Source organism: Nocardioides sp. dk884 (assembly GCF_009557055.1).
Classification (GTDB): domain Bacteria; phylum Actinomycetota; class Actinomycetes; order Propionibacteriales; family Nocardioidaceae; genus Nocardioides.
On the sequence record NZ_CP045649.1, the window covers coordinates 4,141,549 to 4,252,461 of the forward strand.

Annotated in this window: 107 protein-coding genes and 1 riboswitch (2 of these 108 cut by a window edge); of the genes, 45 read left to right on the top strand and 62 right to left on the bottom strand. The window is 73.6% G+C overall.

The window, feature by feature from the left end:
* Positions 1 to 215 carry the final stretch of a tyrosine-protein phosphatase gene (locus GFH29_RS19725; RefSeq protein WP_194289041.1) on the top strand. Its footprint begins 541 nt before the window's first position, so the window shows 215 of its 756 coding nt (coding positions 542-756); its start codon lies off the left edge, out of view; its stop codon occupies positions 213 to 215.
* Between the two features lie 3 nt (positions 216 to 218).
* Here GFH29_RS19725 and GFH29_RS19730 read toward each other — a convergent pair whose 3' ends face one another.
* The 12 genes from GFH29_RS19730 to GFH29_RS19785 all read right to left on the bottom strand — a co-directional run bounded on the left by GFH29_RS19730 (position 219) and on the right by GFH29_RS19785 (position 14,088).
* Positions 219 to 1,367, bottom strand: coding sequence for a YihY/virulence factor BrkB family protein (locus GFH29_RS19730; RefSeq protein WP_228387640.1), 1,149 nt, complete (start codon positions 1,365 to 1,367; stop codon positions 219 to 221).
* A gap of 138 nt (positions 1,368 to 1,505) precedes the next feature.
* Complete coding sequence (locus tag GFH29_RS19735; RefSeq protein WP_153325428.1) at positions 1,506 to 2,666, bottom strand: acyl-CoA dehydrogenase family protein; 1,161 nt, start codon at positions 2,664 to 2,666, stop codon at positions 1,506 to 1,508.
* A gap of 67 nt (positions 2,667 to 2,733) precedes the next feature.
* Positions 2,734 to 3,906: an acyl-CoA dehydrogenase family protein gene (locus GFH29_RS19740; protein ID WP_153325429.1), complete on the bottom strand. Its 1,173-nt coding sequence runs from the start codon at positions 3,904 to 3,906 to the stop codon at positions 2,734 to 2,736.
* 78 nt (positions 3,907 to 3,984) lie between these two features.
* On the bottom strand, positions 3,985 to 4,809 hold the full coding sequence (locus tag GFH29_RS19745; protein ID WP_153325430.1) for a TIGR03084 family metal-binding protein: 825 nt from the start codon (positions 4,807 to 4,809) through the stop codon (positions 3,985 to 3,987).
* Positions 4,806 to 5,444, bottom strand: coding sequence for a TetR/AcrR family transcriptional regulator (locus GFH29_RS19750; protein WP_153325431.1), 639 nt, complete (start codon positions 5,442 to 5,444; stop codon positions 4,806 to 4,808). Before GFH29_RS19750 ends, GFH29_RS19745 begins: the two co-directional genes overlap by 4 nt.
* Before the next feature lie 53 nt (positions 5,445 to 5,497).
* Positions 5,498 to 8,182, bottom strand: coding sequence for an ABC transporter permease (locus GFH29_RS19755; RefSeq protein WP_153325432.1), 2,685 nt, complete (start codon positions 8,180 to 8,182; stop codon positions 5,498 to 5,500).
* Entirely contained in the window at positions 8,179 to 8,898 is a 720-nt protein-coding gene (locus GFH29_RS19760; protein WP_153325433.1) for an ABC transporter ATP-binding protein, read from the bottom strand. The genes GFH29_RS19755 and GFH29_RS19760 overlap by 4 nt, the downstream gene beginning before the upstream one ends.
* A complete protein-coding gene (locus GFH29_RS19765; RefSeq protein WP_153325434.1) occupies positions 8,895 to 9,050 on the bottom strand; it encodes a hypothetical protein in 156 nt (51 codons plus the stop codon). Before GFH29_RS19765 ends, GFH29_RS19760 begins: the two co-directional genes overlap by 4 nt.
* Positions 9,047 to 9,634, bottom strand: coding sequence for a PadR family transcriptional regulator (locus tag GFH29_RS19770; RefSeq protein ID WP_153325435.1), 588 nt, complete (start codon positions 9,632 to 9,634; stop codon positions 9,047 to 9,049). The genes GFH29_RS19765 and GFH29_RS19770 overlap by 4 nt, the downstream gene beginning before the upstream one ends.
* A gap of 175 nt (positions 9,635 to 9,809) precedes the next feature.
* Positions 9,810 to 10,499 (bottom strand): histidine phosphatase family protein, encoded by a 690-nt coding sequence (locus tag GFH29_RS19775; RefSeq protein WP_153325436.1) that lies wholly within the window; start codon positions 10,497 to 10,499, stop codon positions 9,810 to 9,812.
* A gap of 136 nt (positions 10,500 to 10,635) precedes the next feature.
* A complete protein-coding gene (locus tag GFH29_RS19780) occupies positions 10,636 to 12,843 on the bottom strand; it encodes a 3-hydroxyacyl-CoA dehydrogenase NAD-binding domain-containing protein (protein WP_153325437.1) in 2,208 nt (735 codons plus the stop codon).
* Between the two features lie 33 nt (positions 12,844 to 12,876).
* Entirely contained in the window at positions 12,877 to 14,088 is a 1,212-nt protein-coding gene (locus GFH29_RS19785; protein WP_153325438.1) for an acetyl-CoA C-acetyltransferase, read from the bottom strand.
* 178 nt (positions 14,089 to 14,266) lie between these two features.
* On the opposite strand from GFH29_RS19785, the gene GFH29_RS19790 reads away from it, so the two are divergent.
* Complete coding sequence (locus tag GFH29_RS19790) at positions 14,267 to 15,046, top strand: MerR family transcriptional regulator (protein ID WP_153325439.1); 780 nt, start codon at positions 14,267 to 14,269, stop codon at positions 15,044 to 15,046.
* A gap of 39 nt (positions 15,047 to 15,085) precedes the next feature.
* On the top strand, positions 15,086 to 15,976 hold the full coding sequence (locus GFH29_RS19795) for an NAD(P)H-binding protein (protein ID WP_153325440.1): 891 nt from the start codon (positions 15,086 to 15,088) through the stop codon (positions 15,974 to 15,976).
* Between the two features lie 6 nt (positions 15,977 to 15,982).
* On the opposite strand, the gene GFH29_RS19800 is transcribed toward GFH29_RS19795, so the two are convergent.
* From GFH29_RS19800 to GFH29_RS19845, 10 genes are all read right to left on the bottom strand, one after another.
* Complete coding sequence (locus tag GFH29_RS19800; RefSeq protein WP_153325441.1) at positions 15,983 to 16,681, bottom strand: type II CAAX endopeptidase family protein; 699 nt, start codon at positions 16,679 to 16,681, stop codon at positions 15,983 to 15,985.
* An 11-nt stretch (positions 16,682 to 16,692) separates the two neighbouring features.
* The gene (locus GFH29_RS19805) at positions 16,693 to 18,156 is read right to left on the bottom strand and encodes a DEAD/DEAH box helicase (protein ID WP_153325442.1); all 1,464 of its coding nucleotides are present in this window, start codon (positions 18,154 to 18,156) and stop codon (positions 16,693 to 16,695) included.
* 294 nt (positions 18,157 to 18,450) lie between these two features.
* A complete protein-coding gene (locus GFH29_RS19810) occupies positions 18,451 to 18,642 on the bottom strand; it encodes a CsbD family protein (RefSeq protein WP_153325443.1) in 192 nt (63 codons plus the stop codon).
* 41 nt (positions 18,643 to 18,683) lie between these two features.
* Entirely contained in the window at positions 18,684 to 20,153 is a 1,470-nt protein-coding gene (locus GFH29_RS19815) for a flavin-containing monooxygenase (protein WP_228387641.1), read from the bottom strand.
* 32 nt (positions 20,154 to 20,185) lie between these two features.
* The gene (locus tag GFH29_RS19820; protein WP_228387642.1) at positions 20,186 to 20,617 is read right to left on the bottom strand and encodes a pyridoxamine 5'-phosphate oxidase family protein; all 432 of its coding nucleotides are present in this window, start codon (positions 20,615 to 20,617) and stop codon (positions 20,186 to 20,188) included.
* Between the two features lie 82 nt (positions 20,618 to 20,699).
* Positions 20,700 to 21,443, bottom strand: coding sequence for a glutamine amidotransferase (locus GFH29_RS19825; RefSeq protein WP_153325444.1), 744 nt, complete (start codon positions 21,441 to 21,443; stop codon positions 20,700 to 20,702).
* Positions 21,444 to 21,495: 52 nt separating this feature from the next.
* Positions 21,496 to 22,653 carry a CaiB/BaiF CoA transferase family protein gene (locus GFH29_RS19830; RefSeq protein ID WP_153325445.1) on the bottom strand — a complete coding sequence of 386 codons (1,158 nt, stop codon included), beginning with the start codon at positions 22,651 to 22,653 and terminating at the stop codon, positions 21,496 to 21,498.
* Between the two features lie 165 nt (positions 22,654 to 22,818).
* The gene (locus tag GFH29_RS19835) at positions 22,819 to 23,559 is read right to left on the bottom strand and encodes an amino acid ABC transporter ATP-binding protein (protein WP_194289567.1); all 741 of its coding nucleotides are present in this window, start codon (positions 23,557 to 23,559) and stop codon (positions 22,819 to 22,821) included.
* Positions 23,560 to 23,567: 8 nt separating this feature from the next.
* Entirely contained in the window at positions 23,568 to 24,419 is an 852-nt protein-coding gene (locus tag GFH29_RS19840; protein WP_153325447.1) for an amino acid ABC transporter permease, read from the bottom strand.
* Between the two features lie 47 nt (positions 24,420 to 24,466).
* On the bottom strand, positions 24,467 to 25,348 hold the full coding sequence (locus GFH29_RS19845; protein ID WP_153325448.1) for an ABC transporter substrate-binding protein: 882 nt from the start codon (positions 25,346 to 25,348) through the stop codon (positions 24,467 to 24,469).
* Between the two features lie 123 nt (positions 25,349 to 25,471).
* On the opposite strand from GFH29_RS19845, the gene GFH29_RS19850 reads away from it, so the two are divergent.
* Positions 25,472 to 26,002, top strand: coding sequence for a PadR family transcriptional regulator (locus GFH29_RS19850; RefSeq protein WP_153325449.1), 531 nt, complete (start codon positions 25,472 to 25,474; stop codon positions 26,000 to 26,002).
* On the top strand, positions 25,999 to 28,029 hold the full coding sequence (locus tag GFH29_RS19855) for an NADPH-dependent 2,4-dienoyl-CoA reductase (protein WP_153325450.1): 2,031 nt from the start codon (positions 25,999 to 26,001) through the stop codon (positions 28,027 to 28,029). Before GFH29_RS19850 ends, GFH29_RS19855 begins: the two co-directional genes overlap by 4 nt.
* A gap of 290 nt (positions 28,030 to 28,319) precedes the next feature.
* On the opposite strand, the gene GFH29_RS19860 is transcribed toward GFH29_RS19855, so the two are convergent.
* Positions 28,320 to 29,630 carry a UDP-N-acetylmuramoyl-tripeptide--D-alanyl-D-alanine ligase gene (locus tag GFH29_RS19860; protein ID WP_153325451.1) on the bottom strand — a complete coding sequence of 437 codons (1,311 nt, stop codon included), beginning with the start codon at positions 29,628 to 29,630 and terminating at the stop codon, positions 28,320 to 28,322.
* 128 nt (positions 29,631 to 29,758) lie between these two features.
* On the opposite strand from GFH29_RS19860, the gene GFH29_RS19865 reads away from it, so the two are divergent.
* The 6 genes from GFH29_RS19865 to GFH29_RS19890 are packed head-to-tail and all read left to right on the top strand — an operon-like array spanning position 29,759 to position 35,581.
* The gene (locus GFH29_RS19865) at positions 29,759 to 30,391 is read left to right on the top strand and encodes a M15 family metallopeptidase (protein WP_153325452.1); all 633 of its coding nucleotides are present in this window, start codon (positions 29,759 to 29,761) and stop codon (positions 30,389 to 30,391) included.
* Positions 30,388 to 31,560, top strand: coding sequence for an alanine racemase (gene alr / locus GFH29_RS19870; protein WP_153325453.1), 1,173 nt, complete (start codon positions 30,388 to 30,390; stop codon positions 31,558 to 31,560). The genes GFH29_RS19865 and alr overlap by 4 nt, the downstream gene beginning before the upstream one ends.
* Complete coding sequence (locus GFH29_RS19875; protein WP_153325454.1) at positions 31,557 to 32,558, top strand: D-alanine--D-alanine ligase family protein; 1,002 nt, start codon at positions 31,557 to 31,559, stop codon at positions 32,556 to 32,558. Before alr ends, GFH29_RS19875 begins: the two co-directional genes overlap by 4 nt.
* A gap of 10 nt (positions 32,559 to 32,568) precedes the next feature.
* Positions 32,569 to 33,567, top strand: a complete 999-nt coding sequence (locus tag GFH29_RS19880; protein WP_153325455.1) for an acyltransferase family protein — start codon at positions 32,569 to 32,571, stop codon at positions 33,565 to 33,567.
* Positions 33,564 to 34,886, top strand: a complete 1,323-nt coding sequence (locus GFH29_RS19885; RefSeq protein WP_153325456.1) for a sensor histidine kinase — start codon at positions 33,564 to 33,566, stop codon at positions 34,884 to 34,886. Before GFH29_RS19880 ends, GFH29_RS19885 begins: the two co-directional genes overlap by 4 nt.
* A gap of 32 nt (positions 34,887 to 34,918) precedes the next feature.
* Positions 34,919 to 35,581, top strand: a complete 663-nt coding sequence (locus tag GFH29_RS19890) for a response regulator (protein WP_153325932.1) — start codon at positions 34,919 to 34,921, stop codon at positions 35,579 to 35,581.
* Between the two features lie 24 nt (positions 35,582 to 35,605).
* Here the strand turns inward: GFH29_RS19890 and GFH29_RS19895 are convergent, their stop codons facing one another.
* Together GFH29_RS19895 and GFH29_RS19900 are read right to left on the bottom strand one after the other, a co-directional pair.
* Positions 35,606 to 36,199: a dienelactone hydrolase family protein gene (locus tag GFH29_RS19895; protein ID WP_153325457.1), complete on the bottom strand. Its 594-nt coding sequence runs from the start codon at positions 36,197 to 36,199 to the stop codon at positions 35,606 to 35,608.
* Positions 36,200 to 36,442: 243 nt separating this feature from the next.
* Positions 36,443 to 37,795, bottom strand: a complete 1,353-nt coding sequence (locus tag GFH29_RS19900) for a GH1 family beta-glucosidase (protein WP_228387643.1) — start codon at positions 37,793 to 37,795, stop codon at positions 36,443 to 36,445.
* A 15-nt stretch (positions 37,796 to 37,810) separates the two neighbouring features.
* Between GFH29_RS19900 and GFH29_RS19905 the strand changes: the two genes are divergently transcribed.
* The 4 genes from GFH29_RS19905 (at position 37,811) to GFH29_RS19920 (ending at position 41,331) form a co-directional block, all read left to right on the top strand.
* Complete coding sequence (locus GFH29_RS19905; RefSeq protein ID WP_228387644.1) at positions 37,811 to 38,530, top strand: pirin family protein; 720 nt, start codon at positions 37,811 to 37,813, stop codon at positions 38,528 to 38,530.
* Between the two features lie 83 nt (positions 38,531 to 38,613).
* Entirely contained in the window at positions 38,614 to 39,639 is a 1,026-nt protein-coding gene (locus tag GFH29_RS19910) for a sigma-70 family RNA polymerase sigma factor (RefSeq protein ID WP_153325460.1), read from the top strand.
* A complete protein-coding gene (locus GFH29_RS19915; protein ID WP_153325461.1) occupies positions 39,636 to 40,202 on the top strand; it encodes a maleylpyruvate isomerase N-terminal domain-containing protein in 567 nt (188 codons plus the stop codon). Before GFH29_RS19910 ends, GFH29_RS19915 begins: the two co-directional genes overlap by 4 nt.
* Before the next feature lie 79 nt (positions 40,203 to 40,281).
* Positions 40,282 to 41,331 (top strand): helix-turn-helix domain-containing protein, encoded by a 1,050-nt coding sequence (locus GFH29_RS19920; RefSeq protein ID WP_153325462.1) that lies wholly within the window; start codon positions 40,282 to 40,284, stop codon positions 41,329 to 41,331.
* A 33-nt stretch (positions 41,332 to 41,364) separates the two neighbouring features.
* On the opposite strand, the gene GFH29_RS19925 is transcribed toward GFH29_RS19920, so the two are convergent.
* A complete protein-coding gene (locus GFH29_RS19925) occupies positions 41,365 to 42,354 on the bottom strand; it encodes a DUF2332 domain-containing protein (protein ID WP_153325463.1) in 990 nt (329 codons plus the stop codon).
* Positions 42,355 to 42,445: 91 nt separating this feature from the next.
* On the opposite strand from GFH29_RS19925, the gene GFH29_RS19930 reads away from it, so the two are divergent.
* Positions 42,446 to 42,967 carry an NfeD family protein gene (locus GFH29_RS19930; RefSeq protein WP_153325464.1) on the top strand — a complete coding sequence of 174 codons (522 nt, stop codon included), beginning with the start codon at positions 42,446 to 42,448 and terminating at the stop codon, positions 42,965 to 42,967.
* 41 nt (positions 42,968 to 43,008) lie between these two features.
* On the top strand, positions 43,009 to 44,547 hold the full coding sequence (locus GFH29_RS19935; RefSeq protein ID WP_194289568.1) for a flotillin family protein: 1,539 nt from the start codon (positions 43,009 to 43,011) through the stop codon (positions 44,545 to 44,547).
* 61 nt (positions 44,548 to 44,608) lie between these two features.
* Here the strand turns inward: GFH29_RS19935 and GFH29_RS19940 are convergent, their stop codons facing one another.
* The 3 genes from GFH29_RS19940 to GFH29_RS19950 form a co-directional block, all read right to left on the bottom strand.
* Positions 44,609 to 46,066: an NAD-dependent succinate-semialdehyde dehydrogenase gene (locus GFH29_RS19940; protein ID WP_153325465.1), complete on the bottom strand. Its 1,458-nt coding sequence runs from the start codon at positions 46,064 to 46,066 to the stop codon at positions 44,609 to 44,611.
* A 249-nt stretch (positions 46,067 to 46,315) separates the two neighbouring features.
* On the bottom strand, positions 46,316 to 48,232 hold the full coding sequence (locus tag GFH29_RS19945) for a penicillin-binding transpeptidase domain-containing protein (protein ID WP_228387645.1): 1,917 nt from the start codon (positions 48,230 to 48,232) through the stop codon (positions 46,316 to 46,318).
* Positions 48,233 to 48,247: 15 nt separating this feature from the next.
* The gene (locus GFH29_RS19950; protein ID WP_153325467.1) at positions 48,248 to 49,093 is read right to left on the bottom strand and encodes an SGNH/GDSL hydrolase family protein; all 846 of its coding nucleotides are present in this window, start codon (positions 49,091 to 49,093) and stop codon (positions 48,248 to 48,250) included.
* A gap of 190 nt (positions 49,094 to 49,283) precedes the next feature.
* Here GFH29_RS19950 and GFH29_RS19955 point away from each other — a divergent pair, with 190 nt between their 5' ends.
* On the top strand, positions 49,284 to 49,709 hold the full coding sequence (locus GFH29_RS19955; RefSeq protein WP_153325468.1) for a hypothetical protein: 426 nt from the start codon (positions 49,284 to 49,286) through the stop codon (positions 49,707 to 49,709).
* Between the two features lie 66 nt (positions 49,710 to 49,775).
* On the opposite strand, the gene GFH29_RS19960 is transcribed toward GFH29_RS19955, so the two are convergent.
* Positions 49,776 to 51,521, bottom strand: coding sequence for a DEAD/DEAH box helicase (locus GFH29_RS19960; protein ID WP_194289569.1), 1,746 nt, complete (start codon positions 51,519 to 51,521; stop codon positions 49,776 to 49,778).
* 99 nt (positions 51,522 to 51,620) lie between these two features.
* Here GFH29_RS19960 and GFH29_RS19965 point away from each other — a divergent pair, with 99 nt between their 5' ends.
* Positions 51,621 to 52,040 (top strand): hypothetical protein, encoded by a 420-nt coding sequence (locus GFH29_RS19965; RefSeq protein WP_153325469.1) that lies wholly within the window; start codon positions 51,621 to 51,623, stop codon positions 52,038 to 52,040.
* A gap of 3 nt (positions 52,041 to 52,043) precedes the next feature.
* On the opposite strand, the gene glmS is transcribed toward GFH29_RS19965, so the two are convergent.
* The gene (gene glmS / locus GFH29_RS19970) at positions 52,044 to 53,885 is read right to left on the bottom strand and encodes a glutamine--fructose-6-phosphate transaminase (isomerizing) (protein WP_153325470.1); all 1,842 of its coding nucleotides are present in this window, start codon (positions 53,883 to 53,885) and stop codon (positions 52,044 to 52,046) included.
* Positions 53,886 to 53,937: 52 nt separating this feature from the next.
* Positions 53,938 to 54,201, bottom strand: a complete 264-nt coding sequence (locus GFH29_RS19975; protein WP_153325471.1) for a hypothetical protein — start codon at positions 54,199 to 54,201, stop codon at positions 53,938 to 53,940.
* 165 nt (positions 54,202 to 54,366) lie between these two features.
* On the opposite strand from GFH29_RS19975, the gene GFH29_RS19980 reads away from it, so the two are divergent.
* The 5 genes from GFH29_RS19980 to GFH29_RS20000 all read left to right on the top strand — a co-directional run bounded on the left by GFH29_RS19980 (position 54,367) and on the right by GFH29_RS20000 (position 57,710).
* On the top strand, positions 54,367 to 54,513 hold the full coding sequence (locus tag GFH29_RS19980) for a hypothetical protein (protein WP_153325472.1): 147 nt from the start codon (positions 54,367 to 54,369) through the stop codon (positions 54,511 to 54,513).
* 156 nt (positions 54,514 to 54,669) lie between these two features.
* Positions 54,670 to 55,278, top strand: a complete 609-nt coding sequence (locus tag GFH29_RS19985; RefSeq protein ID WP_153325473.1) for a YceI family protein — start codon at positions 54,670 to 54,672, stop codon at positions 55,276 to 55,278.
* A gap of 87 nt (positions 55,279 to 55,365) precedes the next feature.
* A complete protein-coding gene (locus tag GFH29_RS19990) occupies positions 55,366 to 56,304 on the top strand; it encodes a GNAT family N-acetyltransferase (RefSeq protein WP_153325474.1) in 939 nt (312 codons plus the stop codon).
* Positions 56,305 to 56,352: 48 nt separating this feature from the next.
* The gene (locus GFH29_RS19995; protein WP_153325475.1) at positions 56,353 to 57,312 is read left to right on the top strand and encodes an LLM class flavin-dependent oxidoreductase; all 960 of its coding nucleotides are present in this window, start codon (positions 56,353 to 56,355) and stop codon (positions 57,310 to 57,312) included.
* 7 nt (positions 57,313 to 57,319) lie between these two features.
* Positions 57,320 to 57,385: riboswitch (guanidine-III (ykkC-III) riboswitch) on the top strand.
* Positions 57,386 to 57,395: 10 nt separating this feature from the next.
* Positions 57,396 to 57,710: a DMT family transporter gene (locus GFH29_RS20000; protein ID WP_153325476.1), complete on the top strand. Its 315-nt coding sequence runs from the start codon at positions 57,396 to 57,398 to the stop codon at positions 57,708 to 57,710.
* A 130-nt stretch (positions 57,711 to 57,840) separates the two neighbouring features.
* On the opposite strand, the gene GFH29_RS20005 is transcribed toward GFH29_RS20000, so the two are convergent.
* From GFH29_RS20005 to GFH29_RS20025, 5 genes are read right to left on the bottom strand one after another with little or no spacing between them, the layout of a single operon-like run.
* Positions 57,841 to 58,458: a hypothetical protein gene (locus GFH29_RS20005; RefSeq protein ID WP_153325477.1), complete on the bottom strand. Its 618-nt coding sequence runs from the start codon at positions 58,456 to 58,458 to the stop codon at positions 57,841 to 57,843.
* Complete coding sequence (gene hrpB / locus GFH29_RS20010) at positions 58,455 to 60,992, bottom strand: ATP-dependent helicase HrpB (protein WP_153325478.1); 2,538 nt, start codon at positions 60,990 to 60,992, stop codon at positions 58,455 to 58,457. Before hrpB ends, GFH29_RS20005 begins: the two co-directional genes overlap by 4 nt.
* A gap of 44 nt (positions 60,993 to 61,036) precedes the next feature.
* The gene (locus GFH29_RS20015; protein WP_153325479.1) at positions 61,037 to 62,257 is read right to left on the bottom strand and encodes an acyl-CoA dehydrogenase family protein; all 1,221 of its coding nucleotides are present in this window, start codon (positions 62,255 to 62,257) and stop codon (positions 61,037 to 61,039) included.
* Positions 62,254 to 62,667: a DUF1707 SHOCT-like domain-containing protein gene (locus GFH29_RS20020; protein ID WP_153325935.1), complete on the bottom strand. Its 414-nt coding sequence runs from the start codon at positions 62,665 to 62,667 to the stop codon at positions 62,254 to 62,256. Before GFH29_RS20020 ends, GFH29_RS20015 begins: the two co-directional genes overlap by 4 nt.
* A 5-nt stretch (positions 62,668 to 62,672) precedes the next feature.
* Complete coding sequence (locus tag GFH29_RS20025) at positions 62,673 to 63,563, bottom strand: PadR family transcriptional regulator (protein WP_228387646.1); 891 nt, start codon at positions 63,561 to 63,563, stop codon at positions 62,673 to 62,675.
* Positions 63,564 to 63,738: 175 nt separating this feature from the next.
* Here GFH29_RS20025 and GFH29_RS20030 point away from each other — a divergent pair, with 175 nt between their 5' ends.
* The 4 genes from GFH29_RS20030 (at position 63,739) to GFH29_RS20045 (ending at position 67,429) form a co-directional block, all read left to right on the top strand.
* Positions 63,739 to 64,737, top strand: coding sequence for an ABC transporter ATP-binding protein (locus GFH29_RS20030; RefSeq protein WP_153325480.1), 999 nt, complete (start codon positions 63,739 to 63,741; stop codon positions 64,735 to 64,737).
* Entirely contained in the window at positions 64,734 to 65,546 is an 813-nt protein-coding gene (locus GFH29_RS20035; RefSeq protein WP_153325481.1) for an ABC transporter permease, read from the top strand. Before GFH29_RS20030 ends, GFH29_RS20035 begins: the two co-directional genes overlap by 4 nt.
* Before the next feature lie 78 nt (positions 65,547 to 65,624).
* Positions 65,625 to 66,827 (top strand): sensor histidine kinase, encoded by a 1,203-nt coding sequence (locus GFH29_RS20040; RefSeq protein WP_153325482.1) that lies wholly within the window; start codon positions 65,625 to 65,627, stop codon positions 66,825 to 66,827.
* Positions 66,824 to 67,429 carry a response regulator transcription factor gene (locus tag GFH29_RS20045; RefSeq protein ID WP_153325483.1) on the top strand — a complete coding sequence of 202 codons (606 nt, stop codon included), beginning with the start codon at positions 66,824 to 66,826 and terminating at the stop codon, positions 67,427 to 67,429. Before GFH29_RS20040 ends, GFH29_RS20045 begins: the two co-directional genes overlap by 4 nt.
* 9 nt (positions 67,430 to 67,438) lie before the next feature.
* On the opposite strand, the gene GFH29_RS20050 is transcribed toward GFH29_RS20045, so the two are convergent.
* Positions 67,439 to 69,382 carry a M3 family metallopeptidase gene (locus tag GFH29_RS20050; protein ID WP_153325484.1) on the bottom strand — a complete coding sequence of 648 codons (1,944 nt, stop codon included), beginning with the start codon at positions 69,380 to 69,382 and terminating at the stop codon, positions 67,439 to 67,441.
* A gap of 86 nt (positions 69,383 to 69,468) precedes the next feature.
* On the opposite strand from GFH29_RS20050, the gene GFH29_RS20055 reads away from it, so the two are divergent.
* From GFH29_RS20055 to GFH29_RS20065, 3 genes are all read left to right on the top strand, one after another.
* On the top strand, positions 69,469 to 70,488 hold the full coding sequence (locus GFH29_RS20055; RefSeq protein ID WP_153325485.1) for a glycoside hydrolase family 6 protein: 1,020 nt from the start codon (positions 69,469 to 69,471) through the stop codon (positions 70,486 to 70,488).
* A 64-nt stretch (positions 70,489 to 70,552) separates the two neighbouring features.
* Positions 70,553 to 71,833 (top strand): MFS transporter, encoded by a 1,281-nt coding sequence (locus GFH29_RS20060; protein WP_228387647.1) that lies wholly within the window; start codon positions 70,553 to 70,555, stop codon positions 71,831 to 71,833.
* Between the two features lie 51 nt (positions 71,834 to 71,884).
* Complete coding sequence (locus GFH29_RS20065) at positions 71,885 to 73,396, top strand: SDR family NAD(P)-dependent oxidoreductase (RefSeq protein WP_228387648.1); 1,512 nt, start codon at positions 71,885 to 71,887, stop codon at positions 73,394 to 73,396.
* Positions 73,397 to 73,641: 245 nt separating this feature from the next.
* Here GFH29_RS20065 and GFH29_RS20070 read toward each other — a convergent pair whose 3' ends face one another.
* Positions 73,642 to 74,151, bottom strand: a complete 510-nt coding sequence (locus GFH29_RS20070; RefSeq protein WP_153325486.1) for a mycothiol transferase — start codon at positions 74,149 to 74,151, stop codon at positions 73,642 to 73,644.
* Between the two features lie 45 nt (positions 74,152 to 74,196).
* Between GFH29_RS20070 and GFH29_RS20075 the strand changes: the two genes are divergently transcribed.
* A complete protein-coding gene (locus tag GFH29_RS20075; RefSeq protein WP_153325487.1) occupies positions 74,197 to 75,183 on the top strand; it encodes a TIGR03557 family F420-dependent LLM class oxidoreductase in 987 nt (328 codons plus the stop codon).
* An 81-nt stretch (positions 75,184 to 75,264) separates the two neighbouring features.
* On the opposite strand, the gene GFH29_RS20080 is transcribed toward GFH29_RS20075, so the two are convergent.
* Both GFH29_RS20080 and GFH29_RS20085 read right to left on the bottom strand, forming a co-directional pair.
* Complete coding sequence (locus GFH29_RS20080) at positions 75,265 to 75,885, bottom strand: GNAT family N-acetyltransferase (protein ID WP_153325488.1); 621 nt, start codon at positions 75,883 to 75,885, stop codon at positions 75,265 to 75,267.
* Positions 75,882 to 77,690 (bottom strand): DUF429 domain-containing protein, encoded by a 1,809-nt coding sequence (locus GFH29_RS20085; protein ID WP_153325489.1) that lies wholly within the window; start codon positions 77,688 to 77,690, stop codon positions 75,882 to 75,884. Before GFH29_RS20085 ends, GFH29_RS20080 begins: the two co-directional genes overlap by 4 nt.
* Before the next feature lie 170 nt (positions 77,691 to 77,860).
* Here GFH29_RS20085 and GFH29_RS20090 point away from each other — a divergent pair, with 170 nt between their 5' ends.
* Both GFH29_RS20090 and GFH29_RS20095 read left to right on the top strand, forming a co-directional pair.
* On the top strand, positions 77,861 to 79,045 hold the full coding sequence (locus GFH29_RS20090) for a fatty acid desaturase family protein (RefSeq protein ID WP_153325490.1): 1,185 nt from the start codon (positions 77,861 to 77,863) through the stop codon (positions 79,043 to 79,045).
* A 71-nt stretch (positions 79,046 to 79,116) separates the two neighbouring features.
* On the top strand, positions 79,117 to 80,703 hold the full coding sequence (locus GFH29_RS20095) for a M28 family peptidase (protein ID WP_153325491.1): 1,587 nt from the start codon (positions 79,117 to 79,119) through the stop codon (positions 80,701 to 80,703).
* 12 nt (positions 80,704 to 80,715) lie between these two features.
* Here the strand turns inward: GFH29_RS20095 and GFH29_RS20100 are convergent, their stop codons facing one another.
* The gene (locus GFH29_RS20100; RefSeq protein ID WP_153325492.1) at positions 80,716 to 81,198 is read right to left on the bottom strand and encodes a MarR family winged helix-turn-helix transcriptional regulator; all 483 of its coding nucleotides are present in this window, start codon (positions 81,196 to 81,198) and stop codon (positions 80,716 to 80,718) included.
* 127 nt (positions 81,199 to 81,325) lie between these two features.
* On the opposite strand from GFH29_RS20100, the gene GFH29_RS20105 reads away from it, so the two are divergent.
* Positions 81,326 to 84,406, top strand: a complete 3,081-nt coding sequence (locus GFH29_RS20105) for an efflux RND transporter permease subunit (RefSeq protein ID WP_153325493.1) — start codon at positions 81,326 to 81,328, stop codon at positions 84,404 to 84,406.
* Between the two features lie 107 nt (positions 84,407 to 84,513).
* On the opposite strand, the gene GFH29_RS20110 is transcribed toward GFH29_RS20105, so the two are convergent.
* From GFH29_RS20110 to GFH29_RS20135, 6 genes are all read right to left on the bottom strand, one after another.
* Entirely contained in the window at positions 84,514 to 85,977 is a 1,464-nt protein-coding gene (locus tag GFH29_RS20110) for a short-chain fatty acid transporter (RefSeq protein WP_153325494.1), read from the bottom strand.
* Positions 85,978 to 86,084: 107 nt separating this feature from the next.
* Positions 86,085 to 87,290 carry an L-2-hydroxyglutarate oxidase gene (gene lhgO, locus GFH29_RS20115; protein ID WP_153325495.1) on the bottom strand — a complete coding sequence of 402 codons (1,206 nt, stop codon included), beginning with the start codon at positions 87,288 to 87,290 and terminating at the stop codon, positions 86,085 to 86,087.
* A gap of 63 nt (positions 87,291 to 87,353) precedes the next feature.
* Positions 87,354 to 87,911, bottom strand: a complete 558-nt coding sequence (locus GFH29_RS20120) for a dihydrofolate reductase family protein (RefSeq protein ID WP_153325496.1) — start codon at positions 87,909 to 87,911, stop codon at positions 87,354 to 87,356.
* A 57-nt stretch (positions 87,912 to 87,968) separates the two neighbouring features.
* Positions 87,969 to 88,337 (bottom strand): hypothetical protein, encoded by a 369-nt coding sequence (locus GFH29_RS20125; RefSeq protein WP_228387649.1) that lies wholly within the window; start codon positions 88,335 to 88,337, stop codon positions 87,969 to 87,971.
* A gap of 121 nt (positions 88,338 to 88,458) precedes the next feature.
* Positions 88,459 to 89,616 carry an RNA polymerase sigma factor gene (locus tag GFH29_RS20130; protein ID WP_153325498.1) on the bottom strand — a complete coding sequence of 386 codons (1,158 nt, stop codon included), beginning with the start codon at positions 89,614 to 89,616 and terminating at the stop codon, positions 88,459 to 88,461.
* A 7-nt stretch (positions 89,617 to 89,623) separates the two neighbouring features.
* Positions 89,624 to 90,031 (bottom strand): YciI family protein, encoded by a 408-nt coding sequence (locus tag GFH29_RS20135; protein WP_228387650.1) that lies wholly within the window; start codon positions 90,029 to 90,031, stop codon positions 89,624 to 89,626.
* Positions 90,032 to 90,195: 164 nt separating this feature from the next.
* Here GFH29_RS20135 and GFH29_RS20140 point away from each other — a divergent pair, with 164 nt between their 5' ends.
* Positions 90,196 to 90,843 carry a dihydrofolate reductase family protein gene (locus GFH29_RS20140; RefSeq protein WP_153325500.1) on the top strand — a complete coding sequence of 216 codons (648 nt, stop codon included), beginning with the start codon at positions 90,196 to 90,198 and terminating at the stop codon, positions 90,841 to 90,843.
* Between the two features lie 106 nt (positions 90,844 to 90,949).
* On the opposite strand, the gene GFH29_RS20145 is transcribed toward GFH29_RS20140, so the two are convergent.
* The gene (locus GFH29_RS20145; RefSeq protein ID WP_194289043.1) at positions 90,950 to 92,359 is read right to left on the bottom strand and encodes a M14 family zinc carboxypeptidase; all 1,410 of its coding nucleotides are present in this window, start codon (positions 92,357 to 92,359) and stop codon (positions 90,950 to 90,952) included.
* A gap of 169 nt (positions 92,360 to 92,528) precedes the next feature.
* Here GFH29_RS20145 and GFH29_RS20845 point away from each other — a divergent pair, with 169 nt between their 5' ends.
* Both GFH29_RS20845 and GFH29_RS20150 read left to right on the top strand, forming a co-directional pair.
* Complete coding sequence (locus tag GFH29_RS20845; RefSeq protein ID WP_267128528.1) at positions 92,529 to 92,663, top strand: hypothetical protein; 135 nt, start codon at positions 92,529 to 92,531, stop codon at positions 92,661 to 92,663.
* 68 nt (positions 92,664 to 92,731) lie between these two features.
* On the top strand, positions 92,732 to 93,169 hold the full coding sequence (locus tag GFH29_RS20150) for a YsnF/AvaK domain-containing protein (protein ID WP_153325502.1): 438 nt from the start codon (positions 92,732 to 92,734) through the stop codon (positions 93,167 to 93,169).
* A gap of 63 nt (positions 93,170 to 93,232) precedes the next feature.
* Here GFH29_RS20150 and GFH29_RS20155 read toward each other — a convergent pair whose 3' ends face one another.
* The 4 genes from GFH29_RS20155 to GFH29_RS20170 form a co-directional block, all read right to left on the bottom strand.
* The gene (locus GFH29_RS20155; RefSeq protein ID WP_153325503.1) at positions 93,233 to 94,054 is read right to left on the bottom strand and encodes a YsnF/AvaK domain-containing protein; all 822 of its coding nucleotides are present in this window, start codon (positions 94,052 to 94,054) and stop codon (positions 93,233 to 93,235) included.
* A gap of 106 nt (positions 94,055 to 94,160) precedes the next feature.
* Complete coding sequence (locus GFH29_RS20160; protein ID WP_153325504.1) at positions 94,161 to 95,168, bottom strand: cytochrome d ubiquinol oxidase subunit II; 1,008 nt, start codon at positions 95,166 to 95,168, stop codon at positions 94,161 to 94,163.
* On the bottom strand, positions 95,165 to 96,586 hold the full coding sequence (locus GFH29_RS20165; protein ID WP_228387651.1) for a cytochrome ubiquinol oxidase subunit I: 1,422 nt from the start codon (positions 96,584 to 96,586) through the stop codon (positions 95,165 to 95,167). Before GFH29_RS20165 ends, GFH29_RS20160 begins: the two co-directional genes overlap by 4 nt.
* Before the next feature lie 45 nt (positions 96,587 to 96,631).
* Positions 96,632 to 97,318 carry an SDR family NAD(P)-dependent oxidoreductase gene (locus GFH29_RS20170; protein WP_153325505.1) on the bottom strand — a complete coding sequence of 229 codons (687 nt, stop codon included), beginning with the start codon at positions 97,316 to 97,318 and terminating at the stop codon, positions 96,632 to 96,634.
* Positions 97,319 to 97,480: 162 nt separating this feature from the next.
* On the opposite strand from GFH29_RS20170, the gene GFH29_RS20850 reads away from it, so the two are divergent.
* Both GFH29_RS20850 and GFH29_RS20180 read left to right on the top strand, forming a co-directional pair.
* Positions 97,481 to 98,338 carry a helix-turn-helix domain-containing protein gene (locus GFH29_RS20850; protein ID WP_153325506.1) on the top strand — a complete coding sequence of 286 codons (858 nt, stop codon included), beginning with the start codon at positions 97,481 to 97,483 and terminating at the stop codon, positions 98,336 to 98,338.
* Positions 98,335 to 99,006: an NADPH-dependent F420 reductase gene (locus GFH29_RS20180; RefSeq protein ID WP_153325507.1), complete on the top strand. Its 672-nt coding sequence runs from the start codon at positions 98,335 to 98,337 to the stop codon at positions 99,004 to 99,006. Before GFH29_RS20850 ends, GFH29_RS20180 begins: the two co-directional genes overlap by 4 nt.
* Before the next feature lie 92 nt (positions 99,007 to 99,098).
* Here GFH29_RS20180 and GFH29_RS20185 read toward each other — a convergent pair whose 3' ends face one another.
* Positions 99,099 to 99,311, bottom strand: a complete 213-nt coding sequence (locus GFH29_RS20185) for a hypothetical protein (RefSeq protein WP_153325508.1) — start codon at positions 99,309 to 99,311, stop codon at positions 99,099 to 99,101.
* Positions 99,312 to 99,420: 109 nt separating this feature from the next.
* Entirely contained in the window at positions 99,421 to 100,839 is a 1,419-nt protein-coding gene (dnaB, locus tag GFH29_RS20190) for a replicative DNA helicase (protein ID WP_153337621.1), read from the bottom strand.
* A 442-nt stretch (positions 100,840 to 101,281) separates the two neighbouring features.
* Between dnaB and GFH29_RS20195 the strand changes: the two genes are divergently transcribed.
* Complete coding sequence (locus GFH29_RS20195; RefSeq protein ID WP_228387652.1) at positions 101,282 to 102,637, top strand: MATE family efflux transporter; 1,356 nt, start codon at positions 101,282 to 101,284, stop codon at positions 102,635 to 102,637.
* 6 nt (positions 102,638 to 102,643) lie between these two features.
* A complete protein-coding gene (locus tag GFH29_RS20200; protein WP_153325509.1) occupies positions 102,644 to 103,183 on the top strand; it encodes a hypothetical protein in 540 nt (179 codons plus the stop codon).
* Between the two features lie 44 nt (positions 103,184 to 103,227).
* Here GFH29_RS20200 and GFH29_RS20205 read toward each other — a convergent pair whose 3' ends face one another.
* From GFH29_RS20205 to rpsF, 6 genes are all read right to left on the bottom strand, one after another.
* Entirely contained in the window at positions 103,228 to 104,232 is a 1,005-nt protein-coding gene (locus GFH29_RS20205; protein WP_153325510.1) for a hypothetical protein, read from the bottom strand.
* The gene (locus GFH29_RS20210) at positions 104,229 to 104,594 is read right to left on the bottom strand and encodes a PadR family transcriptional regulator (RefSeq protein WP_228387653.1); all 366 of its coding nucleotides are present in this window, start codon (positions 104,592 to 104,594) and stop codon (positions 104,229 to 104,231) included. Before GFH29_RS20210 ends, GFH29_RS20205 begins: the two co-directional genes overlap by 4 nt.
* Positions 104,595 to 104,758: 164 nt before the next feature.
* Positions 104,759 to 105,205 carry a 50S ribosomal protein L9 gene (rplI, locus tag GFH29_RS20215; RefSeq protein WP_153325511.1) on the bottom strand — a complete coding sequence of 149 codons (447 nt, stop codon included), beginning with the start codon at positions 105,203 to 105,205 and terminating at the stop codon, positions 104,759 to 104,761.
* Between the two features lie 14 nt (positions 105,206 to 105,219).
* Positions 105,220 to 105,456 carry a 30S ribosomal protein S18 gene (gene rpsR, locus GFH29_RS20220; RefSeq protein WP_153325512.1) on the bottom strand — a complete coding sequence of 79 codons (237 nt, stop codon included), beginning with the start codon at positions 105,454 to 105,456 and terminating at the stop codon, positions 105,220 to 105,222.
* 67 nt (positions 105,457 to 105,523) lie between these two features.
* The gene (locus GFH29_RS20225) at positions 105,524 to 106,108 is read right to left on the bottom strand and encodes a single-stranded DNA-binding protein (RefSeq protein WP_153325513.1); all 585 of its coding nucleotides are present in this window, start codon (positions 106,106 to 106,108) and stop codon (positions 105,524 to 105,526) included.
* A 97-nt stretch (positions 106,109 to 106,205) separates the two neighbouring features.
* Complete coding sequence (gene rpsF, locus GFH29_RS20230; protein WP_153325514.1) at positions 106,206 to 106,496, bottom strand: 30S ribosomal protein S6; 291 nt, start codon at positions 106,494 to 106,496, stop codon at positions 106,206 to 106,208.
* A 282-nt stretch (positions 106,497 to 106,778) separates the two neighbouring features.
* On the opposite strand from rpsF, the gene GFH29_RS20235 reads away from it, so the two are divergent.
* From GFH29_RS20235 to GFH29_RS20245, 3 genes are read left to right on the top strand one after another with little or no spacing between them, the layout of a single operon-like run.
* Positions 106,779 to 107,579 carry a deoxyribonuclease IV gene (locus GFH29_RS20235; protein WP_153325515.1) on the top strand — a complete coding sequence of 267 codons (801 nt, stop codon included), beginning with the start codon at positions 106,779 to 106,781 and terminating at the stop codon, positions 107,577 to 107,579.
* Between the two features lie 50 nt (positions 107,580 to 107,629).
* Positions 107,630 to 108,784 (top strand): lipid II:glycine glycyltransferase FemX, encoded by a 1,155-nt coding sequence (locus tag GFH29_RS20240; RefSeq protein WP_153337645.1) that lies wholly within the window; start codon positions 107,630 to 107,632, stop codon positions 108,782 to 108,784.
* Between the two features lies 1 nt (position 108,785).
* On the top strand, positions 108,786 to 109,856 hold the full coding sequence (locus GFH29_RS20245) for an alanine racemase (protein ID WP_153325516.1): 1,071 nt from the start codon (positions 108,786 to 108,788) through the stop codon (positions 109,854 to 109,856).
* 20 nt (positions 109,857 to 109,876) lie between these two features.
* Here the strand turns inward: GFH29_RS20245 and GFH29_RS20250 are convergent, their stop codons facing one another.
* Positions 109,877 to 110,913, bottom strand: the 3' portion of a protein-coding gene (locus GFH29_RS20250; RefSeq protein WP_153325517.1) for a glycosyltransferase family 87 protein. It continues 400 nt past the right edge of the window; the window shows 1,037 of its 1,437 coding nt (coding positions 401-1,437); the start codon falls outside the window, past its right edge; its stop codon occupies positions 109,877 to 109,879.

Consider the following 110,913-nt stretch of genomic DNA (forward strand, 5'->3'; position numbering starts at 1 on the left):
CGAGCCGAGCGGCCACGCTGCGCCTGATCGCCGAGACCCGCGGGCCGGACAGCGCGGCGGTCTTCGAGCCGGTGCTGCTCGCCGATGCCGACTACCTGCACACGGCGTACGCCGCGGTGGAGGCGCGCTATGGCACCCGCGAGCGCTACCTGCTCGACGGGCTCGGCCTCGAGCCGCAGGTCCTCGACGCGCTGCGCGCCCGCCTGCGCGGCTGAGGGTCAGCGCCGCGGCTCCCCCGGGACCTCGTCGGGCGCCTCGTCGACCCCGGCCTCGAGCTCCCCACCGGGCTGCCGGTCGACCGCGTCGAGCTCGCGCTCGCTGCGCCCGGCGTCGACGTCCCCGAGGCCCGGGAACTCCAGCGGCAGCGTCGGCTCGTACTCGGCGTCTGGCCGGTCGTCCTGGTCCAGCGGCGAGGGGCCATAGCTGACCCGCACCCGCTGGAAGCTCTTGTGCCGCTGGGAGCGGACATAGCTGGTGTAGGCGCGCCGGTCGGCGTCGGTGAGGCGGACCCGGTCGGTGAACGCGGTCAGCAGCGCCCGCGGCCACAGCTTGCGCACCGCGACCACGTTGACCTCGATGCCGATCACGGCCATCGCCGCCGCCATCCACAGCACGCCGATCAGGCCGAGGACGAGGGCGAAGGTCTGGTTCATTTCACTGGTCTCGGCCAGGACGTTGGTGACGTAGAGCGTGCCGACGTACTGCAGGGTCTGCCACAGCACCGCGATCACGAACGCGCCGGGCACCGAGCCCCACAGCGGGTGCGAACGCGCCAGGCCCATCCGCATCACCAGGGCGAGCACGAGGGTCGTCGCCACCACGGTGACCACCACGATCGGCCAGCGGTACGACGCCACCCGCTCGCCGAACACGGTGGCCTGGCTGAGCGCGGAGATCAGGGAGAGCGAGAGCAGCGCGAAGCCCACCGTGAAGATCAGCCCGAGGCTGCGCAACCGCAGCAGGATCGGGTTGGGCCGCTTGTTGCGCGGGACCGCCCAGGCGACGTTGAGCGCGTTCTGCACGGCGGTGCCGAGCCCGAGCGCGCCGTACAGCGCGACGCAGAAGCCGACGACGACACCGCTCGTGGAGCCCTTGATCCCGCCGGGGCGGCCGAGCTGGTCGCCGATGATCGGGAACTGCCCCAGCGCCGAGTCGAGCACCCGCTCCTGCAACGGCAGGTCGCCCTGGAGCACGAAGCCGAGGACCGAGGTGGCGAGCAGGAGCAGCGGGAAGATCGCGATGAAGGCGTAGTAGGTGATGATCGCGGCCAGGTAGTTGCCCTGGTCGTCGGAGTACTTGTAGATCACCGCGATCGGGAAGCCGAGGACCGGGACCCGCTGCTGGGCGCGGTCCACTCCCTCGCTCACTCGTCCCACGGTCCTCACGCTACCGGCGTCACGCCAGCAGCGCGGTCACGGCGGCCCGCCCCGGCGCAGTAGTCCGCCACACCAGGGTCGTCATCGTCGCGATTCACGACCCCTGTGTGGCGGACTACCGGCACGCGGTCAGTACGACTTGGGCAGCCCCAGGGAGTGCTGGGCGACGTAGTTGAGGATCATCTCGCGGCTCACCGGGGCGATCCGGGTGACCCGGGAGGCGACCAGCAGGCCGGCGACGCCGTACTCCTGGGTGGCGCCGTTGCCGCCGTGGACCTGCACGGCGGTGTCGACGGCCTTCACGCAGGCCTCGCCGGCGGCGTACTTGGCCATGTTGGCGGCCTCGCCGGCACCGGTGTCGTCGCCGGCGTCGCACAGCGCGGCAGCCTTCTGGGTCATCAGCCGGGCCAGCTCGACCTCGATGTGCGCCTCGGCGAGCGGGTGCGCGACGCCCTGGTGGGCCCCGATCGGGGTCTTCCACACCGTGCGCTCCGCGGCGTACGTCGTGGCCTTGTCGAGGGCGTAGCGGGCCAGGCCGGTGGCGAAGGAGGCGGCCATGATCCGCTCGGGGTTGAGCCCCGCGAAGAGCTGGAAGATGCCGGCGTCCTCGTCGCCGACCAGCGCGTCGGCGGGCAGCCGCACGTCGTCGAGGAAGACGGTGAACTGCTTCTCCGGGCTGACGATCTCCATCGCGATCTCCTGGGCCTCGAAGCCGGGAGCGTCGGTGGGGACCACGAACAGGCACGGCTTGAGGTTGCCGGTGCGCGCGTCCTCGGTGCGCGCGACGACCAGCACGTGCTCGGCCTCGTCGACGCCGGAGATGTAGACCTTGTTGCCGCTGAGCAGCCAGTCCTCACCGTCACGGCGTGCGGTCGTGGTGATCCGGTGAGAGTTCGAGCCGGCGTCGGGCTCGGTGATCGCGAAGGCCATCGTCGAGGTGCCGTCGGCGATGCCGGGCAGCCAGCGCTGCTTCTGCTCCTCGGTGCCGAAGCGGGTGATCACCGTGCCGCAGATCGCCGGGCTGACCACCATCAGCAGGAGCGGGCAGCCCTGGGCGGCGAGCTCCTCGCAGACCGCGGCGATGTCGCCGATGCCGCCGCCCCCGCCGCCGTACTCCTCAGGGATGTTGATGCCGAGGTAGCCCTTGCGGCCGATGTCGAGCCACAGCTCGGTGCTCTTCTCGCCCGCGCGGGCCTTGCGGGCGAACCAGTCACGGCCGTAGGTGCCGGCCAGCTTCGCGACCTGGCGGCGCAGCTCCTGGCGCTCCTCGGTCTCGGAGAAGGTGGTCATCGGTGCTCTCCTTCATCAGGGGTATCGGTGGCGCCGGGATCGACCACGGCGAGGACGGCCCCGGTCATCAGGAGTAGCCCAGCAGCTTGGCGGCGAGGTCGGTGAGCACCTCGGTGGCGCCGCCGCCGATCGGCAGCAGCCGCGCGTCGCGGTAGTGCCGCTCGACCTCGGTGCCGTGCATGTAGCCGGCCCCGCCGAACAGCTGCACCGCCTGGTCGCAGACGTACGCCGCGGTCTCGCACGCGGTCTGCTTGGCCAGGCAGGCCTCGGCGATGACCATCTCGCCGGCGGCGTGGCGGCGCGCGACCTCGTGGGTGTAGGCGCGGGCGACCTCCACCTGGCGGTGCATCTCGACGAGCTTGTGGCGCACCGCCTGGCGCTTGATCAGCGGCTCACCGAAGGTCTCGCGCTGGCCGGCGTACTCCTTGGCCAGGGCGAGGGCGCGCCCGGCGATGCCGTAGCCGTGGACCGCGAGCGCCATCCGCTCGACGACGAACTGCTCGGCGATGTACCAGAAGCCGGCGTTCTCCTCGCCGACCAGGTGGCCGACCGGCACTCGCGCGTCGACGAAGGAGAGCTCGGCGGTGTCGGAGCAGCGCCAGCCCATCTTGTCGAGGCGGCGGTCGACGGTGAAGCCGGGGGTGTCCTTGTCGATGACGAGCAGGCTGACGCCGCTGGAGCCGGGGCCGCCGGTGCGCACCGCGGTGGTGACGAAGTCGGCGCGCACGCCGCTGGTGATGAAGGTCTTCGCGCCGTTGACGACGTAGTGGTCGCCGTCGCGGACCGCGGTGGTGCGCAGGTTGCCGACGTCGGAGCCGCCGCCGGGCTCGGTGATCGCGAGCGCGCCGATCATCTCCCCGGCCAGGGTCGGGCGCACGTAGGCGTCGATGAGCTCCGGGGTGCCGTGCGCGGCGATGTGGGGCAGCGCGATGCCGTTGGTGAACAGCCCGGCCATCAGCCCGCTGGAGGCGCCCTCGGCGAACATGCCCTCCTGCAGCGCGATGGTGTCGAGCAGGTCGCCGCCCTCGCCGCCCACCGACTCGGCGAAGGAGACGCCGAGCAGCCCCTGGCGGGCGGCGGCGCGGTGCAGCTCGCGCGGGATCTCCCCGGCGTCCTCCCACTGCTGCAGGTGCGGAGCGACCTCGCGGCGGGTGAACTCCCGGGCGGTCTCCTTGAGGGCCGCGCGGATCTCCGCGGCCTCCTCGGGGGTGGCGGTCGTGGGGTCGGTCGTGGCGGTCATGCGAGGTCCTCCTGGACGTGGACGGGGCGCGAGCGGACCCGCTCGGCGAGGCCGGCGGGGTTGCCGACGCGCAGCAACTCAGACATGGGGGCTCGCGTCGGTGGGGGCGGAGCGCGCGCGGCCGGGGCCGGGCGGGCCGGCGAAGGCCTGGGCGATGCGCAGCCAGTGCTGCGCGTCCGGGCCGGTGACGACCAGCGTGGTGTCGTCGGGGTGCGTCCGCTGGGTGACGAGCAGGCAGAAGTCGTACGCCGGGCCGCTCACGGTCTGCGCCGCGTCGGTGGGCCCCCAGGTCCAGACGGCGCCGGACGGCGCGTCCAGCTGCACCCGGAACGGCTCGGCCGGCGGCGTCTCCCCGCGGGTGGCGTAGGCGTGGTCGCGGGTGCTGACGCCGAGGTGCGCGACGTGGCGGATCCGGTCGGTGGGCGCCGGGCGGGCGCCGAGGGCGTCGTGGACGTCGAGGGCGTGCGCCCAGGTCTCCATCAGCCGGGCGGTGGCCATCGAGGTCGCCGACATCGGCGGGCCGTACCACGGCAGCCGGACGTCGGAGGGGTGCGCTCGCAGCGCCTCGACCAGGGCGGCGCGGGCCGAGTCCCAACGAGCCAGGAGGACTGCGGGCTCGAGCCGGGCGAGCTCGTGGGCGCCCTCGTCGACGTACGCCGCGGGGTCGCGCAGGGCCCGGGCGACCTCCGCGTCCCAGGCGCGCGCACCCTCGGGGGTGTGGGCGCCGGCCGCGAGCAGCGCGCGCTCGTCGGTCCAGGCGAGGTGGGCGACCTGGGTGGCGATGCTCCAGCCGGGCGCGGGGGTCGGGGTGGCCCAGGCCGCGTCGTCGAGGCCGGCGACGGCGGCGCGCAGCTGCGCGGCCTCGGCGTCGAGGTCGGCGAGCAGGTCCCCCAGGAGCGTCATGACGTGCTCCCGCCGAGCGCCTCGTCGAGGACGAGCGCCCAGCGGTCCAGGACGCCGGCGCGGCGGCGGGCGTCGTCGGTGAGGGTGTCGGCGAGGCCGAGGCCACGGACCAGGTCGAGGGTGGCCTGCACGAGCTCGCGCACCCCCTGCACCGACTCGTCGGCGCCGAGCAGCTCGACGGTGCGGCGGTGCAGCTCGCGGCCGACCTTCTGCTCCAGCGGCGCGACCGCGGCCATCAGCGTCTCGTCGGTGCGGGCCGCGACCCACAGCTCCAGGGCCGCGGTGAAGATCGGCGAGGTCACGTGGTCGGCCAGCATCTGCAGCACCGCGCGGGTGCGCTCCGGGCCGGTGGGCAGCTCGGCCGCCGCCTCCTCCAACTCGCGGGCCCGCACGTCGGCCACGTGCTCGACGGCCGCGACCACCAGGGCGTTCTTGGTCGGGAAATGGTGCAGCTGGGCGCCCCGGCTCACCCCGGCACGCTCGGAGACGACGGTGGTCGAGGTCCGGCTGAAGCCGCGCTCGGCGAGGCACTCGACGGTCGCCTCGAGCAACCGGGCCCGCATCGCGCGGGTCCGCTCCTCCTGCGGCACCCGCGCGGGAGCTGCGGCGGCGGGATCGGACGACGAGCTGCTCATGCCCCCAGCATGGGTGCCCAACAACAAACAGTCAAGCCTGACTTTTTCTGTTCTCAGTCGATGCGCGTGACCATCGGCAACCGACCTCGCGTCGTGGCCGCGACCAGGGCAGCGGTCAGCAGCGGCAGCCCGACGACGATCGCCCCGATCAGCAGCCAGGGCACGTCGAGGAAGTGGTCCGGCAGGTCGGACCCCTCTGGTCGCCCCGCGTAGGTGAGTGGATAGCTCACCGCCCAGCCCGGCACAAACCCGACGGCCGCCCCCAGGACCGAGCCGATCAGGCCGACCACCAGCGCGTACGACGCCGCGACCGCGCGCCGCAGCCGCGGCGCGGCGCCGACCGCAGCCAGGGTCGCCAGGTCCCCCCGGGCGTCGGAGAGCGCGAGCGAGGTAGCAGTGAGAGTGCCGGCCAGCATCAGCACCGCACCGAGGACGCCCAGCCCGACCTGCACCAGCGTCGCCGCCATCGGCCGCTCATAACCCCGCTCGACCTCCACCTGGGCGAACGGCGCGATCGCGCCCAGGGCCTCCTCGATGTCGCGCTGGGCCGCCCGGTCCACCGACCCGGCAACGGTCAGGCCGACGGTCACCACCTCGAGGCCGAGCGCCTCGGCGACCTTCGGGGAGAGGACGGAGCGGATCTTCCCGGCGTCAGGTGCGACCCGGACCACCGCGACCGGCGCCTGCACCCGTCCACGCTCGCGCCTGCGGCCCGGACCGTACGGCGTGTGCTCGACCCTCACCGTGCCGTGCGCGCCGGGCACCGCCGTGGCACTGAAGCCGACCGCACCGCCGGCCGCGAGGGCCCGGTCGGCCCGCTCCCGGTCGGCCACGGAGACGCCGGGCAGGGCCGCGGGGAGACTGTCGTCGACGAGGTCGGCGGCCCCCAGGCTCGCGCCCCAGGACTCCCGGGTCCCCTTGCCGTGGGAGGTCTGGACCTTCACCTCGAGGTGTCCGGTGTCTGTCTCGTCCAGCACCCCGTCGATCCGGTCCAGGTCCACACCCGGGAGCTGCCGCTCGACCGCGGCACGCACCGCCACCCAGTCCGTGGTGAGGTCGGCGTACCCGGTGCCGGGGTCGGTGACCGTGACTGCTGCCGCACCGTGGCGCAGCGCGGCCGTGTAGGTGGCGGCGTTCTCCGCCTCGTCGCTGGCCGTGGCGATGCCGAGCGCCACCACCCCACAGACGGTCGCCGCCACGGCGGAGACTGCCGGGACCGTGCGGCTGCGGTGCCGGGCGGCGTCGCGCACGGCGTACCGCAGCGGGAGCGGGAGGGCGCGGCCCAGCCGCGCCACGGCCGTGACCACCACCGGCACGAGCAGCGCCATGCCGACCACGGCCAGGATCGTGGCGCCGGCGATCCGGACCTCTCCGCCGGATGAGCCGCCGGTCGCGGCGCCGGCGAGGCCCAGGCCCAGCAGGACCAACCCGAGGAGCGGGAACCGCAGGGAGGCCGGCCCCTCGCCCCGGCGTCCGCCGAGCACCGCGACGACGTTCTGCCGGGAGGCGATCCAGGCTGGCGCTGCGGCTGCCAACAGTGCGGCGCCGACACCGAATCCGGCAACGAGGAGCAGCAGCAGCCACGGCAGGTCGAAGGGGCCGAACCGCTCCCCCGACCAGCGCTGGACCAGCGGCACGGTGACAGCCGCGAGGCCCAGGCCGGCCACGATCCCGACGACGGCAGAGAGCCCGCCGACCACGACCGCGGTGCCGAGGACGACCCGGCGCGCCTGCGCCGGCGTCCCGCCGGCGGCCGTGACCAGGGCGATCGTGCGTGCCTGACGCCGCGCCCCGACCGCGAACGCCGGCCCGGCCAGCAGCACGACCTCGAGCAGGATCATGACCACCACCAGCGCGATGATCGTCGGGACCACGTCGTCGTCGTACGACGCGAAGGCGAGCGCCTCGGCCGGCGGGTCCTCGACCACCGCACGGGAGAGCACGTAGGCGCCCAGGGCGTTCAGCGTCCGCACCTCCTGCCACGTGACCGGTCCGCCGCCGACCAGCCAGGTGGTGGTCCGGGGCGGGTCGTCCGCGTCCTTCGCGGCGGGCGCCAAGGAGCCGGGCAGGCCGACGAGCCGTTCCCAGGTGCCACTCGAGGGATCGTGGGCGATCCCCACCACGCTCAGGGCGCGCCGCTCCACACCGTCCGGGCCGTCCGGGCCGAGCAGGCCGATCTCGTCGCCGACGGCTAAGCCGCGCTTGGCCAACGGCTCGGTGATCACGACCTCGTCGATCGAGCGTGCGAAGCGGCCGTCGGTCAGGTCGAAGAGTCCCGCCGCGAGCGGGTCGGTCGCGTCGAGTTCGTTCGCGCCGGCGCTGACGACGCCGTCCCGGGTGTCCACGAGCACCTCGGAGTACCTCGTCTCCAGCGCCGGCACGTCGCGGCCCAGGGCCTCGCGCACCTGCGCGAGGGTGGGGCGGTCCCGGCGGGGCCTGGTCGATGACCCGGAGGCCTTGTCGGGGTCGACGCCCTGCTCGACGTCGACGACCCCGTCCTCCACCACGATCTGGGCGTCCGCGGCTCCCAGCCGGCGGTCGAGCCCCTCCCGGACGGAGACGTCGGCGGTGCGGAGCACGACGGCGGTCGCGGTGACCGCGAGGACCGGCAGCATGATCATCACGACCATCAGGACCGCACGCCGCTTGGCGCGCCAGGACTCCCGCCAGGCCAGCCGGACCGCGACCCGCCAGCCGCCCACCCAGCCGGAGAGGCGGCGGGCCCGTGTGCGCCTCACTGGGCGTGCCTGGGGCCGAGCAGGCCCTCCACCGAGGCATTGCCGCTCTCGTCGACGATCACGCCGTCGCGCAGGAACACCACCCGGTCCGCCCAGGCCGCGTGCCGCGCCTCATGGGTCACCATCATCACGGCGGCGCCCGCGTCGCAGCGCGAGCGGAGCAGGCGCAGGATCTCCTCGCCCGCCTCGCTGTCGAGGGCGCCGGTCGGCTCGTCGGCCAGCATCAGACGCCGCTCGCCGACCAACGCGCGGGCGATCGCGACCCGCTGCTGCTGGCCGCCGGACATGTCGTCGGGGAACCGGTCGGCCAGGTGCTCGATACCGACCTCCTCCAGCACCTCGAGCGCCTCGGCCCGCGCGCGCCGGCGACGTACGCCCTCCAGCTCGCGGGGCAGGGCGACGTTCTCGGCGGCGGTCAGCGCCGGGATCAGGTTGAAGTCCTGGAAGACGTAGCCGATCGAGGTGCGCCGCAGCCGGGCCCGCGCCGCGGGGCCGAGACCGGCCAGCTCCACGCCCTCGACCCGGACGGTGCCGGTGGTCGGCTCGTCCAGGCCGCCGGCCAGCGTGAGCAGGGTCGACTTGCCCGAGCCGGACGGACCCATCACCGCGACCAACTCGCCGGGAGCGACCTCGAGACTGATGCCGCGCAACGCGTGCACCTCGGCGATTCCGCTGCCGTGCACGCGGGTGAGCCCCTCCAGCGACAGCACGCTCATCGGCCGGACTCCTCGTCGCGCTCGCCGGCCGGGGCCGGGGCTCGGCCCGGCGCTTGGGCGGGCTCGCGCAACCGGTCGCGCGCCTGCTCCAGCCAGTGGCGCTCGGCGCGACGCATCGCGATCACGGCCTCCGAGCCCAGTCGCTCGCTCATCGCCGCACCTGCTTGGCGGGCCGCGACGCAGGCGCCGGCTGCGGCGTACCGGCCGGGCGGTCGAGCGCGGCGCGGCGCACCCGGGCCTCGGTGTGGTCCAGCCACCGGATCTCGGCCTCGGCAGCGAAGACCAGCGAGTCCAGGACCAGGCTCCAGGCCAGGTCGCCGGTGTCCTGCTGCGGTGCCGTGCGCTTGAGCCGGGTGTAGTCCTGCAGCGCGCCCATCGTGGCGACCCGCTGTTGCTGGATCACCGCGGCGACGTCAACGCCGGGGACGGTCACGGCCAGCGCCAGCTTGATCGCAAGCTCATCGCGCGGGGGCTGGCTGCGGCTGACCGGGGTCGTGAACCAGCTGCGGGCCTCCTCGCGCCCGGGCTCGGTCAGCGCGTAGTGGACGTGACCGCCCTCGTCCGCGCCGGCGGCGACCACCAGGCCGTCGCGCTCGAGCCGGGTCAGGGTCGTGTACACCTGCCCCACATTGAGCGGCCAGGTCGCCCCGGTGCGCCGTTCGAACTCGGCGCGGAGCTGGTAGCCGTACATCGGCCCCTGCTCAAGCAGCGCCAGCAGGGCGTTCTTGACCGACATCGCGGACCACCTTCTGTCTCGGTTGCCGCGACCGTATACCGGATATGCATACCGCGTATAGAGATTCGGTTGAATCGAGGGTTTGGACCGTTGAGTCGAGAGTTCGACCGTCGAGTCGAGGGTTTGGACCGGACCGGCCGCACGAAGTCTCGACTCGACCGTCAGAAGTCTCGACTCAACGGTAGGTAAGCAGGTCCCCGGCGAGGTGGGGGTGCTCGTTGAAGCTCAGCAGGCGGGGGCCGGTGGGGCCGACGACGACGCGGGTGACGCCGGCGTTGACGACCACGGTGTTGAAGCGCGACCAGAGGCGGGCGGCGAGGGCGGCGTCCCCGTCCCCCGTGCCGCCCACGAGCGTCGCCGCGGCGGCGGCGACCGGGCCGCCGGAGGTCACCACGACCACGACCGCCCCGCTCCCGGCGCGCTCGGTCGCGCGCGCCAGCGAGCCGCGCACCCGGCCGAGGAACGCCGGCCAGGACTCGTCGTACTCCGCGTCGTGGGCGCCGGCGCACCAGCGCGCGGTGGCGCGCTCGAAGGCGGACTGGAAGGCGCGGCGGTCCAGCTCCCCGTGCGGTACGCCGGGGTCCGCGGCGACCACGGAGAGGTGGTCGAACTCGTCCCACCCGGCATCCACCTCGGCACCCGCGGGGTCCCACCCCGGGGCCCCGGCGGCGCCCTCGAGCATCGCCTCGAGCGTCTCGCGGTGCCGGCGCATGTCGCCGCGCACCAGCGCGGTGGGCGCGATCCCGCGCGCGGCCAGGTCGGCACCCAGCGCCCGCCCCTGCGCCCAGCCGGCGGGCGACAGCACGTCGTAGTCGTCGGCCCCGAAGGAGGCCTGGCCGTGGCGCACCAGCAGCAGGAGACCCATGCGGCCGCACGCTAGAGCATCCGCGCCGGCCCCACCCGCGCCATCTGCTCCGACGCGATCGCGCGCCCTCGCAACGCCGACCGGCGCCGGCCCCGCGGGTGCGGGACCGGCGCCGGTCAGGGAGTGCGGACCGCGATCAGGCCGGGAACGACCCGCCGCTGCTCGCCAGCTCGCGCAGGTACGCCGTGGGGCGGAAGCGGTCGCCGTACTTCTCGGCCAGCTCGTCGGCGCGGGCCACGAACGCGCCCAGGCCGATCTCGCCGTCGGCGCCCTCGTAGCCGGTCATGAACTGCGCCGCACCGCCGGTCATGGGCGGGTAGCCGATGCCCATGATCGAGCCGATGTTGGCGGCCGCGGCGGAGGTGATCACGCCCTCCTCGAAGCACTTCGCGGTCTCGAGCGCCTCCGCGAACAGCATCCGGTCCTTGCAGTCCTGGATCGAGGGCTGCTCCTCGGCGACCGGGAACAGCTCGGCCAGACCCGACCAGATCGAGCCGCGCTTGCCGGACTCGTCGTAGTCATAGAAGCCCTTGCCGCGCAGGCGCCCGGGGCGGCCGGCCTCGATCATCTTGTCCACGACGACGGTGCCCGGGTGGGCGTCGTACGTCGAGCCGTCGCGCTCGGCGGCGGCCTTGGTCGCGGCGGCGATCTTCGACATCAGCTCCAGGTTGAGCTCGTCGGAGAGCTGCAGCACCGGGGCCGGGTAGCCGGCCTGGGTGGTGGCCCGCTCGATGGTCCAGGGCTGCACGCCCTCGGCGAGCATCGCCATGCCCTCGTTGACCATGAACCCGATGACCCGCGAGGTGTAGAAGCCGCGGCTGTCGTTGACCACGATCGGGGTCTTGCGGATCTGCTGCACCACGTCGTAGGCCTTGGCCAGCGCGACGTCGGAGGTCTCCTTGCCGCGGATGATCTCCACCAGCGGCATCTTGTCGACCGGCGAGAAGAAGTGCAGGCCGATGAAGTCCGCCGGGCGGTCCACCCCGGTGGCGAGCTCGCTGATCGGCAGCGTGGAGGTGTTGGAGCACAGCAGCGCGTCGTCGTTGACGTACGGCGCGACCTCGGCGAACACCTTCGCCTTGAGCTCCGGGTCCTCGAAGACCGCCTCGATCACCAGGTCGCAGCCGGCGAGGTCGGAGGCGTCCCCGGTCGGCAGGATCCGGTCGAGCAGCTCCTGGCTCTTCTCCTCGGTGAGCTTGCCGCGACCGACGGCCTTCGCGTTGATCTTCTCGGAGTAGGCCTTGCCCTTGGCGGCGTTCTCGGCCGAGACGTCCTTGAGCACGACCTGCATGCCGGCGCGGGCGCAGACGTAGGCGATGCCGGCGCCCATCATGCCGGCGCCGAGCACGCCGACCTTGGTGGCCTTCCAGGGCTCGATGCCCTGCGGGCGCAGCGAGCCGGACTTGATCGCCTGGAGGTCGAAGAAGAACGCCTGGATCATGTTCTTGGCGCCCTGGTTGATCACCAGGTTGGTGAGGTAGCGCGACTCGATGCGCGAGGCGGTGTCGAAGTCGACCTGCGCCCCCTCGACCGCCGCGGACAGGATCGCGCGGGTGGCGGGGTAGACGGCGCCCTTGGTCTGCTTGCGCAGCAGCGCCGGGAACGCCGGCAGGAAGCCGGCGAGCGCCGGGGACTTCGGGGTGCCGCCGGGCATCTTGTAGCCCTTGGCGTCCCACGGGTTCTGCGAGGCCTCGGGGTTGCCCGCGATCCACGCCTTCGCGGCGGGGAGCAGGTCCTCGCGGGAGGCGACCAGCTCGTCGATCAGACCCTTCTCCTTGGCCGCCGCCGGCTTGAACTGGGCGCCGGTGAGCAGCACCTCCATCAGGCCGGACTGCAGGCCGAGCAGGCGCACGATGCGGGTGACGCCGCCGCCGCCGGGCAGCAGGCCGAGGGTCGCCTCGGGCAGCCCGAGGGCGATCTTGGGGTCGTCGACCGCGATGCGGTGGTTGCAGGCCAGGCAGATCTCGAAGCCGCCGCCGAGCGCCGCGCCGTTGATGGCGGCGACGACCGGGCGCGGGAAGGTCTCGAGGCGGCGCAGGTCGGCCTTGATGCCCTCGGCCATGTCGAAGACGTTCTGCGCGTCGTCCTTGGTCGCGGTGACCATGCTCTTGAGGTTGCCGCCGGCGAAGAAGGTCTTCTTGGCGCTGGCCACGACGACGCCGGTGATCGACTCGGGGTCGGCCTCCAGCTCGGCGTACAGGCGGTCGATGGCCTCGGCCATCGACGACTTGTACAGCTCGTTCATGGTGTTGGCGCTCGCCGTGGGGTCGTCGAGGGTCAGGGTGACGATGCCGTCGGCGTCGCGCTCGTAGCGGACGGCCGACTCAGTGGTGGTGGTGCTCATCGCTGTATGGGTTCCTTCGGTTCGACGGGCCGGTCAGACGATCTCGACGATGGTGGCGATGCCCATGCCGCCGCCCACGCAGAGCGTGGCGAGGCCACGGCGCAGGTCGCGGCGGCGCAGCTCGTCGACGAGGGTGCCGAGGATCATCGCCCCGGTCGCGCCGAGCGGGTGGCCCATGGCGATCGCACCGCCGTTGACGTTGGTGATCTCGTCGGTGATGCCCATGTCGCTCATGAACCGCATCGCGACGGCGGCGAACGCCTCGTTGATCTCGAACAGGTCGATGTCGGAGACCTCGAGACCGGCCTTGGCGAGCGCCTTGCGCGCCGCCGGGGCCGGGCCGGTGAGCATGATCGTGGGGTCGGCGCCGGACACGGCGGTGGCGATGATGCGGGCCTTCGGAGTCAGGCCGAGCTGCTGGCCGACCTCCTCGGAGCCGATCGCGACCAGGGCCGCGCCGTCGACGATGCCGGAGGAGTTGCCGGCGTGGTGGACGTGGTTGATCCGCTCGACCCAGTGGTACTTCTCCAGCGCCACGTCGTCGAAGCCGGCGTCCGCGCCGATCTGGGCGAAGCTCGGGCGCAGCCCGGAGAGGCTCTCCACGCTGGTGTCGGGGCGGATCAGCTCGTCGGCGGCGAGCACGGTCAGGCCGTTGATGTCCTTGACCGGGATGACGGAGTCGGCGAAGTAGCCGTTGGCCCAGGCCTTGGCGGCGCGGTGGTGGGACTGCGCGGCGTAGGCGTCGACGTCCTCGCGGCTCCAGCCGCCGAGGGTCGCGATCAGGTCGGCGCCGATGCCCTGCGGGACGAAGCCCGACTTCAGCGCGGTGGCCGGGTCGGAGGCCCAGGCGCCGCCGTCGGATCCCATCGGGACGCGGCTCATCGACTCCACGCCGCCGGCGAGGATCAGGTCCTCGAACCCGCCGCGCACGCGGGACGCCGCCTGGTTGACCGCCTCGAGCCCGGAGGCGCAGAAGCGGTTGAGCTGGACGCCCGCGACGGTGTCGGGGTAGCCCGCGGCGAGCGCCGCGGTCTTCGCGATGTCGCCGCCCTGGTCGCCGAGCGGCGAGACGACGCCGAGCACGACGTCGTCGACGCGGGCCGGGTCGAAGGAGGGGTTGCGCTGCTTGACCTCGTCGAGCAGCCCGACCACGAGGTCGACCGGCTTGACCTCGTGCAGCGAGCCCGCCGCCTTGCCCTTGCCGCGCGGCGTACGAATGTGGTCGTACACGAATGCTTCTGCCATGACCGTCCTTGCGAAAGATGTGTCGATGGTCGGGCCTCGGCCCGGGTTGGTCCCTTGATTGTGACACCATTAGTGTCACGGTCAAGAGCGTCGGGGCAACTGCTCGGGTGTGACCTGGACCACGAACCCCGGGGTGATCTCGGGAACAGGCCCGGCGCGGCAGGAGAGAAGGGCGGCCATGACCCAGAGCGAGGCTTCCGAGCTCCTCACCCTGGAGGAGCTCACGACACGCATCGGCATGAGCGTGCGCAACGTGCGCTTCTACACCTCCAAGGGCCTGGTGCCCCCGCCCGTGCGGCGCGGCCGCTCGGGCTACTACGGCACCGACCACGTGGCCCGCCTCGAGCTGGTCCAGGAGCTGCAGGGCCACGGCTTCACCCTGGCCGCGATCGAGAAGTACGTCGCGGCGATCCCGGCCGACGCGACCCCCGAGGACATCGCGCTGCACCGCACGATGCTGGCGCCCTGGCAGGCCGACCAGCCCGACGAGATGACACTGTCGGAGCTGGAACGCCGCGCCGGACGCACGCTCGGCGAGGACGACCTCGCGACGCTGTCGGCGCTGGGCATCGTGGTGCGCAACCGGCGCGGGCGCTACGAGGTCTCACTGCCGCAGCTCAGCGTGGGGCTCGGCCTGCTCGACCTGGGCTTCCCGACCGAGGCCGCGGTCGCCGCCGCCGGCGTGTACGCCGAGCACGGGCGCGCGCTGGCCCGCGAGCTCAACGAGCTGTTCCGCACCATGGTGTGGCCGGTCTACAAGGAGGCCGGCACCTCCCCGGAGAAGATCCAGGAGGTCGTGGAGCGGCTCAAGCCGCTGTCGATCGCCAGCCTGGTGACCGCCTACGAGACGGCCATGGACGACCTCAAGCGCGAGCGGATCGCCGAGCGCACCCGGCGGGCCGACCCGGCGGCGGACGGCGTACCGCACGACGGGCAGGTCGCCCGGGAGGTCTCCTAGCCGGGAGCGCCGCTTGCCGCTCGTTCCTAGGGTGGCCCCATGACCACGTCCCCCACCGTGCTCGTCACCGGCGCCACCGGCTTCGTCGGGCGCCGGCTGGTGCCCGCGCTCGTGGACAGTGGGCACCGGGTGAAGGCGATGACCCGCCACCCCGACACCTACGACGGCCCCGGGGAGCCGGTCTTCGGCGACGTGCACGACCCGGGCTCGCTCGCCGACGCCCTGGAGGGCGTGGACGTGGCGATCTACCTGGTGCACTCCCTCGACGACGACGACTTCGAGCGCAAGGACGCCGCCGCGGCGCGCGGGTTCGGGACTGCCGCGGCCGCCAGCGGGGTGCGCCAGCTGGTCTACCTGGGCGGGCTCGGCTCCGAGGACGAGACGCTCTCCCCGCACCTGCGCTCACGGCGCGAGGTCGAGCTGCTGCTCGGCGAGGCCGGCGTACCGGTCACCGTGCTGCGCGCCGCGATCGTCGTCGGGGCCGGTGGCATCTCCTGGGAGATGACCCGCCGCCTGGTCAAGAACCTGCCCGCGATGGTCGTGCCGCGCTGGGCGGCGACGCTCACCCAGCCGATCGCGATCGACGACGTGGTGCGCTACCTGGCCGGCGTGGTCGACAACGACGACGCGGTCGGACGGGTGCTCGAGATCGGCGGGGCCGACCAGCTGACCTACCTGCAGATGCTGCAGGAGGCGGCGCGCGAGATGCACGGGCGCCGACTGCCGATCGTGCAGGCACCGGTCGGCACGCCGGTGCTCTCGTCGTGGTGGATCACCCTGGTCACCGGCGTCGACACCACGACCGCCGCCAACCTCATCGAGTCGATGGGCAACCGGGTCGTGGTCACCGACCCCGCGATCCGCGCGATCGTGCCCGGGGAGCCGCTGACGTACGCCGAGGCGGTGCGCCAGGCGCTCGCGGAGGGCTGAGCCGGCTCAGGCGCCGAAGACCAGCGGGAGCACCAGCAGCATCGACAGCGACCAGGTGCAGTGGGTGAGGATCGGCCCGAGGATGCCGCCCGAGGCGCGGCGCTCCAGCCCGACGACCACGCCGAGCAGCAGGGCCGCGAAGGACAGCATCACGTTGCCGGTCGCGAGGGTCGCGACGCCGTAGGCCAGCGTCGTCCAGGCGACCGGGTGCCGCGGGATCGCGGCGTACGCGGCGCCGCGGAAGAACAGCTCCTCGGCGACGCCGTTGACAGCGGTGATCACCACCAGCAGCGGCACCGAGCCCTGGTCGGCGAAGTCGAGCACCGAGCTGACCTGGCCCGAGAGCCAGGGCAGCTCGCGCACGATCAGGCCGCCGACCACGAAGAGTGCGGCCAGCCCGGCCCCGAGGGCGATGGGTGTCGCCCAGGGCCGGACGAGCTCGCCACGCCGGGCGATGCGGCCCAGGTGCAGGGGCCCGGAGCAGAACGCCCCGAGCGCCCACACGCCGGCGAGCCCGAACGTCGCGGGATAGAACCAGGGATTACCCGGCTCGATCCGCAGCGACAGCCCGAGCACGACCGCGCCGATCAGCACGAACCCGAGCGTCACCAGCTGGCGGCGGCGCAGCGCGGTGGGCGTCTCGCGGTGATCGCGCGGGACGACCTCCCACAGGGAGCGCTGCAACCAGCTGCGCACCGGGCTCATGGGTTTCGAGGTTAGCGGCGACCCGAGGAGAAGCTCGCCGCGCTGTGGCTGCCGCCGGAGGCGCTGGCGGCACCGCTGCTGCCGCCACGGGCGGGTCGACCCGAGCGAGCAGCCGGCTTGCTGCCGGCGGGCTTGCTGCCCGAGCGGGCGCCGCCCTGGCCACCGGAGCGTCCGCCGCCCTGGCCGCTGGCGCCACCGCTGCGACGACGGTTGCGACCGCCGCCGTTGCCGGAGGGGCCCTCACCCGACGGGCGACGACCGGGCGCCTGGGCGGGGACCTCGAGCTCGAGGCCGCCGATGACGATCGTGCGCTCGCCGGGGGCGAGCGTGGTCAGCATCGGGTGCTTCGGGCCGTCGATCTTGGTGATCGTCGGCTTGATGCCGGCCGCGCGGGTCAGGTCGCGCACGTCGCGGACCTGGTCGTCGGTCATCAGCGTGATCACGGTGCCCGCCGCGCCGGCGCGCGCCGTACGGCCCGAGCGGTGCAGGTAGGCCTTGTGCTCGGCCGGCGGGTCGGCGTGGACCACGAGCGCGACGTCGTCGACGTGGATGCCGCGGGCGGCGATGTCGGTCGCGACCAGGGTGCTGGCCTTGCCGGCGTGGAAGGCATCCATGTTGCGGGTGCGGGCGTTCTGGCTGAGGTTGCCGTGCAGCTCGACGGTGGGGACGCCGGACTTGTTCAGCTGACGGGTGAGCGCCTTGGCACCGTGCTTAGTGCGGGTGAAGACCACGGTGCGGCCGGGCGCGCTGGCCAGGTCCACCAGGACCGAGACGCGCTGCTCGCGGGCGAGGTGGAGCACGTGGTGGTCCATCGTGGACACCGGCGACTGGGCCGAGTCGGCCTCGTGGGTGACCGGCTGGTTGAGGAACCGCTTGACCAGCACGTTGATGCCGTTGTCGAGGGTCGCCGAGAACAGCAGGCGCTGGCCCTCACGCGGGGTCTTGTCCATGATCCGGCGCACGGCCGGCAGGAAGCCGAGGTCGGCCATGTGGTCGGCCTCGTCGAGGATCGTGACCTCGATCGAGCCGAGGTCGCAGTGACCCTGGCTGATCAGGTCCTCGAGGCGGCCCGGGCAGGCCAGCACGATGTCCACGCCGCGACGCAGGCCGGCGACCTGGGGGTTCTGGCCGACGCCGCCGAAGATGGTCTGGGTGGTGAGCCCGGCGGCCGAGGCCAGCGGGTCCAGCGCCTCCTTGATCTGGCCGACCAGCTCGCGGGTCGGGGCCAGGATCAGGGCGCGGGGGCGACCGGCGGCCGAGCGGCGACCGGCGGCACGCAGCCGGGTCACCATCGGGAGCAGGAACGCGTAGGTCTTGCCGGAGCCGGTGCGGCCGCGGCCGAGCACGTCGCGCCCGGCCATCGAGTCGGGGAGGGTCGCCGCCTGGATCGGCGAGGGGACCGTGATGCCCCGCTCGGTGAGCAGGGCGACGAGGTCAGAAGGCACGCCGAGGTCGGCGAAGGAAGAGGAAGACAAAGGGGTATCACTCACTGTGGCGGTGTCTCGCCAGAAGAAGGGGCTCGTCCGGCTCCGGTGACGGAGCCACAGGGACGAACAGCAGGCCCGAGGCAAGACAGGACGGGCCGCGTTCGCAGCGTACGGGGGCCGACCCCCATCTCTTGCATCCCCGCGCCGACTGCTGGGTCACACGCGTGCCGCGAGTCGGCGCGAATGGCGTGGCGAGTCGGCGCCAATGGTTGCGCGAGTCGGCGCGAGTGGCGCGTCGGGTCGGCGCGATGCCGACCCGACGCACCAGTCGGGCCGAACCGGCTACTTCAGGCCGTCCTTGATGTCCTTGGCGGCGTCCTTGACGTGCTCGCCGGCCTGCTTCACGCCGGCAGACGCCTGGTCGCCCTTGCCCTCGGCCTGGAGGTCGCGGTCGCCGGTGGCCTCACCGGTCTTCTCCTTGCCCTTGCCGCCGAGCTCCTCGGCCTTGTTCTTCGCCTTGTCGGTGAATCCCATCAGGTCCTCCTCGAACTGTTGCGGAGGCCTCCAGTACCCGCTCAGGCGAAACGGAGCACCCCGTCGTCGATCCGGTCGCGGCGGATCGTGCGCAGGTCGGTGAGGTAGTTCTGGGTGAGCATCCACGGCGCCCGGTCGCCCTGTCGGGGCAGCCGGTCCAGGGCGCGCAGGACGTAGCCGGACTGGAAGTCCATGAACGGGCGCTCCCCCACCTCCGGGTCCCGCACCGGTACGACGCTGCGCGCGCCGCACTGGTCGAGGTGGGCCAGCAGCCGCACGACGTACTCGCTGACCAGGTCGGCCTTGAGCGTCCAGGAGGCGTTGGTGTAGCCGATCGTGTAGACGAAGTTCGGCACCCCGCTGAGCATCAGCGCCTTGTAGGCCATCGCACCCGCGAGGTCGACCGGTACGCCGTCCACGCTGAGCTCGACGCCGCCGAAGGCCAGCAGTCGCAGCCCGGTCGCGGTCACCACGACGTCGGCCACGAGCTCCTCGCCCGAGGTGAGCCGGATGCCGTGCTCGGTGAAGGTGTCGATCGTGTCGGTCACCACCGAGGCGTCCCCGCGCCGGATCGCCCGGAACAGGTCGCCGTCCGGCACGAAGCACAGCCGCTGGTCCCACGGGTCGTAGCGGGGGCGGAAGTGGGTGTCGACGTCGACCTCGGCCGGCAGCTGGGCGGCGACGCCCGAGCGGATCACCCGCTTGACGACCTCGGGGCGCCGGCGCGCGAGCTGGTAGAAGGCCACCGCCTGCAGGATGTTCTTCCAGCGCACCACCGGGAAGGCGAGACGCCTGGGCAGCCGGCTCAGCGCCGTGGCCACCGGGTCGCGACCCGGACGGGACAGGACGTACGTCGGGGAGCGCTGAAGCATCGTCACGTGCGCCGCGTCCGCGGCCATCGCCGGGACCAGCGTGATCGCGGTGGCCCCGCTGCCGATCACCACGACCCGCTTGCCGGCGTAGTCGAGGTCCTCGGGCCAGTGCTGGGGGTGCACGACCTCCCCGGCGTACCGCTCGATGCCGGGCAGCTCGGGGGAGTGGCCCTGGTCGTAGTCGTAGTAGCCCGAGCAGCAGTGCACGAAGCCGGCCGTCATCGTCAGCGGCTCGCCGTCGCGGTCGATCTGCACGCGCCAGTGGGCGCGCGCGGAGTCCCAGTCGGCGCTCACGACGCGGTGGCCGTAGCGCACCAGCCGGTCCACGCCACGCTCGCGCGCCACGGTGCGCACGTAGTCGAGGATCAGCTCGCCGTCCGCGAGCGCGGTGTCACCCACCCAGGGCCGCCAGCGGTAGCCGAAGGTGAACATGTCGGAGTCCGAGCGGATCCCGGGATAGCGGAACAGGTCCCAGGTCCCGCCGCTGACCGGGCGCGCCTCCAGGACCGCCACGCTGCGCCCGGGGTGGTGCTCGCGCAGCTGGGCGGCCGCGCCGAGGCCGGACAGGCCGGCCCCGATCACCAGGACGTCGACGTGCTCGGGGGTGGGCCCGGGGGCGGGCATGGGGGCGGCGCTCATGCCCCGCAGCGTAGGGCGCGCCCGGTTGAGGCTCAGGACTCCGGCAGGTAGTGGGTCCAGGGCCGGCTCAGCGCGAAGGATCGGCCGGTGATCTCGCGCGGCACGATCTCGACGACGTTGTATTTGAGGGTGCCGACCCAGGGCCGCAGCGCGATGTTGTCGGCGCGGTGCTCCTCGTCCTCCTCGAGCACCCGGGCGCTGCCGCGCACGATCACGCTGCGCGCCCGCTCGTCCTCGATCTCGTCGATCTCGAGGACGACCTCGCCGTGCATGACGACGCCGAGCAGCTTCTCGCCCTCGGCGGAGCGGAACAGCAAGGTGTCGTGGTCGACGGCGTAGTTGACCGGGACCAGGTGGACCTCGTCGACCAGGCGGAAGGCCAGGCGGGCGAGCTCGTGGGAGCGCAGCAGTCGCCAGCACTCCTCGGTGTCCAGGACCGTGACCATCTCGTCATCGACCGGCATGGTGTCTCCTCCTCGTGGTGCCTGCGACCAACCTAGGGCGCGGCACCGACACCCGACAGGGCCGGAGGTCCCAGGCCCGGGATCAGCGCGCGAACAGCTCCACGAACCGCGCCAGCAACCGCGGCGGCTCGGTCACCACCGCGGCGCGGGCGTGAGCGATCAGCTCCGCCTCCTGGAGCGGCTCGAAGTAGCCGTGGTCGCGGTAGATCTGGATCCGCTCGACCAGGCCCTCGTCGTCGAGCTCGGGGTGGAACTGGGTGGCGTAGACCCGGGTGCCGAGCCGGAACGCCTGCACCGGGCAGGTGGCCGACGACGCCAGCAGCACCCCGCCCTCGGGCAGCCGGCTCACCGCCTCCTTGTGCCCGACGAACGCCGCGAACTCGGGCGGCATCGCGGACAGCAACGGGTCGACCGCCCCGGCCTCGGTCAGCCGGACGGTCACCGAGCCGATCGGCTCGCCGTACTCGCGGTCGACGTGTCCGCCGCGCAGGCCGCCGAGCGTGCCGATGCCGTAGCAGGCGCCGAGGAACGGCGTGTCCGCCGCCACCACCCGCTCGGCGAGCTCGCGCAGCTCGATCTCGACGCGCAGCTGGTCGGGTCCCTTGAGCTGCGGGGGGTCGCTCACGGTGTACGGCCCGCCGCCGAGCACGATCCCCGACCAGTCCTCGAGGTCGAGGTCGCCGACGGCGTCCGCGAGCGAGCCGCGGTCCAGGCGCACCCGTCGTACGTCGCGCTCGGCCAGGCCGGTGCAGCGCAGGATCGCGGCGTACTCGGCATCGGCGGCGTCGTCCTCGGGCCGGGTGCCGAGGAACAGGAACGGCCTCACCTGTCAGCTCCGTCGGTGTCCATCGGGCCCCGGTGCCCCGCCGGGCGGGCCTTCAGGCCTGCACCGCGACGCCGCGCTCGATCAGCCCGTCCACGTCGGCGATCCCCCAGGCGGCGAGCGCCTCGCGGGTCTGCTCGCCGACGGTGGCCGCGGGGGGCGTGCCGATCGTGGCGCGGGTGCGCGAGAAGCGCGGCGCGGGCTGCGGCTGGACGAAGCCGTCCTTCTCGACGAACACCTCGCGGGCGGCCATGTGCGGGTGCGTGACCGCCTCGCTGATCGGGATGATGCCGGCGACGCAGGCGTCGGTGCCCTCGAAGACCTCGACCCACTCCGCCTGCGTGCGGGCGGCGAAGGCCTCGGTGATCAGCCGGCGCAGCTCGTCGCTGCGCTCGAGCTCGAACTGCCCGGGCGCGCGGTCCTTGATGCCGAGCAGCGTCACGAACGCGTCGAAGAACTGCGGCTCCAGCGCACCCACCGACATGTGGCGGCCGTCGGCGGTCTCGTAGATGTCGTAGAACGGCATGCCGCCGTCGAGCAGGTTGGACGCGCGCTCCTCGGTGAAGGTCCCCATCGCCAGGAACGCCGCGCCCATCGCGTTGAGGTGGGCGGTGCCGTCGACGATCGCAGCGTCGACGACCTGGCCGCGCCCGGAGATCCGCGCCTCGAGCAGGGCGGCGAGGATGCCGATCACGAGGTAGGTCGAGCCGCCGCCGAAGTCGCCGACCAGGTTGGTCGGGAAGTGCGGGCGGGTCTTGTCCTGGCCGAGGCCGTAGAGGGTGCCGGTGATCGCGATGTAGTTCATGTCGTGCCCGGCGGCCTGGGCCAGCGGGCCGTCCTGGCCCCAGCCGGTCATCCGGCCGTAGACCAGGCGCGGGTTGACCGCGTGGCAGTCCTCGGGGCCGAGGCCGAGCCGCTCGGTCACGCCGGGGCGCATGCCCTCGACCAGCACGTCGGCGTCGGCGATGAGCTCGAGGACGGTCTTGGTGGCCTCGGGGTCCTTGAGGTTGAGCGCCACGCTGGGACGCCCGCGGTTGAGCAGGTTGCCCGCGCCCCCGGCCAGCGCCTGCCCGCCGGGGCGCTCGACGCGGATCACGTCGGCGCCGAGGTCGGCGAGGATCATGCAGGCGTGCGGGCCGGGCCCGATCCCCGCGATCTCGACGACCTTCACCCCGCGCAGCGGTCCGCTGCCCTGCCCCAGTTCGTACGTCATGGCGCGATCATGACAGAACCACTGTCACAGTGGGAGGGGTCTCGGCGGGGCATCTCATCGCGGCCCGCCGACGCTTGTAACGCGGGGTTATTGACGCTGCACACGCCGTATGCGAGGTGTGCAGCGACGATAACCCCGCGTTACAGCAGGTGGGCGGGCCCCGCCTCAGGCCGGCAGCACCCGCCGCAGGAACTCCTGCGTGCGTGGCTCGCGGGGGGCGCTGAAGATCTGCTCGGGCGGGCCCTGCTCGAGGATGCGGCCGCCGTCGAGGAAGCAGACGCTGGTGGCGACGTCGCGGGCGAAGGCCATCTCGTGGGTGGCAATCACCATCGTGGTGCCGGCGGCGGCCTCGGCGCGGACGATGGCCAGCACCTCACCGACCAGCTGCGGGTCGAGGGCCGCGGTGATCTCGTCGAGCAGCAGCAGGCTCGGGCCGGTGCACAGCGCGCGGACCAGCGCGGCGCGCTGCTGCTGGCCGCCGGAGAGCCGGTCGGGGTGCTTGTCGGCCTCGGCAGCGAGCCCGAAGCGGCCGAGCAGGTCGCGGGCCCGCTCCTCGGCCGCGGCACGCGTGACGCCGTGCACCCGGCGCGGGGCGAGGGTGCAGTTGTCCAGGACGCTGAGGTGCGGGAAGAGGTTGTAGGCCTGGAAGACCATCCCCATCCGCTGGCGCACCTCGCGCGGGTCGATGCGGGGGTCGGAGATCTCGCGGCCCTCGAAGCGGATCACGCCATCGTCGATGTCCTCGAGCAGGTCGATGCAGCGCAGCAGCGTGGACTTGCCCGAGCCCGAGGAGCCGATCAGGCAGACCACGTCGTGGGGGTTCACGGTCAGCGAGACGCCGTCGAGCACCAGGCGCTCGCCGTAGGTCTTGCGCAGGTCGCGGACCTCGAGCAGCGGCTCACTCACAGGTCCAGTCACAGGGCACCAGCCCGTTCCTTCTCGACCCAGCGCCGCTGCAACCAGTCGGTGAACCGCGCCAGCGGCACCGTGATCACCACGAAGAACAGCGCGACCACGACGTACGCCGTGTAGTTGAAGTGGTACGCCGTGTAGTCGCGCGCGGCGTACACCGCGTCGAAGGCGCCCACCAGCGAGACCAGCGCGGTGTCCTTCTGCAGCGACACGAAGTCGTTGAGCAGGGGCGGCACCACCCGGCGTACGGCCTGCGGCACCACCACGAAGCGCAGCGCCTGGCCGCGGCTCAGCCCGAGCGCGGAGGCGCTGTTGAGCTGGGAGGGGTGGATCGAGTCGATGCCCGCGCGGAAGACCTCCGCGACGTAGGCGGAGTAGGACAGCACCAGCGCGACAGCTGCCCAGAACAGGCCGCTGTTCGGCAGGCCCTCCAGGCGCAGCGCCGGGACGCCGAACCCGAGCAGCAGGATCAGCAGCACCGTCGGCACGCCGCGCAGGATGTCGGTCCACAGCACCGCGACGATGCGCAGCGGGGTCAGCAGCGCCGAGCGCGAGACCCGGACCAGCGCGATGCCCAGGCCGAGCAGCAGGATGAACGGCTCGGCGGCCAGGAAGATCAGCACGTTCTTCCAGAACACCGCCCAGATCTCGGGCAGCACGTCCCGGGCGTGGCCGGGGTCGAAGAACGTCTCACGGACCCGGTCCCAGCCAGGGGTGCTGGTGATCCCCAGGCCGAGCAGCGCGAAGACCACGATCGTCGCAGCGCTGGCCACCAGCACCGAGGAGCGGCGGCGGGCGCGACGCACCCGGCGCCGCTCGAGCTCGCGCTCGCTCGGCGCCCAGGTGTCAGTCATGGGGTTCAGTCAACACGGGGTGCGGCGGCGCCGGACGGGTGTCTCGGTCAGGAGAGCTCGGGCACGCCCACGACGTCGGAGAGCCACTCGGTCTCGATCTGCTCGAGCGTGCCGTCCTCGCGCATCTCGGCGAGCGCGGCGTCCACGCACGGGACCAGGTCGCTGCCCTTCTCGAAGAGCATGCCGAACTCCTCCTGGTCACCGGTCTCCGGCTGGAACTGGCCGATGATCTTCGAGCCCTCGATCTCCACGGCGGAGATGTAGAACGCGGTGGGCAGGTCGGCGATGATCGCGTCGACCTGGCCGTTGAGCAGCGCCTGCTTGGCGGCGTTGGTGTCCTCGAAGACCAGCGGCTCCTCGCCGGGCTCGATCACGTCGCGGATCGCGGTGAGCGAGGTGGTGCCGGTCTGGGCGCCGAGCTTGAGGTCCTGGAGGTCGGCGAGGCTGGCGGCCTTCGCGCCGTCGGTGCCCTCGAGGGCGATGACGGCCTGGGCGGCGGAGTAGTAGCCGTCGGAGAAGTCCACGACCCCGGCGCGCTCGGGGGTGATCGAGATCTGGTTGATGTCGAAGTCGAACTTCTTCTCCCCCGGCGCGTAGGAGGAGTTGAACGGCACCCGCACCCACTCGACCTCGTCATCGGCGAAGCCGAGTCGGTCCGCGACCTCGTAGGCCACCGCGGACTCGAAGCCCTTGCCGTTGGTGGCGTCGTTGTCGACGAACCACGGCTCGTACGCCGGGGAGTCGGTGCCGACGGTCAGCTGCCCGTCCTTGACGAACGTCGCGTCCTCGGCGCACTCGGCCGGCTCGACCGTCGCACCGGCGTCGGCCGACGGGGAGTCGGTGGCCTTGTCGTCCTCGGGCGCGCACGCGCCGAGCAGGGCGAGGCTGAGGACGGCGGGCACGGCCAGGGAGCTACGACGCAGACGCATGAGGCGAATCGTAGGCCGCGACACCCTCGGGACCGCCCCTGTCCGCCCTCGAGTGACCCAGGTCACCCGACCGCACTGGACCGGCGGTTTGCAACGAGTTGCATAGGGCCTCAGGGTGGCCTCATGGCCCTGGACCACGCCCTGCTCGTCGCGCTGAGCGAGCGCCCCGCCTCCGGTGCGGACCTGACCCGGCGCTTCGAGCGGTCCCTGGGCTTCTTCTGGAGCGCCACTCACCAGCAGATCTATCGGACGCTGGCGCGGATGGAGGGCCAGGACTGGCTCACCGCCACCGAGGTGGCCCACACCGACCGCCCCACGACCAAGGTGTACGCCGTCTCCCCGGCCGGCCGCGCGGCGCTGGCCGCCTGGCTGGCCGAGCCCTCGGTCACCGAACCCGCGCGCAGCGACCTGGCCGTGAAGATGCGTGGCGCCTCCTTCGGCGACCGCGCCGCCGTCCTGGCGGTGGTGCGCGATGCCCTCGCCGACCACCTCGCGCGCCTGGAGCACTACCGCTTCCTCGAGGCCCGCGACCACCCCGACCCGTCCGCCCTCAGCGGCCTCGAGCTCGACCAGCACCTCGTCCTGCGTGGCGGGATCCGGCTGGAGGAGTTCTGGGTGGCGTGGCTGACCGACTACCTGGAGGCCCACCGATGACGCCCTACCCGCACCTGCTGGCGCCGCTCACGCTCGGCCCGCTCACCCTGCGCAACCGGGTGGTGATGGGCTCGATGCACACCGGGCTGGAGGACCGGGTCCGCGACCTGCCCGCGCTGGCTGCGTACCTCTCCGAGCGCGCCCGCGGCGGCGCCGGGCTGATCGTCACCGGCGGCTACGCCCCCGACAAGCGGGGCTGGCTCAAGCCGCTGGCCTCCGAGCTCACCACCCGGCTGCAGGCGATGCGCCACCGCGAGGTCACCGGCGCGGTCCACGACGCGGGCGGCGCGATCGCGCTGCAGGTGCTGCACGCGGGGCGCTACGGCTACCACCCGTTCAGCGTCTCGGCCTCGGCGCAGCGCTCGCCGATCACGCCGTTCCGCCCCCGCGCGCTCTCCACCCGGGGCGTGGACCGCACCGCCACCGCGTTCGCGCGCACCGCGGCGCTCGCGGTCAAGGCGGGGTACGACGCGGTCGAGATCATGGGCTCCGAGGGCTACCTGATCAACCAGTTCCTCGCGGCGCGCACCAACGATCGCACCGACGCCTGGGGCGGCACCGCTGCCAAGCGGATGCGCTTCCCGGTCGAGGTCGTGCGCCGCACCCGCGAGCTGGTCGGCGACGAGCTGCCCATCGTCTACCGGATCTCGCTGCTCGACCTCGTCGAGGACGGGCAGAGCTGGGAGGAGGTCGTCGAGCTCGCGCACCTGCTCGAGGAGGCCGGCGTCACCGTGCTCAACACCGGCATCGGCTGGCACGAGTCGCGGGTGCCGACGATCATCACCCAGGTCCCGCGGGGCGCCTGGCGCTCCCACACCGCCCGGCTGCGTGCCGAGGTCGGGATCCCGGTGTGCGCCTCGAACCGGATCAACACCCCCGAGCTGGCCGAGGAGATCCTGGCCGCCGGAGAGGCCGACCTGGTCTCGATGGCCCGCCCGCTGCTGGCCGACCCGGCCTTCGTCGAGAAGGCGGCTGCCGGGCGCGCCGACGAGATCAACACCTGCATCGCCTGCAACCAGGCCTGCCTGGACCACGTGTTCGCGAACCGCTTGGCCTCGTGCCTGGTCAACCCGCGGGCCGCGCGGGAGACGACGCTGGTGCTCGCGCCGACCCGTCGCCGGGCCCGAGTGGCGGTCGTCGGGGCCGGCCCGGCCGGGCTCGCCGCCGCCGTCTCCGCCGCCGAGCGCGGCCTGGCGGTCACCCTCTTCGAGCGCTCCTCGCAGCTGGGCGGGCAGTTCCGCCTGGCGATGGCGGTGCCCGGCAAGGAGGAGTTCGCCGAGACGCTGCGCTACTTCACCCGGCGTCTGGAGGTGCTCGGCGTCGAGGTGCGCCTCGGGGTCACCGCGACCCTCGCCGAGCTCACCGCCCGCGACCACACCGGCGCCCCGGCGTACGACGAGGTGGTGGTGGCGACCGGCGTCGAGCCGCGGGTGCCCGACCTCGAGGGCGTCGACCACCCGAGCGTCGTGACGTACGCCGAGGTGCTGTCCGGGCGCGTGGTGCCCGGGCGCCGGGTGGCGGTAGTGGGTGCCGGCGGGATCGGCGTCGACGTCAGCCACTGGCTCACCCACGACCCCCGCGAGACCGAGGACGACTGGCGCGCGCACTGGGGCGTCGGCGACCCCTCACTGCACCGCGGCGGGCTGACCGAGGCCAAGCCGCGCTCGCCGCTGCGCGAGGTCACCCTGCTGCAGCGCAAGACCACGCCCATCGGCGCGGGGCTCGGCAAGACCTCGGGCTGGGCGCACCGCGCGGTGCTCAAGCAGTCCGGGGTAGAGCGGGTCACCGGCGTCACCTACGACCGCATCGACGACGAGGGGCTGCACTACACCCGCGACGGCGAGGCGCACGTGCTCGCCGTCGACCACGTGGTGCTGTGCACCGGCCAGGAGTCGGTGCGCGGGCTGCACGAGGAGCTGGTGGCCGCGGGCGTCGACGCGTACCTGATCGGCGGCGCCGACGTCGCCGCCGAGCTGGACGCCAAGCGGGCGATCGAGCAGGGGACCCGGGTGGCGGCGGGGCTGTAGCCGTCCACACCCGGCCCACGATTGGTCACGAACGGCACCCCAACGACCCGGATCGTTGTCGTTGGGGACCAAACGTCGACGCGATGTGACTGGTGGGGTCGGTGTGGCGTCCACGGGGTCAGCAGACGACCGGCCCGGCCGTTGAGTCGAGCTTGTCGCTACCAGGCCCACGATTGGTCACAAACGACACCCCAACAGCCCGGATCGTTGTCGTTGGGGACCAAACGTCGACGCGATGTGACTGGTGGGATTGGCGTGGCGTCCCCACCGCCCCCCCCACGTCACGCAGGTCAGCCCAGCAACCCCGCCGCGACGGCGTCCAGGCCCACGGCCCGGGAGCCCTTGACCAGCACCGTGTCGCCGGGGCCGACGTGGGCGCGCAGCCAGGCGAGGGCGGCGTCGCGGTCGGCCACCGGCTCCCCGCCCGTGGGCCAGGCCGCCTCGCCGACCGCCAGGAGCACGTCGACTCCGGCGTCGCGCGCGACCGCCCCGACCGCGGCGTGGGCGGCGGCCGAGGCCGCGCCCAGCTCGCGCATCTCGCCCAGCACCGCCACCGTGCGGCCCGGACGCTCGCGGCCCAGGTCGACCAGGGTGGCCAGTGCGGCGCGCACCGACTCGGGGTTGGCGTTGTAGGAGTCGTCGAGGACCAGCAGGCCGTCGGCGCGCTCACCCAGCGTGCTGCGCGAGGCTGCTGCGGGGCGGGCCGCCGAGAGCGCGGCGGCGATCTCCTCGAGCGGCCGGCCGGCAGCCAGTGCCATCGCGGCGGCCGCCGCGGCGTTCGCGACCTGGTGACGACCGGTGAGCGCGAGGCGCACCGGCGCCGACTGCCCCTCGTGGGCGAGCACGAACGACGCCCGGCCGCACTGGTCGAGCGCGAGAGAGTGCCAGGAGACGTCCCCGGCCTCCCCGAAGGTGAGCACCCGGGCGGTGGTCCGCGCGGCCATCGCGGCCACGGCCGGGTCGTCGGCGTTCAGCACCGCGACGCCGCTCGGCGCCAGCGCCTCGACCAGCTCCCCCTTCGCCGCCGCCACCAGGGCCGGCGAGCCGAACTCCCCCACGTGCGCCGAGCCGACCGCGAGCACCGCGGCGACCTGCGGCGGCGCCACGTCGCACAGCCAGGCCAGGTGGCCCAGGCCGCGCGCCCCCATCTCCAGCACCAGCTCCCGGGTGCCCGCTCCCAGCCGCAGGCAGGTCAGCGGCACCCCGAGCTCGTTGTTGAGGTTGCCCGCGGTGGCCACGCAGCCCCCGCCGAGCACCGCGGCCAGCAGCTCCTTGGTGGTGGTCTTGCCGTGCGAGCCGGTGATCGCGAACGTCGTCGGCGCGACCCGGTCCACCACGTGCCGCGCCAGCCGGGCCAGCGCCACCTGCGGGTCGCGCACCACCACTGTCGGCGCCGCGGTGGGCCGGCTGCCGAGCACGGCGTGGGCGCTGGCGGCGTACGCGTGCCCGTCGGCGTGCGCCCCGGCGATCGCCACGAACAGCCCGCCGGGCTCGGGACGGCGGGAGTCGAGGTAAGCGGCGCCGTCCACCACCGTGGCGGGGTCGCCGTGCACGGTGCCGCCGACGACGGCGGCGAGGTCGGCCAGGGAGATCGCGATCATGGCTCCAGCCTCGGGTGCGCACGCCCCCGCGCGCCTCGTCCTGGCGGCCAGGACCGCGGTACCTGCGACCAGTCCCCCGGCACCTCAGGCGGAGGCGCCGCCGGCTGCCACGCGCCGAGGGTGGAGCCATGACGATCCTGCTCTGCGACCCCCGGGTCGCCGCCGTGCCGGTGCACGAGTGCGGCGAGCCGCTGGTCGCCCTCGACGCCTCCTTCGGTCCGGCCCGGGCCCTGGTCCGCTCCGGGCTGGCCTCCCGGCTCGCGGCCGCCCGCGACGCGCTCCCGCCGGGCATCGGGCTGCGGGTGCTGGAGGGGCATCGCAGCGTCGCCGACCAGCGCCGCATCATCGACCGGTACGCCGGTGAGGTCCGCGCGGCGTACCCCGACGCGGACGACGCCGAGGTGGAGCGGCTGACCAGCCGATTCGTGAGCCCGGTGGCGGTCGCGCCGCACGTCGCGGGCGCGGCGGTCGACCTGACCCTGGTGGACGCCTGCGGCGAGGAGCTCGACCTGGGCACGCCGGTCGATGCGACCCCCGAGCAGTCCGACGGCCGCTGCTGGACCGCGGCGGCCGGGATCGGCGCCGACGCCCGCGCCCACCGCGACCTGATGGCCCGGGTGCTCGGCGGCGCCGGGCTGGTGAACTACCCGACCGAGTGGTGGCACTGGAGCCACGGCGACCGCTACTGGGCGCTGCGCACGGGTGCGCCCGCCGCGACCTACGGCCCGGTCCCGGCAGCCGGCGCCGGGGCAGCGGCGTGAGCGCGGTGCCACGGGCGCGGACCGCTGACCGGGTGGCAGCGCCGCGGCTGCTCATCGACCCCGAGGCGATCGCGGCCAACACCCGCGTGCTCGCCGGGCGGGTGGCACCGGGCACGCCGGGCGGCACCGCCCTGATGGCGGTCGTGAAGGCCGACGGCTTCGGTCACGGCGCCGTGACCGTCGCCCGTGCCGCGCTGGCCCACGGCGCGAGCAGCCTCGGCGTCACCACCGTCGCGGAGGGTCTCGCGCTGCGCGCGGCGGGCCTCGACGCACCGGTGCTGAGCTGGCTCAACGGCGTCGACGCAGACTTCGCCCTCGCGATCGGGGCCGGCATCGACCTCGCCGTACCGTCCACCGAGCACCTCGCCGCGATCGCCGCGGCCGCGACGCCCGGACGCCCCGCGCGGGTGCACCTGCAGCTCGACACCGGGCTGGCCCGCGACGGCGCCGAGCCGTCCGGCTGGGCCAGCCTGTGCCGGGCCGCGCGCACCGCCGAGCGCGCCGGGCGCATGCGGGTCGTGGGCCTGATGGGCCACCTGGCTCGCGCCGACGAGCCTGGCCACCCCGCCAACGCCGTCGGGCGGACCCGGTTCGCGTGGGGGCTCCAGGTCGCGCGGTCCTGCGGGTTGCGTCCCGCCGAGCGCCACCTCGCCGCGACCGCCGCCACCCTCACCGACCCGCAGAGCCACCACACGCTGGTCCGCGTCGGCGCCGGCCTGGTCGGCATCGACCCCAGCGGCACCACCGCGCTGCGTCCCGCGGTCACCCTGAGCGCCCCGGTCGTGCAGGTGCGCCGGGTCCGCGCCGGCACCGCGGTCGGCTACGGCCACACCTGGACCACGCCCCGCGCGACCACCCTCGCGTTGCTGCCGGTCGGGTACGCCGACGGGCTGCCGCGCACCGCCTCCGGCCGCGCCTCTGTGCTGCTGCGCGGGCAGCGGCGCGCGCTCGTCGGCCGGGTCTCGATGGACCAGGTGGTCCTCGACCTCGGCGACGACGCCGTCGAGCTCGGCGACACCGCCACCGTGCTCGGCCCCGGCGACGCCGGCGAACCCACCCCGGCCGAGTGGGCCGCCTGGTCGGGGACCCTCCCCCACGAGGTGCTCACCGGCTTCGGGCCGCGACTCGACCGGGTCGTGGCCACCACCGTCCTCAGGAGCGTTCGATGAGCACCGCAGCCCGCACCCCCGTCCCGACCCGCACCCCGATCGGCCGGGTGGCCGTGATCGGCGGCGGCACCAGCTGCGAGCACGATGTCTCCCTCGCCTCCGCGGCCGGGGTCGCCGACGCGCTGGTCGCGGGCGGGCACGACGTGGTCGGGCTGACCATCGACCCCGAGGGGGTGTGGCGCGACGCCGCCGAGCGGCCGGTCGGGCTGGCCGGCGCCGTGCACGTGCTGCGCTCGTGCGCGGTCGCCGTACCGGTCGTCCACGGCCCCGGCGGCGAGGACGGCACTCTGGCCGCGCTGCTCGACCTGGCCGGCGTCCCCTACGTCGGGTCCGGCGTGGGCGCGGGTGCGCTCGCGATGGACAAGTGGGCCACCAAGCTGGTCGCCGAGGCGCTCGGCATCGCCACCGCGCCCGGCGTGCTGCTGACCCGCGCCAGCGCCGCGGCGTACGTCGTGGACCACCCGGTGGTCGTCAAGCCGGTCGCGGCCGGGTCCAGCCACGGGGTCTCGCTGGTGCGCGAGCCCGGCGAGCTCGCCGCGGCGCTGGACGCGGCGTTCGCCCTCGACGACCGGGTGCTCGTCGAGGACGTCGTGGACGGCCGCGAGATCGACGTCGCGGTGCTCGCCAGCGGCGGCGAGCTGCTGGTCTCCCCGGCGCTGGAGATCCGGGTGGACGGGCTCTTCGACTTCGAGGCGAAGTACGCCGGCGGCGCGGACTTCGTGCTGCCCGCCCCGCTCAGCCCCACCGAGCAGAAGGCCCTGGAGGGCGCGGCGCTGGCGATGTTCGGCGCGCTCGGCTGCCGCGGGGTGGCTCGGGTCGACTTCTTCCTCACCGATGCCGGGCCGGTGCTCAACGAGGTCAACACGATGCCGGGCTTCACCGCGCACTCCCAGGTGCCGCAGATGTTCGCCGCCGCCGGCATCGACTACGTCGCGCTGGTCGACCGACTGGTGCGCGACGCGTTGGGCGCGGCCGCGGTCCCCCGCGCGGCGGCATGAGGGCAGCGACATGAGGATCGGCGGCCTCGACCTGCTGCGCGGTGTCGCGGTGGCCCTGGTGGTGCTGCGCCACGCGCTGCCGGAGGTCTTCCCGGGCGCCGGGGTGGTCGGGGTGGTGATGTTCTTCGCGCTGTCGGGCCACCTGATCACCGGGCTGCTGCTGGAGGAGTCCGGGCGCACCGGCCGGGTCGCGCTGGGCCGGTTCTACCGGCGCCGGGCCCGGCGGCTGGTCCCCGCGCTCGCGGTGGTGGTCGCGGTGTGGCTGCTGGTCACGCTGACCCTTGACCCGGTCGGGGAGCGCGACGACGTGGGCCGCACCCTGCTGGTCGCGCTGACCTGGACCGGCAACCTGCCCGGGTTGGTGCCCGGCGGGGCGACGTTCCACCTGTGGACCCTCGCCACCGAGGAGCAGTTCTACCTGCTCTGGCCGGCGCTGCTGTCGCTGGCGGTGGCGCGCGGGCGGGTGCGGCTGCTGCTCGTCGGCGCGGCCGCGGCCTGCCTGGTGGCCTGCGTCGCGACCACGGTGTGGCTCGCCGAGGCGCCGGACCTGGCCTATCCGCTGCCCACCTCCTGGGCGCTGTGCTTCGTGATCGGAGCCGCCAGCCGGGTGCTGCTCGAGCACCGCCCGCAGGGGGTCGACGTACCGCCGCTTCTCGTGGGGCTCGCCGTGGCCGCGCTGGGGGTGCTGGCCGTGGTTCCATTGCGCGGTCACGCGCTCACCTACCTGGCAGGAGGACCGGTCATCGCTGCGCTCACCGCGGTGCTGCTGCTCGCCTGGCGACGCTGGCGGACCGTGACCGGCCCGCTGCGCGCCCTGGTCTGGCTCGGCACCGTCTCCTACGGCGCCTACCTGTGGAGCTACCCGCTCACGCTGTGGCTGCGCCCGCACCTTGAGCTCGGCGGCGTGATCGCGGCCGTGCTGACCGTCGGCGCCGCCGCGCTGAGCTGGTACGCCGTGGAGCGGCCGCTGCAGCGCCGCCGTCCGGCGCCCGTGGCGGTGCCCGCGTGAGCAGCACGCCCGCTCCCGCTCGACCGCACCCGCTCGACGACTGGCGGCGCTGGGCGCCGGACCTCGCCGTCGGCGCGCTCGCGGTGCTCGTCGGCATGCTCGAGGTGCTCGGCACCGAGCTCTACCCCGACGAGAGCCGTGGCGGGCTCACCGTCTTCGTGCTCGGCTTCGCGCTCGCCGCCGGGCTGAGCCGGCACGCGCCGGCGATCGCGCTGGTGCTGGTCTGGGTCCTCGGGGGCGCCCAGGTGATGACCGAGACCCGGCTGCTGCTGGTCGAGCTCGTGGTGGCGCTGGTCGCGTTCGGCTGCGCCCGCTGGGGCCGCCCGGCGACGGTGTGGGCGAGCGCGCTGAGCATCCCCGCGGGCGGGCTGGTGGTCGTGCTGGCGGCGGCCTGGTTCGCCGACTCCGGGGCGATCCACGCCGTGCTGCGCGCCTACCGGGACCCGCTGGAGCTGGCCTACTCGCTCGGCAACACCTGGCAGGTGGCGATCGGGCTGCTGGCCCTCGCGATCCTGGCCGTGCCGTGGCTCGCCGGGCTGGCGCTGCGCTTCCTGGCCCGGGCCCGGGACTCGCGGGCCTCCCAGGTCGTCGCCGAGGACGAGGCGGCCATGGCGGTGCGCGAGCGCGAGCAGGCCGAGGAGATCGCCCATCTGCGCGAGGAGCAGACCCGGCTGGCCCGCGACGTGCACGACGTCGTCGGGCACTCGCTCGCGGTGATCCTGGCCCAGGCGGAGTCCGCGCAGTACCTCCCCGACGCCGACACCACCGCGCTGAAGCAGACGATGGCGACCATCGCGACCTCCGCGCGCAGCTCGCTGCAGGACGTGCGCCAGGTGCTGACCAGCACCCAGGCGCCCGCCAGCTCCCCCGGCGGCCTCGACGAGCTCGTCGAGGGGGTGCGCGCGGCCGGTCACGACGTGCGCGCCAGCGAGGTCGGCACCCCGCGCCCGATGCCGCCGGAGCTCGAGACCGTCGCCTTCCGGGTGCTGCAGGAGATGCTCACCAACGCGATCCGGCACGGGCGCCGCGACACCCCCGTGCTGGTCGAGCGGCACTGGGACGGCGAGCTGCGCCTCGAGGTGCGCAACAGCATCGCCGAGGCGCCCGCCCCGGACCCCGAGCTGACCCGTCCGATCGGCGCCGCCGAGCGCGACGCCGCGGGCCCGGTCGCCCCACCAGGAGCCGGCCAGGGGCTGGAGGGCATGCGCCGCCGCCTCGAGGCGGTCGGCGGGCGCCTCGACGTACGCCGCCGCGAGGAGGCCGACGGGCCGACGTTCACCGCGACCGCGTGGGTCCCGACGCGGGGGCTGAGCCGGTGAGCGGGCCGACCTCTGGGCCGATCTCTGGGCCGATCTCTGGGCCGATCCGGGTGCTGCTGGTCGACGACCAGGAACTGTTCCGCGCGGGCGTGTCCGTGATCGTCGACGCCCAGGACGGCATGGAGGTGGTCGGACAGGCCGCCGACGGCCTGGAGGCGGTGCGGCTGGTCGAGCAGCTGGTGCCCGACGTGGTGCTGATGGACATCAGGATGCCGGAGATGGACGGCGTCGAGGCGACCCGGCAGATCTTCTCCCCCGAGCGGGTCGCCGCACGCCCGCACCCGGTGCGGGTGGTCGTGCTGACCACGTTCAACCTCGACGACCGCGCGGCCACCGCGATCCGGCACGGCGCGAGCGGGTTCCTGCTCAAGGACACCACCCCGCGTCAGCTGGGCGAGGCGATCCGCACCGTGCACGCCGGCAACGCCGTACTCGCCCCGACCGACCTGTCCACGCTGCTGGACGGGCAGTTCCGCAGCGCGACGCCCCCGCCCCCGGCATACCTCGGGCTGACCGAGAAGGAGCGCGAGGTGTTCACGGCGGTCGCGCGGGGGTTGTCGAACACCGAGATCGCCGGCCACGTCTTCGCCAGCGAGTCGACGGTGAAGACCCACGTGGGCGCGATCCTGCGCAAGCTCGCGCTGCGCGACCGGGTGCAGATCGTGGTCTTCGCGCACCGGCACGGGCTGGTCTAGGGCTGGCCCCGGCCCAGGGCGCGACTAGCCCGGCTCGTCCTCGTCGACCCGCTCCAGGAAGGCCAGGATCCGCTCGAGGAGCAGCGAGGTGGCGGCCTCGTCGTGCGAGGCGAGGCTGGGGTCGGTGAAGAGGTGCTGCTCGCCGGGGTAGACGAACAGCTCGGCGAGCTCGGGCTGGGCCGCGACCAGCTCGCGGGCTGCCGCGAGGTCGCCGTCGCCGGCGAAGAACGGGTCGTCGGCCATGCCGTGCACCTGCACGGGTACGCCGGCGGGCCAGGGACCGAGCTCCTCGGCGGGCAGGCAGGCCTCCAGCAGCAGCGCGCCGCGTACGCCCGGGCGGAGCTGGGCCAGGGTCTGGGCCGCCATCACCCCGAGCGAGACGCCCGCGACGACGAGGTCGTCAGGCAGCCCCTCGGCGCTGGCGCGCCCCCGCTCGAGCAGGACGTCGAAGCCCAGCGACCGGGCATGGTCGATGCCGGCGTCGAGGTCGTCGAAGACGCGCCCGTCGTAGAGGTCAGGCAGGTGGACGGTGTGCCCCGCAGCGCCGAGACGGTCGGCGAGGGAGCGCATCCCGGAGGTGCGCCCGCAGGCGTGGTGGAGCAGGAGTACGTCGGCCATCCCCCGACGATGGCACCGCGCGCCGACAACCGCCAGGGTCCGCCGCCCCCGGTCCCGGGGGCGGGGGGGTGGCTGGGGTTGCTGCCGGGGATGGCCGGGGGTGGCCGGGGGTGGCCGGGGTGACTGTGCCTTTCCGCGCAATTGCTGGGAAAAACACCGCCCGAGCGCCAAAACAGGTACCAAACCCAGCAATTGCGCAGTTACGCGCGCCCCCCGGGCACCCCAACCCAGCCCACCGACCAGCTACCCCACCGAACGCGTCTGGGCGGCGATCAGGCCGGCGTACCAGTCGAAGGAGGCCTTGGGGGTGCGGCGCTGGGTCTCGCGGTCGACGTCGACCAGGCCGTAGCGCAGCGAGTAGCCGCGGCTCCACTCGAAACCGTCGAGCAGCGACCAGGTGTAGAAGCCGCGCACGTCCACCCCGCGCTGGACGGCATCGGCCACGGCGCGCAGGTGGGAGTCGAGGTAGTCGATGCGCTGCTGGTCGTCGATCACGCCGTCGGGCCCGGGCCGCACGTCGTAGGCGCAGCCGGCCTCGGTGATCACGATCGGCGGGAGCGCCGCGCGGTAACGGGCACGGGCGGTGATCAGCCACTCGCGCAGCGCGGCGGGGACGACCGTCCAGCCGCCGTCGGTGGTCGGGTAGCCCAGCAGCGGGCGCAGCTCGAAGGGCAGTGCCGCGTCCTCGTCGGTGGCCGCGACCTTCATCGGGCTGTAGTAGTTGACGCCGTAGAAGTCCAGCGGCTGCCGGATGGTGGCGAGGTCGCCCTCGACGATCTCCGGCTCGAGCAGCGGCAGCAGGTCCTCGGGATAGCGGCCCAGGAGCATCGGCTCCAGGAACAGGCCGTTCCAGATGGCGTCGAAGAGCTTGCCGGCGCCGACGTCGGCCGGGTCCTCGGAGGCCGGCCACATCGGCGCGTGGTTGTTGGCGCAGCCGATGCTCGTGGCCCCCGCGGCGCGCAGGGCGACCGCCGCCCGCCCATGGCCGAGCAGCAGGTGGTGGGCCGCACCGACGGAGTCGAAGAGCAGCTCACGGCCCGGCGCGGAGGTCCCGATGCCGTAGCCGACGAACGCCGCGACGTTGGGCTCGTTGACCGGCACCCAGTGGGTGACCCGGTCGGCGTAGCGCTCGGCGACGATCTCGGCGTAGTCGGCGAACCGGTCGGCGGTGGCCCGGTTGAGCCAGCCACCGTCGTCCTCGAGCGCCTGCGGGAGGTCCCACTGGTAGAGCGTGACCATCGGCTCCGCCCCGGCCTCGAGGACCCCGTCGATCACCCGGTCGTAGTGGTCGAGCGCGCGCTGGTTCGGCGCACCCGAGCCGGTCGGCTGGATGCGTGGCCAGGCCAGCGACATCCGGTAGCCCTGCACGCCGAGGCGCGCCACGAGCCCGAGGTCCTCGGGCCAGCGGTGGTAGTGGTCGCACGCGACGTCGCCGGTGTCGCCGCCCTGGATCCGTCCAGGGGTGTGGCTGAAGGTGTCCCAGATGCTGGGTCCACGGCCGTCCTCCTCGACCGCACCCTCGATCTGATAGGCCGATGTGCTCACGCCCAGCTCGAAGGCAGGCGGCAGCACGGGGAACGAGCGCTGGGGGGGCACGGCACAATCATGGCCGTGACCACTGAGATCCGCCGCAGTTCGGCCCGATTCACCGAGCGATACCGGGGGCGGGTGACCCACCATTCGTTCTCCTTCGGGGAGCACTACGACCCGGAGCGGCTCCGGCTGGGCCCGATGGTCTGCCACGACGACCACCTGCTGGCGCGCGGTCAGGGCTTCGAGACCCACCGCCACTCCGGGCTCGACATCGTGACCTGGGTGGTGTCCGGCGCGCTCGAGCACACCGGCCCGGTCGGACCGGATGGTGCGACCGGCACGGTCGTCCTGGAGCCCGGCTCGGTGGCGGTGCTGCGGACCGGGTCCGGCGTCGAGCACGCCGAGATCGCCGTCGGCTCGCAGACCCGCTTCGTGCAGGTGTGGCTGACCGCGGCCGCGGACGCACCCGAGCAGCCGTCGTACGACGTGCGGCCGGTCGACCTCGACGCCGCCGCGGGTGCCCTGGTGCCGGTCACCGAGGTCGCCGGCGCGACGCTCTCGGCCGCCCGGCTCGACACCGGGAGCAAGCTGCTCATCCCAGGCGGTCCGCTCACCCACGTGTACGTCGCCACCGGCGCGCTGCTGCGCTCCTCCCTGGCCCAGCCGCTCGCGGCCGGGGACGCCTTCGTCTTCACCGACGAGCCCGCCCACCAGGTCACCGCCGCCGTGCCCACCGACCTGCTCGTCTGGACCCTGCCCACGGACCCCACCGACCCCATGGCGCCGGCTGCCGAGTAGCGCCGATTTCCAGACACCGATGACTTAAGCCGTCGACGCCGGTCGGTGCTCGGGGACACACTGGTGGACGAAGGGGACCGGGCATGACCGAGCGGACGGCGACGCAGGTGACCGAACGGCAGACGACGACCGAGCTGGACGACTTCCAGGCGCTCACGGAGCGCTACCAGCGCGAGCTGCTCGCGCACTGCTACCGCATGAGCGGATCCGTGCACGAGGCCGAGGACCTGGTCCAGGAGACGTTCCTGCGCGCCTGGAAGGCCTCCGCGGACTTCCAGGGACGCTCCTCGGTGCGCACCTGGCTGTACCGGATCGCCACCAACGTGTGCCTCACCAACCTGGAGGGCCGGCCACGGCGTCCGCTGCCGGCGGCCCTCGGCACCGCCGACCAGATGGGCGGCGACGCGCTCGAGCAGGACCACGAGGTCGCCTGGCTCCAGCCCGTGCCGGACGCCGCGGTCCTGGTGAGCGAGCGGGACTCGATCCGGCTCGCCTTCGTCGCCGCGCTGCAGCACCTCCCGGCCCGCCAACGGGCGGTGCTGATCCTGCGCGACGTGCTGCGCTGGTCCGCGGCCGAGGTCGCCGACGCCCTCGACACCACCACTGCGGCGGTGAACTCCGCACTGCAACGCGCCCACGCCCAGGTGAAGAGCCGGGGGCTGACCGAGGATTCGGTCCACGAGGACCTCACCCCGGCCCAGCACCAGCTGCTGGACCGCTACGTCGATGCGTTCTGGCGCAAGGACGTCGACACGATCGTCACGCTGCTCACCAGCGAGGCGGTCTGGGAGATGCCGCCGTTCCTGAACTGGTACGTCGGCCCGGAGAGCATCGGCTCGCTGATCGCGCGCAACTGCCCCGGCGGTCTCAACGACATGCCGATGCTGCGCACCTCCGCCAACGGCCAGCCCGCCTTCGGCCTCTACATGCGCACCCCGGAGCGCGACTTCGTCCCGTTCCAGCTCCAGGTCCTCGAGCTCGAGGACGACCGGGTACGCCACGTGCGGGCGTTCTTCGACATCACCCTCTTCGCCAAGTTCGGCCTCCCCCACCGGCTGCCGGCCGACTACCGTCCCGCGGACCATCCGCTCGGCGTGGTCGTGCGGTGAGGACCCGGCTCGACGCCGGTGTCGAGCTGCTGGAACGCTCCCTGGCCTACGCGTGCGGCGTGCTCGCCGAGGTCTCCGAGTCCGACCTGGCCCGACCGACGCCGTGCGCGGCCTGGGACCTCGACCGGTTGCTCGCCCACCTCGAGGACGCCCTCGGCGCCTTCGAGGAGGCAGCCACCGGGTCGGTGTCGTCCCACCCGGCGCCCGAGTCCGGCAGGCGCGTCGATGAGCTGCGCCGCCGGGCCACCGCGGTGCTGGGGGCCTGGGTGGGCGCCCCCGACGCCCTGCCCCCGCGGGTCCGGCTCGGGGACGCCGAACTCGACACCGCGCTGCTGCTGCACACCGCCGCGCTCGAGGTCACGGTCCACGCCCACGACGTCGCCGTCGCCACTGCGGCCCCGGGGGCGGCCCGTCCGCTTCCCGAGGAGCTGGCCCGCGGCCTGCTCGCGGTGGCCCAGGAGGTGGTCGGCCCGGACGATCGTCCCGGACGGTTCGCCGCACCACGCAGCACCCGGGCGGATCCGACGTACGCCGAGCTGCTGCTGGGCTACCTCGGCCGCTGATCCCGCGCGGATGTCGCGGACAGGACAAATCGGGAGGAAACCCCCACCGGCCCGGGCCGAACGTCCCTAACCTGCCCCCATGACCTCACGCGACCGACGTCCGCCCGCAGCGGTGCCGGCGATCGCGCCCGTGGACCCGGACGTCGCGGCGGCGCTGCGCCACCTCTACGCCGGACGCGTCGCGGACTCCCTGCGACTGCTCGAGCAGCTGCCGGCCGCGCCGCGCGGCCGCGCCGACCACGTGCTCGCGGCGGCCTGCACGATCGAGGCCCGGCTCGCCCGCGGCGAGCTGACGGTGGCGATGCGCGCGGCTCGTGACCTGCACGCCGAGCTGTCCCGTAGCGGCGACGACGGTGCCGCGGACCGCGCCGACGACCCGGTGGCCGCGGTCGCGCACCACAGCTGCGGCGAGCTCGCCGCGGCGCTGGGTGACAACGACGACGCCCTGGCCCACCAGCTGCGCGCCGGGCGCCTGCTCGCCGGCACCCGGCCTACCCCGCACGGCCCGCACCTGCTGCCCTGGCGCGGCAGCGCCGCGGTCGCCCTGGTGCGTCTCGGCCGCGGCCGTGAGGGACTCGAGCTGGCCACCGAGTGGTGCGAGATCGCCACCGCCTCGCACTCGCGCATCGCACGCGCCCACGCCCTGCGGGCCCTCGCGGTGGTCGGACCCGGCCCGGACCGCACCGAGCGCCTGCAGGAGGCCCGCGGGCTGCTCACCGATCACGCCGCACCCCGACTGGCCGCTCAGATCGACGCCGATCTCGCCGCGCTGATGCTGCTCCAGCATGCCCGGCAGACCCCCGAGGCCGACCGCGCCGTGCGGATGCTCCGCGAGGTCGAGGAGTACGCCGGCCGCGAGGAGCTCGCGCCCCTCCAGGCCCGGGTACGCGGCCTGCTCGAGCGCGCCGGGGAGGCCCCGCGCCGCCACCACCGCGAGGTGCTCGCGGCGCTGACCCACACCGAGCAGCGCGTCGCCCGGCTGGCCGCCGACGGGCTCACCAACCGCGAGATCGCCGAGACGATGGTGGTGACGGTGAAGGTGATCGAGCGCCACCTCTCCCGCGTCTACCGCAAGCTGGAGATCCGCTCCCGCAACCGGCTGCCCGCCGCGTTCGGGCTCGCCGTCTGAGCGACCCGGGGCGGGAGCAGGTCGCGGCCTGGCTCAGGCCTCCGCGACCCAGCGCATCGAGCGCCCGTGGCCGTGGGTCCAGGCGACCGCACGACCGTCCACACCGGTCACGAACGTCGAGTGCTCCTCGGGCACCGGCGGGCCGGTCTCGGTGACGCGGGACAGCACCCGCTTGCCCTCGTTGCTGACCCAGTGGCACACCCCGTCGGCGACCAGGCCGGTCATCAGGTCGTGGAAGCGCTCGCGGTCCGCGGGCTCGAGGTAGGCGATCACCGCACTGTGGAACACCACCACCGGGCCGTGCACGGCGGCCACCTCGATCAGCGCGGGCAGGTCGGTGAGCAGGTCGCCGCGGACCAGGTGCGGCGGATCGGCGCGGGCGATCTTGATCGCCTGGCGCAGCCGCTCGCGGCGCTCGTCCTGCTCGGGCCACATCAGGTTCTCCAGCCACGCCATCGCGTCCTCGTCGGTGACGTCGCCGGGGTTGAGGTCCAGCCCGCCGCGCCAGGCGACCTGCGGCAGCTGCTCCGGCAGTGGCGCGTGGCCCCCGCGCACCTCGCACCTCAGCCGCGGCTCCTCGCCGAGCAGCACCGGGCCGGCGTCGGTCGACCAGGCATAGCCCCACCGGTCGGGGTAGAGGCACAGCCCCGCGCTCGCGCCCACCTCGAGCAGGCTGATCGGCTCGCTCAGCCCCAGCGAGGCGAACGCCGGCAGCAGCGTCGCCATCCGCCCGGCCTCGTTGGTCTGGGTCGAGCGCTGCAGGATCGTCGCGCGGATCGACCCGTCGTCGCCGAGGAGCGCCGCGCGGAGCGCGTCGTACGGACCGGGGGCGGGTACGCCGTGCCACCGCGCGGCGGCGAAGACCAGGTTGGGCTGCTGCTTGATCGGCGGCAGGGTGGACAGCCAGGCCAGCACCTCCTCGTCCTGGGCGACCGCCGCCGCCCACGCGCTGAAGCAGGGCGAGTCGCTCGCGTCGGAGGCGAAGAGCGCGTACTGCTCTGCGGGGTCGGTGAAGGGCTCCATGGCCGCATCATGGCCCACGGATCGCGCCGATGACGCTAAGGTGCGGGCTCCGGCTGTCTCGGGTGACGGCCACGGGGGGAGACGTAAGTCGATGACGCCGTTCCTGATCATCGGGATCGTCGGACTGGCGCTGCTCGCCGTCTCCCTGCTCTTCGGCGACGTCCTCGACGGCGTCGGCGACGGGCTCCTCGACGGTCTCGGCGGCGAGGTGTTCTCGACCGCGGTGATCGGCGCCTTCATCTCCGCCTTCGGCTTCGGCGCCGCGGCGGTGGACGGCGCCGACGGGCCGCTCGTGCTCGCCGTGCCCGTCGGCCTCGGTGCCGGCGTGCTCTTCGCCTGGTTCGCCGCCCGCCTCACTCGGCTGGTGCGCGGCGGCGGCAGCGACGCCACCCTGCGCACCGACGACACCATCGGTCGCGACGGCACCGTCACCACCGAGATCCCCGCCGACGGCCTCGGCACCGTGCGCGTGCTGGTCGGCGGCCACGTCGTGCGCCTCAACGCGCGCGCCGAGGAGCCCATCCCGTCCGGCACCGCCATCCACGTGACCGGGGTGCTCTCGCCGACCGCTGTCACCGTCGCGCCCGTGTGGCCCCTCGACCCGACCGACTGACCACGCTCCCGCGCCGCGGGAGAGCCCTCGAAAGGACCCCCGTGCCAGACTCCGCACTCGTTCCCGTCATCGGGCTGATCGCCCTCGTCGTGCTGCTCGTCCTGCTCGTGACCAGCCGCTACAAGGTCGCCGGCCCCAACGAGGCGTTCATCGTCACGGGCCGCAAGGGCAAGGCCGTGATCAACCCCGAGACCGGCGCGCTCACCACCGACCTGTCGGGGCAGAAGGTCATCCTCGGCGGCGGCACGTTCGTCATCCCGTTCGTGCAGAAGCTCGGCACCCTCGACCTGTCCAGCCGCCGCATCTCGGTGCAGATCCGCGGCGCGGTCTCCGGGCAGGGCATCAAGCTCAACGTCGAGGGCGTCGCGATCGTCAAGGTCGGCGGCAACGCCGACCAGATCCGCCTCGCCGCCCAGCGCTTCCTCTCCCAGCAGGCCGACATCGAGCCGTTCACCCAGGAGGTGCTCGCCGGCGCGCTGCGCTCGATCGTCGGCGGTCTCACCGTCGAGCAGATCATCCGCGACCGCGGCGCCTTCGCCCAGCGCGTCGCCGACGAGTCGGAGAACTCCCTCACCGGCCAGGGCCTGATCCTCGACACCTTCCAGATCCAGGACGTCACCGACGACGGCAGCTACCTCGCCGACCTCGGCCGCCCCGAGGCCGCCCGGATCGGCCAGACCGCGGCGATCGCCGAGGCCAACGCCCGCCAGGCCGCCGAGCAGGCGCGGATCAAGGCCGAGGAGGAGATCGCGATCTCCCAGCGCACGCTCGCGCTCAAGCAGGCCGAGATCAAGGCCGAGACCGACGCCGCCTCCGCCACCGCGGCGGCCGCCGGGCCCCTGGCCCAGGCCGAGCGGGACCAGGCGATCTTCGCCGAGCAGGAGAAGGTCGCCGTCCAGCAGGCCGCGCTGACCGAGCGCCAGCTCGAGACCGAGGTCCGCAAGCCCGCCGACGCCGCGCGCTACCGCGTGGAGCAGGAGGCCGAGGCCCAGCGCAGCGCCGAGATCGCCGCCGCCGAGGCCCGCAAGGCCGCCTCGATCGCCGCCGCCCAGGCCAAGGCCGAGGAGGCGCGCCTGACCGGTGAGGCCGAGCGCTCGCGCCGGGCCGCGCTGGCCGACGCCGAGGCGATCGAGGGCGCCAAGCGCGGCGAGGCCGAGAAGGCCCGTCGTACGGCGGAGGCCGACGCGCTGCGCGCCGAGGGCGAGGCCAAGGCCGCCGCGACCCTGGCGATCGGTCAGGCCGAGGCGGAGGCGATGGACAAGCGCGCCGAGGCGTTCGCCCACTACAACGACGCCGCGGTGCTGCAGATGCTCATCGAGGTGCTGCCGCAGGTGGCCCGCGAGGTCGCCGCCCCGATCGGTGCCATCGACCAGCTCACCGTGGTCTCCACCGAGGGCGCGGCCGCACTCCCGCGCCAGGTCACCGACAACGTCGTGCAGACGATGTCGATGCTCAAGACCACCACCGGCCTGGATCTCGAGGCGCTGATCAAGCGCGCCGTCGAGGGCGCGGTGCCGTCCGCGTCCGCCGAGCCCCGCGACGGGATCGACGGCCACGACCAGCTGGCGTCACGCGCCTGACGCCCCGCTCGACGCTGGGACGACGGGTGGGCGGCCGCTGGCCGCTCACCCGTCGTCGCGTTCAGTCGGCCGGCAGCGCGACGTAGGTGGTCTCGAGGTACTCCTCGATCCCCTCGAAGCCGCCCTCGCGGCCGAACCCGCTCGCCTTCACCCCACCGAACGGCGCCGCGGGGTTGGACAGCAGGCCGGTGTTGATGCCGACCATCCCGAAGTCGAGCGCCTCGGCCATCCGGATCGTGCGGGCCAGGTCGCGGGTGTAGACGTAGGAGGCCAGGCCGTACTCGGTGTCGTTGGCGAGGCGCACCGCGTCGTCCTCGGTCTCGAAGGTGGTGATCGGCGCGACCGGGCCGAAGACCTCCTCGCGCACCAGCGCCGCGTCGTGCGGTACGCCGAGGAGCACGGTCGGCGGGTAGTAGTAGCCGGCACCCTCGGGCACGGTCCCGCGCCCGGCGACCTCGGCGCCCTCGGCCACCGCCGCGTCGACCAGGCGGCCCACCGAGGCGACCGCGGCCTCGTCGATGAGCGGGCCCACCTCGACGCCGTCGTCCTGGCCCCGGCCCACCCGCATCGCGGCCATCCGCTCGGCGAGGCGGCGCCCGAACTCGGCGGCCACCGAGGAGTGCACGACGAAGCGGTTGGCCGCGGTGCACGCCTCGCCCATGTTGCGCATCTTGGCGACCATGGCGCCGTCCACGGCCGCGTCGAGGTCGGCGTCCTCGAAGACCACGAAGGGGGCGTTGCCGCCGAGCTCCATGCTGAGGCGCTGGAGGTGCTCGGCGGACTGGCGCACCAGCGTGCGTCCGACCGGGGTCGAGCCGGTGAAGCTCACCTTGCGCAGCCGCGGGTCGCCCTGGAGGGTCTCGCTGACCTCGCGCGAGCGGGTCGTGGTGACGACGTTGAGCACGCCGGGCGGCAGGCCGGCCTCCTCGAGCACCGCGGCCAGCGCCAACATCGTCAACGGGGTCTGCTGGGCGGGCTTGACCACCATCGTGCAGCCCGCGGCGACGGCCGGGGCGATCTTGCGGGTGCCCATCGCGAGGGGGAAGTTCCACGGCGTGACGAACAGGCAGGGACCGACCGGCTTCTTCATCGTCAGCAGCCGGCTGCCGCCGGCCGGCGCGGGCATCCAGCGCCCGTGGATGCGCACCGCCTCCTCGGAGAACCAGCGCAGGAACTCGTTGCCGTAGCCCACCTCGCCGCGCGCCTCCGCCACCGGCTTGCCCATCTCCAGGCTCATCAGCTCGGCGAAGTCGTCGGTGCGCGCGGCCACGAGCTCGAAGGCGCGCCGCAGGATCTCGCCACGCTCACGCGGCGGCGTGCGCGCCCAGTCGTGCTGCGCGGCGACGGCCGCGTCGAGCGCGCTCACCGCATCGGCCACCGAGGCGTCGGCGACGTCGGTGAGCACCGAGGCGTCCGCGGGGTCGACGACCTCGAAGCGTCGGTCCTCGCTCGCCGGGCGCCAGGCGCCGGCGACGAAGAGGTTGCGGTGGTCGGGTCCGAGGAGGTCGAGTCCGCTCATGTCGCGATCCTGCCACCCCGCACCCACACCCGTCGCGCCACGAGCCGGCGTGACCGACGCCGCAAACTCGGGAGATTCCGAGGGATTCCGCTGACACGGCCGAGCGGGCCGTGACAACATCAGGGAGTCGATTTCAAAGGGAGCACTTTGATCTCGACACGAACCCCTCGCCGACCCCATGCGGCGAGGGGTTCACCTTTTCTCCCCTCTCTGAGCTCCACCCGTCGCATGCCACCGGTCGGGGCGGCGTCAGCGGGCCGCACTGAGGATCCGGCGCAGGATCGGCCCGGCGGTGCCGGATCCGGAGGCCCCGCGCTCGACGAGGACGGCGGCGGCGACGTCGCCCTGGGCCGCCACCATCCAGGCGTGGGTGCGCACCTCGCCGGCCTCGCCGTACTCGGCGGTGCCGGTCTTGGCGATCACCGGTGGGCCCGGCAGGTCGGCCAGCAGCCGGCCGCTGCCCTCGGTGACCACCGCGCGCAGCATCGCCCGCAGCTGACGTGCCTCGGCGCCGGTGAGCGGGTCGACGTCCTGCGGCGCGCCGACCTCGACGTCCTCGAGCAGGCGCGGGACGACGAGCGACCCCTCCTGCACCGAGCCGATCACCGCCGCCATCGCCATCGGGGAGGCCAGCACGGTGCCCTGGCCGATGAGGGCGGCGGCCGCCTCGGTCTCCCCGGCGGCCGGGTCCACACTGCCGAAGTACGCCGGGAAGCCCAGGTCGTGGTCGACCCCGAGCCCCACCGAGGCCGCCGCGGCGGCGAGGTCGTCCTCCTCCAGCCGCGTGCGGGCGCCGATGAACGCGGTGTTGCACGACTGCGCGACCGCCTCGCGCAGCGTGATCCGCCCGAGCGCGGCGGCGGGATAGCCGGAGTAGTTCTCGAACCGCTTGCCGTCGACGCTCACCGACGGCGGGCAGGAGACCGGGCTGTCGGGCCGCAGCCCGGCGCGCAGGAGCGCGAGGCTGCTGGCGATCTTGAACGTCGAGCCGGGGGCGTACTGGCCGTAGGTCGCGACGTTGTAGCCGTCGGTGCCCGGGCCGTTGGCGGCGGCCAGGATCGCGCCGTCGCTGGGGCGCAGCACCACGACCGCGCTGGCCGTCCCGACGTCGGCCAGAGCCGCCTCGGCCGCGGTCTGCAGGTCGAGGTCGAGGGTGAGCGCGAGGTCCTCGCCGTCGACGGGGTCGGCGCGGAACAGCTCGCGCTCGTCGTCGCCGCCGGAGGGGTCGTCGGAGACCGCGGCGACCACCACGCCGGGGGTGCCGCGCAGCTGCTCGTCGTAGCGGGCCTGGAGGCCGGAGAGCCCGGCGATGTCGCCGGGGCGGTAGCGGTCGGGGTCCTCGTTGAGCATCTCGGCGGTCACCGGCCCGACGGTGCCGAGGATCGGGGCCGCGAACTCCCGGGTCGGCGCCAGCGACTGCTCGTCCTGGATCCCCAGCACCCCCTCGATGGCGGGGTAGGCGCGGGCCACGGCCACCGGGACCTCGTCGCGGCGGTAGGTGATCGCCTCCACGAAGGCCAGCTCGCCGGCCGCCCGCACCCGCCCGGCGTACGCCGCGGCGTCGATGTCCACCAGCGCCGCGAGCCGGCGCGCGGACGCCACCGCCTGCGCCCGGCTCACCCGCCCCCGGTCCACGCCGAGGCGCAGCACCGGCCGCTCGGTGACCAGCGCCAGTCCGCGGGCTCCGAGGATGTCGCCGCGCGCCGCGGTGACGGTGGTGGCGTCGAGCAGCTCGTCCTCCCCCAGGGAGCCCTCGACCACCGTCGGCGCCCAGAGCGGCACCCAGTCCTCGCCGGAGCGCTCCAGGGCGACCTCGGTGGTGTAGGTCCACGGCTCCTCGGCGAGCGGCCAGCGCCAGGCGAGGGTGGCCGTCGCGCGGTCGCCGTCGGAGCCGTCGGCCTGCACGTCCTCGACCGTGACCTCGGGCTCGACCTCGCCGAGCCGCGCCACCGTGGCGGTGTACGCCGCGGGGGCCTCGGCGGCCAGCGGGCCGCCCAGCTCGACCTCCTCGAGGTCACCGGCCGCCAACGCCGCCGCCAGCGCCTCGGCGGCCGGGCGGGGGTCGGGGCCCTCGTCGCCGTCCTCGGTGCAGGCGGCGAGGGAGCCGGTGAGGGTCAGGGCGAGCGCGGCAGCACCGGCACGTGCCGGGATCCGGAGGGAACGCATGGGTGCGATCATGCATCACCCGCCCGCGCGCAGGCGCGCGCCCACCAGCGGCGCGTACCCGTCGCGGTGACCGGCGCGGTTGGGGTGATAGCTCTCCCGCAGCGGCCGCGACAGTCCGTTGATCCACTCGGTGTCGTCGCACACCGCGTGCCCGGTGAACCTCGTCGTGGGATCGGCGAAGCCGAAGCCCTCGGCACCGGCCGCGGTGCGCAGCGCGGCGTTGAGCGCGCGCTGGGTGGCGTTCAGGCGCCGCTGCTCCGCCGGTGAGAACCAGGTCGCGACGTTGCAGTCCTCGCCCATGAACAGCCGGGGATAGCCGACCACCACGACGACGGCCCCGGGGGCGCGAGCGTCGATGCGGCGCATCAGCCGAGTCAGCCGGCCGGGGAGCACGTCGCGGACCACGGCGCCGGCACCGTCGACCGCCATGCCGCAGTCGCTGACCCACCGCGGCAGCGCGCACTCGGTGAGCACCGCCTTGAACCGGGCGTCGTTGCCGCCAACGCCCACGCTCACGTAGTCGGCGCCCACGAGCGCGGCGAGCTGGCGGCGTCGCACCTGGCGCACCGTGGCACCCGAGCAGGCCTCGAAGCGCAACCGCCATCCCTGCGCCCGCGCCAGGCGGTGCGGGAACGCGCGCGTCGAGCGCAGGCAGCCCGACTTGTCGTCGAGGTAGTCGCGGGTCCCGACGCCGGAGGAGAAGGAGTCACCCAGCGCGACGTACACCGGTGGCGCGTCACGGCGAGCCGGCTCCGCAGCGGCGGCGCGGGCCGGCGGGCCGGCGGCCAGCGCGAGGGTCAGCAGCAGACCCAGAGCCAGGCCCAGCGCAATGCCCAGAGCCGGGGTGAGAGAACGGTGCATGAGGACCTCCAGGGCTCGGCGGCCGCGGGACCGGCCGCGGAGCCAGCCCAGCACCGTCCGCGGGCGCCGGGCAGGGTCCGGGGCCTCCCCTGTCCAGGACGCCGTCCGAGGCGGCGGTGTGCACGATCAGCGGCCCCTCATGGGCTCGAGCGGTCCAGCCCGGTTTGGTCGACCCTGCCTAGGTTGGGCCATGGCCTCCCTCACCGACGCGCCGCCCACCTCGCTGCCGCGCACCCTCGCTCGCCGCCTGCTCGGCGCGATCCTGGTCTTCGCCGGCGTCAGCCACCTGACCTTCGCGCGCGAGGAGTTCAGCGCCCAGGTGCCCGACTGGTTCCCCGTCGGCGACGACCCCGTCGTGCTGGTCTCGGGCGTCGCGGAGATCAGCCTCGGCGCCGCGCTGCTGGCCTGGACCCGCGGCCGGGTGCCGACCGGACTGGTCGCGGCGGCGTTCTTCATCGCGATCTTCCCGGGCAACATCGCCCAGTACCTCGAGGGCACCGACGCCTTCGGCCTGGACACCGACCGCAAGCGCTTCGTGCGGCTGTTCTTCCAGCCGGTGCTGGTCGCCTGGGCGCTGTGGGCGACCGCCGCCTGGCGCGACCGGCCGCGCGGCTGACCCGCCCGACAAAAGCCAGCAGGGCCCACCGCCGGTGGGCCCTGCTGGGGTGCTGTGCGGGCTGGCTCAGCCCTTGTGGCGCGGCTTGCGCGGACGCTCGTCCTGGCCGGCGTCGTCGCGACGCGGCGAGGCGCTGCGACGCGGGCCGTTGTCCTTGGTCAGCTCGATGAGCTTGCCGGAGATCCGGGTGTTGCTCAGCGCCTCGAACACTGCCTCCGGGAGGTCGGCGGGCAGCTCGACGAGGGAGAAGTCCGGACGGATCGCGATGTTGCCGAAGTCCTGACGGCGCAGGCCGCCCTCGTTGGCGATCGCGCCGACGATCTGGCGCGGCTCGACCTTGTGGCGCTTGCCGACGCTGATGCGGTACGTCGCGAGCGGGACGTCGCTGCCCCGCGAGGTGCGCTGGCCGCGGGTGGCGGAGCGCTCGGGACGCTCGCGCTCCTCGCCGCGCGGCTCGCGGATCGGGCGCTCGGCGGCCGGGTCGAGCAGCAGCGGCTCGTCACCCTGGGCGACGACGGCGAGCGCGGCGGCCACGTCGGCCTCCGGCACGTCGTGGTTGCGCACGTAGTGGGCCACGATGTCGCGGAACTTATCGATCCGCTCGGTCTGGCCCAACGCGGCCGTGATCTGGTCGTCGAAGCGGGACAGACGCGTGTTGTTCACGTCCTCCGCGCTCGGCAGGTGCATCTGGGTGAGCGGCTGGCGGGTGGCCTTCTCGATGTGCTTGAGCAGGTAGCGCTCGCGCGGGGTGATGAAGGAGATGGCGTCGCCGGTGCGACCCGCGCGGCCGGTGCGGCCGATGCGGTGCACGTAGGACTCGGTGTCGGTGGGGATGTCGTAGTTGACGACGTGGCTGATCCGGTCGACGTCGAGACCACGGGCGGCGACGTCGGTGGCGACCAGGATGTCGAGCTTGCCCGACTTGAGCTGGTTGACCGTGCGCTCACGCACCGCCTGGTTGACGTCACCGTTGATCGCGGCGGCGCTGAAGCCGCGGGCGCGCAGCTTCTCGGCGAGCGTCTCGGTCTCGTTCTTGGTGCGGACGAAGACGATCATGCCCTCGAAGTTCTCGACCTCGAGGATGCGCGTGAGGGCGTCGACCTTCTGCGGGTAGCTCACCGTCAGGTAGCGCTGGGTGATGTTGGAGGCGGTCCCCGTCTTGGCCTTGACGGTGATCTCCTGCGGGTCGTTCAGGTACTTCTTGGAGATCCGGCGGATCTGCGAGGGCATCGTCGCGGAGAACAGCGCGACGTTCTTGTCCGCAGGGGTGCCGGCGAGGATCGTCTCGACGTCCTCGGCGAAGCCCATGTTGAGCATCTCGTCGGCCTCGTCGAGGACGAGGAAGCGCAGCTCGGAGAGGTCGAGGGTGCCCTTGTCGAGGTGGTCCATGATGCGGCCCGGGGTGCCGACGACGATGTGCACGCCGCGACGCAGCGCGGAGAGCTGGACGCCGTAGCCCTGGCCGCCGTACACGGGCAGCACGTGGACGCCCTTGAGGTGGGCGGCGTAGCGCTCGAAGGCCTCGCAGACCTGGAGCGCGAGCTCACGGGTCGGGGCCAGCACGAGCGCCTGCGGCGTCTTCTGCTTGATGTCCAGGCGGGACAGGATCGGCAGCGCGAACGCCGCCGTCTTGCCGGTGCCGGTCTGGGCCAGGCCGACGACGTCGCGGCCGGCCAGCAGCGGCGGGATGGTCTGGGCCTGGATCGCAGAGGGGGTTTCGTAGCCGACGTCACGCAGCGCCTTGAGAACGGCGTCGTCGAGGCCGAGCTCTGCGAAGGTCGGGGTCTCTGACACGGTTTCTTCGGTGCTCACCCGTCCACGGTAGTGGTCCGCGCCACCCAGACCCGATTCGTGGCTGTGGAGTGATTCGTCACGCTGACGCCAGCGACGCGCCCGTGAGAGGTTGCGCACATGAGCCTCTCGGCCGACCGATCGGTTCCACGCGGCGGGAGAGACCGCGGACCCGTCGTCTCCCGGATCCTCGCCTGGCTGCTGGCGCTGTACCTGCTGCGCACCGCCGCCCTGGTCCACCGCGAGGACGAGCGGTCCGCCGAGGAGGCCCGGTACGACGAGGGCATGACCTTCGCTCCGACGACGGTCGGTGACGCGAGCGTGGTTCCGGCGCCGTTCGCGGAGCTGGACGTGGTGTGGGCGCTCGTTTTCATGGCAGGGCTGCTCGTCACGGGCGACCTGCTCGCCTGGCGCCTGAGCGCGCGACCGGAGCTGGCGAAGCTGGTGCGCTTCCTGGGTGCCTTGCCCGCGATCGCCTTCATGGCGACCGGCCCCCTCCTCGGGCTGCTGCTCTACTCCGTCGTCGTCGTCGGGAGCTGAGACTCACTCCACCGTGACCGACTTGGCCAGGTTGCGGGGCTTGTCGACGTCGAGACCCAGGTGCACCGCCGCGTGGTAGGCCAGCAGCTGCAGCGGGATCGTGAGCAGTGCCGGGTCCAGCTCGCGCTCGGTGCGGGGCACCTCGATGCGCGCGACGTCGGCGCTGGCCTCCAGGCCGCCGAGGTCGACCCCGGCGTGGGTGAGCACGACCAGCGGGCCGCCGCGGGCGGCGATCTCGTGCAGGGCGCCCACGTTGCGGTCGACCAGCTCGTCGTCGGGCACGATCGCGATGGTCGGCACCGCGGGCGAGATCAGCGCGAGCGGGCCGTGCTTGAGCTCGGAGGTCTGGTAGGCCTCCGCGTGGCGGTAGCTGATCTCCTTGAACTTCTGCGCCCCCTCACGCGCGACCGGGTAGCCGCGCACCCGGCCCACGAAGAACAGGCTCTCGGCCTCCGCCAGCCGCTGCGCGAGCGGGATCAGCCGCTTCTCCTCCTCGAGCACCTCCTGGATCTGGGCGGGCAGCGCCTGCAGTGCGGCGATCAGCCGGCGACCGTCGGCGACCGACAGGTCGCGGACCCGGCCAAGCTGGAGCGCCAGGAGCGCGCAGCCCAGGAACATCGTGGTGAGCGCCTTGGTCGAGGCCACCGCGACCTCGGGCCCGGCGTGCAGGTAGATGCCGCCGTCGCACTCGCGCGCGATCGCGCTGCCGACCACGTTGACCAGCCCGACCACGCGGCCGCCCTTGCGGCGTACCTCCTGCACCGCGAGCAGGGTGTCCACGGTCTCCCCGGACTGGCTGATCGCGACGTAGAGGGTGTCGGGCTCGATGACGGGGTTGCGGTAGCGGAACTCGCTGGCCGCCTCGGCGTCCGCGGGGATGCGGGCCAGCTCCTCGATCAGGGTCGCGCCCATCTGGCCGACGTAGTGCGCGGAGCCGCAGCCGAGCAGCTTGACCCGGCGTACGGCGCGGATCTCGCGGGGGTCGAGCCCGAGCCCGCCGAGGTGGGCGGTGGCGAACCGGTCGTCGAGGCGCCCGCTCAGCATCCGCTCGGCGGCGGCGGGCTGCTCGAGCATCTCCTTGAGCATGTAGGAGTCGCAGTCGCCGGTCTCGAAGGCGTCGGCGTCGATGTCGACATGGGTGGGTCGGGTGGCGGTGGCGGTGAGGTCGTGGCGGTACGTCGTGAACCCGCCGGCGGTCAGCGTGGCCATCTCGCCCTCCTCGAGGTGGGCGACGGTGGTCGTGTAGCGCACCAGCGCCGCGAGGTCGGAGGCGACGTGCATCTCCCGGTCGCCCACGCCGATGATCAGCGGGCTGCCGTTGCGTGCGACCACGAGCCGGTCGGGGAAGTCGGCGTGCAGGACCGCGATGCCGTAGGTGCCCTCGATCACCGAGAGCGCGTCGGCGACCTTGGCCTCGAGGGTGTCGGCCCCGGAGCGGCCGATCAGGTGCGCGAGCACCTCGGTGTCGGTGTCGGAGGTCAGCTCGACACCGGCGTCGCGGAGGCCGGCTCGCAGCCCGGCGGCGTTGTCGATGATCCCGTTGTGCACCACCGCGACCCGGCCGGTCTCGTCGGTGTGGGGGTGCGCGTTGGCATCGGTCGCGGGGCCGTGGGTGGCCCAGCGGGTGTGGCCGATCCCGACCTTGCCGGCGAAGCGCTTCGGCAGCGCCTCGGCGAGGTCGCGGACCCGCCCGGCGCGCTTGACGATGCGCGGGGCGCTGCCGGCGGTCGGGGGCAGGACCGCGACCCCGGCGGAGTCGTAGCCGCGGTGCTCGAGTCGGGCCAGGCCCTCGAGCAGCAGCGGTGCCGCCTGCTGGGTGCCGATGGAACCGACGATTCCGCACATGGGGGTGCCTTCCTGACGAACTGACGAACTGACGAACGGGGAGCGGGCGGGCTCAGCCGTAGACGATGCGGCGCAGCTGGCGCTCGGTGAGCGCGGGCGCCGCGACCACGCGCGCCTCGAGCTCGGTGGCGAGCGTCGCGAAGATCTGCTCGTTGCGGGCGCCCGCAGCACGCAGCTCGGCGTGCCGGCGGCGTACCAGCTCCTCGACGGGCTCGGCGTAGTAGGACACGACGTCCTCGACGACGCGACACGCCTCGGCGGTGCTCAGACCGGTCGTCCTCGCGACATGGGCGACGAGGGCGGGATCGGCGGGCACGATCTCGACGATGGCAGCATCCGCCCGGGTTCGACAAGGTTTCTGCCCGCTATCGGGCAGAAATCACATCGGACTCATCGTCAGCGGGGCGTTGGGGTCTCTTCGGTCACTCAGAGGCCCGATCGGGGTAGCCTAAGTGAACAGAAGATGAACAGGAGGTGTCAGATGCCCGACGCACGACGCACCGCAGGCACGTCCGACCAGCCGCTCATGCGATGGGTGAGTGTGGTCGGCCGCGACGGCCGGGCCCACCTCGAGGCCCGCTGGGCGCCTGCCGCCCGCAGCTCCTCGGCGACCGTCCAGGCCGCCTGAGACCGAGTCCCACCCTGTCGACAGGGCCGCGATCCGAGGGGTCGCGGCCCTGTCGCATGCTGCGCCGAGGTCGGACTTCGCGGGTTCGGGAATGAATGGCGGCATGGCGCGTTAGGTTGGTTGAAAGTTCAACTCTCCGACGCGAAAGCAGCCACCATGAGCATCTTCAGCCGCAAGCCCACCACCGAGCCCGCCGTCGACGTCTTCGACGCCCCCACCACTGCGGTGGACGACCTCACCGGCTCCTACACGATCGACCCGAGCCACAGCCGGATCGGCTTCAGCGCCCGCCACGCGATGGTGACGACCGTGCGCGGCTCCTTCCGCGACTTCACCGGCACCGCGACCATCGACGCCGCCGACCCGGCCGCGTCCTCGGTGAGCCTGACCATCAAGACCGCCTCGATCGACACCGGCAACGCCGACCGCGACGGCCACCTGGTCTCGGCGGACTTCTTCGACGCCGAGGTGAACCCCGAGATCACCTTCGTCTCCACCGCCGTGGCGAAGGTCGACGAGGACACCTGGGCGATCACCGGCGACCTGAGCATCGCCGGCACCACGAAGTCCCTCACGATCGCCTTCGACGAGACCGGCTCCGCGCAGGACCCCTTCGGCAACCTCCGTGCCGGCTTCGAGGGCAGCACCGCCCTCAACCGCAAGGACTGGGGCCTGACCTGGAACGCCGCGCTCGAGACCGGCGGCCTGCTGGTCTCGGAGAAGATCAAGCTCGAGCTCGACATCTCGGCGATCAAGAACGCCTGAGCCACCGCTCGACCACGACTGTCCCCGACGGGGCCTCCCAGGAAAAAGGGGAGGCCCCGTCGGCTGTTTCCTGCTGCACTCGAACCCATGAGCACGCGCACCGTCCCGGGACCGGCCGGCGGAACCGGTCCGCCCGTCCCGCTGCCCGCCCCCCTCACCAGCCGCCCGCTCGTCCCGGCCGACTCCCGCGCGGTCTTCGAGCTGATGGCCGCCCAGGAGCTGGCCGACGTGGGCGAGATCGTGATCGAGGAGGCCGACCTGGTCGCCGACTGGCAGCGTCCCTCGCACGACCTCGCGGCGTCCTCGGTGGCCGTGCTCGACGGCGAGCGGATCGTGGGGTACGCCGAGGCCGACGGCGAGCGCGGGGACGCGGCCGTGCACCCCGACTACCGCGGCCGCGGCATCGGCACCTGGCTGGCGCACCGCATGCAGGACCTGGCCCGCGCCCAGGGCGCACCCCGCGTGGGCATGCCGGTGCCCGAGGGTTCTCCCGGCGACCGGCTGCTCACCTCCTTGGGCTACGGCGTGCGCTGGCGCAGCTGGGTGCTGCAGCTGCCGCCGGGGGCTCGGGTGCCGGAGCGCCCGCTGCCGCCGGGTCACCGAGTGCGGAGCGCCCGCGAGGACGAGCGGCGCGTGTGCTGGACGCTGCTGGAGGACGCGTTCTTGGAGTGGGCGGACCGCGAGCGGGAGTCCTTCGCGGACTGGACCGCCCGCGTCACCGAGCGGCCCGGGTTCGAGCCGTGGCACCTGCGCGTCGTCGTCGATCCCCAGGACCGGGTCGTGGCGTGCGCCGTCGTACTGCTGGCCGGCGACTGCGGCTACGTCGACCGGCTCGCCACCCGGCGCGACCAGCGCGACCGGGGGTTCGCGCAGGCGCTGCTCGTCGACGCCTTCGCGGCGGCACGGGCGCACGGCGCCACCCGCTCGGAGCTCTCCACCGACTCCCGCACCGGCGCGCTCGGGCTCTACGAGCGGGTCGGGATGGTCCTCACCTCGACCTGGCTGCACCGCGCGATCGCGCTCTGACCTCGCGAACCTCCCGCTCGCGGCGCCGCGGTCTGCTTGGGTGGGGCGATGGTCAGCTTCGTCGCGCGCTACGACCTGCGCGCCCCCGGTGCCACCCCGGCCCAGCGACACGAGCTCTACACCCGTGCGGTCGAGCAGGCGGCGTACGCCGACGCCCACGGCCTCGACGCGCTGATGGTCTCCGAGCACCACGTCGCCGAGGACGGCTACCTGCCGAGCCCGCTGCTGCTGGCGAGCGCCTTCGCGGCAGTGACCCGGCGGCTGCCGATCTCGGTCTCCGCGCTGCTGGTCAACCTCTACGAGCCGGTGCGCCTGGCCGAGGACCTCGCGGTGCTCGACCACCTCAGCGGCGGGCGGGTCAGCTACACCGTCGGGCTGGGCTACCGCAAGGTCGAGTACGACGTGCACGGGCGGGACTGGGCCACCCGCGGGCGCGACCTGGAGGACCGGCTGGTCGAGCTGCTGCGGCTGTGGCGCGAGGGCGTGACCACGCCCGGCCCCTTCTCCGACCCGCACCCGGTGCTGTTCTACGGCGGCGGTACCCCGGTCGCGGCCCGGCGCGCGGCCCGGTTGGGGCTGCACTTCCAGCCCCAGCACGCCGACCCCGCGCTGCGCGAGACCTACGAGGCCGCCTGCCGCGAGGCCGGGCGCGAGCCCGGGATGGTGCTCACCACGCCGCGCAGCGGACCGGCCAACGTCTTCTGCACCCCGGACCCCGAGGAGTTCTGGGAGCGGTGGGGCCACCACCTGCTCGCCGACGCCACGTCGTACCAGGAGTGGCACGGGGAGGCGGCCTCGCACGTGCTGGACGCCTCGCGGACGGTGGCCGAGATGCGGGCGGCGGGGGTCTATCTGGTGCTCACCCCCGAGGACCTCGTCGAGCGGGTGCGTGCGCGCGAGGTGCGGCTGGTGACCAGCCACCCCGCCTGCGGCGGGCTGCCGGCCGAGCCGTCGTGGACCAGCCTGCGGCTGGTCTGCGAGACCGTGCTGCCGGCGGTGCGCGGGTAGCATCGGCGCCGAGCCGCGAGCGCGGCTCCCGGACGAGGGGACCCGTACCCGGCCAGCGACAAGACGGGCCATGGAGGTTTCCCATGTCCTGGCTCGTGCTCGTGCTCTCCGGTGGCCTCGAGGCCGTCTGGGCGCTCGCCCTGGGCCGCAGCGAGGGGTTCACCCGCCTCGCGCCCACCGCCGTCTTCGCCGTCGCCGTCACCGCCAGCATGGCCGGGCTCGCCTGGTCGATGCGCACCATCCCCACCGGCACGGCGTACGCCGTGTGGGTCGGCATCGGCGCCACCCTCACCGTCGCCTGGTCGATGGCCACCGGCGCCGAGGACGCCTCGGTGGTCAAGGTCCTGCTCCTCGCCGGGATCGTCGGCTGTGTGATCGGGTTGAAGGTCGTGAGCTGAGGGGTTGCCGGGGTTGCGCGCGTAACTACGCAATTGCTGGGAAAAGCACCTGCCGCGGCACGATCGAGGTGTTTTTCCCAGCAATTGCGCCGAAAGACACCGCACCCCGGCCCACCCCCGCGGCCACCCCTCAGCCCAGGACCGTCGTCACCACGTCGGTCACCGAGGCCCGGCGCGGGGTGGAGGAGAAGCCGAAGCGCGGCGGCGGGTCGACCGGGGCGAGGGCGCCGAGATCGGCGCTCTCCCAGGTGCCGCTCGCGGAGAGGATCCGGCGCACGCCGGTGGCGCCGTAGTACTCCCGCCGTCCGCCCCCGGCGCTGCCGCGGGTGCGTACGCCGCGCAGCACCACCCGGGCCACCGGGTCGGTGAGCGCGCACCACGCCGGGGCGGTGGCCAGGCGGCGCGGCACCACCGCCAGCAGCCGGCCCAGCAGCGTCGGCCCGCCGACGGCGAGGTCGAGCGCGAGGCTCGGCGAGCGCACCTGCCACCGCGCGCCCGAGCCCGAGCCCGCCCCGACGACCCCGACCGTGAAGGCCTCGACCCGCACCTCGTCGAAGGAGTACGTCGCGGCGATGAACTCCGCCACCTGCGGGCGCGGCGCGAGCAGCACCCGGTGGCCGTCGGCGGTCTCCACCATCGCGTCCGAGAACGCCCCCAGCGGGGTGTCGTGCCAGTGCCCGACGACGATCCGGGTGCCGCTGGTGGTGCCGACCCCGGCGATCCGGCCGACGAAGCGCTGGCGCCTCATCGGCGCTGCCCACCCGAGCCTTGTCCGGCGCGCGCCGTACGCGCGGTCGGCTGCGCGGTGAGCGGGTCCTCGGGCCAGGAGTGCTTCGGGTAGCGCCCGCGCAGCTCGCCGCGCACCTGCGGGTAGGCCTGCGCCCAGAACGACGTGAGGTCCGCGGTCACCGCGACCGGGCGACGCGCCGGGGAGAGCAGGTGCAGCAGCAGCGGCACCCGGCCGTCGGCGACGGTGGGCGCGGCGCGCCAGCCGAAGACCTCCTGCAGCCGCACCGCGAGCACCGGCTGGTCACCGGTGTAGTCGATGCGCACCGTCGAGCCGCTGGGCACCGTGACCCGCTCGGGGGCGAGCTCGTCGAGGCGCCCGGCCTCGGGCCAGGGCAGCAGCCGACGCAGCGCGGTCACCAGGTCGACGCGGCGCAGGTCGCGACCACCGCGCAGCCCGGCCAGCTCGGGCCCCAGCCAGCTCTCGACGGAGTCCGACAGCGCCTCGTCGGAGACGTCCGGCCACGGCTCGCCGAGCGCGCGGTGCAGGAACGCCAGCCGCGCCCGCAGCGCCGTCGCGGCCTCCGACCAGGGCAGCAGCGCCAACCCCTCGCGGCGCAGCGCCTCGCCCACCGCCGCCGCGACCAGCTCGGGATCGGGGTCGGGCAGCGGCACCGAGGCGAGCTCGATCGCGCCGAGCCGCGTCGTACGACGAGCGACCACGCGGCCCTCGCGCCAGACCACGTCGTCGCGCTCGTGCCACAGCGAGGGCGCGGCCTCCAGGGCCAGGTCCTCGCTCAGCGGGGCCGCGGCACGCACGGTGGCGTCGCGCTGGCCGGGGCGGCGCTCGGCGTCGGCGACCACCAGCCACGGCAGCCCGGTGAGCGCACCCTGGCCGGGCGCGAGGACGGCGCCGGTCCCCGACGCCATGAGGTACGACGTGGTCTCGCGGCGCCGGCGCGCGATCCGGTCCGGGTGCGCCAGGGCCACGACCAGCCCCACGGCCAGGTCGTCGGTGAGCGGGTCGCCCGTCGGCCCCGCGTCGCGCGGGACGGCGTCGAGCAGCCGCCGCACCTGGGTGCGCCACGCGCCCGCCGCCGGCCCGCCGCGGCGCATCGCGCGCAGCGCCGCGACCAGGTCGCCGTCGGGCACCCGGACATCCTCGGCGAGCAGCGCCACCACCTCGGCGGCGCGGCGCGCGCCGACCGGGCCGGCGCCGTCGAGCAGCGCCCGAGCCAGGCGCGGGTCGGCGCCCACCCGCGCGATCTCGCGGCCGCGGGCGGTCACCGCGCCGTGCTCGTCCACGGCACCGAGTGACGTCAGGGTGGCCCGGGCGGAGGCGAGCGCCGGGGCCGGCGGCGGGTCGAGGAGCGCGAGGCCGGCGCCGTCCGGGCTGCCCCACACGGCCAGCTCCAGGGCGAACGCGGTCAGGTCGGCGGTGGCGATCTCGGGGGCCGGGTGCGGGTCGAGGTGGGTGTGCTCGACCTCCGACCAGCAGCGGTACGCCGCGCCCGGGCCCTCGCGCCCGGCGCGCCCGGCGCGCTGCTCGGCGGCGGCCCGGCTGACCGGCACCGTCACCAGCCCGGCGAGCGCGCGGCGGTGGTCGGTGTGCGGGCGGCGGGTGAGGCCGGCGTCGACGACGACCCGGACCCCGGGCACGGTCAGGGACGACTCGGCCACCGAGGTGGAGACCACCACCCGGCGCCGCGGACCGGCGGTGAGCGCGAGGTCCTGCTCCGCGGTCGGGAGCCGTCCGTGCAGTGCGCGGACGTCGGCGTCCACCCCGCCCAGCCGGCGTACCACCCCGGCCACCTCCCCGACCCCGGGCACGAAGACCAGCACGTCGCCGGCCTGCTCGGCCAGCGCGCGCCGGGTGGTCGCCGCGACGTGGTCGAGGAACCCCGGCGTCACGCCCCGCTCGTCGAGGCGTCGTACGCCGGGCGGCGGCGGGCACCAGTGCTCCGCGACCGGGTGCAGCGCGCCGGGCACCCCCACGACCGGCACCGGCCCCGCGGGCCCGCCCAGCACCCCCGCGGTGCGCGCGGCCTCCACGGTCGCCGACATCGCGACCACCGCCAGGTCGGGGCGCAGGTGGGCGCGCACGTCGACCAGCAGCGCGAGGGTGAGGTCGACGTCGAGCTGGCGCTCGTGGACCTCGTCGAGGACGACCGCGGCCACGCCGGGCAGCTCGGGGTCGCGCTGCAGGCGGCGCAGCAGCACCCCGGTGGTCACGACCTCGATCCGGGTGGTCGCGCCGACCTGGCGCTCGCCGCGCACGGCGTACCCGACCGTGGCGCCGACCGGCTCGCCGAGCAGGTGGGCCAGACGCCGGGCGGCGGCCCGCGCGGCGATCCGGCGCGGCTGGGTGACCACGACCCGCCCGCCCCGGGCGAGGGCGACCGCGGGCGGCACCAGCGTGGTCTTGCCGGTGCCGGGCGGCGCGTGCAGCACAGCGGAGCCCCGGCTCGCGAGCGCCTCGGCCAGCGGCGCCAGCCCGGCGGCGACCGGCAGGTCGGGCGGTGCGGCCAGCAGCCGCTCGATCGGGTCGGAGCTCACCCGGTCAAGTCTGCCGACCCGCCGGTGGGCCCGGCGAGCCGGCCTCAGCGGATCGGGGCGCCGGAGATCGCGCGGGCGATCACCAGGCGCTGGATCTCCGAGGTGCCCTCGAAGACGGTGTAGATCTTGGCGTCGCGCGACCACCGCTCGACGGGGTACTCGCGGGTGTAGCCGTTGCCGCCGAGGATCTGCATCGCCTGGGTGGTCACCTTCACCGCCGTCTCGCCGGCGACCAGCTTCGACATCGACCCCTCGGCCGCCTCGAAGGTCTTGCCCTGCGCCGCCATCCACGCCGCGCGCCAGACCAGCAGCCGGGCGGCGTCGATCGAGGTGCGCATGTCGGCGAGCGCGAACGCGATCCCCTGGTTCTCGATGATCGGGCGCCCGAACTGCTCGCGGGTGCGGGCGTAGTCCAGCGCCACCTCGTAGGCCGCGCGCGCGATGCCGATCGCCTGGGCGCCGACCGCCGGGCGGGTGCGCTCGAAGGTCGCCATCGAGGCGTTGCCGCGCGCGCCGCCGCCCTCGCGGGCCCGGGCCAGGCGCGCGTCGAGGCGCTCCCTGCCGCCGAGCAGGCAGCTCCCGGGCACCCGGACCCGGTCCAGGACGACCTCGGCGGTGTGCGAGGCGCGGATGCCGTGCTTGTGGAACTTCTGGCCCTGGCTCAGGCCGGGGGTGCCGCGGGGCACCAGGAAGCTCGCCTGGCCGCGGGTGCGCAGGTCGGGGTCGACCACCGCGGTCACCACGTGGACGTCGGCGATGCCGCCGTTGGTGGCCCAGGTCTTGGTGCCGGTGATCACCCACTCGTCGCTCGCCTCGTCGTACGTCGCGCGGGTGCGCATCGCGCCCACGTCGCTGCCGGCGTCGGGCTCGGAGGAGCAGAACGCCGCGATCCGCAGGTCGCCCGGGGTGCCGAACATCTGCGGGGCCCACTCCCCGACCTGCTCGGGGGTGCCGTTGGAGCTGAGCGCCGCCGCGGCCAGCGCGGTGCCCACGATCGAGAGCCCGATGCCGGCGTCGCCCCAGAACAGCTCCTCCATCGCGACCGGGAACCCCAGGCCGGAGGGGTCGAAGGACTGGGCGGCGAAGAAGTCCAGGGAGTACAGCCCGATCTTGGCCGCCTCCTCCAGCACCGGCCAGGGGAACTCCTCGCGCTCGTCCCACTCCGCGGCGGCCGGGCGCACGACCTCGGCGGCGAAGTCGTGCACCCACGCGCGCAGCTCGACGTGGTCGGGAGAGAGGTCGAAGGACGGCGAGGTCGAGGTCACATCGTGGAGCGTAGTGACCGCGGCGGCCCCGCAGGGCCCCGTCCACGACGCCGCCGCGCGATCACGAACGCCACCGCCAGCACGGCGACGCCGAGCAGCACCGGCGCCCGGAGCAGCAGCGCGAGGACCAGCAGCACCATCACGATGTGCACCGCCCGCGGGCCCCGGTGGCCGCGCGCCGCGCGCCCGGCGGGGACCGCACCGGTCGGCGCCGGGCGGGCACCGGCCGCGGGAGCGGGCAGGTCGGCGAAGACCGGAGCCAGGTCGCCCTGGGTCCGCGCCGCCCAGATCCGCTCCAGGCGCTCGGCGTGCTCGCCGGTGTCGAGGCGGCCCTCGACGTAGTGCCCGGCCAGCGCGTCCGCGGCGGCCTGCCGCTCGGCGTCACCGATGCGCAGGCGCGGGGCCTCCATCGCGCTCACGACCGCTCACCGCCGTCGTCCGACTCGGGACCGTCCGTCCCGGGCCCGTCCCCCTCGGGGTCGGCCGCCTCGGGTCGGTCCGCCTCGGGCGCGTCCCGGTCAGCTGCCTGCGGGCCCTCGGGGTCGGCGAGCACGCCGTACAGCCTGCGTCGCGCATCGACGAGGATCTCGATGGCCGCGGCCTTCTGCTCCGGTGTGCCGGTGGTGACCACCTGCCAGACCGCGCTCATCACCTGGCCGATCTCCGGCTTCAGGTCGGTGCCGCCCGGCTGCGCGTCGCCGTCTCGACCGGAGCCGGCGCGAGCGGTGTCCTCGAACGGCGCCCAGACGGCGGCGAGGTCCTCCGCGTGCTCGGTGGCGTACGTCGCTCCGGCCTGGGTCAGGCGCAGCGAGCGCCGGCCGCGCTCGGAGGTGGTCTCGACGAGCCCCTCGTCCTCGAGCTGGGAGATGGTCGGGTAGACCGACCCGGGGCTGGGCTTCCACACCCCGCCGGAACGCGCCTCGATCTGCTGGATCACCTGGTAGCCGTTGAGCGTCTCCCCGCCGCGCTCCGCCGTGGCGAGCACGTCGAGGATCGCCGAGCGGACGTCGCCGCGGCGCACCCGCGGCCCGCGCCGCTCCTCGGTGTCGGGCTGGCCGAAGCCGAAGATCCCCGCCAGCCAGGGCGGCGGCCCGCCGTGACCGCCCGGCCCGCCGGGCCAGCCCGGCCCGCCGCCGGGGCGGCGGTGCCCACGGCGTCCGCCCTCGAAGCCCCAGGCGCCCGGCCCGCCGCGGTGCTGCTGGCGCAGCCCGTCCATGTCGTGAGCGAACTGGCGGCCGAGCTCGGCGCCCAGCCGGCCGAGGTCGCGGCCCAGGCCGCCGCCTCCACATCCCTGTCCGTGGTCCATGACCGCTCCTTCCGTTCGTCTGCCTCGCCTCGGGACGACCGACGCGTTAGCGATATATCGCGATCGTACGGCCGAAGGAGCGAGGGGACAAGCGCCGCCGGGCTGACATTTGTCATGTCCGACCGATGATGCGACGCACTGCCGCCGGCCCGGGACGCACGACATCGTGGGAGCCATGAGAACTGCCACGCCCCGCACCCCCGGCGACACCCCGGCCGTTCGGCTGCGTGGGGTCCGCCGCACCTACGGCACCGGGGACTCCCGGTTCGAGGCCGTGCGCGGTGTCGACCTCGACGTCGCCCGCGGCAGCGTCGTGGCCCTGCTCGGCACCAACGGCGCGGGCAAGACCTCGCTGCTGGAGGTCGTCGAGGGCCTCGCGCCCGCCAGCGGCGGCACCATCGAGGTGCTCGGCCTGGACCCGGTCGCCGACCGCGCGGAGGTACGACGGCGTACCGGGGTGTTGCTGCAGCGCAGCGGTTTCGCCGCGGACCTCACCGTGCGGGAGACCCTGGAGCTGTGGGCCAGCACGCTGACCCGCCCGCGTCCGGTCGCGGAGGGCCTGGCCATGCTCGACCTCGCCGACCGCGCCGAGACCCGGGTCGGGGCGCTGTCCGGCGGCGAGCAGCGCCGCCTCGACCTCTCCTGCACGCTGCTCGGCGACCCCGAGCTGGTGCTGCTCGACGAGCCCACCACCGGCCTGGACCCCGAGAGCCGGCAGCGGCTGTGGGAGCTGGTGCGCGGGCTGCGGGAGGCCGGGCGCACCGTGGTGCTCTGCACCCACCACCTCGAGGAGGCCGAGGAGCTGGCCGACCGGATCGCGATCATGCACGGCGGCCTGATCGTGCGCGACGGCACCGCGGCCGAGATCACCGCCGCGCGCCCGTCCCGGGTCCGGTTCAGCACCGGTCCGGCGATCGAGCCGCTGCCGGCGGCCGAGGCCCTGGGGGCGCTCCGGGTGCATGCCGAGCACACCACCACGACCGTCGAGACCCACGACCTGCAGGCCACGCTCACCGCGCTGCTCATCTGGGCCGGGCGCCACGGCGTACGCCTCGAGGGCCTCGACGCCCGCACCGCGAGCCTGGAGTCGGTGTTCCTCGACATCGCCCGCGAGCCCGTCGACCGCACGAGCGACCCCGCATCCCACCAGACCCTCGAAGGGACCCCGCGATGAGCGCCCTCGCCCCCACCGACTCCGCGACCCCGTCGCCCGCCCGTGCCTCGCTGCGCCGGGTCCGCGGCCTGGTCCGCGCCAACGCGCGCCTGGTCGTGCGCAACCGGCTGACGCTGTCCTACGCCGTCGTCCTGCCGCTGCTGCCGCTGCTGCTGGTGCTGGGCGGTGACCGGGGCGCGATCGGCCCGGGCGCCGCCTCGGTGATCACCGTGGTGATGCTCGCGCTGCTGTTCCCGGTCTTCTACAACACCTTGTCGATGATCGTGACCCGCCGCGACGAGCTGGTGCTCAAGCGGCTGCGCACCGGGGAGGTCCGTGACGCCGAGCTGTTGGTCTCGCTCGCCGCCCCCGGCGCGATCATCGCGATGCTGATCGGCCTCGTGACCATCCCCGCCGCCCTGGCCCTCGGCGTACCCGCCCCCAAGGCGCCGGTGCTCTACCTGCTGACGATCGCCGTCGCCTCGGTGACCCTGGCGACGCTGGCCTTCTGGACCGCCGCCTGGACCCGCAACGCCGAGGCCGCCCAGCTCACCAGCATGCCGGTGATGGCGCTGCTGGTGGCCGGCCAGCTCGCCGTCGGCTTCCCCGACGAGGTGCGGCGCTGGATCGCCTACACGCCCGGCGGCGCCGTCACCGACCTGGTCCGCGGCTCCTGGTTCGGCCTGGGACCCGACGACGGCCCCGTCCCGAGCCTCGACTCCCTGGGCGCCTGGGCCGGCGCCGGCGTACCGCTGCTGGTGCTGGTCGCCTGGACCCTCCTGGGCGGCTGGCTGGCCGCCCGCTCCATGCGCTGGGAGCCGCGCGCCTGAGGCCCCGGCGCCCGGCAGAATGGCGCCGACCCGAGCATTGCGGCCACCCGGCCGGCCAGCACCGAGGAGCGCAGAACGATGAGCACACGCTGGTGGCGCTGGGCCGACCGCGACGAGGTCTCCCGGGTGGACGCCTACACCCGCCAGTCGCTGTACCTGCTGCTGTGGGGATCGCCTCTCTTCCTGGCCCTGCAGGCCCTGGCCCGGATCCCCGAGGACCAGACGGAGCTCGCCCTCGCCGTCTTCGTGGCCGGCCTGGTGGTGTGCGTCCCCGCGACCCTCGTGCTGCGCGACGTGATGGAGGCGCACCCGCAGGCGGCGCCGCTGCCTCGGCGCGCGCTGCCGTTCCTCGCGATGCTCGCCGTCGGGTACGTCGCGGCGTTGTGGCTTCCCACCGAGACCCGGGGCCTGGCGGTGATGCTGCTGTGGAGCTCGCTGGCCTGGTCGCTGGCCGGGCTGCGCGGGCGGGTGGCGACCGGGGTGCTGCTGGCGGTGCTCACGGTGACCCCGGCCCTCGCCGCCCGGGAGCCGATCTCGGTCCTGCTGGGACTGGGCGTCGGCGGGTTCTTCATCTTCACCGTGCGGGTCTCGCTGTGGCTGCTGGCGGTGGTGCGCGAGCTCGACGAGGCGCGCCGCACCCGGGCCGCGTTGGCGGTCGCGGAGGAGCGGCTGCGCTTCTCCCGCGACGTCCACGACGTGCTGGGCCGTCAGCTCTCGGTGATCGGGGTGCAGGCCGAGCTGGCCGCGACCCTCGCCGAGCGCGGCGACCCCGGCGCCGCGGCCCGGATGCTCGAGGTCCGCGCCGCCGCCCACGAGGCGCTGCGAGAGGCCCGCGAGCTGGCCCGCGGCTACCGCGGCACCGACTGGGCCCAGGAGCTCGAGGGCGCCCGTTCGCTGCTCCGCTCGGCCGGCACCGAGGTCGAGCTGGCCGTCGACGACCTCCCGCCGGCCTGGCACGAGCCGGCCGCGTGGGTGGTGCGCGAGGCGGTCACCAACATCCTGCGCCACTCCGCGGCCACCCGGGTGGAGGTGCGCTACCGCGACGAGGAGCTGCACGTGGTCAACGACCGGCCGGTCCCGGCCGACCCCTCCCGTACGCCCGCCGGCAGCGGGCTGCGCAGCCTGGCCGAGCGCCTGGCGCCGCTCGGCGCCGCGCTCAGGACCCAGCACACCGCGGACCTGTTCACGGTGGTGACCGCGCTGCCGGGCACCGGCCCCGCGGCGGTCCCGGCCGAGCGCGCGAGCCTGCTCGACGCCACCGGGACGGGGCACACGCGATGATCCGGCTGCTGCTCGCCGACGACGAGAACCTGATCCGCGTCGCGCTCGTCCAGCTCCTCGGCCTCGAGGACGACCTCGAGGTCGTCGGCCAGGCCGCGTCGGGCCCGGAGGCGCTGGCGGTGGCCCGCGCCGAGCGCCCCGACGTCGCCGTGCTCGACCTGCAGATGCCCGGCCTCGACGGGATCGGCGTGGCGGAGGTGCTGGCCCGCGAGCTGCCGGGCTGCGGGGTGGTGATGGTGACCGGGCACGGGCGCCCCGGCCACCTCAAGCGGGCCCTGGGCGTGGGCGTGCGGGGCTTCCTGCCCAAGACCACCTCGGCGAGCACCCTGGCCAGGGTGGTGCGCGACGTCCACGCCGGACGCCGCTACGTCGACCCCGAGCTCGCCGCGGAGGCGATGGCGGCCGGCGACAGCCCGCTGACCCCGCGGGAGGCCGACGTGCTCGAGCTGGCCGCGGACGGCGCGCCGGTGGAGGACATCGCGCGCCGCGCCTCGCTCAGCCCCGGCACCGTGCGCAACTACCTCTCCAGCGCGACCTCCAAGCTGGGCGCGGCCAACCGCCACGACGCCTGCGCCACCGCGCGCCGCCTCGGCTGGATCTGAGCCGCCCGCTCAGGCCGGGCGGGCCAGCCAGCTCGCGTAGGCCTCGAAGGTGTAGGGCCGGCCCAGGAAGTCCGCGACCAGGTCGGCGGCGTCCTTCGACCCGCCCCGCGCCAGCACCGTGTCGCGGTAGCGGCCGGCGACGACGGGGTCGAACAGGTCGCCCTCGTCGAAGGCGCTGAACAGGTCCTTGGCGATCACCAGCGACCACATGTAGGTGTAGTACGCCGAGGAGTAGCCGCCCAGGTGGCCGAAGCTGGCGAACATGTGGGTGCCCTCGACGTAGGGGTACGGCGAGTAGCGCGCCTGGAGCTCGCGGGTGCGCGCGGTGAGGTCGGCGGGACGTTCCACGTGGAACCAGTACGACATCGACGCGTAGAACATCTGCACCCGCGCCTGGATGCCCTTGCCGTAGTCGTCGGCGGCGCGCATCTTCTCCACCAGCGCCCGCGGGATCGCCTCGCCGGCGGCGTTGGTGGCGAAGGAGGCCAGCACCTCGGGGTCCCAGGCCCACTCCTCGAGCATCTGGCTGGGCGCCTCCACGAAGTCCCACTCGGTGGCCACCCCGGAGAACGCCACCCAGCGCTGGTGCCCGCCGAGCACGTGGTGGACCAGGTGGCCGAACTCGTGGAACAGCGTGACCACGTGGTCGTGCTCCATCAGCCCGCGCGCGAAGTTGCAGACCAGCACGCCCTCGGGCAGCTGCCGGCCCGCGACGCCGGGCACCAGGTCGAACTGCGCGGCGTGCTTGTACTTGCCCTCGCGAGGGTGCAGATCCAGGTGGATGCGGCCCAGCGGCGCGGCGTCGGGGGCGTCGTCGGCGCGGCGCACGTCGTAGGTCGTGACGTCCTCGTGCCAGGTCGGGGCGTCGGGCACCTCGTCGTAGCGCAGCCCGAAGAGCCGGCCGGTGACCTCGAGCAGGCCGCGGCGCACGGTGGCGAAGTCGAAGTAGGTGCGGACCTGCTGGGAGTCGACGTCGTAGCGCTCGCGGCGCACCAGCTCGGAGTAGTACGACGCGTCGGCCGAGGGGATCGTCTCCGCCCCGGGGACGTCGCGGCGGTAGCGCTCCAGCAGCACCTCGAGGTCGCGCTGCATCGGCTCCTCGGCGGCCGCCGCGATCCGGTCGATGAACTCCGGGATCGCCGGGCCGGAGCCGATCATCTTGACCTCCGCGTCGTACGCCGCCCAGTCGGGGTAGCCCAGGAGCGTGGCCAGCTCGTGGCGCAGCGCGAACATCTCCTTCAGCACGGCGTCGTTCTGGGGCCAGCCGCGGGTCAGGAACGCGAGGTTCATCGCGGCGCGGACCTCGGCGTCGTGGGCGAACATCCGCACCGGCACCGCGTCGGGGTAGTCGGTGGTGGCCGTGAGCCGACCGTCCTCGTCGACGGGGTGCGCGTCGAGCCAGTCCTGGGGCAGGCCGGCGTAGCGGTCCGCGGGGAAGCTGATCGTGCGCACGTCGTCGCGGGTGTTGCGGCTGAGCTCCTGGTCCAGCGCGGTGAGCCGCTCGCGGATCGCCGAGAGCCGGGCGCGGGTCTCCTCGTCACGGTCGACCCCGGAGCGGCGGAAGTCGCGCAGCGTGTGCTCCAGCAGCCGGCGCGCGTCGGCGTCGAGGCCGGCGGGGTCGAGCGAGGAGAAGACCTCGAAGAGCGCGCGGTCCTGGGAGAGCTCGGTGCCGAGCCGGTCGGCCTCGACCTCGGCCTGCTCGGCGTGCTCGCGCACCGCCGGGTCGGGGTGCACGTTGGCGAACAGCGAGCCCACCGCGGCGACCCGGCGCAGCTCGATGCTCAGGTCGTTCCACGCCTCGAGCACGCCCAGCACGTCGTCGCTGCCGCCCACGCGCAGCCGGTCGGCGAGCCCCCGGGCCGCGGCGAGGCGGTCGCGCGACTGCGCGTCGACCCACCCCAGGGCACCCTCGGCGGCGGGCAGGAGGACCGGGGACGGGGTGGGGGCGCTCATGGGCGTCAGCCTGCCACGCGCCGGGGACGGTCCGCGATCGGTCATCCTGACCGCACGCCACGTCCCGCGGCCCTACGATCCGGGTCATGACGCCACGCCTGCTGCAGCGGTGGGCCGGGCTGGTGCTGGCCGGCATGCTGGCTCCCGCGCTGGTCACCGCCGCGACCGCCGTCCCGGCCTTCTCGCCCGGCGACGCCGGCGGCGTGGCCTCCGCCTCCGAGCGTGCACGTAAGGACCCCCGCCTCACCCGGCCGCTGTACGTCGACGCCCGGATCCCGGCCGCGATGCAGGAGAGTCGCTACGCGCGGATCGCCCAGGCCCCACAGGCGACCTGGTACTCCCCCGAGCAGCACCCCACCTCCCAGGTGGCCTGGGCCGTCTCCGACCAGGTGGCGCGCGCGAAGGCGACCCGCTCCACGCCGGTGCTGGTGCTCTACGCGATCCCCGACCGCGACTGCGGACAGCACTCCGTCGGCGGGCTGCCCGACGCGGCGGCGTACCGCGCCTATGTGCGGGCCTTCACCCGTGGCCTCGGCACCCGCAGCAAGGCGATGGTCGTCGTCGAGCCCGACGCGATCCCCTTCGTCGGCGAGCCCGACTGTGCGGACACCGCGGCCCGGCTGAAGATGCTGCGCTTCGCGGTCACCCGGATCGCGCGGACCGGAGCCTGGGCCTACCTCGACGCCGGGCACTCCGCCTGGACGCCGTACGACGGGCGCGCGCAGCTGCTCAAGCGGGCCGGGATCGCGAAGGCGCGCGGGTTCAGCACCAACGTCGCGAACTTCCGCCCGCTGCGCGACGAGCGCGCCTACGCCGTGAGTCTGGGCAAGGAGCTGGCCCGGATCGGGGTGAAGGGGGCGCGCTACGTCGTGGACACCTCGCGCAACGGTGCCGCCGCGCCGATCGCCGGCGACGTCATCAACCCCACCTGGGCGCGGCTCGGGCCGGCCCCGAAGCGCCGCTTCCAGGGCGCCCTCGACGCCACCTTGTGGATCAAGCACCCCGGGGAGTCCGACGGCGCCGTCAACGGCGGCAACGCCGCGGGGCAGTGGTGCGACCTGCTCGCCGACCGGCTCTCCGGGCGGGCGGAGTCGCCCGGCTGCTGAGCCGGGCAGCGGCGATCCGGACCCGGTGCCGGACGCCCGCGACCCGGGCGTAGGTTGTCCCCTCGTGCCTGGCCTGAAGTCCCTCGTCGCCGACACCCGGCCGCTGCAGAACCCGCACTTCCGGCGGCTGTGGCTGGCCAACATCATCACGGTGATCGGCGCCCAGCTGACGGTCGTGGCGGTGCCGGCCCAGATCTACGCCGACACCGGCTCCTCGGCGTACGTCGGGCTGACCGGGCTGTTCGGCCTGGTGCCGCTGGTCGTCTTCGGGCTGTACGGCGGGGCGCTGGCCGACGCCTTCGACCGGCGCACGATCCTCATCGTGACCACGATCGGGCTGATCGGGACCAGCGCGCTCTTCTGGCTCCAGGCGGCCGCGGGCTCGACCAACGTGTGGCTGCTGCTCAGCCTGTTCGCGGTGCAGCAGGCCTTCTTCGCGGTCAACCAGCCGACCCGCAGCGCGGTGGTCCCGCGGCTGGTCTCGGCCGAGCTGCTGCCTGCGGCGAACTCGCTGAACATGACGGTGATGCAGGCCGGGGCGATCGCCGGCCCGCTGGTGGCGGGCGTGCTGATCCCGGTGCTGGGCTTCGAGTGGCTCTACCTGATCGACACCTTCACGCTGCTGGCCACCCTCGGCGCGGTGCTCAAGCTGCCCCGTCTGCCGATGGCCGGCGTCACCGGCACCCCGGGGCTGCGCTCGGTGCTGGAGGGGCTGGGCTACCTGCGCCACCACCCGGTGCTGCTGATGTCGTTCGTCGTCGACGTCATCGCGATGCTCTTCGGCATGCCCCGGGCGCTGTTCCCCGAGATCGCCCACGTCGACTTCGGCGGGCCCGAGGACGGCGGGCTGATCTTCGCGCTGCTCTTCGCCGCGATCCCGGCCGGCGCCGTGATCGGCGGCGTCTTCAGCGGCTGGGTCTCCCGGGTGCACCGCCAGGGCCTCGCGGTGATCGTGTGCATCCTGGTCTGGGGCGTGGCGATGACCGGGTTCGGCATCGCGGTCGGGCTGGCCCGGCACGCCTCCACGCTGATGCTGTCGGTGGCGCTGGTGATGCTGGTGATCGGCGGCGCGGCCGACATGGCCTCGGCGGCGTTCCGCACCAGCATGCTCCAGAGCGCCGCGGCCGACGAGGTCCGCGGCCGCCTGCAGGGCGTCTTCATCGTGATCGTCGCCGGCGGGCCGCGGCTGGCCGACGTCGCGCACGGCGCCGCGGCGGCCTCGGTCGGCGCGGCGGCCGCGGCGGCGGGCGGCGGAGTGCTCGTGGTGGTCGGCACGGTGGTCGCGGCGCTCGCCGTACCGTCGTTCGTGCGCTACCGCGTGACCCGCACCGCATCCGGGGTCTGAGCGGGGGGTGAGGATGTCGGGTCCGGGGGCCCGGCTTCGTAGGATCCGCCGGTGACCGCTACCGACGACCGCACGCCCTCCGCGAGCGTCCCTGGCATCGACCCCGACGACCTGGCCACCGCCGTGCGGGTGCTGAACCAGCTGCACGAGCTGCCCGACGACCACCCGGACATCCGCACGGTCAAGCACGCCGCGTCGCACATGTACAAGGCCCTCAAGCGCGAGCGGCGTACCCGCAAGCGCGAGGCCGAGCTCGCCCACGACCGGGCGGTCACCGAGGCCACCGCCACCGGCTCCGCGATGCGCATCGACGACGAGACCGCCGGGATCCCGCTGGTCTCCACCACCCAGGGCGCGTTCGCCGGGGAGCTGATCAACCCGCGCGGCTGCTACATCTGCAAGAACGACTACACCCTGGTCGACGCGTTCTACCACTGGCTGTGCCCCTCCTGCGCGGCGATGAGCCACGAGAAGCGCGACCAGCACGCCGACCTGCGCGGCAAGCGGGCGCTGCTCACCGGCGGTCGCGCCAAGATCGGGATGTACATCGCGCTGCGGCTGCTGCGCGACGGCGCGCACACCACGATCACCACCCGCTTCCCCAAGGACGCCGTACGCCGCTTCGCCGCGATGGAGGACTCCGCGGACTGGCTGCACCGTCTCAAGGTCGTCGGCATCGACCTGCGCGACCCGACCCAGGTGGTCTCGCTGGCCGACGACGTGGCCGCGGCCGGGCCGCTGGACATCCTGATCAACAACGCCTGCCAGACCGTGCGCCGCTCCCCGGGCGCCTACTCCCAGCTGGTCGAGATGGAGTCCGCGCCGCTGCCCGAGGGCATCGAGCTGCCGGCGATGGTCACCTTCGACCGGGTCAGCGACGCCCACCCGGCGATGATCACCGGCGCGCTGCGCGAGCACGCGGTGGCGCACGACGAGACCGGGACCCTCGCCGCGTCCCGGACCGCCGCCGACCTGACCGCCCTCGCGCTCACCGCCGGCTCGGCGTCCCTGGAGCGTCACCTCGACGGCACCGCCGTGGACGCCGGCGGCCTGCTGCCGGACCTGCAGTCCACCAACTCCTGGACCAAGGGCGTGGACCAGGTCGACCCGCTGGAGCTGCTCGAGGTGCAGCTGTGCAACCAGACCGCGCCGTTCATCCTGGTCTCCCGGCTGCGACCGGCGATGCGCGAGGCGGTGCGCCGCGGCGCGCGCCGGGCGTACGTCGTGAACGTCTCCGCGATGGAGGGGCAGTTCTCGCGGCGCTACAAGGGCCACGGGCACCCGCACACCAACATGAGCAAGGCCGCGCTCAACATGCTCACCCGCACCTCGGCCGGGGAGATGTTCGAGACCGACAAGATCCTGATGACCGCCGTCGACACCGGTTGGATCACCGACGAGCGCCCGCACCAGGAGAAGCTGCGGATCGCCGCCGAGGGCTGGCACGCCCCCCTCGACCTCGTCGACGGCGCCGCCCGGGTCTACGACCCGATCGTCCAGGGCGAAGCCGGCGTGGACCTGTACGGCCACTTCCTGAAGGACTACGTCCCTAGTCCCTGGTGAGGGGTGGCCGCCGGGGGGCGTGCTTTTCTCAGCAATTGCTGGGAAAAGCACCTCCCGCGCCCCGAAACAGGTGCTTTTCCCAGCAATTGCGCCGTTATGTGCGCAACCCCAGCAGCCCCCGCACGTACTCCGCCTGGCCGCGGCGGCCGCGCACTGCGGGGCCCCGGGCCGCGCGCAACTCAGCAATTGCTGGGAGAACTACCTGCCGCGCCCCGAAACAGGTGCTTTTCCCAGCAATTGCGCGGTTATGTGCGCAACCCCAGCAGCCCCCGCACGTACTCCGCCTGCCCCACGTGACGGATGTCGTCGTCGAGGACGCTCACCAGCCGCACGCCGAGGGTGACCGGCGGGTCCCAGCGGGTGTCGACGACGCGGTCGAGGTCGTCCTCGCCGATCGTGTCCAGGAACGCCAGGGTCTGCTCGTGCACCGCGGTGAGGTACGCCGCGAGCCGGTCGGCGTCGATGCAGACCGCGTCCACCTGGTCGCGGGTGTGGCCGAAGCCGGTGTCGTCGGGGTCCAGCGGCAGGTCGAAGCGGCTCACGAAGTCCTGCTCGGTCCACACCTGCGGGCGCCCGGCCACGTCGGCCACCTGGACGTCCTGCACGCGGGTGAGGTGCCAGACCAGCCAGCCGATCGGGTTGGCATCGGGGGCCGGACGCTGGGACAGCTGGTCGACCGACAGTCCGGCGACGACCGACGTACCGCTCTCGAGGACGCGTCCGAAGCCGTCGGACAACAGCTGCGCGGGAGTCATGCCCCGACGCTACGGTCGCGAGGCGAAACGGGGTACCCCCCGCACATGAGCAATCTCGGATACACCCTCATGACCGAGCAGAGCGGCCCGCGCGAGCTGGTGGGGTACGCCGTGGACGCCGAGCGGGTCGGCTTCGACTTCGCCGTCTCCAGCGACCACTACTCGCCCTGGCTCACCGAGCAGGGGCACGCGCCGTACGCCTGGACGCTGCTGGGCGCGGTGGCCCAGGCGACCGAGCGGATGGAGCTGATGACCTACGTGACCTGCCCGACGATGCGCTACCACCCGGCGGTGGTGGCGCAGAAGTCCGCGACGCTCCAGCTGCTCGCGGAGGGGCGCTTCACCCTCGGCCTGGGCAGCGGGGAGAACCTCAACGAGCACGTCGTCGGCGCCGGCTGGCCCACGATCGGGGTGCGCCAGCGGATGCTCGCTGAGGCGGTCGAGGTGATCCGCGCGCTGCACACCGGCGACCTCGTCGACTACCACGGTGAGCACTTCCAGGTGGACTCCGCGCGCGTCTGGGACGTCCCGGACGAGGGCGTCGACCTGGCGATCGCGGTGTCCGGGGAGCGCTCGATCACCGAGCTCGCCCCGCTGGCCGACCACCTGGTCGGCGTGGCCCCCGAGGCCGAGCTGATCAACACCTGGAACGCCACCGACGGCGCACCCCAGATCGGCGCCGGCGCCCGTGCCATCGGCCAGATCCCGGTCTGCTGGGGCCCCAGCGCCGAGGAGGCCACCGCCTACGCCCACGAGCAGTTCCGCTGGTTCGCGGGCGGCTGGCAGGTCAACGCCGACCTGCCCACGCCGTACGGCTTCTCCGGCGCGACCAAGTTCGTGCGCCCCGAGGACGTCGCCGAGCAGATCCCCTGCGGCCCGGACCTCGACGCGATCGTGGAGGCGGTCGGCGCCTACTGGGAGGCGGGGTTCACCGACGTCGCGCTGGTGCAGGTCGGCGACCGCTGGCAGCAGCAGTTCCTCGACGAGGTCGCCGCCCCGCTGCTGGACAAGCTGCGCGCCGCGGCGCCCTGAGCGGGCCCCTGCCACATGTAACGCGGGGTTGTTGTCGCTCCACACGCCGTATGCGACGGGTGCAGCGACAATAACCCCGCGTTACAGCTCGCGGGCCGCGCGCCACTCCTCCGCCAGCACCGCGTAGCCGAACGAGTCCAGCCACCCGAGCTCGCGGTGCAGGGACTCACCCACGGCGTGGCTCTCGCGGCGCATGCCGACGCGCTCCATCAGCCGCCACGAGGCGGTGTTGTCGGCGAAGCACTGGGCGGTGACCCGGCGCAGCCCCAGGGTGGTGAAGCAGGCCTCCAGCAGCGCCCGGACAGCCTCGGTGGCGAGCCCGCGGCCGGCGTACGCCGGGTCGAGGACCCACCCGAGCTCGGCCTCGCTGGCCCGGGCGGCGCCGGCGACCTCGGCCTGCGCCCACCCGTCGCCGACCCACAGCATCAGGTCCCCGATCACGGGGCCGCGGCCCGGCCCGCCGTCCGTCCCGAGCTCGACGACCAGCGTGCGCGCCAGCCGCGCCGGCTCGGCGAAGCTCACGGCGTACGACGCCGGGTCCCCCGGGGCGCTGGTGAGCCACTGCGCGACCTCCGGCAGCGCTCGGATCCGGTACGTCGCGTCGGCGTCGTCCACCCGCGCCGGGCGCAGCAGCAGCCGCTCGGTGCGCACCGGCCAGGCGACCGCGCCGAGCGCGCCACCCCCGTCGAGCGGGCCGCTCATCCCTCGCCCTCCGGGCGCAGCCGCTCCAGGCGCTGGGCGAGCAGGTCGGCGCGGTGCGCGTTGCCCTCGAGGCGGACGTAGCGCTCGCCGTACACCGCGAGCAGCGCGTCGTCGAGGCGGCGTACGGCGCCCGGCGGGTAGCGGTACTCCATCCGGGCGTTGAGGTCCCACGCCAGCGCCGGGCGGATCACCTCGCCGAGCTCGTCGAGGGAGGTGATGTCGAGCTCGCGCAGCAGCCCGGAGATCCAGGCGTAGTGGTCGCTGCGCGACCAGCCCGCGTCGTGGTACTGCCCGGCCAGGAACGCCGCGAGCTCGCGCGCGTCGATGCCGCTGCCGCTCGGCTCGTCGGGCTCGTGGCCGACCCGGTCCGGGGTCGGGTCCTGCGAGGAGCCGCGCAGCCGCTCGCGGATCGTGGAGAACTCCTGGTCGGCGAGCTCCAGCAGCCCCGCGGCGAGGGTGAAGCGGCGGTCGAAGTCGCGGGCGTGCTCCTCGGGGATCGTGCCCTTGTAGCGGATGTCGTGCTCGAACTCCGCCCAGGCGTGCTGCAGCACCGTGCGGATCTGGATCTGCGCGACGCGCGCGTGCAGCGGGGCGAGGTCCTGCTGCTCGAGGCGCGCCGGGTCGAGCTCGACGAGCAGGTGCCGGCTGGCGTAGCCGAAGCGCCCCTCGGCCGCGGTCTCGCTGCCCATGTCGCGGTCGTCGAGCACCGTCACCTGGCTGGCCAGCAGGTCCGCGACCGCGGCGACGTCGCTGTGCACGTAGGTCACCACGCGCACCCCCACCTGGTCGGTGATGTCGCGCAGCGGGTCGGGGTAGAGCAGCTCGCCGTCGCGGGTGCGGGTCGCCTTCTCCGCGAAGCTCGCGACCGACTTGGTGCGCCCGGTGACGGTCAGGTAGTTGATGCCGGCCTCGTCGAGCACCCGGGTCACCAGGTCGACGGCCAGCGCACCGCCGCGGGACAGCTCGGGGTGGCGCAGCGCGTACTCGCGCACCGCCTCGGCCACCGTGTCCTCGCCGCCGTCGGCGGGCCCGGGACGCCGCGGGGACAGGTCGGCGGGCAGCGTCGGGGTGACGATGTAGCCGTCCTCCCACGACGAGCCGCCGTCGTCGCCGTACGTCGTGAGCCGCTCGGGTGCTCGGTGGGAGAGCAGCGCGACGTAGGCGCACACCACCGCGTCGACCTGGTCCTCGACCACGCGCAGCTCGCTCTTGCGGGTCGCGGACTCCGCGGCCCGCCGCAACGCCGCCCACGCGGGCCCGGCCACGAGCAGCGGCGGCTCGGCCGCCGCGAGGCCCTCGAGCAGGCCCATCAGCACCAGCAGCTCGGCGCGCATCGAGGCCGGGTCGCGGCCCTTCTTGTCCTTGTACTTCAGCGTGCGCCCGAGACGGAAGAGGGCCACGGTGGCCGGGTGCGGGTAGACCTCGATCGCGCGCCGGCTGCGCCCCGAGCGCGGGTTGACGTCCAGCCCGAGGCGCGCGGCCAGGCGCTGGGCGCGGCTGCCGTCGCGGAAGTCGGGCTTGGCGGTGTTCGAGGGGTGCGCGCCGGCCTCGAACCGGGCGAAGTCGCGGTTCAGCGCCGCCTCCGCCGGACGGTTGCCGGAGGCGTTGCGCACCAGGATCGGGGCGTCGAAGGCGACCACGCAGGGCCCGGCGACGTACGGGTCCAGCTCGGCGACGAGCTCGTCGTCGCTGGTGACCGCGGCGACGTGCACGAGGCGACCGCCCGCATCGAGCACGGCGATCCCCGTGGGCCGCTGGAGGCCCCAGGCCAGATCCACGCCGACGAGGTGGAGATCGGGTTGCATGGGATCAGCCTGCCGCATCGCGCCCGGCGCGCGCCCGGACGGGGGCAGCCGGACTCAACGCCGTAGGCTCTGCGGGCTAACGGCTCGCGGTACGGGTACCGCTTCATCAGCGATCCCTGAGGATCCGCGTCCGCGACCACCAGTGTCGAGCACCCCTGGAGCCCCCCACGATGACCACCACCACGCACGTGCAGCCGTCCCGCATCGGACCCGCCGCCCACCTGACCGCCGACGACGTCGAGGCGCTCGGGCGCGAGATCACGCAGATCCGCCAGGAGGTGCTGGACTCCCGCGGCGCCCGCGACGCGGCGTACATCCGGCGAGTGATCGCGGCGCAGCGTGCGTTGGAGCTCTCCGGGCGCGCCGTGCTGGTGCTCGCCAGCAACCGCCGCGGCGGCTGGGTGCTGGGTACGGCGATGCTCGGCGTCGCCAAGAGCCTGGAGAACATGGAGATCGGCCACAACGTCCTGCACGGGCAGTGGGACTGGATGCGCGACCCGAAGATCCACTCGACGACCTGGGACTGGGACCACGCCTCGCCGCCCGCGCAGTGGAAGCGCGCCCACAACGAGACCCACCACACCTACACGAACATCCTCGGCAAGGACAACGACCTCGGCTACGGGATCATGCGGGTCGACGAGGCCCAGCCCTGGAACCCCCGCTACCTCGTGCAGCCGCTGTGGAACGCGATCAACGCGCTGATCTTCGAGTACGGCATCGCGATGTACGACCTCGACTTCGGCGACTCGCTGCGCAACAAGACCGGGTTCAGCGCGGAGAAGAAGGCGGAGATCCGCACCACCCTGCGCAAGATCGGCAAGCAGGTCACCAAGGACTACGTCGTGCTGCCGGCGCTCTCGGGACGCCACTGGCGCGCCACGCTGACCGCGACCGTGACGGCCAACGTGCTGCGCAACGTCTGGTCGCACTCGGTGATCATGTGCGGGCACTTCCCCGAAGGCGTCGAGGCCTTCGAGCTCGACCAGCTCGACCCGGACGAGACCCGCGGCGAGTGGTACCTGCGCCAGATGCTCGGCTCGGCGAACATCTCCGGCCCGCCGCTGGTGCACCTGATGACCGGGAACCTCTCCCACCAGATCGAGCACCACGTCTTCCCCGACCTGCCGAGCAACCGCTACGCCGAGATCGCCCCGCGGATGCGCGAGCTCTTCGAGCGCTACGGCCTGAGCTACAACGTGCGCCCGCTGCCCCAGCAGGTGGCCAGCGCGTGGCACAAGGTCGTGCGGCTCTCCCTGCCCAACGGCTGGCTGGCGCACACCAACCGGCACAACTGGCGCAGCCAGCTGCGCCAGCTGCGCCGCAGCGACCCGCCGGCCCCCTCCCCGATCTGAGGCGTGACACAGGTCATATCCATGGGTCAAGGTGGGCACTCGATCAACCCCACCTCCCAAGGAGATGAGCTGTGAGCGCATCACGAGGTCGCGCGGCGATCGCCGCATCGGCCGTTCTCGGTGTCGGACTCGCCCTGCTCGGACCGGCCGCCCCGGGCCAGGGCAGCACACCCGACCAGAGCGGTCCTGCCGTGCACGAGCGGGTCCACGTCGCCAAGCCCAAGCCCGGCAAGCACGCGCCTCCGCCGCGGCTCACCGACAGCGAGAAGCTGCGCAAGGCGGTGAAGACCCCGCGCATCGTCAACCACCTGCGCCAGCTCCAGGCCGCCGCCGACCGGTACGGCGACCGCGCGGCCGGCCACGAGGGCTACAACGCCGCCTCGCGCTACGTGGAGTCCCGGCTGCGGGCGGCCGGCTACTCCCCGCGCCGGCAGTACTTCGACTTCGTCTACACCCGCGTCAACGCCAACACCCTCACCGTCGGCGGGGAGGCGATCGCCAACGAGGTGCTCACCGGCTCACCGAGCACGCCCGCGGGCGGCGTCACCGCCAACCTGGTCGCGCCGGCAGCCCCGCAGGGCTGTGACGCCGCGGCGTGGCAGGGCGTGGACGTCACCGGCCAGATCGCCCTGGTCAACCGCGGCACCTGCAGCTTCCAGATCAAGTCCGAGGTCGCCAAGGCCGCCGGCGCCGCGGCCGTGGTGATCTGGAACAACGCGCCCGGCCCGCTCAGCAACGCCACCCTCGGCGAGTCCACCCCGGCGCTCGCACCGACCACGGGGATCAGCCAGGAGGACGGCCAGGCGCTGCTCGCCGACCTGGCCGCGGGACCCGTCGAGGCGACCGTCGACCTCGACGTCACCGTGGAGGAGCGCCGCACCTGGAACGTCATCGCCGAGACCCGCCGCGGCCGCGCCGACGACGTGGTCATGGTGGGCTCGCACCTCGACGGCGTGCAGGACGCCGCCGCGATCAACGACAACGCCTCCGGCAGCGCGACCCTGCTCGAGACCGCCATCCAGCTGAAGAAGATGGAGGGCCGGCTGCGCAACAAGGTCCGCTTCGCCTGGTGGGGCGCCGAGGAGCTCGGTCTGCTCGGCTCCACGCACTACGTGGACCAGCTGGTGGAGAACAACCCCGAGGCCCTCGACGACATCGCCGTCTATCTCAACTACGACATGGTGGCCTCGCCCAACTACATCATCGGCGTGTACGACGCCGATGAGTCCACCGAGGTGGCGAGCGCCCCGGTGCCCGCCGGCTCGATCGAGACCGAGCGGCTCTACCGGGCGTACTTCCGCTCGGTGAAGCAGCCGGTGGTCGACACCGCCTTCTCCGGTCGCTCCGACTACCAGGCGTTCATCGAGAACGGCGTCGCCGCCGGCGGACTGTTCAGCGGCGGTGACGGCACGAAGACCGCGCGGGAGGTGAGCCTCTTCGGCGGAACTGCCGGGATCACCTACGACCCGAACTACCACACGCCGGCGGACGACATCTCCAACATCTCGCGTCGCTCCCTCGGCATCATGTCCGACGCGATCGCGCACATGACGATCCGGCTGGGCCGCACCACGAAGGCGATCGACACCCCCGACGGCGCACTGCCGACGGGGCGCCGCAACGCCCCGCGCGCACCCGAGGGGGTACTGCTCCGCTGAGGGACGCCCCCTCTAGCGATCCTTCGCCGGTGCCGCGTCGCCTCCGGGCGGCGCGGCACCGTCGCGTCCGGCCTCCTGCTCGATGTGCTCGCGCAGCGCCCGCTCGGCGACCGCGAGCCCGGTGTCCAGGGCGGCCAGGTCCGCGGTGTCGAGGCGTTCGAGGAGCTCCAGGCGGGCGCGCAGCTGGAACGACGCGAGCTCCTCGAGCGCCTGCCGGCCGGCGGGTGTCGCGACCAGGTGCCGGCTGCGACGGTCCGGCGCCTCCTCGCGCACCAGCAGCCCGTGCTCGCCCAGGCGCCGGATCAACCCCGAGACCGTCGCCGCGGTGACGCCGAGCGCGTCGGCGACCTCGTGGGCGGTGATCGGCGCCCGGTGCACCGCCAGCAGCAGCACCTTCAGCTGCTGCAAGGACAGCTCGCTGGCCACCAGCGCGTCGAGGCGCAGCTCGGTCGCGAGCTCGTCGAGGGCGCCCAGATGGGCTGAGACCGAGGCCACCAGTGCCTCACGCACAGAATCCGGTGGCGTCACCGAGCGCTCCCTATGATGATTCAGGCGATCCTTAGCGTCGCCCTAATCAAATTCTGTACCCGATCTCGCCCGAACAGAACACAGGAGCGCCCCGGTGGGCCACCTCGCCTCATTCTCCCTGCGCAACCGCGCTTTCGTGGCCCTGGCCACCGTCCTCGTCGCGATCTTCGGCTTCCTGTCCCTGGGCTCGCTGAAGATGGAGCTGATCCCCAACCTGCAGTTCCCGGCCGTCGGCGTGGTCGTGCCGTACGCCGGTGCCTCGCCCGAGTCGGTCGAGCAGGAGGTCACGATCCCGGTCGAGGACGCCCTCGCCGGCGTCGACGACCTCGAGGAGATCTCCTCGACGTCCTCCTCCGGCTCCGCGCTGGTGCTCCTGACCCTCACCTACGGCACCGACCTGGACCGGGCGCAGCAGCAGGTGGAGTCGGCCGTCACCGGTCTCGACGCGCTGCCCGAGCAGGTCGAGCCGATCGTCTTCGCCGGCGACTTCGACCAGTTCCCGGTCGTGCAGCTCTCGGTGACCTCCGACGCCGACGCCGCCCGGCTCGCCAGCGACCTCGAGCGGGTCGTGATCCCCGAGCTCGAGGACGTCGAGGGCGTGCGCGAGGTGCAGCTGACCGGCGGACCGCAGGACCGGGTGGAGATCACCCCGCTGCCGGCCGCCGCCGCCCAGGGCGTCAACGCCGGCACCATCGCCGAGGCGCTCCGTGGCGCCTCCATGGTCCCCGCGGGCAGCCTCGACGCCGGCGACCAGAGCCTGTCGGTGCAGGTCGGCTCCACCCCCACCACGCTCGAGCAGCTGCGCGCCGTCCCGGTCGCGGTCGGCGAGGGCACCCAGCCGCTGGGCCGGGTCGCGAAGGTGCAGGTCGCCCAGGTGGCGCCCACGTCGTACGCGCGCACGAACGGCGAGCCGAGCCTGTCGCTCGCGATCACCAAGACCCCCGACGGCAACACCGTCGACATCTCCCACGAGGTCGCCGACCTGATGCCGGAGCTCGAGGAGTCCCTCGGGTCCGGCGCGGAGTTCACCGTCGCCTTCGACCAGGCGCCGTTCATCGAGAAGTCGGTCGAGGACCTCACCACCGAGGGCGGCCTGGGCCTGCTCTTCGCGGTGCTGGTGATCTTGCTGTTCCTGTTCTCGGTGCGCTCCACGATCGTCACCGCGATCTCGATCCCGCTGTCGCTGCTGATCACCCTGATCGGTCTGCAGCTGGGCGGCTACACCCTCAACATCCTCACCCTCGGCGCGCTCACGGTGGCGATCGGACGCGTCGTCGACGACTCGATCGTGGTGATCGAGAACATCAAGCGCCACCTGTCCTACGGCGAGGCCAAGGTCGCGGCGATCACCACCGCGGTCCGCGAGGTCGCCGGGGCGATCACCTCCTCGACCATCGCCACCGCCGCGGTGTTCTTGCCGATCGGCATCGTCGGCGGCCAGGTCGGCGAGCTGTTCCGGCCCTTCGCGGTCACCGTCGCGCTGGCGCTGATGGCCTCGCTGCTGGTCGCGCTGACGATCATCCCGGTGCTGGCCTACTGGTTCCTCAAGGAGAGCACCGGCCCGGTCGACGCCGAGGTGGTCGCCGCCGAGGCCGAGGCCAAGGAGGAGCGCAGCTGGCTGCGCCGCGCCTACGACCCGGCCGTGCAGTGGGTGCTGCGCAAGCCCTGGATCACCGTCGGCCTGGCCTTCGTCGTACTCCTGGGCACCCTGGCCCTCGCCCCGCTGCTCAAGACCAACTTCTTGGGCAGCAGCGGGCAGAACACGCTCTCGGTGACCCAGGAGCTCGAGCCGGGCGCCAGCCTGGCCCGCCAGGACGCCGCCGCGCGCGCCGTGGAGAAGGTCATCGGCGAGGTCGAGGAGGTGGAGACCCTCCAGGCCACCGTCGGCTCGGACCCCGCCACCGCCCTGTTCTCCGGTGGCAGCACGTCGTTCGCGCTCACCCTCGACGAGGACGCCGACGCCGACGCGGTGGCCGACGAGCTCACCGAGCAGCTCGCGGACGCCGGCGGCGAGGTGACCGTCTCCGCCGGCGACGCCGGGTTCGCCTCCGCCCTCGAGGTCGTCGTCACCGCCACCGACCAGAGCGCGCTCACCGAGGCCGCCGAGCTGGTCACCGAGGAGCTGCGCACCGTCGACAGCATCGGCGTGGTCACCTCTGACGCCGCCGCGGCGCAGCCGATCCTGAGCGTGCAGGCCCGCGAGAGCGGCGAGGCGAGCGGCCTGACGTCCACGGTGCTCGGCCAGCTGCTCGCCGCCACGCTGTTCCAGCCGCCGGTCGCCCAGGTGAGCGTCGACGGTCAGCAGCTCGACGCCGTCGTGGTCTCCGGGCCCAAGCCGTCCTCGGTCGAGGAGCTCCAGCAGCTCCCGGTCGGCCCGGGCGGGGCCACGCTCGGCCAGGTCGCCGACGTCGAGGAGCGCCAGGTCGCCACCGCGATCACCCGCGCCGACGGCGAGCGCACGATCACCATCAGCGCGGAGCCCGACGCCGACGACCTCGGCGCGGTCACCTCCGACGTGCAGGCGCTCATCGACGACCTCGACCTGCCCGAAGGCACCGAGGTCTCGCTCGGCGGCGTCTCGGAGGACCAGGAGGAGGCCTTCGCCCAGCTCGGCCTCGCGCTGCTGGTCGCGATCGCCATCGTCTACCTGGTCATGGTCGCGACGTTCCGCTCGCTGGCCCAGCCGCTGATCCTGCTGGTCTCGGTGCCGTTCGCGGCCACCGGCGCGCTGCTGCTGCTGGTGATCACCGGCATCCCGCTCGGCGTCGCCTCGCTGATCGGCGCGCTGATGCTGATCGGCGTCGTGGTCACCAACGCGATCGTGCTGATCGACCTGGTCAACCAGTACCGGGAGCGGGGCGCCTCGATCACCGAGGCGCTGCGCGAGGGCGGCGGCAAGCGCGTGCGCCCGATCGTCATGACCGCGCTGGCCACGATCCTCGCGCTCACCCCGATGAGCCTGGGGCTGACCGGCGGCAGCGCCTTCATCAGCCAGCCGCTCGCCATCGTGGTGATCGGCGGCCTGCTGAGCTCGACGTTCCTCACCCTGCTGCTCGTCCCGGCGCTGTACCTGCTGGTCGAGCGCCGCAAGGAGCGTCGGGCCGCGAAGCGGGCGGCCAAGCGCGCCCCTGCCCCCGCCGAGGAGCGCGACACCACCCCGGAGCCGGTGGGCTGACGCCCGCCCCCTCCCGCTTGTAACGCGGGGTTATTGACGCTGAACGCGCCGCATACGGCGTGTGAAGCGACGATAACCCCGCGTTACAGCTGTTTTCGGGGCCTCTCCTAGGGCATCACCGGCGCCTCGAACTCGAAGGTCATCCCGAGCAGCCAGAGCAGCAGGAGCACCACCGGCAGGTGGAAGAGGAACTGCAAGAACGTGAACCCGACCAGGTCGCGAGCGCGCAGGCCCAGCACCGCGAGCAGCGGCAGCATGAAGAACGGGTTGACCAGGTTGGGCAGCGCCTCGGCGGCGTTGTAGATCTGCACCGTCCAGCCGAGGTTCATCTCGACGTCGGTCGCCGACTGCATGACGTACGGCGCCTCGACCAGCCACTTGCCGCCGCCGGAGGGCACCAGCAGGCCCAGCAGCGCGGTGTAGAGGGCGATCACGACCGCGAAGGCGCCCCCGCCGCCGACCCCGGTGAACAGGTCGGCGAGGTGCTCGGAGACGGTCACGCCACCGCGGCCCTCGGCCCGGGTCAGGATCGCGGCCATCGCGGCGTACAGCGGGAACTGCACGAGCACCCCGGCCGTCGACGGCACCGCCTTGGAGGTCGCGTCGAGGAAGCGGCGCGGGGTGCCGTGCAGCACCAGGCCGAGCACCAAGAAGACCAGCAGGTAGCCGTTGAGGCTGCTCAGCACGGTCAGCAGCGGCAGGTCGATGAGCTGCCAGATGAGCCACAGCAGGGTCAGCGCGCCGATCAGGGCGGGCAGGATCCGCGAGTGCTCGAGCCACTCCCCGGGCCGGGTCCGCACCGGCGGCTCGGGCACCTCGTCGTCCAGGTCGACGCCGAGGTCGGCGGCGGTGCGCACCGCCTCGCCGCGCGGCGCCGAGGCCCACGCGACCGCGACGCTGAGGGCGATCAGGACCGCCGCCATCACCAGCGACTGCCAGGTGAGGATCGTGGTCCCGAAGTCGAGCACCCCGGTGATCTCGAGCAGCTCCGGTGGGAGCGAGGCCGGCGTGGCCTGCAGCTGCGCGGCCGAGGAGGACAGGCCGAGCGCCCACACCGCGCCGAGCCCGAGGTACGCCGCGGCGCCGAGCGCCCGGTAGTCGGCGCGCAGGTCGCTTCGCCGGGCGATCGCGCGCGCCAGCAGCCCGGAGAAGACCAGGCTGAGGCCCCAGTTGAGCATCGAGACCAGGCACGACAGCAACGCGACGAAGGCGACCGCCCCGCGCGGCGTCGAGGGCACCGTGGCGATCCGCTCGATCAGGCGCGCGACCGGCGGCGACGTCGCGACGATGTAGCCGGTCAGCACCACCATCGCCATCTGCAGGGTGAACGCGGTCAGGTCCCAGAACCCGCCACCGAACGCCTCGGCGACGACCCGGGGACTGGAGCCGTTGATGAACGCCGCCACGCTGACGACGACGACGCCGGCGAGGGCGAACACGTAGGCGTCGGGGAACCACTTCTCGGTCCACGCCGCGCTGAGCTGGGCGAAGCGCGCCAGCCCGCGCTCGCGCGAGCCGGCGTCGGGCTCTGGCCCACGCTCGGACGGGGCCTGGGGGGCGGCCTGCGACATGGCGGACTCCTTCGATCCACGGGGCAGGCAGGGTGCGCTGCCACGGGGACCCTGCCCACGGAGGCGGGGGTGGAATCCGGTCCCCCGCCCGATGTCACGCCCCGCCCCTAGACCCCCATCCGGTCCACCACGTGCTCGGCGATCGCGAGGCTGGAGGTGGCGGCGGGCGAGGGGGCGTTGCGCACGGTGGTGACCGCGTCGTCGCCGAGCACCCGGAAGTCGTCGAGCAGGCTGCCGTCGCGCTCCACCGCCTGCGCGCGCACGCCGGCCCCCGCGCGGACCACGTCGTCGGCGCCGATCTGCGGCACGTAGCGGCTCGCGACCCGCATGTAGGCACGCACCGAGAGGCTGCCGCGCAGCTCGCGCGCGCCGGTGCGCCAGTGGGTGGCCGCCAGCCGCCAGAACCCCGGCCAGGCGGCCAGCGCGCGGAGGTCCTCGAGCCGGGCGTCGCGGCGCCGGTACCCCTCGCGGGCCAGGGCCAGGACGGCGTTCGGGCCGACCTCGAGGCCGCCGCCGACCCGACGGGTGAAGTGCACGCCGAGGAACGGGTAGCGCGGGTCCGGGACCGGATAGACCATCCCGCGCACCAGGTCGGCCTTGGCCGGGCGCACGCTCATGTACTCCCCGCGGAACGGCACGATCCGCGGCCCGGCGCTGCCGTCGGCCCACTGCGAGACCCGGTCGGCGTACAGCCCGGCGCAGACCACCAGCCGGTCCACCCGCAGCGGCTCACGCGCGGTCGCGACCTCGACACCGCTCGCCGTACGCCGGATCCCGGTGACCTCGGTGCCGGTGCGCACCTCCCCGCCCGCGGCGCGCACGTCGTCGGCGTACGCCTGCGCGATCGCGACGTAGTCGGTGATCGCGGTCTGCGGGGAGTGCAGCGCGACCAGGCCGGCGGCGTGCGGCTCGACCTCGGTGATGCCGGCGCCCTCGACGCGGCGCAGGCCGGGGACCCCGTTCTGGGTCGCGGTCCGCTCGAGGGCGTCGAGACGACCGAGCTCGTCGCGCGCGACGGCGACCACCAGCTTGCCGCACTCCTCATAAGGGATCGCGCGCTCGGCGCAGTACTCGCGCAGCAGGCTCCGCCCGCGGGTGCACAGCTCGGCCTTGAGGCTGCCGGGGCGGTAGTAGATCCCGGCGTGGACGACGCCGGAGTTGTGCCCGGTCTGGTGCTGCGCGAGGCGGTCCTCCTTCTCCAGCACCACGACCCGGACGCCGGGGCGCCGCCGGGTGAGCTCGCGCGCGACGGCCAGCCCGACGATGCCGCCGCCCACGACGCCGATGCTCTGCCCGCTGCTGCGCTCCGTCATGGCGCGATCCTCGCGCACCCGCGGGCGGGCACGCGGGCGGGCACGCGGCAGCGGTCGGTCAGCTCAGCGCACGACGTCGTAGACGCCGAGGCGGATGCCGTTGGAGTACGTCGCGTGCTCGACCAGGTCGAGGCGGCCGTGGTGGTCGGCGTCGGAGGCGAAGAGCCGCTTGCCGGCGCCGAGCACGACGGGGAAGGTCAGCAGGTGGTAGCGGTCCACGAGCCCGGCGGCGGCGAGGCCCTGGGCGAGCGTGGCGCTGCCCTGCACGTGGATCGGGCCGCCCTCGCCGTCTTTGAGCGCCGCCACCTCCTCCAGCGAGCCGAGCACCGTCGCCGGCCCCCACGACAGGTCACGCAGGGTGGAGGACACGACGTACTTGGGCATCGCGTTGTACTCCGCGAACTCCGCCATCGTCGGCCACACCGGCGCGAACTCCTCGTAGGTCACCCGGCCCAGCAGCAGGGCGGAGGCCTCCTGCTGCTCGCGGCCCTTGATCTCGTAGGCCTCCTCCTGGAAGGGCACGTCGGCGAAGGTCCACCCGGCGCGGGGATGATCACCGCCACCGGGTGAGTCGATGACGCCGTCGAGACTGATGAACTCGGTCACCACCAGGGGGCGCATGCCTCATGCTGGCACGCATCGCGGCCGCGCGGGTCACCCGTTTTCGTGGATCTCCCCCTAGCTCCCCTCGCCAGGCGGCGGCTCGCGGTAGCCGCCGTCGCGCAGCCCGGCCTCGATCTCGAAGCGGTTGCGCGCCCCGGGTCGTCGCGCCTCCTCGAGCAGGTAGCGCAGCGCGAACCCGATCCCGTGGCGCGCCCACTGATCGGCGTGCACCGCCTCGTGGCGCAGCACCCCTCGACCCGGGCGAGGATGGCCGGTGAGGTAGACCCCGCCGTACGTCGTGCCGCCGCGGGCGAACCCGCCGCGCATCCCCGCGCACACGAACAGCCCCGCCTCCTCGTCGTACGCCGGGCGCCCGCCCCAGCACCGCGCCCAGGCGAGTGCGACCGCGGTCACCACCGCGGACTGCCACGAGCCTCGTGTCACCCGCCGCCACCTCCCCTCGCCTGCCATGACGCCATCGTGCCGCGGGGGATGAGGGCCGCAGCCGGGTAGTCCGCCACACAGGGGTCGTGATCACGCCGATCCACGACCCCTGTGTGGCGGACTACCGCGAGGTCGCCGCGTGCAACCGCGCCGCCTGCCGGGTCAGGTGGTCGCGCTCGGCCACGCTGCTCGCCCGCCGGGCCGCCTCGACGTAGAGGCTCGCCGCGGTGACCGGGTCGCCGTCGCGCTCGTGCAGGTACGCCGCCACCGCGGCGTACCGCGGGAGGCCCGGGTCGAGCTCGCCCAGCGCCGCCAGCCCGGCGCGTGGGCCGTCGGCCTCCCCGACCGCGACCGCCCGGTTGAGCCGAGCGACCGGGTTGGCGCTCAGCCGGACGAGCTCGTCGTACCACTCCACGATCTGCACCCAGTCGGTCTCCTCAGCGCGTGCGGCGTCCGCGTGGAGCGCCGCGATCGCCGCCTGGGCCTGGTACTCGCCCAGCCGGTCCCGCGCGAGCGCGCGCTGCAGGATGTCGACGCCCTCGGCGATCAGGCCGGTGTCCCAGCGGCTGCGGTCCTGCTCGGCGAGCGGCACCAGCGCGCCGTCCGGGCCGGTGCGGGCCGAGCGCCGGGCATGGTGCAGCAGCATCAGCGCGAGCAGGCCCGCGACCTCCTCGTGCTCGATGCCGGCGGCGAGCCGACGGGTCAGCCGGATCGCCTCGGCAGCCAGGTCGACGTCGCCGGAGTAACCCTCGTTGAAGACCAGGTAGAGCACCCGCAGCACCGTGGCGACGTCGCCGGGGCGGTCGAACCGCTCCCCGGAGAGGGTGCGCTTGGCGCGGCTGATGCGCTGGGCCATGGTCGCCTCCGGCACCAGGTAGGCCTGCGCGATCTGCCGGGTGGTGAGGCCGCCGACGGCGCGCAGCGTGAGGGCGACCGCCGAGGCCGGGGTGAGCGAGGGGTGCGCGCACAGGAAGTACAGCCACAACGTGTCGTCCACCGACCCCGCGGGTCCCGGAGCGGGTTCCCGGACCGCCCGCTCCTCCCGGTGCCGGCGCGCGGAGCCGGCCCGGGCGGCGTCGAGGAACCGCCGCCACGCGACGCCGACCAGCCAGGCCGCCGGGTCCCGGGGCGGATCGTCCGGCCAGGCTCGGAGCGCGTCGACCAGCGCGTCCTGGACGGCGTCCTCGGCGGCCGCGAAGTCGGCGCCGCGGCGGACCAGGACCCCGATCACGGTCGGGGTCAACCGCCGCAGGAGAGCCGGGTCGACCGCGGCGCCCATCGGTGGCTCACTCGGTGACGGTGGGCGGGGCGTTCAGGAACGGACGCACCTCGAGCCACTCGTGGATCGGCTTCCCGCCAGGACCGGGCGCCGCGGACAGCTCGGCGGCCAGCTCGTAGGCACGGTCCTGGCTCTCGACATCGATCACCATCCAGCCGGCGATCAGGTCCTTCGTCTCCGCGAACGGCCCGTCGGTGAGGGGCGGGCGCCCCTCCCCGTCGTACCGCACGAAGGTCCCCTCGGGCGCCAGCGCCTGGCCGTCGACGTACTCCCCGGTGCCCTCGAGGCGGGCGGCGAAGTCGGACATGTACTGCAGGTGGTCGGTGATCTCCTGCAGGGTCCACTGGTCCATGGGCACGTCGTTGACCCCGACGGGGGCGCCTCGGTAGTGCTTGAGCAGCAGGTACTTGGTCATCGTGTCCTCCTCGTCCGTACGACCCAGTGTGGCCGTCTCATCCGGGGGACGAAGCCGGTCGCGGCTTCTCGACATGGCCGCCGCGACGGGTCCGGCGATGAGTCCGGCGATGAGTCCGGGGCCGGACCGAGGTCTAGGACTGCACCCCATCCCGAGGAGCAGCCGTGACCCAGCAGGTGCGAGTGCACAACTTCTGCGTGTCGAGCGACGGGTACGCCGCCGGGGCGGGCCAGAGCCTGGAGCGGCCGTTCGGCCACGCCGACCCCGCGCAGCTGGTCTCCTGGGCCGGCGCGACCGCGAGCTGGCCGAACCGCGCCGATCCTGGTGGCAGCCGCGGGCTGGACGACTACCTGGTGCGCGACTTCCACCGCAACATCGGCGCCGAGATCATGGGGCGCAACAAGTTCGGCCCGCAGCGCGGCCCGTGGACCGACCTCGATTGGCAGGGCTGGTGGGGCGAGGAGCCGCCGTTCCACACGCCGGTCTTCGTGATGACCCACCACGAGCGGCCGTCGTTCAGCCTGTCCGACACGACCTTCCACTTCGTGAGCGGGACGCCGGCCGATGTGCTGGACCAGGCGTTCGCGGCCGCCGACGGCAAGGACGTCCGGCTCGGCGGCGGCGCCGACACGGTCCGGCAGTTCCTGGACGCCGACCTCGTCGACACGCTGCACGTCGCCGTCGCCCCGGTGGAGCTCGGCGCCGGCTCGCGGCTGTGGGAGACCCCCGAGGACCTGCTCGACCGCTTCCATCGCGACGTCGTTCGCAGCCCCTCGGGGGACGTGGTGCATCACCTGTTCTGGCGGCGCTGAGCCCGATGTAACGCGGGGTTATCGTCGCTGCACACGCCGTAGGCGACGTGTGCAGCGTCAATAACCCCGCGTTACATAGGGTCAGCCGGTCAGCCCCCACCCCGCCTCAGCAGGTCTCCACCGGCGTCGCCTCGGTGATCCGGTACTCCGAGCGGGCGTCGAGGAGCAGCGGGATCAGCGGCTGGTCCTCCTGAGCCATCGTCACGTAGGCGCCCTGGGCGTTGTTGCTCCAGGTGATGCCGTGCAGGCGCAGGGTCGGGGCGATGGCCTGGCGCTGCTCGGTGCTGAGCTGGTAGCCGCACATCGGCTCGGGCTCGACCTCGGAGTCCTCGGTGGGCAGGACGTTGTCCTGGCCGGCGAAGTAGACGACGCCGCTGCGGGTGGCACCCTCCTCGGTCACCCGCTCGGCCGCCGCGGCGGTCTCCCGGGTCAGGGTGTCGCGGTTCTCCAGGGTGAAGTACGCGCTCCCGACGGCACTGAGGTAGTTGACCTCGACCCGGCGCCGGTTCAGGAGGGACTCGTCGGCCTCCTCCTCGGGGTTCAGCGCGTTGCTGGCGGTCTCGCTCAGCATGCCGACGACGTGCTGCAGCCCGGCGTAGTTGCGCAGGATCCGGCCCTGCTCGTCACCGGCGACCTGGCGGAACGGCTCGCCGTCCTTGACGAAGATGCCGTACTCCCCGGCGGTGTAGCCGGACGCCTCCACCTGCCCGCCGGCGTAGTCCTCGCTCATCAGCCGGGCGAGGTCGTGGATGGTCTGATCGGTCTGGCGGTTGCGCGGCCACAGCTGGAGCAGGTCGGTGCGGTAGTAGGGGTTCGCGCCGTACTCGTGCAGGTCGTTGAGCACGTCCGGCTTCCAGTCGCGGATCACCTTGACCACCGCGCGCGCCTCCGGCGACTGCAGCGCCATGTAGTCACGGTTGACGTCGAGGTCCTGGGCGTTCTCGCGGGTGTTGGCGACCCAGCCGTCGGGGTTGAGGTTGATGAAGAGCACCGTGGTGTCGCGCAGCAGTCGGCGCCACGCGGGGTCGGTGGTCGTCGACATGTCCCGGGCCAGCCGCATGCACGCCTCGCGCCCGGAGTTCTCGTCGCCGTGGACCGAGCAGGTGTACATCAGCACCGAGCCGTCGGCGGCCTCCGACAGCGTCGCGGGCGCCGGGTCGCCGACCGCGACGAGCTGGAGCGGCCGACCCTCGACGCTGCGGCCGACCCGGGTCACCCGCACCCGGTCGCTGCTGCGGTCCAGCTGGCGCCAGAACCGCCGGGACTCGGGGAACGTCGTCCAGCGCGCGCCGTTCGACACCTCGAACGGCGTACGCAGGGTGGCCGGCGCCGCCTGCAGGGTCTCCGGCATGTCGGAGCCGCCGCCGGGGCTGGCCTGGCCGGGCGCCGGGCTGGCGCCCCACAGGCCCGCGGCCGCCGCGGCGGAGGCGGTGAGCGCGGCGATCGCCGCGCCGAACCGGCGTCCGGGGCGACGAGATCGCGGTCGTGCGGATGAGGACGAGAGCTGGGGGGACATGGCGCTCCTCGAGAACGCGCCGCGCCCGGTCCATGCTGTCTGCCCGAGTCGCAGCGGATGGATGGTTGGCCACTCACGATCCTGCTCCGCGCCCTCCCTGGCAATGGCCCGCGAGGGTGAGCGCGTGGTGCATGCTCCTCCCCTCACCCCACGACGACCGGAGGACCCCGTGCCGAGCGACCGCAGCTCCTTCCGGCTCGACGGCTCCCCCTCCGGGGAGGCTCTCGTGCCCCGCGACGGGTACGGCGCGTGCGAGCTGCACATCGCTGAGGGCACGGGCCTGGTCTTCGAGGCCGGGGCCTGAGCCTCCTGGCAACTGCGTGTCCTGGGCGTGGGCGGGTACCCGCTCACGACACCCGAAGGGCGGTGACCATGAACGACACCGACAGCGGTGCGACGGCACCGGGCGAGGAACCGGTCACGGAGACCACTCGCCACGAGGAACGGGCCGAGATCGGCACCGAGACCCACGAGGCCGGCCGGATCCGGGTCCGCAAGCACGTGGAGGACGTCCCGGTCGAGCAGGTGGTCTCGCGCGAGGTGGAGCACGCGGACGCCTCCGAGCGGGTCCCTGCCGGCGAGCACGACAGCGGCGAGGTCGAGACCCTGCCCGACGGCTCGCTCTCGATCCCGGTCTTCGAGGAGGTCCTCGTGGTCACCAAGAAGCGGGTGGTCCGCGAGCGGATCATCGTGCGCAAGCAGACCGTGGTGGAGGAAGAGACGGTCGAGGCCCAGGTGCGCCGCGAGCACGTCACGATCGAGGCCGACGACGGGGTCGAGGTCGACTACCGCGACCGCGGCCCCTCCTAGGACGTGCCGCGACCGCTCGCGCCCCGAGGCGCGAGCGGTCGTGTGGGTCGGGGTGGACCGGGATCAGGGGCGCCCACGCCGGTCGTCGACGTCGCCCTCCACCTCGATGTGCTCCTTGCGGACCTCCTCGCTGACGGTCTCCTCCTCGACGCTCGTCTCCTTGCCGAGGCGTACCCGCTCGACCGGCTCGGTGGTCTTGCCGACCACGGGCCGCTCCTCGTTGAGGACCACCTCGTGCTCCTCCTCGGAGATCGCGGGGCCGTCGAGGGCATCGTCGAGGTTGTCGCCGGTGACCGGCTCGGACTCGACGACCGCCCGCTCCTTGGTGACGGGGACGGTGTGGGTCTCGGTCTCCGTCGTGACGTACTTGCGCAGTCGGACGCGGCCTGCCTCCTGCGAGGTCTTGCCGACGTTGAGACGCTCCTCCGAACGGGTCATCGCGTCGTCGGTGCTCGGTCCGGAGGTGTCGTGCCCGACGGGCGCGGTGCCCGTCGTCCCGGTCCCGGTCAGGCCGGGGTCGGCGTACCCGGTCCCGGCCGGCGGCGCCGGGTCGCCGGCGAGGTAGCCGGACCCGAGCCCGTAGTGGGCATAGAGACGCTCCTCCTCGCCCTCGGGTAGGTGCCCTCCGCCCTCGAGGTCGACCTGCGGGGCACCCTTGATCAGGTCCTTCTCGTACGGAAGGCGCAGGTTGGAGCCGTCGAGCTCGGCATCGGAGACCGGGACGAACGACTCCTTGGTGCCGAACAGCCCGGTGTTGACGGTGACGAACTCGGGGCGTCCGGTCGCGTCGTCCAGGAAGAGCTGACCCACCTTGCCGATCTTGGCTCCGCCGGCGCCGTATGCGGTGGCGCCGACGATGTGGGGTGCCTGGGACTCGTTGAGCATGCTGTGCTCCCTTCGGGGATGGTGCATGACATGTGCCGGTAGCCGGGCGTCGGTGTGGCATGCACCACACGCGCGGGTGATCTCGGGCCCGGTCGGGACCCGGCGCTCAGTGCTCGGCGCGGGACCAGGCCTCGGTCTGGGTGAGCCGGAAGAGGTAGGCCATCGCCGGCACCACGATCACCGCCGCGAGGCCGACCGCGACCAGCAGCGCCCGCAGCGTGGCCTCGGCCCCCGCGGCGTCGTCGATGGTGACCTCGTCGACGAGCAACCAGGGGTACTGCCCGACCCCCCAGCCGGAGACCACCGCCGCGACCGCGGCCAGGGCGGTCACCCGGGCGATCGCGAAGCGGCGTCGGAACACGAGGACCAGCGTGGCCAGACCGGCGAGCCCCGAGAGCACGATCAGCGGGGCCGCCTGGGTCTCCAGGCCGTCGGCGAGCGTCGGGGCGTCCCGCCGCAGCGGCACCAGGGCGGCGAAGACGACGGCGCCGGTCAGGATGCCCACGCCGAGGGTGCGGGTACGCAGCTGCTCGGCGAGCCGCGGGTGGCCGGCGCGGACGGCGTCGGCGCACAGGAAGCACCCGGCCAGGAACGCACACGTGCCCACCGCGATCACGCCGCCGAACAGCGAGGTCGGGTTGATCCAGGACCCGAACCGGTCCCCGGTGCCGTCCGCCGGCACCCGGCCCGAGGCGATCGCGCCGGCGACGGTGCCGAAGAAGAACGGCGTGATCAGCGAGGAGCCGGCGAACACGGCGCCGAACAGCCGCGCCTGGCCGATCGTGGCGGCGTACTTGCGGAACGCGAAGCTGGCCCCGCGCAGCACGATGCCCGCGAGCGCGAACAGCATCGGCAGGATCAGCGTGGACATCGCGGTGGCGAAGGACTCCGGGAACCCGGTCCACCACATCACCAGGACGTAGATCAGCCAGACGTGGTTGGCCTCCCAGACCGGGCCGATGCTGTGGTCCACGAGCGTGCGCAGCTCGGCGCCCCGGGCGGTCCCGCCGGCGGTGAGGTCGTAGAACCCCGAGCCGAAGTCGGCCCCGCCGAAGAGCGCGTAGGCGAGCACCCCGACGAAGAGCGCGGCAGCGACCGCGACCGCCAGGCTCACCGCCGCTCCCCTGCCGGGTCCCCGGTGCCCTCGCCGCTCGCGGCGAGGGCCGACTCGGGTCCGTACGGGCTGGGCAGCTCGACGTCGCCGGCGCGCCAGCGCCTGGCCATCGAGCGCAGCACGACGATCGCGCCGATCGTCATCCCGGTGTAGACCACGAGGGTCGCGGCGAGCAGCCACCACAGTCCGGGGTTGTCGCCGGCCGCGTCGGTGGTGCGCAGGAACCCCTGGACGACCCAGGGCTGGCGGCCCACCTCGGTGGCGATCCAGCCGGCCTCCATCGCGATGATCGCCAGCACCCCGGAGGCCGCGACGAAGCGCAGGAACCAGCGCTGCTCGACCAGGTCGCGCCCGCGCCACCGAGCGACCCAGTAGACGATCACCGCCAGCATCAGCAGCATCCCGATCCCGACCATCGTCTGGAACGCCCAGTGCGTGATGTTCACCGGCGGGCGGTCCTCGGGCGGGAAGCTGTCGAGCCCCTCGACCGGGGCGGTGAAGGAGCTGCGCGCGATGAGCGAGCCCAGGTAGGGGATGTCGATGGCCCAGCGCACGGTGCCGTCGATGAGGACGCCGCCGATCCGCAGCGGCGAGGGGCTCTCGGTCTCGGTGGCGAGCTCGAACGCCGCGAGCTTGGCCGGTTGTGCCTCGGCGATGCGGGCGCCGAGCAGGTGGCCGACGACCGGCTGGATCACCGCGGAGACGCTCGCGAACGCGAACGGCACGGTGAAGCCGAGGCGGTGCCGGGCGTCGCGGCGCCCGCGCAGCATGCCCACGGCGTACACGGCGGCGATCATGAAGCCGGTGACCATGTAGGCCGCGATCCACATGTGCAGGAACTGCCAGAACGCCGCGGAGCTGAACAGCACCGCCCACGGCTCGACGTTGGTGACCTGGCCGTCGACGACGTCGAAGCCGACCGGGACGTTCATCCACGCGTTGACCGCGATCACGCAGTAGGTGCCGACCACGCCGGTGATCGCCATCGGCACGATCATCAGCAGGTGCCGCTTGGGTGGCATCCGGTCCCAGCCGTAGAGGTAGATCCCCAAGAAGATCGCCTCGGTGAAGAACGCCAGGCCCTCGAAGGCGAACGGCAGTCCGAGCACGTCGCCGTACGGCCCCATCAGCCCGGGCCACAGCAGGCCCATCTCGAAGCTGAGGACGGTGCCGGAGACCGCGCCGATCGCGAAGAGCACCGCGGAGACCTTGCCCCACTTGCGCGCCAGCATCAGCGCGTCGGGGTCGTCGCGCCGGATCCCGATCAGGTGGATCGTGAAGATGATCGCCGGGAACGCGACCCCGAAGCAGGCCAGGATGATGTGCCAGCCCAGCGAGAACGCCATCTGCTGGCGGGCGGGGAGCAGCCCCGCGGGATCTGCCGCGAGGACCTGGGTGACGACGTCGGTGACCGGCACCTCATCGACGGTAGGCCGCGCCCCCGCGGCGCACCACCCCCGTGGCTACCAGGGCAGCGCGCCGGACTCGTCGTGCAGCGTCCCCGACGGCGCGTCCGCGCCGGCCATCACCAGGCGTACGACGACCCGGGCGCTCTCCTCGACCGGGCGGCCGCCGCCCATCGCCGCGGTCATGTCGGTGTCGGTGTAGCCGGGCTCGACCGCGGTGAAGGTGATGCCGGGCTCGGCCTTGGCGTACTGCACGGTGAGCATGGTCGCGGCCGCCTTGGAGGCGGCGTACAGCGGGTTGACCAGGCCGTGCTCGGGGCGTTCGGGGTTGGTCACCGCCCAGAACGAGCCCATGCTGCTGGACACGGTGACCACCACCGGCTCCTCGGCGGCCCGCAGCAGCGGGAGCGCCGCCTGGGTGACCCGGACGACGCCGACGGCGTTGGTGTCGAAGACCTGCAGCGCGGAGGGGCCGTCCACGGGCCGGTCGCCGAGGACGCCGGCGTTGTTGACCAGCACGTCGAGCCGGCCCTCCTCGGCGGTGATCGTGGCCAGCGCCGCGGCGACCGAGGCGTCGTCGGTGACGTCGAGGTGGACGAACCGGGCGCCCAGCTCGGTCGCCGCCTTCTCGCCGCGCTCGGCGTCGCGCGCCCCGACGTACACGTGGTGGCCGAGGTCGACCAGCTGCCGGGCGGTCTCGAAGCCGATCCCCTTGTTGGCGCCGGTGATCAGGGTGACGGTCATGGTGGGTCCTCTCGTGGTGGATCCCGGTCGTGGCGGCCGGGCACCGACGACGCTAGGAGCGCGCGACGCGGTCAGGGAGTGCCGTGCGAGTGCCGGGGAGCGCGGGTGCCGGGGAGCGACAGGACCCCCTCAGCGCGCGCCGCGCCGCCCTACGCTCGGCCCATGTCCACCACACCGAACGCCCTGGGCGAGTACCTCCGCGCACGCCGCGGGCTGGTGACCCCGCAGCAGGCCGGCATCCCCGACGTGGGTCCCCGCCGGGTCCCCGGGCTGCGGCGCGAGGAGGTGGCCATGCTGGCCGGGATCAGCGCCGACTACTACCTGCGCCTCGAGCGCGGCCGCGACCGCAACCCGTCGGTGCAGGTGCTCGACGCGCTCGCCCGGGTGCTGCGCCTCGACGAGACCCATCTCGCGCACCTGCGGGGCCTGGCCTGCGAGCAGCCCCGGCGGCGCCGGCCGCGGCCCCGCCCGGAGACCGTGCCGGCGGGCACGCTCACCCTGCTGGCCTCCCTCCCGCACCCGGCGTACGTCGAGGGGCGGCGCTTCGACATCCTGGCCGCGAACCCGCTGGCCGAGGCCCTGTCGCCGCGGTTCGCGGCGGGCCGCAACCAGCTCCGCGACATGTTCCTGGACCCGGCCGACCAGGCGCTGCATCCCGACTGGGAGGGCTCGACGGCCTGCCTGATCGCCAGCCTGCGCCAGTCGGTGGGCACCGACATCGACGACCCGCGCTTCATCGAGCTGGTCGGCGAGCTGTCCCTGGCCAGCCCGCGCTTCCGTGAGCTCTGGGCGCGCCACGACGTGAAGGCTCAGTTCGGCGCACCCGTCCGCTTCGACCACCCGCAGGTCGGGGAGCTGACGCTCAACCGGGAGCGCCTGGAGATCAGCGGGACCGACCGGCTGACGCTCGTGATCCACCACCCCGACCCGGGTACGGCGGACGCCGACAAGCTCGCGCTGCTGGCCTCCGCAGCCCTGCCCGCGGCCGGTAGCACCGCCGAAGGGCGAGTGCGCGCATGAGCGCCGCAGGACCGACGACCGTCGGCATCATCGGCGCCGGCGAGGTCGGCAGCCAGCTGGCCCGGGCCCTCATCGCAGCTGGTTACCGGGTGGTGATCGCGAACTCCCGCGGGCCGGAGACGCTGCGCGACCTCATCGCCGAGCTGGGGCCGTCGGCGCGGGCGGCGACCGCGGCCGGCGCTGCCGAGGCGGGCGACTTCGTGATCGTGGCTGCTCCCCTGCGGCTGCACAACGACCTGCCCACCGAGGCGCTCGCCGGCAAGGTCGCGCTGGACACCAACAACTACATGGCCTGGCGCGACGGCCGCTACGAGGTCGTCGAGTCGGGTGAGAAGACCGAGCACGAGCTGCGCCAGGAGCACCTGCCGACCTCGAAGGTGGCCAAGGCGTTCACCCACATCCAGGCCCCGCGGCTGTTCCTGTCCGCGAGCCCCGCCGGCACACCGGACCGCCACGCTCTCTCGGTCTCCAGCGACCACCCCGAGGCCGTCGCCCTGGTGACCCGGATCTACGACGAGCTCGGCTTCGACACCGTCGATGTCAGCCCGCTCAGCGAGTCCTGGCGCAGCGGCCCCGGCCAGCCCGCCTGGAACGCCCACGCGCACCAGACCCGCGAGCAGCTGGCGGCCAACCTCGCGCGCGCCCGGCGGATCCGCACCCGCGCCTGACCCCTCCGCCGAGTCGGCGCCAATGGCGGGCCCAGTCGGCGCCAATGGCGGGCCCAGTCGGCGCCCATGGCGACGGAGCTCCAGCTCCGAGGTCAGGTCCTCGCGCTTCCCCGCCGGAGCCGGTAGGTCAGGGCAGCGGCGAACGCCCCCACCAGGACTGCGAGCACCGCCACGCCCCACCAGCCGTACACGACAGCGAACACGAAGCCCGTCAGGGCAAGCCCCAGTGCCGCCCCCAGGCCGAAGAGGGTGGCGAGCATGCCGGTCACCACGCTGCCCGCGTTGATCCTCGAGCATCCACCCATCGCCGCAGCGTAGCGAGGACCCGTCCCCGGCGCGGGGTCACCGTGCGCGTCAGGAGGAAGCCGTCGTCCCCACCACCTCGACAGGGACGCCCGCCGCAGCCGAGAGCGCTCAGTGCGCCATGTCGACGAACCGCGAGTAGTGGCCCTGGAAGGCGACGGTGATGTCGCGGGTGGGGCCGTTGCGGTGCTTGGCCACGATCAGGTCGGCCTCGCCGGGGCGGGTCGACTCCTTCTCGTAGACGTCGTCGCGGTGCAGGAGCACGACCATGTCGGCGTCCTGCTCGATCGAGCCGGACTCACGCAGGTCGCTGACCATCGGGCGCTTGTCGGCGCGCTGCTCGGGGCCACGGTTGAGCTGCGAGAGCGCGATGATCGGGAGCTCGAGCTCCTTGGCCAGCAGCTTGATCTGGCGGGAGAACTCCGAGACCTCGAGCTGGCGAGACTCGACCTTCTTGCCCGAGCTCATCAGCTGCAGGTAGTCGATCACGATCAGCTTGAGGTCGTGACGCTGCTTGAGGCGGCGGGCCTTGGCCCGGATCTCCATCATCGTCATGTTGGGCGAGTCGTCGATGAACATCGGCGCCGAGGAGACCTCGCCCATCTTGCGGGCGAGCTTGACCCAGTCGTCGTCGGTCATGTTGCCGTTGCGGATGTGGTTGAGCGGCACCTTCGCCTCCGCGGAGAGCAGGCGCATGGTGATCTCCGCGCGCGTCATCTCCAGGCTGAAGAAGCAGCTGGTGAGGTTGTTGTGGATCGACGCCGCGCGGCAGAAGTCCAGCGCGAGCGTGGACTTACCCATCGCGGGTCGGGCCGCGACGATGATCATCTGGCCCGAGTGCAGGCCGTTGGTGAGGTCGTCGAAGTCGGCGAAGCCGGTCGGCACGCCGTAGATGCCGGCCTCACGGTTGGAGATCGCCTCGATCTCGTCGAGGACGCCGGTCATGATGTCGCTCAGCGGCGCGTAGTCCTCGCCGGTGCGCTTGTCGGCGATCTTGTAGACCTCGGCCTGGGCGTTGTCGACGACGTCGTCGATCTGGCCCTCGCCGGCGTAGCCGAGCTGCACGATCTTGGTGCCGGCATCGACCAGGCGGCGCAGGATCGCCTTCTCGCGCACGATCTCGGCGTAGTAGCCGGCGTTGGCCGCGATCGGCACGTTGGCCGCGATCGTGTGGAGGTACGGCGCGCCGCCGATGCGCTGCAGCTCGCCCTTGCGCTGCAGGTCCGCGGCGACGGTGACCATGTCGACCGGCTCGCCGCGGCCGTAGAGGTCGATGATCGCGTCGTAGATCGACTCATGCGAGGGCCGGTAGAAGTCGGTGCCCCGGATCGTCTCGGAGACGTCGGCGATCGCGTCCTTGGAGATCAGCATCGCGCCGAGCACCGACTGCTCGGCGGCCATGTCCTGCGGCGGTGTGCGGTCACCCGGACGTGAGGGACGCTCCCCCGGTGCATACGGGACCGGGCCATCGCCCCAGTCCTCATACGACGGCTCAGGGATGTCCTGCTCCGACTGCTCGGCGACGCTCAAGCCTGCCTCCTCCACGGGCGAAGAACCACTGATCGACTGGCATCGCCGACCCTAGGAAGGACCACCGACAGCTCCATGCGGAGCCCCCTCGCCCCGCGACCGTACGCGCCCGCGGTAGGGCACCGACACCACCTTGTCCACAGGCCCTGTGGATAACTGGGGATAACCCGTGGACGACACGCGCGAGAGATGTGCACAGGCTGGGGAGGGGCCTGTGGATAGAACGGCGCCGAACATCCCGACACAGCGCCTGACCTGCGAAAACGCAGTTCGGCTGGTGTGGAGCAAAAATCGTTGGCAACTGTTTTCGCTGGGGACCGCGACACGCCGATGGGATGTCGACAAAGCCACCCGAGCGGAGGATTTACCAGCGGATCCGCCGAGTTATCCACCGCACAGCGACGATCTGCTGATATGGGCCGGAGGTCCCTACCATCAGCCGGTGAGCACGTCGCCGACCCGCGCCCAGGACCGCGAGATCCTGCGCCTCGCCGTCCCCGCGTTCCTGGCCCTGGTCGCCGAGCCGCTGTTCCTGCTGGCCGACGCCGCGGTCGTCGGTCACCTCGGCACCCGCGAGCTCGCCGGGCTCGGCATCGCCGGCGCCGTGCTGCAGACGGTGGTCGGACTGTGCGTGTTCCTCGCCTACGGCACCACCGCCAGCGTTGCGCGGCTGCTCGGCGCCGGCAACCGGCGCGCCGCGCTGGCCCAGGGCATCGACGGCATCTGGCTGGCCGTGCTCATCGGCTCGGTCGCGACCGTGCTGGGCATGCTCCTCACTCGCCCCCTGGTGTCACTGTTCGGGGCCAGCCCGGGCGTCACCGACAACGCGGCCACCTACCTGCGCCTGGCGTTCCTCGGCACGGTCCCGCTGCTGGTGATGCTGGCCGCCACCGGGGTGCTCCGCGGGCTGCAGGACACCCGCACCCCGCTGTACGTCGCGGTCGGCGGCAACGCGCTCAACGTCGTCCTCAACGTGGTGCTCGTCCACGGCATCGGCTCCTTCGCCGGCATCGGGCTGGCCGGCTCCGCGATCGGCTCGGTCATCGCCCAGGTCGCGTGCGCCGTCGCCCTGGTCGTGGTGGTGGTCCGCGGCGCCCGCCGCGAGGGCGCCTCGCTGCGCCCGCACCCCGCCGGCATCCGGCTCGCGGCGCGGGCCGCCGTGGCCCTGGTGATCCGCACCCTCACCCTGCGCGCCGCGCTGCTCGTCACGACGTACGCCGTGACCGCCGGCGCCGCGCCCGGGGACGACGCGGTGCCGGTGGCCACCCACCAGCTGGCGATGACCCTGTGGACCTTCCTCGCCTTCGTGCTCGACGCCATCGCCATCGCCGCCCAGGCGCTCACCGGCCGTCACCTGGGCGCCGGAGACGTGGCCAGCACCCGGGCGGTGACCCGACGGATGGTGCGGTGGGGGATCTGGTCCGGCGTCGTCACCGGGGTGCTGCTGGCCGCCGCCGGCCCGTTCCTGGGCCCGCTGTTCACCCCCGACCGCGCCGTCCACGAGGCGCTCGTGCCGGTGCTGCTGGTGGCCGCGCTGGCCCAGCCGGTCGCCGGCGTCGTGTTCGTCCTCGACGGGGTGCTGATCGGCGCCGGGGACGGCGCCTACCTCGCGCGCGCCGGCACGGTGGTGCTCCTCGCCTACGCGCCGGTGGTGCTGGTGCTCGCCGCGCTCGGCAGCGCCCTGACCTGGATCTGGGCGGCCTTCGGCGCGGTCTTCATGGGCGCGCGCCTGGTCGTGCTGCTGCACCGGGCCCGCGGGGACGCCTGGCTGGTCACCGGGTCCGCCGCCGTACGCTGAGCAGCCATGAAGCCCCTCCAGGCCGTCGGCTGCGGCCTCCTGCTGATCCTGCTCAACGTCGTCATCGAGGGCTTCGACCTGCTGCCCAACCCGCTCGGCTGGGCGCTGGTGCTCCTCGGCGTCGTCGCGCTGCGTCCTCGCCTGAGCACCGGTACGCCGGTCCTCGTCGCGGCGATCGCGTCCGCAGCGGTGTCGGTGCCCCTGTGGATCCCCGGCGTGGCCGAGGCCGTCTCGGCGGCGGACCCCGCCCTGGGCTGGGCGCTCAGCCTGCCCCAGGTGGTCTTCACGGCACTCTTCTTCCACGCGCTGCAGGAGCTGGCGAGGGCGGCCGGCAACCACGACGCCGCGGGCTGGCTGCAGATCTGCTGGGTCGGCGCGGTCATCGTCGGCGTGCTGCCGGCGGTGCTGCTGCCGCTCGGGGTCGGCGGCCCGCTGCTCGCCCTGGCCGGGGTCTTCTCGTTGCTGGTGGGCCTGCTGCAGGTCGTGCTGTCCTTCGCCTACGCCGACCGCGCGTGGGCCCGTAGCGCGACCTCGGCTCCGCACTGACACCTGCGGCCCTCGCACCCCGCTCGGGCACGACGACGGCGGTCCTACCGCTGGCCCCGTCCGGCTGAGCGACGCAGCCGCCTCCACTCCCGGGTGGCGAGGGCGCCCCACAGCAGGGTCAGGAGCACTGCCGACCAGCTGCTGCCGGGCGGAAGGGCGGTGATCGCGGCGAGAGCAGCCAGCGCCGAATAGAGCCACGCCTTGCGACGCGCCCGGTTGGTCTCGTCCACGGGAAACTGAGACGCATAGTCCTCAGGGCGGCCGAACTCCTCCTGCAGTGTCGAACCGGCCTCGACGGCATGGGCCTGCGCCTCGGCCACGATGGTGTGCACCCGCGACTCGGGCATGTCTGCCCGGAGGCGAAGCACACCGGCCAGCACCTCGAGCCACTCATGGTCGGCACGCGGCGTGCGCCACGTGCGGGGCTCCTGCTCCGGGAGCAGGCGGTCGAGGACCTTGCCGCCCAGCGCACAGGCCAGCACCAGCAGGCCGAGGTGCCACGCACTGGCCTCAGCGGTGGGGTGGTCACGGCCCCACCCGAACAGCAGGGCGAGGCCGAGAGCCCCACCGAGCGCGACGGCCCCACCGACCGCGATCGCGACACCGACAGGACGCCGGGAGAGGGTCTTCTCCCAGGCAGTGAGCGCGGTCATGACCGTCAGCCCACCGACGACCGGGAAGCCGACGAGTCCGAGGAGGTCGTAGTCGAGCTCCCCGCCCCGCTTGATCAGCGCCAGGGCGAGGATGACAGCCCCGAGGCCCGCGGCGACGTACATCCCCATCACGGGGACGTCGCGCCAGCTCGCGCTCGGGTCGGGGGCCACGCAGGGCAGCCCCTGGCTCCGGCGTTCGGCGATCTGCTCCTCCGCCCACTCCCCGGGCGGACCGAAGAGACCAGTGGGGGACTCACCAGTCTGGTCGACCAGGAGGCGCGCGCGCTCGAGCATCTCGTCTCGGACAGGGGCCGCCACGTTCGCCACCGCCAGCCGGAGGCGGGCGCTGTCAAGCCAGTGCTCGACGTCCGCGGACCGCTGATCGGCCTCGTTCATCGCGTCTCCCCCGTGCTGCTCGATCCCGGGTCGTTCTCTGCCATGGCGCACAACGTGTCCGTGAGCTGCCGCCACTGCGCCAGCTCCTCGCCCAGCCGCGCGCGGCCGGCGGCGGTGAGGTGGTACTCCCGCCTCCCGGGTCCACCCACCCCCTCCACCCAGACGGCGTTGACGCTGCCGGCCTCCTCCAACCGGTTGAGGACCGGATAGAGGGATCCGCCCTTCAGCACCCCGAAGCCCAGCGCAGCCAGCCTCTGGGCGATGGCGTATCCGTGCAGGGGTCCGACGGACAGGCTCCCCAGCACGGCTAGGTCGAGGCCGGCCCGGATCCAGGCCATCGGCCAGCGCGGAGTGTCGCTCACGTATCTAAGTATGGCCGATACCTAGATCTCCCCGGATGCAAGGACCATCGACGGACAGGCCGCCACGCAGGCGCGGCATGAGGGCCACCGGGGCACGACAACGGGGCCGCCCTCCCGCGAAGGGAGGACGGCCCCGTTGGGCGCTGCTGAGCCGGAGGCGAGCCTCAGGCGGGGATGACGTTCAGCGACACGGTCGCCGAGACGTCGTCGTGCAGGCGCACGGTGACGGTGTGGGCACCGAGCGACTTGATCGGGTTCTTGACCGCGATCGTGCGCTTGTCGACCTTCTCGTCGGTGGCCGCGGTCAGCGCGTTGGCGATCTCGGTGACGGAGACGGAGCCGAACAGACGGCCACCCTCACCGGCACGGACCTTGACGGGAACCGTCTGGGCCTCGAGCTTGCCCTTGATCTCGGCAGCGTGGCCGAGGTCGCGGACGGCGCGCGAGGAGCGGGCGGCCTTGATGGACTCCACGGTCTTCTCAGCACCGCGGGTCCAGCGGATCGCGACGCCGCGCGGGACGAGGTAGTTGCGGCCGTAGCCGTCCTTCACCTCGACGACGTCGCCGGGGCCACCGAGGCCCGTGACTTCCTGGGTCAGGATGAGCTTCATCTTCCCTGATCCTCTCAGCGACCGGTGGACGTGTAGGGCAGGAGTGCAACCTCGCGCGCGTTCTTGACCGCGGTGGCCACGTCACGCTGGTGCTGGACGCAGTTGCCGGTCACGCGACGGGCGCGGATCTTGCCGCGGTCCGAGATGAACTTGCGGAGGAGCGTGGCGTCCTTGTAGTCGACGCCGGTCGCCTTCTCCTTGCAGAACTGGCAAACCTTCTTCTTGGGCTTGCGAATCACTGCCTTGGCCATTGTGGTGCTTCCTTTCTAGAAGCCCGGCTGACGCCGGAATGGTTGAGGGGTGTTCAGGTGGGGTTGATCAGAACGGAGGCTCGTCGGAGCCCACGCCGGGGGCGCCCCACGGGTCGTTGGCAGGAGCGCCACCGCCCGACGGACCGCCACCCTGGGGGCCAGGAGTGGCCCACGGGTCGTTGCCGGCCGCGGCAGGCTGCGGACGGGACTGCTGCTGGCCGCCACCGGAGTAGCCGCCACCCCCGCCGCCACCGGAGTAGCCGCCGCCGCCACCGCCGCCGCCCGAGCGGGAGGCCCGGGTGACCTTGGCCGTGGCGAACGCGAGCGCGGGGCCGACCTCGTCGACCTCGAGCTCCATCACGGTGCGCTTCTCGCCCTCGCGGGTCTCATAGGAGCGCTGCTTCAGGCGACCCTGCACGATCACGCGCATGCCGCGCTGAAGCGACTCGGCGACGTTCTCCGCGGCCTGACGCCACACCGAGCAGGAGAGGAACAGCGCTTCGCCGTCCTTCCACTCGTTGGTCTGACGGTCGAAGGTGCGCGGCGTCGAGGCGATCCGGAAGTTGGCCACGGCCGCACCCGAGGGGGTGAAGCGCAGCTCCGGGTCGTCGACGAGGTTGCCGACCACGGTGATGACGGTCTCGCCTGCCATGAGGTCTCCCTAGCTGTCGAACTGATCGGATGTCTCGCGGTCGGCACCATCGTGACCGGTGGCGCCGACATGCGGACGGGGATCATCCACAAGACGCTCAGTGAGCGTCGGGGCGGATGACCTTCGTGCGCAGGATGGACTCGTTGAGGGTGAGCTGGCGGTCGAACTCCTTGACCGTGGCCGGCTCGGCCTTCAGCGTGACGATGGCGTAGATGCCCTCGGCGTTCTTCTTGACCTCGTACGCCAGACGGCGACGGCCCCACACGTCCACGCTCTCGACGGTGCCACCGTCGTTGCGAATGACGTTGAGGTACTTGTCGAGGGACGGCTCGATGGTCCGCTCTTCAAGGCTGGGGTCGAGGATGACCATCACTTCGTAATCACGCATAGCGGTCTCCACCTCCTCTGGACTCGGCGGCCACGGTCTCTCCGTGGCAGGAGGGCTTTGCGTTCCCCGCACGGGTGCGGGGGCCCGGTAGCGCACCAGAACCCGTCGGTGGGCAGGGCGCAGCGGACACGACAGGCTAGCAGCGCGGCGTACGGCGGTCCCAATCCTGTGGACGAGGCCCAGCACCGGTCCGGACCTGCAGCGACAGCACCTGCCGTGCGCCCTCGCGGGCGCCGCCCGGCCGGCCCCGGGGCTGTCGGCGCGGCTCCCTACGATGGGGCGATGCAGATCGGAGCCCACGTCGACCAGGCCGACCCCGTCGGGGAGGCCCAGGCCCGCCAGGCGCCCCTGGTGCAGTTCTTCCTCGGCAGCCCGCAGAGCTTCAAGGGGCCCGTGTTCGAGCACCCGGGCGGCGCGGAGGGACTGCGCGCCGAGGCCGAGGCCGCCGGCGTCGACCTCTACGTCCACGCGCCGTACATCATCAACGTCGCGACCACCAACAACCGCGTCCGCATCCCCAGCCGCAAGCTGCTCCAGCAGCACGTCGACGCCGCGGCCTCGATCGGCGCCAAGGGGCTGATCGTCCACGGCGGCCACGTCGACAAGGCCGGGGACGACCCGGAGCTGCTGGCGAAGGGCTTCGACAACTGGCGCAAGGCGATCGAGGCGACCGACCTCAAGGTCCCGCTGCTGATCGAGAACACCGCCGGCGGCGAGCACGCGATGACCCGCCACCTCGACCGGATCGCCCGGGTCTGGGAGGCGATCTCCACCGCCGAGCAGGCCGACCGGGTCGGCTTCTGCCTGGACACCTGCCACGCCCACGCCGGTGGCAACGCCCTGGAGACCGTGGTCGCCGACGTGCGCGCGATCACCGGGCGCATCGACCTGGTGCACGCCAACGACAGCCGCGACGACTTCGGCTCCGGCGCCGACCGGCACGCCAACTTCGGGGCCGGCCGCATCGACCCCGAGCTGCTGGCCGCCGTGATCCGCGAGGCCGCGGCGCCGGTGGTCTGCGAGACCCCCGGCCCGGTCGACGCCCACCTCGCCGACTTCGCCTGGCTGCGTGAGCGCCTGTGAGTGCCGCGACCCCGGCCGCCGGGCTCGCCACCGGTAGCCTCGGCGCAGTGCTGACCGTGCGCGAGATCCCCGAGTCCGACCATCTGGCGTTCCTGCGTGCGCAGGCCTCCGCGTCGTTCCTGCAGACCCCGGCCTGGGGCCGGGTGAAGTCGGAGTGGCGCCGCGAGTCGCTGGGCTGGTTCGACGGCGACCGGCTGGTCGGGGCGGGCCTGGTGCTCTACCGCCAGCTGCCCAAGGTCCGCCGCTACCTCGCCTACCTGCCCGAGGGCCCGGTCATCGACTGGGCCGCCGACGACCTCGCCTCCTGGCTGGCGCCGATGACCGCCCACCTCAAGCGCCGCGGCGCCTTCGGGGTGCGGATGGGCCCGCCGGTCGTCCTACGACGCTGGAGCGCCGCGCAGGTCAAGGAGGGCATCGCCGACCCGACCGTGCGCCGCCTCGACGACATCGTGCCGCTCGAGCGCGACGGCACCGGCGCCCGCGTGGTCTCCCAGCTCGACCAGCTCGGCTGGCGCCAGCAGGTCGCCGAGGGCGGCTTCGCCGCGGGTCAGCCGCAGTACGTCTTCCAGGTCCCGCTGGTCGAGGCCGACGGCGCCCCCCGCAGCGAGGAGTCCGTGCTCGCCGGGATGAACCAGCTGTGGCGCCGCAACATCAAGAAGGCGGCCAAGGCCGGGGTCGAGGTCACCACGGTGGCCGCCGGCGCCCCGGCCCGCGAGGGCAGCCCGCTGACCGCGCTGGAGGCCTTCCACGCCCTCTACGTCCACACCGCGCAGCGCGACCACTTCACCCCGCGTCCGCTGGCGTACTTCCGCACCATGGCCGAGGCGTTGGAATCCGAGGACCCCGACCGGTTCCGCCTGCACCTGGCCCACCACGAGGGCGACCTGGTCGCGGCCACCATCGCGATCCGCGTCGGCACCCACGCGTGGTACTCCTACGGCGCCTCCTCCACCGACAAGCGCGAGGTCCGCGGCTCCAACGCCGTGCAGTGGGCGATGATCCGCGACGCCCTCGCCGCCGGCGCGACCGTCTACGACCTGCGCGGCATCACCGACACCCTGGACGCCGAGGACTCCCACGTCGGGCTGATCCAGTTCAAGGTCGGCACCGGCGGGCAGGCCGTCGAGTACGCCGGGGAGTGGGACCTCCCGCTCAACCGGCCGCTCTACGCCGCCTTCGACCTCTACATGAAGCGACGGGGCTGAGATGAGCCTGACCCTCGACGTCGACGGGCCGCGCTGGCGCGCCCACCTTCGCGCGGTCGCCGCCGCCCACCCCGGGCTGGTCCCGGTCGCCAAGGGCAACGGCTACGGCTTCACCCTCGGCCGGCTGGCGCGCAAGGCGCAGTGGCTGGCCGACCAGGGCTACGGCGTGGACACCCTCGCGGTCGGCACCTACGACGAGCTCGAGCACGTCGCGCACCGCTTCGGCGGCTCGCTGCTGGTGCTCACCCCGTGGCGCCCCTTCGGCGTCGCCCTCCAGATCGACCCGGCGCTGGCCGACCGTGTGGTGCACACCCTCGGGCGTCCCGAGGACGTCGCCGACCTGCTCGCCCGCCAGCCCGACGCCCGCTTCGTGCTCGAGCGGATGACCAGCATGCAGCGCCACGGGCTCAGCGCCCGCGAGCTGTGGGCGGTGGCCGAGCAGCTGCGCGCCCACCCGCGGGCGCGCCTGGAGGGCGTCGCGCTGCACCTGCCGCTCGCCCAGGGCTCCCACCTCTCCGAGGTCCAGCGGCTGCTCAACGACGTGGTCGCCGCCGAGCTGCCGACCCGCACCCTGTGGGTCAGCCACCTCACCGACGACGAGCTCGCCCAGCTCGCCACGTCGTACGCCGACTACGCCGTGCGCCCGCGCATCGGCACCGGGCTCTGGCTCGGCGACCGCGGCGCGCTGCGGGTCACCTCCACCGTGCTCGACGTGCACCCGGTCGAGCGTGGCGACTCCTTCGGCTACCGCGGCCGCACCGCGCCCAAGTCCGGGCACCTGCTCGTCGTCAGCGGCGGCACCGCCCACGGCATCGGCCTCGAGGCGCCCACCGGGGACTCCTCGATCAAGGCGCGCGCGGCCACCCTGGCCCGCGGCGGCCTCGACGCGGTCGGCTTCGTGCGCTCGCCGTTCGCCATCGACGGCAAGCAGCGGCTGTTCGCCGAGCCGCCCCACATGCAGGCCTCGATGCTGTTCCTGCCGTCCGGCGCGCACGTGCCCGAGATCGGCGACGAGATCGACGTGCGGGTGCGGTTCACGACCACCGCCTTCGACCAAGTCGTGGTCAGCTGAGCGTGGTCAGCTGAGCGTCGTCAGCTGAGCAGGGCGGGCGCCGGTGGGGGTGGAGCCGGCGCGCCGCCGCCGGTGGCCCGCACCGGGTCGTGCTGGGGGCGCAGCACGTCGCGCACCACGAGGGCGACGAGGTACAGCTCGCCGGCGATGCGCAGCACGATCGCCAGCCAGTAGAACCCCGGGTCGTCCCCGCCGCCGGGCGCGAGCCAGCCGGCGAGATACCACCACACCGCGGCGAAGTAGAACAGCTCGCTGAGCTGCCAGACCGCCTGGTCGCGCAGCCGCGGCCGCGCGAGCACCGCCAGCGGCAGCAGCCACAGCACGTACTGCGGCGAGTAGACCTTGTTGACCAACAAGAACCCCGCCACGATCAGGAAACCGAGCTGCGCGAAGCGCGGCGTCTCGGGGGCCAGCACGCCGATCACGAACACCCCGACGCACCAGGCGCCGAAGAGCAGCCAGGACCACAGGTTGATGGTCTCCGGCTCGATCGTGCGGTCGGTCCACTGCGCAGCCACGAGCCAGGCCGAGCCCAGGTCGGGGCCGCGCTCGGAGTTGAAGGACCAGAACACCCGCCACTCCTCCGGCCCCGAGAGGTACGCCGGGAGGTTGGCGAGCACCCACGCCAGGGCCGCCGCGGCGGCGGCGCGCACAAAGTCGAGCATCCGGCGATCGCACAGGCAGATCACCAGGATCGCGCCGAGCAGGAACAGCGGGTAGAGCTTGGTGGCCACCCCCAGCCCGATCAGCACGCCGGTCAGCACCGGCTTGTCGCGGGCCCAGGCCCACAGCGCGGCGGCGACCAGCACGACCGCGAGCAGGTCCCAGTTGACCAGGCCAGTCACCAGCAGCGCGGGCGAGACCGCGAACAGCGCGGCGTCCCAGGGCCGGCGGCGGTTGACCCCGGCCAGGAACCACACCGCGAGCATGGCCGCCAGGGCGAAGGCGAGCGCGCTCAGTGCCAGGAACACCGTGATCTCGCGCTGCACGCGATCCTCCCCCCAGAACTCGTCAGTGGGACGGTCCGCCCGCTCGGCGGCGTCCGCGCCGGTCAGCG

What these genes read in the sequence shown, in the direction of transcription:
- GFH29_RS20005 (WP_153325477.1), bottom strand. Translation starts at nt 58,458, where the DNA reads ATGAGGCGCCAGCGCTTCGTCGGCCGGATCGCCGGGGTCGGCACCACC.
- GFH29_RS19875 (WP_153325454.1), top strand. Translation starts at nt 31,557, where the DNA reads ATGAGCACCGCAGCCCGCACCCCCGTCCCGACCCGCACCCCGATCGGC.
- GFH29_RS19785 (WP_153325438.1), bottom strand. Translation starts at nt 14,088, where the DNA reads ATGGCAGAAGCATTCGTGTACGACCACATTCGTACGCCGCGCGGCAAG.
- GFH29_RS19995 (WP_153325475.1), top strand. Translation starts at nt 56,353, where the DNA reads ATGGTCAGCTTCGTCGCGCGCTACGACCTGCGCGCCCCCGGTGCCACC.
- GFH29_RS19750 (WP_153325431.1), bottom strand. Translation starts at nt 5,444, where the DNA reads ATGAGCAGCTCGTCGTCCGATCCCGCCGCCGCAGCTCCCGCGCGGGTG.
- GFH29_RS20085 (WP_153325489.1), bottom strand. Translation starts at nt 77,690, where the DNA reads ATGCAACCCGATCTCCACCTCGTCGGCGTGGATCTGGCCTGGGGCCTC.
- GFH29_RS19925 (WP_153325463.1), bottom strand. Translation starts at nt 42,354, where the DNA reads ATGGAGCCCTTCACCGACCCCGCAGAGCAGTACGCGCTCTTCGCCTCC.
- rpsF (WP_153325514.1), bottom strand. Translation starts at nt 106,496, where the DNA reads ATGCGTGATTACGAAGTGATGGTCATCCTCGACCCCAGCCTTGAAGAG.
- rpsR (WP_153325512.1), bottom strand. Translation starts at nt 105,456, where the DNA reads ATGGCCAAGGCAGTGATTCGCAAGCCCAAGAAGAAGGTTTGCCAGTTC.
- GFH29_RS20055 (WP_153325485.1), top strand. Translation starts at nt 69,469, where the DNA reads ATGACGCCACGCCTGCTGCAGCGGTGGGCCGGGCTGGTGCTGGCCGGC.
- GFH29_RS20030 (WP_153325480.1), top strand. Translation starts at nt 63,739, where the DNA reads ATGAGAACTGCCACGCCCCGCACCCCCGGCGACACCCCGGCCGTTCGG.
- GFH29_RS19955 (WP_153325468.1), top strand. Translation starts at nt 49,284, where the DNA reads ATGGCCTCCCTCACCGACGCGCCGCCCACCTCGCTGCCGCGCACCCTC.
- GFH29_RS19760 (WP_153325433.1), bottom strand. Translation starts at nt 8,898, where the DNA reads ATGAGCGTGCTGTCGCTGGAGGGGCTCACCCGCGTGCACGGCAGCGGA.
- GFH29_RS20000 (WP_153325476.1), top strand. Translation starts at nt 57,396, where the DNA reads ATGTCCTGGCTCGTGCTCGTGCTCTCCGGTGGCCTCGAGGCCGTCTGG.
- GFH29_RS20040 (WP_153325482.1), top strand. Translation starts at nt 65,625, where the DNA reads ATGAGCACACGCTGGTGGCGCTGGGCCGACCGCGACGAGGTCTCCCGG.
- GFH29_RS20225 (WP_153325513.1), bottom strand. Translation starts at nt 106,108, where the DNA reads ATGGCAGGCGAGACCGTCATCACCGTGGTCGGCAACCTCGTCGACGAC.
- GFH29_RS20245 (WP_153325516.1), top strand. Translation starts at nt 108,786, where the DNA reads ATGAGCCTGACCCTCGACGTCGACGGGCCGCGCTGGCGCGCCCACCTT.
- GFH29_RS20150 (WP_153325502.1), top strand. Translation starts at nt 92,732, where the DNA reads ATGAACGACACCGACAGCGGTGCGACGGCACCGGGCGAGGAACCGGTC.
- GFH29_RS19965 (WP_153325469.1), top strand. Translation starts at nt 51,621, where the DNA reads ATGAGCCTCTCGGCCGACCGATCGGTTCCACGCGGCGGGAGAGACCGC.
- GFH29_RS20155 (WP_153325503.1), bottom strand. Translation starts at nt 94,054, where the DNA reads ATGCTCAACGAGTCCCAGGCACCCCACATCGTCGGCGCCACCGCATAC.
- GFH29_RS20020 (WP_153325935.1), bottom strand. Translation starts at nt 62,667, where the DNA reads ATGGAGGCCCCGCGCCTGCGCATCGGTGACGCCGAGCGGCAGGCCGCC.
- GFH29_RS20090 (WP_153325490.1), top strand. Translation starts at nt 77,861, where the DNA reads ATGACCACCACCACGCACGTGCAGCCGTCCCGCATCGGACCCGCCGCC.
- GFH29_RS20135 (WP_228387650.1), bottom strand. Translation starts at nt 90,031, where the DNA reads ATGACCAAGTACCTGCTGCTCAAGCACTACCGAGGCGCCCCCGTCGGG.
- GFH29_RS19950 (WP_153325467.1), bottom strand. Translation starts at nt 49,093, where the DNA reads ATGCACCGTTCTCTCACCCCGGCTCTGGGCATTGCGCTGGGCCTGGCT.
- GFH29_RS20110 (WP_153325494.1), bottom strand. Translation starts at nt 85,977, where the DNA reads ATGTCGCAGGCCGCCCCCCAGGCCCCGTCCGAGCGTGGGCCAGAGCCC.
- GFH29_RS19850 (WP_153325449.1), top strand. Translation starts at nt 25,472, where the DNA reads ATGGCCCTGGACCACGCCCTGCTCGTCGCGCTGAGCGAGCGCCCCGCC.
- GFH29_RS19775 (WP_153325436.1), bottom strand. Translation starts at nt 10,499, where the DNA reads ATGGGTCTCCTGCTGCTGGTGCGCCACGGCCAGGCCTCCTTCGGGGCC.
- GFH29_RS19735 (WP_153325428.1), bottom strand. Translation starts at nt 2,666, where the DNA reads ATGACCACCTTCTCCGAGACCGAGGAGCGCCAGGAGCTGCGCCGCCAG.
- GFH29_RS19780 (WP_153325437.1), bottom strand. Translation starts at nt 12,843, where the DNA reads ATGAGCACCACCACCACTGAGTCGGCCGTCCGCTACGAGCGCGACGCC.
- GFH29_RS20130 (WP_153325498.1), bottom strand. Translation starts at nt 89,616, where the DNA reads ATGGGCGCCGCGGTCGACCCGGCTCTCCTGCGGCGGTTGACCCCGACC.
- glmS (WP_153325470.1), bottom strand. Translation starts at nt 53,885, where the DNA reads ATGTGCGGAATCGTCGGTTCCATCGGCACCCAGCAGGCGGCACCGCTG.
- GFH29_RS20120 (WP_153325496.1), bottom strand. Translation starts at nt 87,911, where the DNA reads ATGCGCCCCCTGGTGGTGACCGAGTTCATCAGTCTCGACGGCGTCATC.
- GFH29_RS20185 (WP_153325508.1), bottom strand. Translation starts at nt 99,311, where the DNA reads ATGGGTGGATGCTCGAGGATCAACGCGGGCAGCGTGGTGACCGGCATG.
- GFH29_RS19820 (WP_228387642.1), bottom strand. Translation starts at nt 20,617, where the DNA reads ATGCCGGTCGATGACGAGATGGTCACGGTCCTGGACACCGAGGAGTGC.
- GFH29_RS19945 (WP_228387645.1), bottom strand. Translation starts at nt 48,232, where the DNA reads ATGCGTTCCCTCCGGATCCCGGCACGTGCCGGTGCTGCCGCGCTCGCC.
- GFH29_RS19985 (WP_153325473.1), top strand. Translation starts at nt 54,670, where the DNA reads ATGAGCATCTTCAGCCGCAAGCCCACCACCGAGCCCGCCGTCGACGTC.
- GFH29_RS19865 (WP_153325452.1), top strand. Translation starts at nt 29,759, where the DNA reads ATGACGATCCTGCTCTGCGACCCCCGGGTCGCCGCCGTGCCGGTGCAC.
- GFH29_RS19830 (WP_153325445.1), bottom strand. Translation starts at nt 22,653, where the DNA reads ATGACGTACGAACTGGGGCAGGGCAGCGGACCGCTGCGCGGGGTGAAG.
- GFH29_RS19895 (WP_153325457.1), bottom strand. Translation starts at nt 36,199, where the DNA reads ATGGCCGACGTACTCCTGCTCCACCACGCCTGCGGGCGCACCTCCGGG.
- GFH29_RS19855 (WP_153325450.1), top strand. Translation starts at nt 25,999, where the DNA reads ATGACGCCCTACCCGCACCTGCTGGCGCCGCTCACGCTCGGCCCGCTC.
- rplI (WP_153325511.1), bottom strand. Translation starts at nt 105,205, where the DNA reads ATGAAGCTCATCCTGACCCAGGAAGTCACGGGCCTCGGTGGCCCCGGC.
- GFH29_RS20050 (WP_153325484.1), bottom strand. Translation starts at nt 69,382, where the DNA reads ATGAGCGCCCCCACCCCGTCCCCGGTCCTCCTGCCCGCCGCCGAGGGT.
- GFH29_RS19815 (WP_228387641.1), bottom strand. Translation starts at nt 20,153, where the DNA reads ATGAGCGCCGCCCCCATGCCCGCCCCCGGGCCCACCCCCGAGCACGTC.
- GFH29_RS20235 (WP_153325515.1), top strand. Translation starts at nt 106,779, where the DNA reads ATGCAGATCGGAGCCCACGTCGACCAGGCCGACCCCGTCGGGGAGGCC.
- GFH29_RS19860 (WP_153325451.1), bottom strand. Translation starts at nt 29,630, where the DNA reads ATGATCGCGATCTCCCTGGCCGACCTCGCCGCCGTCGTCGGCGGCACC.
- GFH29_RS20045 (WP_153325483.1), top strand. Translation starts at nt 66,824, where the DNA reads ATGATCCGGCTGCTGCTCGCCGACGACGAGAACCTGATCCGCGTCGCG.
- GFH29_RS19810 (WP_153325443.1), bottom strand. Translation starts at nt 18,642, where the DNA reads ATGGGATTCACCGACAAGGCGAAGAACAAGGCCGAGGAGCTCGGCGGC.
- GFH29_RS20180 (WP_153325507.1), top strand. Translation starts at nt 98,335, where the DNA reads ATGAGCGCCGCAGGACCGACGACCGTCGGCATCATCGGCGCCGGCGAG.
- GFH29_RS19800 (WP_153325441.1), bottom strand. Translation starts at nt 16,681, where the DNA reads ATGAGCCCGGTGCGCAGCTGGTTGCAGCGCTCCCTGTGGGAGGTCGTC.
- GFH29_RS20145 (WP_194289043.1), bottom strand. Translation starts at nt 92,359, where the DNA reads ATGTCCCCCCAGCTCTCGTCCTCATCCGCACGACCGCGATCTCGTCGC.
- GFH29_RS19980 (WP_153325472.1), top strand. Translation starts at nt 54,367, where the DNA reads ATGCCCGACGCACGACGCACCGCAGGCACGTCCGACCAGCCGCTCATG.
- GFH29_RS19840 (WP_153325447.1), bottom strand. Translation starts at nt 24,419, where the DNA reads ATGACTGACACCTGGGCGCCGAGCGAGCGCGAGCTCGAGCGGCGCCGG.
- GFH29_RS20080 (WP_153325488.1), bottom strand. Translation starts at nt 75,885, where the DNA reads ATGAGCGGCCCGCTCGACGGGGGTGGCGCGCTCGGCGCGGTCGCCTGG.
- GFH29_RS19765 (WP_153325434.1), bottom strand. Translation starts at nt 9,050, where the DNA reads ATGAGCGAGCGACTGGGCTCGGAGGCCGTGATCGCGATGCGTCGCGCC.
- GFH29_RS19745 (WP_153325430.1), bottom strand. Translation starts at nt 4,809, where the DNA reads ATGACGCTCCTGGGGGACCTGCTCGCCGACCTCGACGCCGAGGCCGCG.
- GFH29_RS19770 (WP_153325435.1), bottom strand. Translation starts at nt 9,634, where the DNA reads ATGTCGGTCAAGAACGCCCTGCTGGCGCTGCTTGAGCAGGGGCCGATG.
- GFH29_RS20025 (WP_228387646.1), bottom strand. Translation starts at nt 63,563, where the DNA reads ATGGACCACGGACAGGGATGTGGAGGCGGCGGCCTGGGCCGCGACCTC.
- GFH29_RS20205 (WP_153325510.1), bottom strand. Translation starts at nt 104,232, where the DNA reads ATGAACGAGGCCGATCAGCGGTCCGCGGACGTCGAGCACTGGCTTGAC.
- lhgO (WP_153325495.1), bottom strand. Translation starts at nt 87,290, where the DNA reads ATGACGGAGCGCAGCAGCGGGCAGAGCATCGGCGTCGTGGGCGGCGGC.
- GFH29_RS19880 (WP_153325455.1), top strand. Translation starts at nt 32,569, where the DNA reads ATGAGGATCGGCGGCCTCGACCTGCTGCGCGGTGTCGCGGTGGCCCTG.
- GFH29_RS20075 (WP_153325487.1), top strand. Translation starts at nt 74,197, where the DNA reads ATGAGCAATCTCGGATACACCCTCATGACCGAGCAGAGCGGCCCGCGC.
- GFH29_RS20035 (WP_153325481.1), top strand. Translation starts at nt 64,734, where the DNA reads ATGAGCGCCCTCGCCCCCACCGACTCCGCGACCCCGTCGCCCGCCCGT.
- GFH29_RS19930 (WP_153325464.1), top strand. Translation starts at nt 42,446, where the DNA reads ATGACGCCGTTCCTGATCATCGGGATCGTCGGACTGGCGCTGCTCGCC.
- GFH29_RS20200 (WP_153325509.1), top strand. Translation starts at nt 102,644, where the DNA reads ATGAAGCCCCTCCAGGCCGTCGGCTGCGGCCTCCTGCTGATCCTGCTC.
- GFH29_RS19790 (WP_153325439.1), top strand. Translation starts at nt 14,267, where the DNA reads ATGACCCAGAGCGAGGCTTCCGAGCTCCTCACCCTGGAGGAGCTCACG.
- GFH29_RS19990 (WP_153325474.1), top strand. Translation starts at nt 55,366, where the DNA reads ATGAGCACGCGCACCGTCCCGGGACCGGCCGGCGGAACCGGTCCGCCC.
- GFH29_RS20070 (WP_153325486.1), bottom strand. Translation starts at nt 74,151, where the DNA reads ATGACTCCCGCGCAGCTGTTGTCCGACGGCTTCGGACGCGTCCTCGAG.
- GFH29_RS20170 (WP_153325505.1), bottom strand. Translation starts at nt 97,318, where the DNA reads ATGACCGTCACCCTGATCACCGGCGCCAACAAGGGGATCGGCTTCGAG.
- GFH29_RS19795 (WP_153325440.1), top strand. Translation starts at nt 15,086, where the DNA reads ATGACCACGTCCCCCACCGTGCTCGTCACCGGCGCCACCGGCTTCGTC.
- GFH29_RS19910 (WP_153325460.1), top strand. Translation starts at nt 38,614, where the DNA reads ATGACCGAGCGGACGGCGACGCAGGTGACCGAACGGCAGACGACGACC.
- GFH29_RS20850 (WP_153325506.1), top strand. Translation starts at nt 97,481, where the DNA reads ATGTCCACCACACCGAACGCCCTGGGCGAGTACCTCCGCGCACGCCGC.
- GFH29_RS19940 (WP_153325465.1), bottom strand. Translation starts at nt 46,066, where the DNA reads ATGAGCGGACTCGACCTCCTCGGACCCGACCACCGCAACCTCTTCGTC.
- GFH29_RS19920 (WP_153325462.1), top strand. Translation starts at nt 40,282, where the DNA reads ATGACCTCACGCGACCGACGTCCGCCCGCAGCGGTGCCGGCGATCGCG.
- GFH29_RS19740 (WP_153325429.1), bottom strand. Translation starts at nt 3,906, where the DNA reads ATGACCGCCACGACCGACCCCACGACCGCCACCCCCGAGGAGGCCGCG.
- GFH29_RS19845 (WP_153325448.1), bottom strand. Translation starts at nt 25,348, where the DNA reads ATGCGTCTGCGTCGTAGCTCCCTGGCCGTGCCCGCCGTCCTCAGCCTC.